The 109,408-nt window shown below is 63.2% G+C and carries 100 protein-coding genes and 12 pseudogenes; 78 read left to right on the top strand and 34 right to left on the bottom strand.

What is annotated here, in order from left to right:
- Positions 1-117 precede the first annotated feature (117 nt).
- Both istA (SA496_RS29075) and istB (SA496_RS29070) read left to right on the top strand, forming a co-directional pair.
- Entirely contained in the window at positions 118-1,641 is a 1,524-nt protein-coding gene (gene istA, locus SA496_RS29075) for an IS21 family transposase (protein ID WP_005800234.1), read from the top strand.
- Positions 1,631-2,440, top strand: a complete 810-nt coding sequence (gene istB / locus SA496_RS29070) for an IS21-like element helper ATPase IstB (protein ID WP_005800232.1) — start codon at positions 1,631-1,633, stop codon at positions 2,438-2,440. Before istA (SA496_RS29075) ends, istB (SA496_RS29070) begins: the two co-directional genes overlap by 11 nt.
- 187 nt (positions 2,441-2,627) lie before the next feature.
- Here the strand turns inward: istB (SA496_RS29070) and SA496_RS29410 are convergent.
- Positions 2,628-2,780 (bottom strand): annotated as a pseudogene (locus tag SA496_RS29410) (DUF932 domain-containing protein); the annotation flags it as partial.
- Between the two features lie 1,161 nt (positions 2,781-3,941).
- Here SA496_RS29410 and SA496_RS29065 point away from each other — a divergent pair.
- The 10 genes from SA496_RS29065 to SA496_RS29020 all read left to right on the top strand — a co-directional run bounded on the left by SA496_RS29065 (position 3,942) and on the right by SA496_RS29020 (position 13,977).
- The gene (locus tag SA496_RS29065) at positions 3,942-4,904 is read left to right on the top strand and encodes a chromate resistance protein ChrB domain-containing protein (protein WP_017406218.1); all 963 of its coding nucleotides are present in this window, start codon (positions 3,942-3,944) and stop codon (positions 4,902-4,904) included.
- A 39-nt stretch (positions 4,905-4,943) separates the two neighbouring features.
- Positions 4,944-6,140, top strand: a complete 1,197-nt coding sequence (locus SA496_RS29060) for a chromate transporter (protein ID WP_330115690.1) — start codon at positions 4,944-4,946, stop codon at positions 6,138-6,140.
- 61 nt (positions 6,141-6,201) lie between these two features.
- A complete protein-coding gene (locus tag SA496_RS29055; protein ID WP_330115695.1) occupies positions 6,202-7,110 on the top strand; it encodes a Fe-Mn family superoxide dismutase in 909 nt (302 codons plus the stop codon).
- Positions 7,111-7,114: 4 nt separating this feature from the next.
- Positions 7,115-7,573 carry a chromate resistance protein ChrB domain-containing protein gene (locus SA496_RS29050; RefSeq protein ID WP_046987171.1) on the top strand — a complete coding sequence of 153 codons (459 nt, stop codon included), beginning with the start codon at positions 7,115-7,117 and terminating at the stop codon, positions 7,571-7,573.
- Between the two features lie 24 nt (positions 7,574-7,597).
- The gene (locus SA496_RS29045) at positions 7,598-7,978 is read left to right on the top strand and encodes a hypothetical protein (RefSeq protein WP_046987172.1); all 381 of its coding nucleotides are present in this window, start codon (positions 7,598-7,600) and stop codon (positions 7,976-7,978) included.
- Between the two features lie 72 nt (positions 7,979-8,050).
- Positions 8,051-8,953: a DUF1259 domain-containing protein gene (locus SA496_RS29040; RefSeq protein WP_065347125.1), complete on the top strand. Its 903-nt coding sequence runs from the start codon at positions 8,051-8,053 to the stop codon at positions 8,951-8,953.
- On the top strand, positions 8,950-9,372 hold the full coding sequence (locus SA496_RS29035; RefSeq protein WP_330115689.1) for a hypothetical protein: 423 nt from the start codon (positions 8,950-8,952) through the stop codon (positions 9,370-9,372). The genes SA496_RS29040 and SA496_RS29035 overlap by 4 nt, the downstream gene beginning before the upstream one ends.
- Positions 9,373-9,406: 34 nt before the next feature.
- Entirely contained in the window at positions 9,407-11,233 is a 1,827-nt protein-coding gene (locus tag SA496_RS29030) for an ABC transporter ATP-binding protein (protein WP_330115688.1), read from the top strand.
- On the top strand, positions 11,230-13,032 hold the full coding sequence (locus tag SA496_RS29025; RefSeq protein WP_330115687.1) for an ABC transporter ATP-binding protein: 1,803 nt from the start codon (positions 11,230-11,232) through the stop codon (positions 13,030-13,032). The genes SA496_RS29030 and SA496_RS29025 overlap by 4 nt, the downstream gene beginning before the upstream one ends.
- A 15-nt stretch (positions 13,033-13,047) precedes the next feature.
- Positions 13,048-13,977, top strand: a complete 930-nt coding sequence (locus SA496_RS29020; protein WP_047219835.1) for a phosphotransferase family protein — start codon at positions 13,048-13,050, stop codon at positions 13,975-13,977.
- An 83-nt stretch (positions 13,978-14,060) separates the two neighbouring features.
- On the opposite strand, the pseudogene SA496_RS29015 reads toward SA496_RS29020, so the two are convergent.
- Positions 14,061-14,528: pseudogene (locus SA496_RS29015) on the bottom strand (TIGR02391 family protein); the annotation flags it as partial.
- 108 nt (positions 14,529-14,636) lie between these two features.
- Here SA496_RS29015 and istA (SA496_RS29010) point away from each other — a divergent pair.
- A complete protein-coding gene (gene istA, locus SA496_RS29010) occupies positions 14,637-16,160 on the top strand; it encodes an IS21 family transposase (protein WP_005800234.1) in 1,524 nt (507 codons plus the stop codon).
- Positions 16,150-16,959: an IS21-like element helper ATPase IstB gene (gene istB / locus SA496_RS29005; protein WP_005800232.1), complete on the top strand. Its 810-nt coding sequence runs from the start codon at positions 16,150-16,152 to the stop codon at positions 16,957-16,959. The genes istA (SA496_RS29010) and istB (SA496_RS29005) overlap by 11 nt, the downstream gene beginning before the upstream one ends.
- Positions 16,960-17,155: 196 nt before the next feature.
- Here the strand turns inward: istB (SA496_RS29005) and SA496_RS29000 are convergent.
- From SA496_RS29000 to SA496_RS28985, 4 genes and pseudogenes are all read right to left on the bottom strand, one after another.
- Positions 17,156-17,323, bottom strand: a pseudogene (locus SA496_RS29000) (recombinase family protein); the annotation flags it as partial.
- A 60-nt stretch (positions 17,324-17,383) separates the two neighbouring features.
- Positions 17,384-18,601, bottom strand: coding sequence for a TniQ family protein (locus SA496_RS28995; RefSeq protein WP_009288528.1), 1,218 nt, complete (start codon positions 18,599-18,601; stop codon positions 17,384-17,386).
- Positions 18,598-19,506 (bottom strand): TniB family NTP-binding protein, encoded by a 909-nt coding sequence (locus SA496_RS28990; RefSeq protein ID WP_011494285.1) that lies wholly within the window; start codon positions 19,504-19,506, stop codon positions 18,598-18,600. Before SA496_RS28990 ends, SA496_RS28995 begins: the two co-directional genes overlap by 4 nt.
- A gap of 2 nt (positions 19,507-19,508) precedes the next feature.
- Positions 19,509-21,191 (bottom strand): Mu transposase C-terminal domain-containing protein, encoded by a 1,683-nt coding sequence (locus tag SA496_RS28985; protein WP_011494284.1) that lies wholly within the window; start codon positions 21,189-21,191, stop codon positions 19,509-19,511.
- Between the two features lie 135 nt (positions 21,192-21,326).
- On the opposite strand from SA496_RS28985, the gene SA496_RS28980 reads away from it, so the two are divergent.
- Positions 21,327-22,136, top strand: coding sequence for a recombinase family protein (locus tag SA496_RS28980; RefSeq protein WP_330115686.1), 810 nt, complete (start codon positions 21,327-21,329; stop codon positions 22,134-22,136).
- Between the two features lies 1 nt (position 22,137).
- Here the strand turns inward: SA496_RS28980 and SA496_RS28975 are convergent, their stop codons facing one another.
- From SA496_RS28975 to SA496_RS28890, 18 genes are all read right to left on the bottom strand, one after another.
- A complete protein-coding gene (locus tag SA496_RS28975; RefSeq protein ID WP_011178411.1) occupies positions 22,138-22,812 on the bottom strand; it encodes a DNA methylase in 675 nt (224 codons plus the stop codon).
- Between the two features lie 154 nt (positions 22,813-22,966).
- On the bottom strand, positions 22,967-23,398 hold the full coding sequence (locus SA496_RS28970; protein ID WP_001665065.1) for an OmpA family protein: 432 nt from the start codon (positions 23,396-23,398) through the stop codon (positions 22,967-22,969).
- A 15-nt stretch (positions 23,399-23,413) separates the two neighbouring features.
- Positions 23,414-24,112, bottom strand: a complete 699-nt coding sequence (locus SA496_RS28965) for a TraX family protein (protein WP_330115685.1) — start codon at positions 24,110-24,112, stop codon at positions 23,414-23,416.
- Complete coding sequence (locus SA496_RS28960; RefSeq protein ID WP_010890140.1) at positions 24,112-24,378, bottom strand: hypothetical protein; 267 nt, start codon at positions 24,376-24,378, stop codon at positions 24,112-24,114. The genes SA496_RS28965 and SA496_RS28960 overlap by 1 nt, the downstream gene beginning before the upstream one ends.
- 28 nt (positions 24,379-24,406) lie before the next feature.
- Positions 24,407-25,042, bottom strand: coding sequence for a transglycosylase SLT domain-containing protein (locus tag SA496_RS28955; RefSeq protein ID WP_011114052.1), 636 nt, complete (start codon positions 25,040-25,042; stop codon positions 24,407-24,409).
- 13 nt (positions 25,043-25,055) lie between these two features.
- Complete coding sequence (locus tag SA496_RS28950) at positions 25,056-25,643, bottom strand: TrbM/KikA/MpfK family conjugal transfer protein (RefSeq protein WP_010890138.1); 588 nt, start codon at positions 25,641-25,643, stop codon at positions 25,056-25,058.
- A gap of 17 nt (positions 25,644-25,660) precedes the next feature.
- Positions 25,661-27,382: a P-type conjugative transfer protein TrbL gene (gene trbL / locus SA496_RS28945; protein WP_330115684.1), complete on the bottom strand. Its 1,722-nt coding sequence runs from the start codon at positions 27,380-27,382 to the stop codon at positions 25,661-25,663.
- A 10-nt stretch (positions 27,383-27,392) separates the two neighbouring features.
- Complete coding sequence (trbK, locus tag SA496_RS28940) at positions 27,393-27,620, bottom strand: entry exclusion lipoprotein TrbK (RefSeq protein ID WP_000644148.1); 228 nt, start codon at positions 27,618-27,620, stop codon at positions 27,393-27,395.
- 9 nt (positions 27,621-27,629) lie between these two features.
- Positions 27,630-28,394 (bottom strand): P-type conjugative transfer protein TrbJ, encoded by a 765-nt coding sequence (trbJ, locus tag SA496_RS28935; RefSeq protein WP_010890135.1) that lies wholly within the window; start codon positions 28,392-28,394, stop codon positions 27,630-27,632.
- A 20-nt stretch (positions 28,395-28,414) separates the two neighbouring features.
- Positions 28,415-29,836, bottom strand: a complete 1,422-nt coding sequence (locus SA496_RS28930) for a TrbI/VirB10 family protein (RefSeq protein WP_011114050.1) — start codon at positions 29,834-29,836, stop codon at positions 28,415-28,417.
- A gap of 4 nt (positions 29,837-29,840) precedes the next feature.
- Positions 29,841-30,329 carry a conjugal transfer protein TrbH gene (locus SA496_RS28925; RefSeq protein ID WP_006122479.1) on the bottom strand — a complete coding sequence of 163 codons (489 nt, stop codon included), beginning with the start codon at positions 30,327-30,329 and terminating at the stop codon, positions 29,841-29,843.
- Between the two features lie 2 nt (positions 30,330-30,331).
- Complete coding sequence (trbG, locus tag SA496_RS28920) at positions 30,332-31,231, bottom strand: P-type conjugative transfer protein TrbG (RefSeq protein ID WP_006122480.1); 900 nt, start codon at positions 31,229-31,231, stop codon at positions 30,332-30,334.
- A gap of 17 nt (positions 31,232-31,248) precedes the next feature.
- Positions 31,249-32,031, bottom strand: a complete 783-nt coding sequence (locus SA496_RS28915) for a conjugal transfer protein TrbF (protein WP_011114048.1) — start codon at positions 32,029-32,031, stop codon at positions 31,249-31,251.
- Entirely contained in the window at positions 32,028-34,586 is a 2,559-nt protein-coding gene (locus tag SA496_RS28910) for a VirB4 family type IV secretion/conjugal transfer ATPase (RefSeq protein ID WP_011114047.1), read from the bottom strand. Before SA496_RS28910 ends, SA496_RS28915 begins: the two co-directional genes overlap by 4 nt.
- Entirely contained in the window at positions 34,583-34,894 is a 312-nt protein-coding gene (locus SA496_RS28905) for a conjugal transfer protein TrbD (protein WP_001207961.1), read from the bottom strand. Before SA496_RS28905 ends, SA496_RS28910 begins: the two co-directional genes overlap by 4 nt.
- A gap of 3 nt (positions 34,895-34,897) precedes the next feature.
- On the bottom strand, positions 34,898-35,362 hold the full coding sequence (trbC, locus tag SA496_RS28900; protein WP_011114046.1) for a conjugal transfer system pilin TrbC: 465 nt from the start codon (positions 35,360-35,362) through the stop codon (positions 34,898-34,900).
- A gap of 16 nt (positions 35,363-35,378) precedes the next feature.
- Positions 35,379-36,341 (bottom strand): P-type conjugative transfer ATPase TrbB, encoded by a 963-nt coding sequence (gene trbB, locus SA496_RS28895; protein WP_000132020.1) that lies wholly within the window; start codon positions 36,339-36,341, stop codon positions 35,379-35,381.
- Between the two features lie 309 nt (positions 36,342-36,650).
- Complete coding sequence (locus SA496_RS28890; protein ID WP_011114045.1) at positions 36,651-37,013, bottom strand: transcriptional regulator; 363 nt, start codon at positions 37,011-37,013, stop codon at positions 36,651-36,653.
- A gap of 113 nt (positions 37,014-37,126) precedes the next feature.
- Here SA496_RS28890 and SA496_RS28885 point away from each other — a divergent pair, with 113 nt between their 5' ends.
- Positions 37,127-37,468 carry a single-stranded DNA-binding protein gene (locus SA496_RS28885; protein WP_000019167.1) on the top strand — a complete coding sequence of 114 codons (342 nt, stop codon included), beginning with the start codon at positions 37,127-37,129 and terminating at the stop codon, positions 37,466-37,468.
- Between the two features lie 46 nt (positions 37,469-37,514).
- On the top strand, positions 37,515-38,735 hold the full coding sequence (gene trfA, locus SA496_RS28880; protein ID WP_011114072.1) for a plasmid replication initiator TrfA: 1,221 nt from the start codon (positions 37,515-37,517) through the stop codon (positions 38,733-38,735).
- A gap of 112 nt (positions 38,736-38,847) precedes the next feature.
- On the opposite strand, the gene SA496_RS28875 is transcribed toward trfA, so the two are convergent.
- On the bottom strand, positions 38,848-39,282 hold the full coding sequence (locus tag SA496_RS28875) for a mercury resistance transcriptional regulator MerR (protein WP_003131969.1): 435 nt from the start codon (positions 39,280-39,282) through the stop codon (positions 38,848-38,850).
- Between the two features lie 71 nt (positions 39,283-39,353).
- Between SA496_RS28875 and merT the strand changes: the two genes are divergently transcribed.
- From merT to SA496_RS28830, 10 genes and pseudogenes are all read left to right on the top strand, one after another.
- Positions 39,354-39,704, top strand: coding sequence for a mercuric ion transporter MerT (gene merT / locus SA496_RS28870; protein WP_003131974.1), 351 nt, complete (start codon positions 39,354-39,356; stop codon positions 39,702-39,704).
- A gap of 12 nt (positions 39,705-39,716) precedes the next feature.
- Positions 39,717-39,992, top strand: coding sequence for a mercury resistance system periplasmic binding protein MerP (gene merP, locus SA496_RS28865; protein WP_003131987.1), 276 nt, complete (start codon positions 39,717-39,719; stop codon positions 39,990-39,992).
- A gap of 71 nt (positions 39,993-40,063) precedes the next feature.
- Positions 40,064-41,749, top strand: a complete 1,686-nt coding sequence (merA, locus tag SA496_RS28860; protein WP_003158917.1) for a mercury(II) reductase — start codon at positions 40,064-40,066, stop codon at positions 41,747-41,749.
- A 17-nt stretch (positions 41,750-41,766) separates the two neighbouring features.
- On the top strand, positions 41,767-42,132 hold the full coding sequence (gene merD, locus SA496_RS28855; RefSeq protein WP_000995360.1) for a mercury resistance co-regulator MerD: 366 nt from the start codon (positions 41,767-41,769) through the stop codon (positions 42,130-42,132).
- Positions 42,129-42,365, top strand: a complete 237-nt coding sequence (gene merE, locus SA496_RS28850) for a broad-spectrum mercury transporter MerE (RefSeq protein WP_003132004.1) — start codon at positions 42,129-42,131, stop codon at positions 42,363-42,365. Before merD ends, merE begins: the two co-directional genes overlap by 4 nt.
- Positions 42,362-43,351, top strand: coding sequence for a DUF3330 domain-containing protein (locus SA496_RS28845; protein WP_003132006.1), 990 nt, complete (start codon positions 42,362-42,364; stop codon positions 43,349-43,351). The genes merE and SA496_RS28845 overlap by 4 nt, the downstream gene beginning before the upstream one ends.
- Before the next feature lie 130 nt (positions 43,352-43,481).
- Positions 43,482-44,042: a recombinase family protein gene (locus SA496_RS28840; protein ID WP_003124096.1), complete on the top strand. Its 561-nt coding sequence runs from the start codon at positions 43,482-43,484 to the stop codon at positions 44,040-44,042.
- A 2-nt stretch (positions 44,043-44,044) separates the two neighbouring features.
- Positions 44,045-46,777, top strand: a pseudogene (locus SA496_RS28835) (Tn3 family transposase); the annotation flags it as partial.
- A 145-nt stretch (positions 46,778-46,922) separates the two neighbouring features.
- Positions 46,923-47,066 (top strand): annotated as a pseudogene (locus SA496_RS29405) (hypothetical protein); the annotation flags it as partial.
- 174 nt (positions 47,067-47,240) lie between these two features.
- On the top strand, positions 47,241-48,269 hold the full coding sequence (locus SA496_RS28830; RefSeq protein WP_019818564.1) for an IS30 family transposase: 1,029 nt from the start codon (positions 47,241-47,243) through the stop codon (positions 48,267-48,269).
- Positions 48,270-48,297: 28 nt separating this feature from the next.
- Here the strand turns inward: SA496_RS28830 and SA496_RS28825 are convergent.
- Positions 48,298-49,464 (bottom strand): annotated as a pseudogene (locus SA496_RS28825) (IS256 family transposase); the annotation flags it as partial.
- 373 nt (positions 49,465-49,837) lie between these two features.
- Here SA496_RS28825 and SA496_RS28820 point away from each other — a divergent pair.
- The 17 genes and pseudogenes from SA496_RS28820 to SA496_RS28740 all read left to right on the top strand — a co-directional run bounded on the left by SA496_RS28820 (position 49,838) and on the right by SA496_RS28740 (position 66,240).
- Positions 49,838-51,325 (top strand): glutamine synthetase family protein, encoded by a 1,488-nt coding sequence (locus SA496_RS28820; protein WP_330115683.1) that lies wholly within the window; start codon positions 49,838-49,840, stop codon positions 51,323-51,325.
- A gap of 15 nt (positions 51,326-51,340) precedes the next feature.
- Positions 51,341-52,069, top strand: coding sequence for a type 1 glutamine amidotransferase (locus SA496_RS28815; protein WP_330115682.1), 729 nt, complete (start codon positions 51,341-51,343; stop codon positions 52,067-52,069).
- The gene (locus SA496_RS28810) at positions 52,066-53,346 is read left to right on the top strand and encodes an aromatic ring-hydroxylating oxygenase subunit alpha (RefSeq protein ID WP_330115681.1); all 1,281 of its coding nucleotides are present in this window, start codon (positions 52,066-52,068) and stop codon (positions 53,344-53,346) included. Before SA496_RS28815 ends, SA496_RS28810 begins: the two co-directional genes overlap by 4 nt.
- Position 53,347: 1 nt before the next feature.
- Positions 53,348-53,944: an aromatic-ring-hydroxylating dioxygenase subunit beta gene (locus SA496_RS28805; protein WP_102886298.1), complete on the top strand. Its 597-nt coding sequence runs from the start codon at positions 53,348-53,350 to the stop codon at positions 53,942-53,944.
- A gap of 12 nt (positions 53,945-53,956) precedes the next feature.
- The gene (locus SA496_RS28800; protein WP_442965100.1) at positions 53,957-54,964 is read left to right on the top strand and encodes a ferredoxin--NADP reductase; all 1,008 of its coding nucleotides are present in this window, start codon (positions 53,957-53,959) and stop codon (positions 54,962-54,964) included.
- A 9-nt stretch (positions 54,965-54,973) separates the two neighbouring features.
- Positions 54,974-55,420 (top strand): annotated as a pseudogene (nagB, locus tag SA496_RS28795) (1,2-dihydroxy-1,2-dihydronaphthalene dehydrogenase NagB); the annotation flags it as partial.
- A gap of 48 nt (positions 55,421-55,468) precedes the next feature.
- Positions 55,469-56,920 (top strand): aldehyde dehydrogenase, encoded by a 1,452-nt coding sequence (locus tag SA496_RS28790; RefSeq protein WP_330115694.1) that lies wholly within the window; start codon positions 55,469-55,471, stop codon positions 56,918-56,920.
- A 25-nt stretch (positions 56,921-56,945) separates the two neighbouring features.
- Positions 56,946-57,854 (top strand): 1,2-dihydroxynaphthalene dioxygenase, encoded by a 909-nt coding sequence (gene nahC / locus SA496_RS28785; RefSeq protein WP_330115693.1) that lies wholly within the window; start codon positions 56,946-56,948, stop codon positions 57,852-57,854.
- A gap of 9 nt (positions 57,855-57,863) precedes the next feature.
- Positions 57,864-58,915, top strand: a pseudogene (locus SA496_RS28780) (IS3 family transposase); the annotation flags it as partial.
- 85 nt (positions 58,916-59,000) lie between these two features.
- Positions 59,001-60,038, top strand: a complete 1,038-nt coding sequence (locus tag SA496_RS28775; RefSeq protein ID WP_330115692.1) for a dihydrodipicolinate synthase family protein — start codon at positions 59,001-59,003, stop codon at positions 60,036-60,038.
- Between the two features lie 188 nt (positions 60,039-60,226).
- Positions 60,227-60,820, top strand: a complete 594-nt coding sequence (locus SA496_RS28770) for a 2-hydroxychromene-2-carboxylate isomerase (RefSeq protein ID WP_026437505.1) — start codon at positions 60,227-60,229, stop codon at positions 60,818-60,820.
- Between the two features lie 58 nt (positions 60,821-60,878).
- On the top strand, positions 60,879-61,484 hold the full coding sequence (gene gstA / locus SA496_RS28765; RefSeq protein WP_026437506.1) for a glutathione transferase GstA: 606 nt from the start codon (positions 60,879-60,881) through the stop codon (positions 61,482-61,484).
- Between the two features lie 230 nt (positions 61,485-61,714).
- Positions 61,715-62,755 (top strand): cupin domain-containing protein, encoded by a 1,041-nt coding sequence (locus SA496_RS28760; protein ID WP_228771123.1) that lies wholly within the window; start codon positions 61,715-61,717, stop codon positions 62,753-62,755.
- A gap of 33 nt (positions 62,756-62,788) precedes the next feature.
- Positions 62,789-63,490 carry a fumarylacetoacetate hydrolase family protein gene (locus tag SA496_RS28755; RefSeq protein ID WP_026437508.1) on the top strand — a complete coding sequence of 234 codons (702 nt, stop codon included), beginning with the start codon at positions 62,789-62,791 and terminating at the stop codon, positions 63,488-63,490.
- 11 nt (positions 63,491-63,501) lie between these two features.
- Positions 63,502-64,140 carry a maleylacetoacetate isomerase gene (maiA, locus tag SA496_RS28750; protein WP_026437509.1) on the top strand — a complete coding sequence of 213 codons (639 nt, stop codon included), beginning with the start codon at positions 63,502-63,504 and terminating at the stop codon, positions 64,138-64,140.
- A 95-nt stretch (positions 64,141-64,235) separates the two neighbouring features.
- A complete protein-coding gene (locus SA496_RS28745) occupies positions 64,236-65,228 on the top strand; it encodes a Bug family tripartite tricarboxylate transporter substrate binding protein (protein WP_034303884.1) in 993 nt (330 codons plus the stop codon).
- Between the two features lie 16 nt (positions 65,229-65,244).
- Positions 65,245-66,240, top strand: a complete 996-nt coding sequence (locus SA496_RS28740; RefSeq protein ID WP_026437511.1) for a tripartite tricarboxylate transporter substrate-binding protein — start codon at positions 65,245-65,247, stop codon at positions 66,238-66,240.
- Positions 66,241-66,615: 375 nt separating this feature from the next.
- Here SA496_RS28740 and SA496_RS28735 read toward each other — a convergent pair.
- A pseudogene (locus SA496_RS28735) lies at positions 66,616-67,221 on the bottom strand (transposase); the annotation flags it as partial.
- A gap of 129 nt (positions 67,222-67,350) precedes the next feature.
- Between SA496_RS28735 and SA496_RS28730 the strand changes: the two are divergent.
- Positions 67,351-70,266, top strand: a complete 2,916-nt coding sequence (locus SA496_RS28730) for a Tn3-like element IS1071 family transposase (RefSeq protein ID WP_003049965.1) — start codon at positions 67,351-67,353, stop codon at positions 70,264-70,266.
- 143 nt (positions 70,267-70,409) lie between these two features.
- Positions 70,410-70,532, top strand: a pseudogene (locus tag SA496_RS28725) (hypothetical protein); the annotation flags it as partial.
- Positions 70,533-71,876: 1,344 nt separating this feature from the next.
- On the opposite strand, the gene SA496_RS28720 reads toward SA496_RS28725, so the two are convergent.
- Together SA496_RS28720 and SA496_RS28715 are read right to left on the bottom strand one after the other, a co-directional pair.
- The gene (locus SA496_RS28720; protein ID WP_011114071.1) at positions 71,877-72,158 is read right to left on the bottom strand and encodes a type II toxin-antitoxin system YafQ family toxin; all 282 of its coding nucleotides are present in this window, start codon (positions 72,156-72,158) and stop codon (positions 71,877-71,879) included.
- Positions 72,145-72,408, bottom strand: coding sequence for a type II toxin-antitoxin system RelB/DinJ family antitoxin (locus SA496_RS28715; RefSeq protein ID WP_011114070.1), 264 nt, complete (start codon positions 72,406-72,408; stop codon positions 72,145-72,147). Before SA496_RS28715 ends, SA496_RS28720 begins: the two co-directional genes overlap by 14 nt.
- A 172-nt stretch (positions 72,409-72,580) precedes the next feature.
- Here SA496_RS28715 and SA496_RS28710 point away from each other — a divergent pair, with 172 nt between their 5' ends.
- The 13 genes from SA496_RS28710 (at position 72,581) to kfrC (ending at position 80,658) form a co-directional block, all read left to right on the top strand.
- Positions 72,581-73,009, top strand: a complete 429-nt coding sequence (locus SA496_RS28710) for an antirestriction protein (RefSeq protein ID WP_011114069.1) — start codon at positions 72,581-72,583, stop codon at positions 73,007-73,009.
- 44 nt (positions 73,010-73,053) lie between these two features.
- The gene (locus SA496_RS28705) at positions 73,054-73,272 is read left to right on the top strand and encodes a hypothetical protein (protein ID WP_012478187.1); all 219 of its coding nucleotides are present in this window, start codon (positions 73,054-73,056) and stop codon (positions 73,270-73,272) included.
- 11 nt (positions 73,273-73,283) lie between these two features.
- Complete coding sequence (locus SA496_RS28700; RefSeq protein ID WP_011114068.1) at positions 73,284-74,492, top strand: hypothetical protein; 1,209 nt, start codon at positions 73,284-73,286, stop codon at positions 74,490-74,492.
- A 16-nt stretch (positions 74,493-74,508) separates the two neighbouring features.
- Positions 74,509-74,766 (top strand): transcriptional repressor KorC, encoded by a 258-nt coding sequence (korC, locus tag SA496_RS28695; protein ID WP_011114067.1) that lies wholly within the window; start codon positions 74,509-74,511, stop codon positions 74,764-74,766.
- Between the two features lie 157 nt (positions 74,767-74,923).
- Positions 74,924-75,160: a stable inheritance protein KleA gene (gene kleA / locus SA496_RS28690; protein WP_011114066.1), complete on the top strand. Its 237-nt coding sequence runs from the start codon at positions 74,924-74,926 to the stop codon at positions 75,158-75,160.
- Between the two features lie 208 nt (positions 75,161-75,368).
- Positions 75,369-75,695, top strand: coding sequence for a KleE stable inheritance protein (gene kleE / locus SA496_RS28685; RefSeq protein WP_011114065.1), 327 nt, complete (start codon positions 75,369-75,371; stop codon positions 75,693-75,695).
- 1 nt (position 75,696) lies between these two features.
- On the top strand, positions 75,697-76,026 hold the full coding sequence (locus tag SA496_RS28680; RefSeq protein WP_011114064.1) for a DUF2761 domain-containing protein: 330 nt from the start codon (positions 75,697-75,699) through the stop codon (positions 76,024-76,026).
- A 106-nt stretch (positions 76,027-76,132) separates the two neighbouring features.
- A complete protein-coding gene (locus tag SA496_RS28675; RefSeq protein WP_011114062.1) occupies positions 76,133-76,441 on the top strand; it encodes a transcriptional regulator KorA in 309 nt (102 codons plus the stop codon).
- Positions 76,438-77,202, top strand: a complete 765-nt coding sequence (locus SA496_RS28670; RefSeq protein ID WP_011114061.1) for a ParA family protein — start codon at positions 76,438-76,440, stop codon at positions 77,200-77,202. The genes SA496_RS28675 and SA496_RS28670 overlap by 4 nt, the downstream gene beginning before the upstream one ends.
- Complete coding sequence (locus SA496_RS28665) at positions 77,199-78,248, top strand: transcriptional repressor gene korB (RefSeq protein ID WP_011114060.1); 1,050 nt, start codon at positions 77,199-77,201, stop codon at positions 78,246-78,248. Before SA496_RS28670 ends, SA496_RS28665 begins: the two co-directional genes overlap by 4 nt.
- Before the next feature lie 178 nt (positions 78,249-78,426).
- Positions 78,427-79,458, top strand: coding sequence for a DNA-binding protein (locus tag SA496_RS28660; protein ID WP_011114059.1), 1,032 nt, complete (start codon positions 78,427-78,429; stop codon positions 79,456-79,458).
- Positions 79,459-79,628: 170 nt separating this feature from the next.
- A complete protein-coding gene (gene kfrB, locus SA496_RS28655) occupies positions 79,629-79,976 on the top strand; it encodes an IncP plasmid survival protein KfrB (protein ID WP_000664557.1) in 348 nt (115 codons plus the stop codon).
- Positions 79,977-80,004: 28 nt separating this feature from the next.
- On the top strand, positions 80,005-80,658 hold the full coding sequence (kfrC, locus tag SA496_RS28650; protein WP_000826922.1) for an IncP plasmid survival protein KfrC: 654 nt from the start codon (positions 80,005-80,007) through the stop codon (positions 80,656-80,658).
- Positions 80,659-80,860: 202 nt separating this feature from the next.
- On the opposite strand, the gene SA496_RS28645 is transcribed toward kfrC, so the two are convergent.
- From SA496_RS28645 to SA496_RS28635, 3 genes are read right to left on the bottom strand one after another with little or no spacing between them, the layout of a single operon-like run.
- The gene (locus tag SA496_RS28645; RefSeq protein WP_000718516.1) at positions 80,861-81,301 is read right to left on the bottom strand and encodes a conjugal transfer protein TraM; all 441 of its coding nucleotides are present in this window, start codon (positions 81,299-81,301) and stop codon (positions 80,861-80,863) included.
- The gene (locus SA496_RS28640) at positions 81,301-82,026 is read right to left on the bottom strand and encodes a nucleotide-binding protein (RefSeq protein ID WP_011114058.1); all 726 of its coding nucleotides are present in this window, start codon (positions 82,024-82,026) and stop codon (positions 81,301-81,303) included. Before SA496_RS28640 ends, SA496_RS28645 begins: the two co-directional genes overlap by 1 nt.
- Positions 82,026-82,424, bottom strand: coding sequence for a TraK family protein (locus SA496_RS28635; RefSeq protein WP_001127128.1), 399 nt, complete (start codon positions 82,422-82,424; stop codon positions 82,026-82,028). Before SA496_RS28635 ends, SA496_RS28640 begins: the two co-directional genes overlap by 1 nt.
- 373 nt (positions 82,425-82,797) lie before the next feature.
- Between SA496_RS28635 and traJ the strand changes: the two genes are divergently transcribed.
- The 9 genes from traJ (at position 82,798) to istB (SA496_RS28590) (ending at position 97,329) form a co-directional block, all read left to right on the top strand.
- Complete coding sequence (gene traJ / locus SA496_RS28630; protein WP_000426567.1) at positions 82,798-83,172, top strand: conjugal transfer transcriptional regulator TraJ; 375 nt, start codon at positions 82,798-82,800, stop codon at positions 83,170-83,172.
- Positions 83,173-83,206: 34 nt separating this feature from the next.
- Positions 83,207-85,447 carry a TraI/MobA(P) family conjugative relaxase gene (traI, locus tag SA496_RS28625; RefSeq protein WP_011114057.1) on the top strand — a complete coding sequence of 747 codons (2,241 nt, stop codon included), beginning with the start codon at positions 83,207-83,209 and terminating at the stop codon, positions 85,445-85,447.
- On the top strand, positions 85,444-87,357 hold the full coding sequence (locus tag SA496_RS28620) for a type IV secretory system conjugative DNA transfer family protein (RefSeq protein WP_000694765.1): 1,914 nt from the start codon (positions 85,444-85,446) through the stop codon (positions 87,355-87,357). Before traI ends, SA496_RS28620 begins: the two co-directional genes overlap by 4 nt.
- Positions 87,354-87,890: a conjugative transfer signal peptidase TraF gene (gene traF, locus SA496_RS28615; RefSeq protein WP_006122512.1), complete on the top strand. Its 537-nt coding sequence runs from the start codon at positions 87,354-87,356 to the stop codon at positions 87,888-87,890. Before SA496_RS28620 ends, traF begins: the two co-directional genes overlap by 4 nt.
- Before the next feature lie 11 nt (positions 87,891-87,901).
- Entirely contained in the window at positions 87,902-89,965 is a 2,064-nt protein-coding gene (locus SA496_RS28610) for a DNA topoisomerase III (protein WP_058664033.1), read from the top strand.
- A 21-nt stretch (positions 89,966-89,986) separates the two neighbouring features.
- Positions 89,987-90,373, top strand: coding sequence for a conjugal transfer protein TraD (locus SA496_RS28605; RefSeq protein WP_102964836.1), 387 nt, complete (start codon positions 89,987-89,989; stop codon positions 90,371-90,373).
- A 3-nt stretch (positions 90,374-90,376) separates the two neighbouring features.
- Positions 90,377-94,723 (top strand): zincin-like metallopeptidase domain-containing protein, encoded by a 4,347-nt coding sequence (locus tag SA496_RS28600; protein WP_330115691.1) that lies wholly within the window; start codon positions 90,377-90,379, stop codon positions 94,721-94,723.
- Between the two features lie 283 nt (positions 94,724-95,006).
- Positions 95,007-96,530, top strand: coding sequence for an IS21 family transposase (gene istA / locus SA496_RS28595; protein ID WP_005800234.1), 1,524 nt, complete (start codon positions 95,007-95,009; stop codon positions 96,528-96,530).
- Positions 96,520-97,329 (top strand): IS21-like element helper ATPase IstB, encoded by an 810-nt coding sequence (istB, locus tag SA496_RS28590; RefSeq protein WP_005800232.1) that lies wholly within the window; start codon positions 96,520-96,522, stop codon positions 97,327-97,329. The genes istA (SA496_RS28595) and istB (SA496_RS28590) overlap by 11 nt, the downstream gene beginning before the upstream one ends.
- A gap of 187 nt (positions 97,330-97,516) precedes the next feature.
- Here the strand turns inward: istB (SA496_RS28590) and SA496_RS29400 are convergent.
- Positions 97,517-97,669, bottom strand: a pseudogene (locus SA496_RS29400) (DUF932 domain-containing protein); the annotation flags it as partial.
- A 1,161-nt stretch (positions 97,670-98,830) separates the two neighbouring features.
- Here SA496_RS29400 and SA496_RS28585 point away from each other — a divergent pair.
- From SA496_RS28585 to SA496_RS28540, 10 genes are all read left to right on the top strand, one after another.
- Positions 98,831-99,793 (top strand): chromate resistance protein ChrB domain-containing protein, encoded by a 963-nt coding sequence (locus SA496_RS28585; protein WP_017406218.1) that lies wholly within the window; start codon positions 98,831-98,833, stop codon positions 99,791-99,793.
- A 39-nt stretch (positions 99,794-99,832) separates the two neighbouring features.
- Positions 99,833-101,029 (top strand): chromate transporter, encoded by a 1,197-nt coding sequence (locus SA496_RS28580; RefSeq protein WP_330115690.1) that lies wholly within the window; start codon positions 99,833-99,835, stop codon positions 101,027-101,029.
- Between the two features lie 61 nt (positions 101,030-101,090).
- On the top strand, positions 101,091-101,999 hold the full coding sequence (locus SA496_RS28575) for a Fe-Mn family superoxide dismutase (protein ID WP_330115695.1): 909 nt from the start codon (positions 101,091-101,093) through the stop codon (positions 101,997-101,999).
- 4 nt (positions 102,000-102,003) lie between these two features.
- Entirely contained in the window at positions 102,004-102,462 is a 459-nt protein-coding gene (locus SA496_RS28570; RefSeq protein WP_046987171.1) for a chromate resistance protein ChrB domain-containing protein, read from the top strand.
- A 24-nt stretch (positions 102,463-102,486) separates the two neighbouring features.
- Positions 102,487-102,867 (top strand): hypothetical protein, encoded by a 381-nt coding sequence (locus SA496_RS28565; protein ID WP_046987172.1) that lies wholly within the window; start codon positions 102,487-102,489, stop codon positions 102,865-102,867.
- 72 nt (positions 102,868-102,939) lie between these two features.
- Entirely contained in the window at positions 102,940-103,842 is a 903-nt protein-coding gene (locus SA496_RS28560; protein ID WP_065347125.1) for a DUF1259 domain-containing protein, read from the top strand.
- Complete coding sequence (locus SA496_RS28555; protein WP_330115689.1) at positions 103,839-104,261, top strand: hypothetical protein; 423 nt, start codon at positions 103,839-103,841, stop codon at positions 104,259-104,261. The genes SA496_RS28560 and SA496_RS28555 overlap by 4 nt, the downstream gene beginning before the upstream one ends.
- Before the next feature lie 34 nt (positions 104,262-104,295).
- Complete coding sequence (locus SA496_RS28550) at positions 104,296-106,122, top strand: ABC transporter ATP-binding protein (protein ID WP_330115688.1); 1,827 nt, start codon at positions 104,296-104,298, stop codon at positions 106,120-106,122.
- Complete coding sequence (locus tag SA496_RS28545) at positions 106,119-107,921, top strand: ABC transporter ATP-binding protein (protein ID WP_330115687.1); 1,803 nt, start codon at positions 106,119-106,121, stop codon at positions 107,919-107,921. Before SA496_RS28550 ends, SA496_RS28545 begins: the two co-directional genes overlap by 4 nt.
- Positions 107,922-107,936: 15 nt before the next feature.
- Positions 107,937-108,866 carry a phosphotransferase family protein gene (locus SA496_RS28540; RefSeq protein ID WP_047219835.1) on the top strand — a complete coding sequence of 310 codons (930 nt, stop codon included), beginning with the start codon at positions 107,937-107,939 and terminating at the stop codon, positions 108,864-108,866.
- An 83-nt stretch (positions 108,867-108,949) separates the two neighbouring features.
- Here SA496_RS28540 and SA496_RS28535 read toward each other — a convergent pair.
- A pseudogene (locus SA496_RS28535) lies at positions 108,950-109,408 on the bottom strand (TIGR02391 family protein); the annotation flags it as partial.

Raw genomic sequence — 109,408 nt, 5'->3', positions numbered from 1 at the left:
TGTTGGCGCCGACCGAAAACTGAGCCACTTATGAGGGTTGTGCCGACCCAAAATTGAGCCAGGTGTTCAACCTACTCTGCTGTTTTTTTGTGCAGCAGAGGACGAGGAGTGATCACCATGGACATGATTGGCAGGATCCGGCGTTTGCATGCCCGGAAGAACAAATCGGAGCGCGAGATCTCGCGCATGACGGGGCTGTCGCGCAACACGGTTGCGAAGTGGCTGCACGGCGAGGTGGATGGCCCGCCGAAGTACCGGCGCGGGGAGCAGCCGAACAAGCTCACTGCGTTCCACGAGGCGCTCAGGCAGGCGTTGAAGGCCGACGCCCGGCGGCCCAAGCGCGAGCGTCGCACGGCCAAGGCGCTGTACGCCGAGATCAGGGGCGCTGGCTACGACGGTGGCTACACGCGGGTGACCGACTTCATCCGGGCGTGGCGCCAGGGCGAAGGTCAATCTGCGAGCGCCAACGCCTTCGTGCCGCTGGCCTTCGAGCTCGGCGAAGCCTTCCAGTTCGACTGGAGCGAGGAAGGGCTGGTGGTGGGCGGGATCTACTACCGCATGCAGGTCTCGCACATGAAGCTATGCGCTTCGCGGGCCTTCTGGCTGGTGGCCTATCCGAGCCAAGGCCATGAGATGTTGTTCGATGCCCATACCCGCAGCTTTGCAGCCCTGGGCGGCGTGGCCCGGCGCGGCATCTACGACAACATGAAGACCGCGGTGGACAAGGTCAAGAAGGGTAAGGGCCGGATCGTCAATGAGCGCTTCGCGACCATGTGTGCGCACTACCTGTACGACCCGGACTTCTGCAACGTCGCCAGCGGCTGGGAGAAGGGCGTCGTCGAGAAGAACGTGCAGGACAGCCGCCGGCGCATCTGGATCGACGCGGCCAAGCAGCGCTTCGGCAGCTTCAGCGAACTCAACGCCTGGCTGGGCCAGCGGTGCCGGGCGTTGTGGGACGAGGTGCGCCACCCCGAGCACGAGCAGTTCAGCGTGGCCGAGATGCTCGAACACGAGCGGGCGCATCTGATGCCCATGCCGGCGCCGTTCGATGGCTACGTCGAGAAGCCCGCGCGCGTGTCCAGCACCTGCCTGGTATCGGTGGCGCGCAACCGCTACTCGGTGCCGTGCGAGCTGTTCGGGCAAATGGTCAGCACCAGGCTGTACCCGGGCAGCGTCGTCGTGGTGGCCAACGACCACATCGTCGCGCGCCACGACCGCCTGAGCAACGCCGGCGAGACGCGGTATGACTGGCAGCACTACATCCCGCTGCTGCAGAGGAAGCCCGGCGCGCTGAGGAATGGCGCGCCGTTCGCCGACATGCCCGAGCCGCTGCAGAGGCTGCGCCGTGGGCTGCTGCGCAACCCGGGCGGCGACCGCGTGATGGCGCAGGTGCTGGCCATCGTGCTGAGCGCCGGGCTGGACGCGGTGCTGGTGGCGGTGGAACTGGCGCTGGAGACCGGGCCGCCCGGCAAGGTGAGCGTGGAGCACGTGGTCAACGTGCTGGGGCGCCTGAATGCGGTGCCGATGCCGCAGACGGCTGCGACGCAGCTGAAGGTGAGCACACCGCCGCTGGCCAACACGGCGCGCTACGACAGCCTGCGTGCCGACAACGCCACCGAGGAGGCCGGCCATGACGCGTGACGTGACGGTTGAACTCAAGGCGTTGCGTCTGCATGGCATGGCCGGCGCCTGGGCCGACCTGGTGGAGCAAGGAACGAACGCAGGGGTGGACTCCTCGCGCTGGTTGATCGAGCACTTGCTGCAGGCCGAGGGCACGGATCGCGCCATGCGCTCGGTCAGCCACCAGATGCACGCCGCGAAGTTCCCGGTGCATCGCGACATCGCCGGCTTCGACTTCGAGGTCTCGCCGGTAGATCGCAAGCTTGTGAGCACACTGGCCGCAACCAACTTCACAGACGACGCACACAACGTCGTGTTGGTGGGTGGGCCGGGCACGGGCAAGACGCATCTGGCCACGGCCATCGGCGTATCGGGCATCACCCGGCATGGCAAGCGCGTGCGGTTCTTCTCGACGGTCGACCTGGTCAATGCACTGGAGCAGGAGAAGGCGCAAGGCAAGGCCGGGCGCATTGCATTGAGCTTGCTGCGCATGGACCTCGTCATCCTGGACGAGTTGGGCTACCTGCCGTTCAGCCAGGCCGGCGGGGCGTTGCTGTTCCACCTGCTCAGTCGCCTGTATGAACACACCAGCGTGATGATCACGACCAACCTGGACTTCGCGGAGTGGTCCAGCGTGTTCGGCGACGCGAAGATGACCACCGCGTTGCTGGACCGGCTCACGCACCACTGCCACATCGTGGAGACGGGCAACGAGTCGATCCGCTTCAGCCGCAGTACGGCAGAGGCCAAGAAGCGCATCAAGGCGCGCGAGCAGGCCCGCAAGGGCAGCAAGTCCGAGCTGCCGCAGGACGACTTCTGAAGCGGCGCCGCGCGGGGAAATCCGCTACGGGCTACGCCCTGCGCGGCTTCCCCCGCGCGCTCAACTCAACATCGAGGAGGTCAAAGAGCCAGGACAGACCTACACTTATCCACCGCCGGCCCTCTGAAGGCCGGCCCCCACCCCTGGCTCAATATTCGGTCGGCACGGTGGCTCAGATTTGGATCGGCGCCGACATAGGGATGTAGCTGTACCGCTCGGAACGGCTCTCATGCGGGGCATCCGCAAAGATGGACGGGGCCACGCGCCGGATTTGGTCATCCGACAAGGGGTAATCGGAACGCAGCGCCGGGGAATGGGAAGCAAAACGGGATGCAAGCATGTCTTTCTCCTGACTTGGTTGTTGAAGAAAACCGCACACCGGATTCCTAGATTCGGAGCCCAGCCTTTCGGCTGTTCGGTGCGGTCGGCACGAGGAACCTGGTTGGCCCTGTTGCCACCGTCTTTCCTGAGTTCATCGCCCGCGACGGTCAGGAGCGCGCGGACGGGGGCCGTCAAGGAGGCAAGCGCAGGGTTGGTGCGGCCCGCAGCGCAGCGAGGACACGGCCCTGCGCGCCTTGACGGCGCACGGGAGCGGGCTACAGTCGCGGACAAGGTGATGAAGTCAGGGGAGACGGCTGGACAAGGCAACGGCCTTCCCCATGCGCCGACCGCACGGCAAGCGAAGCGCGCAGGCCCGAAGCTGGAAGCCGGGCCGGAGGCGTCAGCCGATCAGCGCGAGGGAATGATGGAAGCCCGACAGGGGCGAAACCCCGCAGGGGGTTCGATGCGCAGCACGACAGCGCGACCGGCCATGTTTCCTGGCCGGGGACGCCCGGACTTCAAGGCTCGATGCACAAGCTCATGCTCCAGGCATCGGGAAGCCGGCTCGGCGGCCTTTGAGGGGCGCCAAGCTCGCGCGGCGGGGATAGCCCGCAGGGCTTTCCCCTGGAGACAAGCAAAGCGCGCAACGCCCCGTTAGGGGCGCGAAGGCATCACGCCGAGTCGTCAGAGCGCAGGCTGGATTCCGACAGCAGCACGATGCGCTGCTCGTCAGTGATGAGTGCGTTGTTCATGGTGAACTCCTGAAAGGTTGCCGGGCGGAATTGCCCGACCCTTTCGGGGCACGGCGCAGCGCAAGCAGTCAAGGGTCAACGACGGCCGCAGGCCGCAAGCGTGCGAGCACGCGCCGCCCTTGCACGGCGAGAACGCCGTGGCACAATGGAGAAGCAGCAAGCCGCCACACCCCGCCACCCAGGCACACCCGGTATTAGCAAGCGCAGCGCGCAGGCCCGGATCTGCGATCAGGGCCGCAGTTGCGTGAAGGATCGACGCCGCATGGCCGTGATTCGGCACGAAGCACGGGGCAACGCCCGAGAGCCTGACGGCGCCGCGCGCCGACACGCCCCAGCGCGGGGTGCAAATCTTCTGAACCCAGTAGCAGTTATTTTGTAGAGATCGCTACATCATTGCAACGACCGTGACATGGATTTAAGCTGTTGCCATGACTCTCACCTCCGACTCTTGGCTGACCCTCATCGTCAGCCTCCCCTCCGCGAGCGCCACGGCACGCATGCGGATTTGGCGCGCGGTCAAGACGCTCGGCTGTGCCGCCTTGCGCGACGGCGCCTATCTACTGCCCGCCCAAGCCGAACAGGCTGCGCAACTGCAGGTATTGGCCGACGAGGCGCTGCAGGAAGGCGGGCAAGCCTGGCTGCTGCAGGTGCAAGCCCGGAACATGACCGAACAGGCCACCTTTCAGGCGTTGTTCGACCGGGCGGCCGATTACACCCCCTGGCTAGAGGAACTGGCGCAAGCACGCCAGACGCTCTCCGCCCTGAGCGCAGCCGAACTCCAGCGTACACAGCGCAAGCATGCGCGTGCCTATGAGGTCATCCGCAAAATCGACTTCTTTCCCGGTGAGACGTCGATCCGCGCCGACGCCCAGTGGCGCGATTTCGCCAACGCCCTCGAAGCCATGCAGTCACCCGGTGAGCCGCAGCCAACAGCGGGCAACATTGCTCGGCGTGATCGCATGCAGTACCAGGGACGAGTCTGGGCCACGCGCCGCCATCTCTGGGTGGACCGCGTGGCGAGCGCCTGGCTGATCCAGCGCTTTATCGACCCGCATGCGCGCTTTCTGTGGCTGGACGCCCCGGCCGACAGCCCAGCCGATGCACTGGGGTTCGACTTCGACGGTGCGACCTTCTCGCACGTGGGCGAGCGGGTGACGTTCGAGGTACTGCTGGCGAGCTTCGGCCTGGAGAACGATCGCGGCCTCTCGCGCCTGAGCGCGATGGTGCATGCGCTCGATGTGGGCGGGACGGCCACGCCGGAGGCCAGCGGCTTCGAGGCCGTTCTGGCCGGCGCACGCCGACGCTGGCCAGACGACGACGCACTACTGGCCGACATCGGCGGGGTACTGGATTCGCTCCACGCCCACTTCTCCAGCAGCCGCAAAACTTGACGGCTCACCTCAGATCACTTTTTTGTAGAAAGAATCGTCATGAATGAAACCATTCCAGCCGCAGCCATCAGCAGTGGGGCGCCTCGCAGCTATACGCTGTGGCAATTGGTTGCCTATTTCCTACGGCTCGGAGCACTGGGCTTCGGCGGACCCGTGGCCCTGGCTGGCAACATGGACCGCGACTTGGTGGAGCGGCGCCAATGGTTCACCGAGGCAGACTACAAGGAAGGGCTGGCCTTGGCGCAGCTCGCGCCAGGACCGTTAGCCGCGCAGTTGGCCATCTACCTGGGCTTTGTTCACTACAGCTTCCTAGGGGCCACCCTGGTGGGCCTCGCTTTTGTGCTGCCCTCGTTTCTGATGGTGATCGGACTGGGTTGGGCCTATACGCATTTCGGCGGTCTGGGTTGGATGCAGGCCGTGTTTTATGGCGTGAGTTCCGCTGTCATTGGGATCATTGCTATCAGCACCTGGAAGCTCTCTACCAAGAACATCGGCAAAGACAAACTGCAATGGGCCATCTTTGCAGTAGCGGCGGCGGTGACGATCATCACCCAATCCGAGGAACTGTGGCTGTTCCTGGGCGCAGGCGTTCTCGTGTGGTTGTTGCGCGCGCCGCCGAAATTTATTAAGCCGTCCAGCACGCTGCACAGCAGTGCTATTCCTTTGCTGGCCTTGCTTGGCTTGTCCAACGTCGACTGGACCAAGCTGTGGCAGATCACCAAGTATTTCTTCTACGCGGGCAGTTTTGTTTTTGGTAGCGGCCTAGCTATCGTCCCGTTTCTGTATAGCGGAGTAGTCAAAGAGTACGGATGGTTGACCGATCACCAGTTCCTAGACGCTGTCGCAGTCGCCATGATCACTCCCGGTCCTGTCGTCATCACTACCGGGTTCATCGGCTTTCTGGTCGCGGACTTCTGGGGCGCGGTTGCTGCGGCGCTGGCAACCTTCCTGCCGTGCTATCTCTTCACAGTCCTGCCAGCCCCGTACTTCAAGAAATACGGAAAGAAACCGGGAATCGTGGCATTCGTCGATGGCGTGACGGCAGCCGCCATCGGATCGTTGGCCGGAGCCGTGGTAGTTATCGGGGTGCGCTCGATCAAGGACGTTCCCACGGCGCTACTCGCCCTGGGGACTGCTGCCTTGCTTTGGAAATTCAAGAAGTTGCCGGAGCCGATCGTTGTCGCTGCCGCGGCACTGATTGGGCTGGTCGTCTACCCGCTGGTGACCCACAGCTGAATAGAAGCGAGAGGAGTCCACGCCTTAACCCATGACTTGCCACATTTCTAGGAACACTCCAATGGATTTACAACTACGCCCCCTTACCATCAACCTCGCTGCCCTCAACGGGCTGTCCGAGAAACTCATCCTCAGCCATCACGCGAATAACTACACCGGCGCAGTCAAGCGCCTGGATGCTATTCGCCAGCAACTGGCGCACCTGGATTGGCCGACCGCTCCGGTCTTCATGATCAATGGCCTGAAGCGCGAAGAGCTGATCGCCGCCAATTCCGCTTGGCTCCACGAGCTGTACTTCGACACGCTGGGAGGCGACGGTGCATTGCCGGACTCCGGCCTGGCAGTTGCCTTGGCCCGCGACTTTGGCAGCGTTGACCGCTGGCGCACGGAATTCTCCGCACTGGCCAAGGCCATGGGCGGCGGCTCGGGGTGGGCGCTGCTGTCATGGTCCACACGCGAGGCGCGGCTGATCAACCATTGGGCGGCAGACCATACGAACCTGCTGGCCGGCGCCACACCGCTGCTGGCACTGGACATGTACGAGCACGCCTACCACATGGATTTCGGTGCCAAGGCGGCCGCGTATGTTGACGCATTCATGCAAAACATCCGCTGGAATGCCGTGATGCAGCGCTACGCTGCCGCCATCGAGGCTGATGCACTGCCCTGGTCGGCCGCACCAGAGAAAGTCGGCGGTGACCTCCAACTGATCGACGTGCGACGCACGGCAGGCTACGCACAAGCGCCTGATCGCATCGCCGGGGCCATTCGGCGCGATCCCGTGCAGTTGGCAAATTGGAGCCGTGAAATCGATTCCTCTAAACCCGTCCTTGTGTATTGCGTGCACGGCCATGAAGTCAGCCAGTCGGTGGCGCTCGCGCTACGAGCGCATGGCCTCGATGCACGCTTCGTGGCCGGAGGCATCGAAGCCTGTCGCGCTGCTGGCGTGACATTTGAAGCAAAGGAGTAGCACCATGAAGTGGATTACACGCGAACGCCCCAAGATCGACCGCATCGCCTGTCCCTGGCTGGTTGCGCGCTTCATCGACCAGCAGGCGGAATTTCTCTATGTGCCGGCCAGCGAGGTGCTGAAAACCGCCAACGCTACCGGCGCCATCCCCTACGACATCCCGAATGTCGAACTAAGCCATGTGGGTGAGCTGTGCAGTTTCGATGCCTTCCTGTCGAAGTACCACCTGGACGACCCAGCGCTGCGCCAGTTAGCCGAGATCGTGCGCGGCGCCGACACCTCCCGGCTTGACCTGACGCCGCAATCAGCAGGGCTCTATGCGCTCTCGCTCGGGCTGTCGCACAACTTTAGCGACGACCACGAAATGCTCCAGCACGGCATGGTGATGTACGACGCCCTCTATGCGTGGTGCCGCGCATGCCAGGCCGAGACACACAACTGGCCGCCGGTCATGCCAGCCTGATCCGCCCAATTGAAAATGCACTAAATGTCCGCAATCCCCCGTCTTGCCTTCGCCACACTCATTCAGTCCCTGAGCCTGGTGGCGACATCGGCAGCGCCCGGCCCCAGCGAACTCACCGGCGCGCAGATCAAGACAGTCTTCGTCGGCAATGTCATATCCGAAGGCGCGCACTGGTCCGCTTACCTCCTTCCCGATGGACGCACGAAGTCCATTGAACTGGGGCGGCCGCACCAGGGGCATTGGAAGATCGTGGGCAAGGAATTGTGCGTAAGCATCAGCACGGGTGTAGAGCCCGAATGCTGGACGGTACTGCGCAAAGGCAAGGCCTATCTGCTGCGCGCCCACGGCCAAGACCTCTACGAGGTCACTCCGGAACCTCTGTCGTCGAAATATCCGTTCGATTGACCGGCACCTGCCTCGATTACCCGCTCCGGCCAGCCCCCGGAGCTGCATCCCGCCAACTACCAAGGAAACACCATGCTGCGTCTAACCCTCTCCACACTGGCCCTGGCCGCGGGCCTGCTTACTACAGGCGCCCCGGCCATGGCCCAGGCCATCGACACGGCTGCCATCGAAACGGCCACCGGCCTCAAGGGCAGCTACAACCAGGCGGAAAACGTCTTCAAGGTCAGCAAGCCACGCGACGACGTGAAGATCAATGTCGATCGCTGGACCATGCCACCGTTCATGGGGCTCACCTCCTGGGCCGCGTTCACGCCAATGGGCTCGTCCACCATGATGATGGGCGATACGGTGCTGTTCGAGGATGAAGTCAACCCGGCGATGAGCGCCGCGCTGGACAACGGCCTGGAAGTGACTGCGCTGCACAACCACTTCTTCTTCGACCAACCCAAGGTCTTCTTCATGCACATCGGCGGCATGGGGGATGCACGCAAGCTCGCCACAGGCGTGAAGGCGGTGTACGACCGCATCGCGCAGGTGCGCGCCGCCCAAGGCACGCCGGCCAGCAGCTTCGCGGGTGACATCGCATCGCCAAGCCATGTGACTGCTGCACCCATCGAGGAGATTCTGGGCAGCAAGGCGCAGGTCAAGGATGGCATGGTGAAAGTAACCCTTGGCCGCACAGCCAAGATGCATGGAACCACCGTCGGCAATGAAATGGGCATCAATACCTGGGCGGCCTTTGCCGGCGACGATGAGCATGCGGTGGTTGATGGCGACTTCGCCATGCATGAAAACGAACTGCAGACGGTCCTGAAGACCATGCGTGGCCAGAGCATCAACATCGTGGCAATCCACCAGCACATGACCCACGAGGAACCGCGCTACGTCTTTCTGCATTACTGGGGCAAGGGCAAAGCCGTGGATCTGGCCCTGGCGGTAAAGAAGGCATTGGACGCGCAGAAGGCTGCGAAATGACGAAGAAAACCTTCAGCTCGGTGCCGCAGCGCCTCCCAAGCAGCCCCACCCGGCACCTCGCGCGCCTCACCGCCGCCGGAGCCGTGTTCTGCGCACTTGCCGCGACTGCCAAGGAGGTGCCGCTGACTGGCCCGCAGATCCGTGCCGCCATCAGCGGCAAGTACGTGACTGATGAACACCATTGGGGGCACAAGTATTTCGCGGACGGGCGCGTCGAGCGATCGGAGAACGGCCGCCAGCGGTCTGCGCGCTGGTCCGTCAAAGGCAATCAGCTATGCCTGCTGCAGCCGGAAATCAGCAAGGACGAACCGATCTGCTACAGCGTCCTGCGCGACGGACAGGAGCTGCAATACAAGGACGATGCGCAGTTCGTTGTGTATCGGGGGCTGGTGCGGCCCATGCCCAAACGAGAGCCGTGAACGGTTAGGGATTGCATGCACGCAGGCGACTGACATGGCGCACTACCTCTGGAAACTGCGTCCCTACTACCGGCAGACCGCCGGGCAGCTTGTCCTCGGCTCCCTGGCAGGCGTCGTCATGAACACAGCCGTGGTCCTGCCCGCCGTGTGCCTCGGGCGCGCGATCGACGCCGCGACGCACTTCGCGCATGGCCAGGCGACGCGCGCGACGCTGCTGCAGGCCGTCGCGTTGTTCGCCGCGGCAACCCTCGCCACAGAACTGCCTCGACTGGGCAAGCGCTGGTGGTTGATGACGGCCAACGCGCGCATCCGCGCCAATCTGCGCGCGGATGCGCTGCGCGGGGTGCTCGCCTGGCCGATGGCAAAGCTGACTGCCACGCCTGTTGGCGACACCATGGCGCGCGTCATCGGTGACGTCGAGGTGCTGGGCATCGGCATCCGCGAGGTGATCGTCGAGACCTGGGACACGCTCCTGTTCTTGATGTCGTTCTTCGTCGCCATGCTGGTGCTGGACTGGTCGTTGACCCTGCAGGCGCTGATTCCCGTGCCCTTCGCGATGGTGCTGGCCTGGGCCGCCGGACGCTTTATTCACCAACGTACGACGGCGGCTCGACAAGCCAACGGCGCGTTGACCGCGGGACTGCAGGAGCAACTGTCCGGCATCCGCGTCGCGAGGCTACTGGGGATGAAGCAGGCCGCACAGACGCGGATCGAGCGGCTCGCAGATGCACAGGCGCACACCAATCTCGCGGTGGCGCGGCCCCGCGCCGGCCTGCCCGCGGTCTACACCACGCTGATGGCGGCCGGCATCGTGCTGGTGTTGTGGCAAGGCGGCGAAAAAGTCATCGCAGGCGCGTGGACGCTGGGGGCGTTCGTGACCTATCTGGACCTTTTTCTGCGCTTCACCGGGCGCGGATTTCGGGTGCCGCAGCTGGTGAACTCGGTGCAAGCAGGCGGCGCAGCCTACGCGCGGCTCGCCCCCTTGCTCGCTGCGGCCGTGCCTGCTCGCGTGGAGCATCGGTTCGCGTCGTTTCGCGCCGGCTACCTGGCCGGAACGACTCCGCGCTCGACTCTCACCGAGCCGGCGTCACGAGTTGAACGCGGGCTCGCCGTATCCCTGCACAACGTGAGCTTCTCTCACGGCAACGCCGACGCCGCCGTCACGGCGCTGAACCAGGTCTCGCTCGAGATTTCGGCAGGCGCGTTCGTAGCAGTGACCGGGCCGGTCGGCTCGGGCAAGAGTGCGCTGGCGAAGGCTCTGCTGGGCCTGTACCCGCTCGCCGGCGGTACCGTTTCCCTGGACGGCGACACGCCCGCACGACATCGCGGTGACATCGGTTACCTGCCGCAGGAGCCCTTCCTGTTCTCGGGTACGGTGCGCGAGAACATCACCATGGGACGTGAGCAGGCCGACCTCGCCACGATGAGCGCCCTGGAAATCGCCGCGCTTGCGAAGGACGTTTCGGGCTTCGAGCACGGCGTCGATGCCGAGATCGGCGAGCGCGGCATTCGCATTTCCGGCGGTCAGCGGCAGCGCGTCGCACTGGCACGCGCGGCGGCGGCGGGACCTCGGCTGCTGGTGCTGGACGATCCGTTCTCGGCGGTCGACGTCGCGACGGAGGCTCAGATCATTGCCAGCCTGCGCGCGGAGTTCGGCCGCGGGGCGCCGGCCGCGCGACAGGCCACCATCGTCCTGTGCTCGCACCGGCTGGCGGCCTTCCCGCAGGCGGATCTCGTCGTCGTGTTGGATGGAGGACGCATAGTCGAACGAGGCTCTCATGAACAGCTGATGCTGGCGGGCGGCCTGTATGCACGGATCTACGCGGCGCAGGTCGCGATGGCACAGCCGGAGGACGCATGACCGCAACACAGTCACAGCCGGCACCGACAACACGCCGAGGACTCACGACCGCCCAGGTGGGCTCGCTACTGGCGCCGCAGAGACGCCTGCTCGTGGCCATCGCAGCCTGCGTGCTTGCCGGTGCGGCGCTGGAGGTGCTGCCGCCGCTCCTCGTGCGGCAGGCCGTGGACGCCCACTTGGCCGTGGGCCGTGGCGACGGCCTGATGCTGCTGGGCGTGCTCTACCTGCTGGTCGTGGCCGGGCAGCAGGCGTTGGGCTTCGCGTCTGCGTACGGCACCGCGATCGCAGCCCAACGGGCGTTGCGCGACCTGCGCGCGCGCCTGTTTGGCCATCTGCAACGGCTGCCTGCGCGCTACTTCGACACGACCCCGTTGGGTGACACCGTCAGTCGCTGCACCGCAGACATCGACACCATCGACCGCCTGTTCTCGTCGGGCATCGCGAGCCTTGTCGCCGACCTCGTGCGACTGGTCACGATCACGGTGACGATGCTCGTGCTCAGTCCCTCGCTGACGCTGCTCTGCGGACTGGCCGTGCCGCCCCTGCTGTGGTTCACGCGCTGGTTCCAGCTGCGGGTATTGGCCGCTGAACGGGCCAGCCGGGAGGCCGTGGGAAGCGTCAACACGGCACTCGTGGAGACCCTCGGTGGCGCGGAGGTCATTCGTGCTTTCGGACGAACGGGGTTCTTCGAGCACCGCTTTCGTGGCGCTCTGCAGGCCACGCAACACGCCTATCTCGCGGCCACACGCTATTCAACGATCTACACGCCGCTGATGGCCATCCTGGCGTCGCTGATCGTCTGCGGCCTGCTGTGGGCAGGCGCCGAGGGCGCGCTGGCGGGCTGGGGTGTTTCTATCGGCACGCTCACGGCCTTCGTGCTGCTGTTTCGCCGCTTCTTCGCGCCGATAACGACGCTGGGCGAGGAATGGCAGACCGTGCAGAGCGCGCTGTCCGGGGCGGAGCGCGTGTTCCAGGTCTTGGCGCTGCCGGTCGAGGAAACACCGGTCGCCCATTCCGTGCAACAGGCAAGGAGCGAACCGGAGCCGTTGATCCAGTTGAAGGATGTGATCTTCGGCTACGTCGCCGATCGCCTCGTGCTGAACGGCTTCTCCTTGAGCGTTCGCGCAGGCGAGCACGTCGCGCTGGTCGGGCGCACCGGCGCTGGCAAGAGCAGCCTGATGCACCTCGCCGGTGGCCTGTATGCGCCCTGGTCCGGTGAAATTCACGTGGCGGGCGCGGATCCACGCGCCATGACGGACGAGGAACGCCGTCAGCGCCTGGGCGTCGTGCCGCAGACGCTGCAACTGTTCAGCGGCAGCGTGCTCGACAACCTCACGATGGGCGACGTCCTCGTGACCCGGACTGCTTGCGAAGCCGCGGCCAAGGCAACGGGCGCGCATGCGTTCATCCGGGCACTGCCGCAGGGCTACGACACGCCCCTGGACGCGGGTGAGGCCGGCGCCGCGTTGTCCGCGGGCCAACGGCAATTGCTCGCGCTCACGCGCGCGCTGGTGCGCCAGCCTCGCGTGCTGCTGCTCGACGAAGCGACAGCCGCGATCGACCACGCCAGCGACGCTGCGTTCCGCGCCGCTCTTCGCCGCGACGCGCACGACTCGAGCCGTGCCGTTCTGATCGTGGCGCATCGGCTGTCAACGGCGCTGGAGGCCGATCGCATCATCGTGATCGAGGACGGTCGCATCCTCGAACAAGGCGCGCCGGACGAGTTGATTCGGTGCCGGGGTCGCTTCGCCGCGCTGCTGGCCATGGAGACGGCAGGCTGGGATTGGCATCAACGTTGACGTTGGAGGACAGACATGGGCAAGGACTTCTACATACAACCCGACGCGGCCGACCCGGTGCTCGATCCCGACGCGGTGCTCGCGATCGTGCGCTTGCATGCGGCGGGCGCGAAGGCCGTCAGGGCCGTCGACGAGAGCGGCGGCGAAGCGCGCGCCTATGCCATCGACAACGGCCTGATCCTGAAGGTTCAGCGACCACAACAGCTGCGCGCGCGAACGAGCCTGGCGAAGGAGCGTTTCCTTTTGGAGCAGTTGGCAGGCCTGGAGGGCGTATGCGTTCCACGAGTCCTCGGTGGGGGCGTTGCCAAGCCCGGGATCGAGTACACCTTGATGACGCGCATGCCCGGCGAGCCGATACACTCGGCAAGGCTCGACGGTGACCTCCGCCGGCGTACGCTGGTTGACCTGGGGCGCATGTTGCGTCGCATTCACGCAATCCCTCAGCAACCCGTGTTCGAGGCGCGCCTGATCCCCGGCGACCACACGGCGGCCGACGTTCGCACACGGTTCGGCGGCCTCTTCGACGACGCTGTCGCAGCCGTGGCTCGGGCGGCCCAGCCCTGGCCATTTGCGGTCGACCCGTTGCAGTTGGCGCGCCTCGCGATGCGCGCCTTGCCGGACGCAGACGCCTGGGTGGCCTTGCACAGCAACCCCGGCCTCGAGCACGTCTTCGTCGATCCGCAGACCGGGCAGTTGACTGGCATCATCGACTTCGGCGATGCGTATTTCAGCCACCCGGCGCTCGATCTGCGCCGATGGCCTCGGCCCATCGATCGGGCCGCAGTTCACGCTGGGTACTGCAGCGAGGCGGAGATGAGCGAGAGCTTCAATCAGACATGGCGCGTGGCCTGCGTGCTCACCGACATGCTCGCCATTGCGCAGGATCTGGAATGCCGCGCTGCAGGGCTCGTCGAGTTGGAAGAGCTTGTCGAGCAGTTGCACTGACGGCTTACGTGATGGCTGTCTTGGCGCCGGCCGATCACCCGCGAAAGAGTAGTACCCCCATCCTCTGGAGACACGGGGAGCCGCTACAACGCCGCGGTATTCGCTTTCAGCGTGCGATCCAGCTTGCGGTGAATGAGTGATACCAGTGTCAGGATGTCCAGGGCATCTTGTTCGGACATCGGCCAGTTTGTCTTGGGGGCATGGGCGAGTGGGTTGCGCACGGCGCCGAAGAGGCCTACCAGCAGATGGGCGAAGCCTTTTTGCTCGCTCTTCTCAGATTCGGTGGCGAGAGAACCGAGAACCAGGATCGGGTTTTGCGTCGAAAACGTCCGGTTCACCAACTCGGCTCCATCCATGGTCAGGCCCGACATGGAACGGATGCGCTCGGCGACGCCTTTGGTCGACTCGAAGACGGCATGGAAGTAGTTTTCATCCAGCAGTTCGGCGCGACAGTAGTTGAGTACTTCAGCATGGACTTTGCGGCTTTCAAGTGCCGACTTCAGCCGGCAGGCGCGCGAGCGCGCGGCGTCCAATGTCGTGGCTGTTGGCGCCGACCGAAAACTGAGCCACTTATGAGGGTTGTGCCGACCCAAAATTGAGCCAGGTGTTCAACCTACTCTGCTGTTTTTTTGTGCAGCAGAGGACGAGGAGTGATCACCATGGACATGATTGGCAGGATCCGGCGTTTGCATGCCCGGAAGAACAAATCGGAGCGCGAGATCTCGCGCATGACGGGGCTGTCGCGCAACACGGTTGCGAAGTGGCTGCACGGCGAGGTGGATGGCCCGCCGAAGTACCGGCGCGGGGAGCAGCCGAACAAGCTCACTGCGTTCCACGAGGCGCTCAGGCAGGCGTTGAAGGCCGACGCCCGGCGGCCCAAGCGCGAGCGTCGCACGGCCAAGGCGCTGTACGCCGAGATCAGGGGCGCTGGCTACGACGGTGGCTACACGCGGGTGACCGACTTCATCCGGGCGTGGCGCCAGGGCGAAGGTCAATCTGCGAGCGCCAACGCCTTCGTGCCGCTGGCCTTCGAGCTCGGCGAAGCCTTCCAGTTCGACTGGAGCGAGGAAGGGCTGGTGGTGGGCGGGATCTACTACCGCATGCAGGTCTCGCACATGAAGCTATGCGCTTCGCGGGCCTTCTGGCTGGTGGCCTATCCGAGCCAAGGCCATGAGATGTTGTTCGATGCCCATACCCGCAGCTTTGCAGCCCTGGGCGGCGTGGCCCGGCGCGGCATCTACGACAACATGAAGACCGCGGTGGACAAGGTCAAGAAGGGTAAGGGCCGGATCGTCAATGAGCGCTTCGCGACCATGTGTGCGCACTACCTGTACGACCCGGACTTCTGCAACGTCGCCAGCGGCTGGGAGAAGGGCGTCGTCGAGAAGAACGTGCAGGACAGCCGCCGGCGCATCTGGATCGACGCGGCCAAGCAGCGCTTCGGCAGCTTCAGCGAACTCAACGCCTGGCTGGGCCAGCGGTGCCGGGCGTTGTGGGACGAGGTGCGCCACCCCGAGCACGAGCAGTTCAGCGTGGCCGAGATGCTCGAACACGAGCGGGCGCATCTGATGCCCATGCCGGCGCCGTTCGATGGCTACGTCGAGAAGCCCGCGCGCGTGTCCAGCACCTGCCTGGTATCGGTGGCGCGCAACCGCTACTCGGTGCCGTGCGAGCTGTTCGGGCAAATGGTCAGCACCAGGCTGTACCCGGGCAGCGTCGTCGTGGTGGCCAACGACCACATCGTCGCGCGCCACGACCGCCTGAGCAACGCCGGCGAGACGCGGTATGACTGGCAGCACTACATCCCGCTGCTGCAGAGGAAGCCCGGCGCGCTGAGGAATGGCGCGCCGTTCGCCGACATGCCCGAGCCGCTGCAGAGGCTGCGCCGTGGGCTGCTGCGCAACCCGGGCGGCGACCGCGTGATGGCGCAGGTGCTGGCCATCGTGCTGAGCGCCGGGCTGGACGCGGTGCTGGTGGCGGTGGAACTGGCGCTGGAGACCGGGCCGCCCGGCAAGGTGAGCGTGGAGCACGTGGTCAACGTGCTGGGGCGCCTGAATGCGGTGCCGATGCCGCAGACGGCTGCGACGCAGCTGAAGGTGAGCACACCGCCGCTGGCCAACACGGCGCGCTACGACAGCCTGCGTGCCGACAACGCCACCGAGGAGGCCGGCCATGACGCGTGACGTGACGGTTGAACTCAAGGCGTTGCGTCTGCATGGCATGGCCGGCGCCTGGGCCGACCTGGTGGAGCAAGGAACGAACGCAGGGGTGGACTCCTCGCGCTGGTTGATCGAGCACTTGCTGCAGGCCGAGGGCACGGATCGCGCCATGCGCTCGGTCAGCCACCAGATGCACGCCGCGAAGTTCCCGGTGCATCGCGACATCGCCGGCTTCGACTTCGAGGTCTCGCCGGTAGATCGCAAGCTTGTGAGCACACTGGCCGCAACCAACTTCACAGACGACGCACACAACGTCGTGTTGGTGGGTGGGCCGGGCACGGGCAAGACGCATCTGGCCACGGCCATCGGCGTATCGGGCATCACCCGGCATGGCAAGCGCGTGCGGTTCTTCTCGACGGTCGACCTGGTCAATGCACTGGAGCAGGAGAAGGCGCAAGGCAAGGCCGGGCGCATTGCATTGAGCTTGCTGCGCATGGACCTCGTCATCCTGGACGAGTTGGGCTACCTGCCGTTCAGCCAGGCCGGCGGGGCGTTGCTGTTCCACCTGCTCAGTCGCCTGTATGAACACACCAGCGTGATGATCACGACCAACCTGGACTTCGCGGAGTGGTCCAGCGTGTTCGGCGACGCGAAGATGACCACCGCGTTGCTGGACCGGCTCACGCACCACTGCCACATCGTGGAGACGGGCAACGAGTCGATCCGCTTCAGCCGCAGTACGGCAGAGGCCAAGAAGCGCATCAAGGCGCGCGAGCAGGCCCGCAAGGGCAGCAAGTCCGAGCTGCCGCAGGACGACTTCTGAAGCGGCGCCGCGCGGGGAAATCCGCTACGGGCTACGCCCTGCGCGGCTTCCCCCGCGCGCTCAACTCAACATCGAGGAGGTCAAAGAGCCAGGACAGACCTACACTTATCCACCGCCGGCCCTCTGAAGGCCGGCCCCCACCCCTGGCTCAATATTCGGTCGGCACGGTGGCTCAGATTTGGATCGGCGCCGACAGTAGTGCCTTCAGACAGCTCGCCAGACCGGGACGATCCTCGCGTTTTCCGGACGCTTGGTCTTCATAGAGATGCGCCGGATCAACACCGGCCGCGACCAGCGCATCGCGCTGCAAGTCCGTCGCCTGGGAGCCATCCGCCTTCGATACTCGCATGTAGCCAATCAGCATCTTGTACCTGTCACATATACGTTCGATTATGTGACAGTTTGCATCGGGAAGCTCTGCACGTCAAAATTTGTCACTTAACCCGTCATTCTGTCTAAGGCATGCAAAGGGTAGGCTAGGCTCATAATGTGACAGAAATTCCGGGGGGATGCCTTCCTTCGCGAAGGTGGCGCGCAACTGTTCCAAGGAAGCGGGGTCGCGCCGACCATAGGAAGCCAACGCGAACAGCGAGCGTGCCGTCTCGGGGTTGTGTCGTGCTTCAATGATGGCCTCATCAATGGCCTGGATTGCACGCTGCCAGTGATCGACGGGTTCGGGCTTCGGCGCTTTCGCCGGCAGGCCACTGGTGAACCCGGTTTGGGGCTCGGACCAGAATAGCTTTGCGTGCTCGCCTGGCGGGCTTATATCCCTCACCTCAATCAAGCTGATTGCCGTTGCCGCCGCCTCCAGCATCTGCAACCGTACTGCCGGGTTCAGGGTTTCATACGGTCGCCACAGACTTTGCCCAGCACGCAGCGGATGCCCGCAGCATTCCCAGATTTGGCGGAGATACCCCGCGTAGGTGCCGCACGTCGAAAGCGGGGTGTTCAGCTCATCGAGCAGCGTGCGTAGCAGCCTAAACCACAATCCGGCGTGGATGCGTCGGCGCGGCAACTCCACGTGGCCGGTCGTCAGTGCCTGCCAGGTACGCTGGTCCATCGCCGCAATCGCGTCGCTGGCAGTGCGCGGTTCGGCGTCGGCGTTCTCCCAGCCGAGAAACCGCCCTGGCACGCCCCAATAGGATTCCAGCCAGCAGCCATGCAGTGGGCAGCTCAGCATCAGGGGCAGCTTCCACGCGAGCAGTACGGCTTGGTTCTCCGGATCGTTCAGGCAGAGCGGACAGGCGCGGTGTATCGGTTGGGTGGGCAGCCAGGCACGCCAGCTCGTGATGGATCGCGTCTTACGGCGGAGTCTCGGCAGCAGTACCGAGAGCTGGAACGCATAGGTTTCCAATGCGGCTGGAATCTGATCATCAAGGCTGTCCAGTAGCCAAGGCACCCAGCCGGCGAAACTCATGCAGCGCAGCCGATCCAGCTCGATACCGCTCCGCTGGGAGAGCATCGCCAGCAGCGCCAGTGGTGGCGCGGTGTCCAGGTCATCAACCTGGCCGTGACCAAGATCGTGCTCCAGCAGCTCGGACACTTCCATGTGATAGCAAAGGGCCACGCGGTTGAGCCACGAAGACAGGGCTTCGGCTTCCCTGGGTGCCGGATGCAGTGGCCAGCGTGGCGCTGGCTTCACATCAGTTCCCGCTCGAATTGCCGCCGCCGCTCGCTGGGACCGGTGTAATCGGCCATGCTGAGCGTGCGGTGGTTGATCGCTTCCTCACTACTCTCCACGGCGGCCACGGCCGCCGCCATCAATAGGTGCGCCAGCTCGCCAATAGTGCCCTCGCTGCGCGTGAGCAGGTAGCGAGCCATGTCCAGCGTGGCAATCGACGAAGGTCGCCGCAGCGGGAGCGAAGCCGCGAAGCTGGCCAGCAGTGAACAGCAATCGTCGTTGGCCTCCCACACCGGCAGCATCATCGGCTCGAAGCGATTTTCCAACTGGTCATCCGAGCGGATGGCCAGGTAGGCGTCGCGTGTGCCCACACCGACCAGCGGGATGCGCAATTCGTTGCCGAGGAAGCGCAGCAGGTTGAGGAATTCCCGGCGGTTGACGCTGTTGCCGGCCAGGACGTTGTGCAGCTCGTCGATCACCAGCAAACGCACACCGAGCTTGCGCAGCAGTGTCAGCGCCAGTTGCTCTATTTCCGGCAGCCGTGGGCGCGGTCGCAATGGTGCTCCCATCGCCGCGAGCAGCGCGACGTAGAAGCGGATCACCGATGGCTCGGACGGCATCTGCACGACCAATACCGGGATGTGCTCCTGGTCGGCGTCGGAGCTGGCCGGGTGGGCGCGGCGGAACTTCTCGACGATCATCGACTTGCCGTTGTTGGTTGGACCGACCAACAGCAGGTTGGGCATGCGTTGTTTGTTTGGCCACGTATACAGGGCTTCCAGCCGGTTCAACGCCTCGACTGCTCGCGGATAGCCGATCCAGCGGTCGGCGCGAAGGCGATGGATGCGCTCGTCCGCCGGGAGACGGGCCAAGCCCTGGGCCGCCGGCAGCAGGTGGGACAGGTCGATGATGGGATATTCGTCCACGGCTACCACTCCTCAATCTGGTCGAACGGTTTGGCAGGTGGCTGGTTGTCCGCCTGCGGGTCTGCCATGTCCGTGTCCGCTGGTGGCGTGGTTTTGACAGGTTGTTCCGTTGACTTGAGATGCTGGCGTCGATCCGCGTCGCGCCGCGCCTTGCGCGTGGCTTTCTGCGCAGTGGTCACGATTTCGCGCATCTGCCCGATCATGCGGAACAGCGCCGACTCATCCACCTGTTCGCGCCCTTGCTGCCGCAATTTCGCCAGCGCCTGCCGTTGTTCCCAGAGGGTGACAGCCGGGTGCGACAAGGTACGGTATGGAATTTCCAGATAGTGCTGCCCCTCCGGCTCCAGCACCCAAATGCGGCTGATGTCGCGTGGGTCGCGCCGGATCAGGAACGCAGGCAGGCGGTCGCGCCGAGCTATCCACGGCTTGAGCGCATCGGCGTAGTAGTGGATGTGGTCGATGACGAAGCCAGTGCGGGTCAGGGTGCGGCGGAGGACGGGCAGGAAATCGACCAGAAAAGCCGTGGTGCGAGTGATGACGGTTGGAACGCCGGTACGCGCGACAGCTTCGGCCCAGCGTGCGGCCGGCGGTTGGAGCAGGCCGTTGTGCACGGAGCCGTGATAGGTGCCAACCGCCAATGCGAGCCAGCGTTCCAGCTCGCGCAGTGTCAGGGCGGCCATCTTCTCGGAGGCGTATTCCCCGCGCTGGTCAGGGTTGGAGAAGGTCGTCCCCGGCAATTCGTCGTGGATCATTTGCATCGCCGTGCCGATGATCCGTTCCACGATGCCGCCATAGTGCGGCTGCCCGAGAGGCCGATAGTCCAACCGGATGCCATGCTGCTCGCAGCCACGGCGTAGCGCCTCGCTCTTGAATTCGGCCGCGTTGTCCAGGTAGAGCAGCGCGGGCTTGCCGCTCATCGGCCAGTCCATTTCCACGTCCAACCTTTCCAACCAAGGGCGCTTGTCGCAACCGGCGTGTGCGAGGCACAGGCCGACCGAGACGGCAGATGGCGCTTCTAACGTGACCACCATGCCAACCACGCAGCGGGTGAACACGTCGATGGCGAGGGTCAGGTACGGACGGCCAATCGGTTGCCGGTCGCGCTCGTCCACCACGATCAGGTCGATGACTGTGTGGTCGATCTGTACCTGCTCCAGCGGTGCGGAGACTGGCGGAGGAACACCGCCAACACCTTGCAGGATGCGGGACGCATCCTGGCCTTCCCGAAGTCGAGTGGTCTTGAGTGGATCAAGGCTGGCGATCCGCAACGCGACCGTGTTGCGCGCCGGCATCCGCAGCTTTTGCAGCTTGCACACCCGCGCAACTTCACGGTGGAACGCCGCCAAGCTGCGCTTCTGCTTGGTCAGGAAGCGCTTTTGCAGTAGCTCGCGGATGATTCGTTCGACCGACTCCGGCAAGCGGCCTTTACCTTTGCCACCGCTCGACTGTCCAAGAGCCAAATCAGTGACCAGCCCCGAACCTTGCCGGGCACGGCGGATCAGGACGTAGACCTGCCGCCGGGACAGACCCAGCGCCTGGGCTGCTGCGTCGGCCGCTTCATGCCCGACCGTCTCCGACTGCGCCAACGGCCCAATGATCTCCGCGCGGCAGCGAGCACGCTCCCATGCCTGTTCTGACAGGGTGGCTACGCCGCGCTCGGCAATCGGTACGGTATCGGTCGCCATGCTCGCCTCGCTTTGGTGCACACGAGTATTGAGCATAGACGAGTTTCGTGCAGAGGAGTCCTGATATCGGGCTGTCAGGAGCCGTATGCACAGCAGGCTTCATGTCTCGTTGATTGGTGCAGTCGTCTTCTGAAAATGACAAAGAAGGCGACGCGCAGCGCGATCATCACGCCGCGCACCGCCCAGGAAACACAGATCGCGGCCATGCCGCGCCAGTCCCGCGCAGCGCGCCAGGCGCTCGCCAAGACGCCACCGCTGCGCGTCGGCGGCGATGGCCTGGTCGAAGGAGCCGACCGAATCATGCGGACGCCGGCCGAGCACCAAGCCGCCGGCGTCGCCTTCAAGGTCGCGCGCATCTACTTGCGCGTCAGCACCGACGAGCAGGACTTGACCAGGCAGGCCGCCATCGTGGAGAGCACCAGGGCCGCCGGCTTCTACCGCGAGAAGGCTTCGGGCGCTCGCGCCGATCGCGCCGAGCTGCTGCGCATGATCGGCGACCTGCAACCCGGTGAAGTCGTCGTTGCGGAGAAGATCGACCGCATCAGCCGCCTGCCGCTGCCCGAGGCCGAACGCCTCGTGGCCTCGATCCGCGCCCAGGGCGCGCGCCTGGCTGTCCCTGGCGTGGTCGATCTATCCGACCTGGCCGCCGAGGCGAAGGGCGTGGCAAAGGTGGTGCTGGAGTCGATCCAGGACATGCTTTTGAAGCTGGCGTTGCAGATGGCCCGCGACGACTACGAGGATCGCCGCGAGCGGCAGCGGCAGGGCGTCGAGCTGGCGAAGGACGCCGGCCGCTACACCGGCCGCAAGGCCAACACAAAGGTGCATGAACGCATCGTGGCGCTGCGCAGCGCAGGCCACAGCATTCCAGAGACGGCCAGGCTGGCCGGGTGCAGTGAAAGCCAGGTCAAGCGCGTATGGGCGCTGCACAACCAGGCGCAGGCGTGACCTACTCGGCCGCCTCCAGCTCGCGCAGGCATTCCATGATCGCCGCCCGCTCCAGCGGATCGAGCTTGGCGAGCTTCGCTTGCCAGCGGGCTTTCTTCCGCTTGATGCGCTCGCGCTCGCGGAAGTTGCTGCCGAGGTAGCGCAGATCGTGCAGCTCGGCCGGCTCGGGGTAGTTCATCCACAGCCGTTCGATAGCGATGCCGCCGCGCGTCATCGCGTTGAAGTCGATGGTTCTCCATGACGCCAAGGGAGAGCTGTCATAGATCGTTGAGCTGTAGCCCGACACCATCACCGCGCACGGCAAGCCGGCCAGCACGTCGAGCAGCCGCACGTGGTCGGCGTCGTCGTATTCGTGGCGGTATAGCTTGCCGCCGCGCCGGCTGTCCATCACGTAGGGCGGATCGGCGTAGACGAACTCGGAGCCGGTGAACTGGTGGGACTCCAGCCAGGCCACGGCGTCGCCGTGGTGCAGCTCCAGGCCGGGCACGTCGAGCTGCTGCCAGACCTCGATCACCTCGGGATCAACGTCGATGCCGACGCTGCGGGCAGCGGGCCGCTTGCGCTCCAGGATGTTGCCGCCGCCCAGGTGCGTTTCGATGTACGTGTCGTGAGGCGGGATGTTGTTGATGATCGTCTGGTAGACGCCGGCACCGCCCTTGCCGCCGGGGTATCTCATGGCCTTCTTCCTGGAGTAAATCGGGACTTGGCCAGCATCGTCAGAAATGGCGATGCTGTCAAGGGAAGCCGGCCGGGCCTGCATCGTCAGAGCCGACGATGCGAAGCTGCTGGAGCGACCTGCAGCACCGCCAGGAATGGCGATGCCGGATCGCTCAGTAGGTGGGGATGTAGACCACCTCAATGTCCACGCGCTGGTTCTCGCGCCGGCCCTCGGCCGTCGAGTTGTCTGCCACGAAATCGGCGGCCGATGCGAAGTTCACCATGATCTTGAGCGGCGAGACGCCGCGCGCCACCAGGTACGACCTGGCCGACAGCGCACGGCGCAGTGCAAGGGCCTCGTCGGCCGCGCTGGGCCGTAGCGTGCTGGTGCGCCCGCTGATGTAGATGATCGCCGCATTCCTAGCGTCGGCCAGCAGCTCCAGGGCCTCTGGCGTCGGCTGGAATGTCGCGCTGCTGTCGGGGAAGGACACCGATACGCCGGACTTGATCGGCGTGCCGAAGTTGCCGGCGTCGCCGGCGGCCAGTGCGCTTTGCGCGCTGACCAGGAACGCCAGAGAGAGGGCCAGAAGAACGGGTTTTCGCATGGGGCAGGACTCCAATCAGAAGAACAGGTAGCCGGCCTTGCTCATGGGGATGCGGATCAACCAGAGCGCGGCCAGGTGCAGCGGGTAATAGGCGTAGAAGGCCCAGCGCAGGCGCGGCAGGCGCACGTCCACACGCGAGGCCAGGAAGAGCACCGGCAGGGCCGCCAAGGCCCACAGGTTGCGATTGATGAACCACAGGGCCGCGCAGGCCAGCACCGCGACCGCCGCGGCTGCCCAGCTCGGCCGCCGCGTGTACGACCACACCGCTAGGCCGAAGGCCACGGCCGGCCACCAATATTCGACCGAGCTGCCGCCGACCAGGAACACCACGCCGGCGGCCGCCAGGTGCAGCTTGCCGCCACGTTCGACCAGGTAGGCCGTTACCGTGACGACCAGCAGCGTGAACATCACGTTGAGCGGCCACCAACCGGCGTACAGGCCGCCGAGGGCCACGAAGGGCACCGAGGCCAGCGCGCCGAACATCGCCAGGCGCGACATGGTGCGGCCGTACACGCCGCGTTCGAGCGTGCCCGGCCGGGCCAGGTTGTAGGCCAGGACGAACACGAAAAGGGGGAGCGCCACGCGGCCGGCCTCGAACAGCACCGGCAGCGTCGCGTTGAACAGGTACTTGTTGACGTGATCGCCGGTCATGAGAACCAGTGCGAGCCACTTCAACGCTTCGACGGTTCCATCAGGAATCCGCAGGGCCTTCATCAGCGCCGGCCCCCGCGAATCGCGTAGGCGCGCAGCACCAGGAAGATGATGTAGAGCGCTGGCAGTGAGAGCACGAAGGCGATGGGCTTGCCGATCCACGCCGGCAGCGCCCACAGCAGAAGGCCCAAGGCGAAGATCGGGCCGAGGCCCAGCAGAAGCAAATCGAGCTGGTTCTTGGCCTGCCCTTCCGCCCACTTGCAATAGGCTTGAAGCAACCGGCCGACGCCCAGCGTGTACCGCATCATGAAGGCGTGGAATTTGTCCATGTTTAGCCGCTAAATCGGAAGAGCCGGCCTACTCGGCCGACCCCTCGCGTGAAGTGTTGAAAGACACCGTGCGGGGCACGTAGCCGGCCACCGACACGCTGCGAGCTGCTGCGGCCGCTGGGGCGGCCTGCTGGGGTGCTGGTGCCGGCCTGGCCGCCGGCGTCGCCCGCTGGGCCACCGTCGCGGGCTGGCTGGGCGTCGAGGGCGTGGCCCCGGCCTTCGTCACGTCAAGCGTGACGAACCGAGCTTCGAGCCAATCGGCCCACTTCGACGCCTTGCGCATCAAGTCGGCCCGGTACACCGCGTTGTACTGCGGCGTGCGCGAGTGGTAGTTCGCCGCCTTCGTCCAGAGGTCGCCCTTGTCGTTGCGGATGTGCATCCGCAGCCGCCAGGCGGCCAGGTCGAACGAGTAGCAGCCGGCAGCCGCCACATCGTTCGCCGTGATGCCGTATCGGGCCAGGTCGCCCAGGTACGCGGTGTTGAACTGCATCGGGCCAACGTCATGCGTGCCATTCGAGTTGCGCACCCACTGGCCCGGCTTGCCGCCCTCTTTCTCGGCGACGGCCAACACGATGTTGACCGGCACCTCGTACTTGACGGCGGCCGAGATCGAGCAGACGACGCGCTCCTGGAGCTGCGGCGGCAGATCGGCGAAGAACGGCATGCCCTCCCCTCCCTCAGTTCAGCCAGGACTGACGGCGGCGCTCTTCGTCCTCGCGCCGGATGCGTTCGTTGTACTCGGCCAAGGCGCGGTCATAGTCGCGCGCTTCGACCCAATACCCGCCCCGCTCTGGCGTCCCGACATAGCGCGGCAGCGTGCCGCTGCTGGCGAAGTCGGTGTAGGCGTGGCCGGTGTAGGCCCCGCAGTAGTCAGGCAACTGGTTGCTGATGTACGTGCGCCCATCGTCGTAGCCGCCCGTCCACATCACCAACGTCGAGTTCAGCGACTGCGCGTCGCACCGGCCAGCGCCGCGCGAGATCGCCGACACGAGCGACTGCATTTCCGGCGTCTGGCTCGCCACCGGGCAAAGCTGGAGGAAGTTCAGGCGGGCGCGGATCGTGTCCGACAGCTTGCGCTTCGTGATGTTGAAGTACCGCGACAGCGACGGCGTGCATTCGCTCGGGCGCGTGCCCGACGACAGGCACAGGATCGCCTCGCAGGCCAGGCGCGTGTCGCCGGTCAGCACGTCTTGCGCGCTGGCCGTGCCGGCGGTCGATCCGAGGGCTGCCACGAGGGCGGCCAGGGCAAACAGTTTCTTCTTCATGGTTGGACTCTCCTTGGTTACGCAGTTGTGCCGTCGCGGCCTTGCTCGCGGTTGGCGAACGCAGCTACTTCGGACTCGGGATCGGCATCGGCAGGGCCGCCTGCCAGGCTGTTGTCGCCGAAGCTCGGCGCGGGCTGCTGGTCGGGCACGTCGATGTTCTCGGCCGTGCCGCTTCCTTGCGCCTTGATCGCGGCGGCGATCTTTCCGCCAGTGGTGTCGGCGATCCGCTCGGCTGCGGCTTCGCGCAGGCTCGCGGCTTTGGCCTTGGCAACATCGGCGGTTCCCTTCGCCAAGTTCGCGCCGGCGTCGGCGGCGATGCGGCCGGCCGTGCCGAGGGCCGATGCGGCCGATGCGAGCAAGCCGGGGCCGGTGCTGCCCGGTGCGGCCTGCTGCCCTTGCCCTGCCCCGCCGGCGGGCTTGGGTTCGTTCTTGGCGGCCTTGTCGGCACTGCTGCCGGTGCTGGCCGTCGAGCCGCTGCCCTGACCGCCGGCACCGCCCTTGTCACCGCCCTTGTCGCCACCCTTCGAGCCGCCCGAGCTGCTGCCGGTCGAGGTGCTGCCGCCACCCGACGACGAGCCGCCACCGGAGCCGCCGCTAAAGCCCGCAGCCTGCGCGAACGGCGTGCCGCCGGTGCCGGCGTCGCCACCGCCACCGCCCGAACCACCGCCCGAGCTGCCACCACCAGAGAAGGCCGACATAACGTCCGTGCCTGCCGACACGTTCTCATTGGCCTTCGAGAAGGCGGCCATGACGGCAGAGGCACCACCGGCGGCCGAGGCTGCGCCGGCGGCCAGAGCGGCGCCGCCGGTCGCGGCCGCTGCTGCTGCCATGCCTGCGGCACCCAACGCAGCACCTGCACCGAACTGGCCGATGCCGGCACCGCCCACGCTCGCGCCGGTGATGATCCCGGCGATGAGCGGCGGAATCTTGTTGACCAACGCCAAGAGGATGATGACGACGATCAGCATCACGCCCATTTCCTTGAGGCTGATGCCGGCGCTCATGCGCGAGTAGTAGTCATCGAGGAAGGTCTTGCCGATGCCCACCAGGAGCACCATTGCGAAGAGCTGCGCGGCCACGCCCAGGACGACCTTGTAGTAGTTGATCGCCATGTCGGAAGTCCAGCGCGAACCACCGAAGCCGAGGAAGAACACGCCGCCGTAGGCGAGCACCCAGCCCGACGCGAGCAGCAGAAGCATATTCACACCGACCAGGGCCAGGATGACCAGGATCGCCACGGCCATGAGGATGCCGGCCATGCTGTCCACCGGCGACCACACCGAGGACTGATCCATCACCTTGTCGAAGATCGCAAAGCCCACGTCCACGATGCCCGAGGGCGACAGAGCATTGCCCAGGCCCGTCGCGTTGCCGGCGAGCTGCCGCAACGACGCATAGATGGACGAGGCGAAGTTAGGGCCGTTGGTTAGCGCCCACCAGAAGAAGCCGGTAAAGATCGTGAAGCGGACGAACTCCGCGAAGAACTCGCCAATGTCGGCCTTGCGCAAGGCCATCATGCCGAACGTCCAGACCATCGAGATCACAACCAGCGTCCAGAAGAGCCAGGTTGCGGCCGTGGTGATGACACCGGCCCAGCCGCTCGCGGCGGCCTGGTAGCGATCCAGCACGCTATCGAACACGCCGGCGTTGTCGATGGCCGCGTGGGCATCGACCGCGAAGAACGCCAGCCAGACGAACAGCGGCAGGGCGAGGGTTTTTAGATTGGCTGGCATTCTCATCGTCAGCACCTCACCATTCGCGTTTCGGGCTGGGCTTGAAATCCCCACCACGACGCAAGCACAGCGACGAAAAAGCCTGCTGGACGCCCTTGTCCTCGATCTTGGCGATGTTCTCGGGCTTGCAGTTCTCGTCGTTCACTTCCGGCATGGGGGCCGTGGCCGGCTTGTTGTCGCAGCCGGCGACCAAGGCCGCCACGAGGGCGGCCGAGGCCAAGGACAGAGCCTTGATTGCTTTCATGAATCCCCCTTACCAGGTGCGCGCCGGGCTGGCCCGGTAGCTGCCCTGGCGCAGTTGTGCGGCCGCTGCCGCCTGCTGGGCTTCCTTGTCGGCGTCGGCCTGCATCTTGGTTGCCATCGCGTTCTGCTGCGCGATCAGCAGGCCACGAATCTGCAAGAGCTGGTTGGCCTGCTGGCTGGCGAGCTGGTTGGCGTAGCCGATGGCCTGCATTTGGCCCTGCGCGCCCTGCGCTGCCGATTGAAGACGCTGCAACGTCGCTGCATCGGCCGTGAGATTCGTTTGCTGCCTATCGAGGCCCTTGAACAAGGCATCGTTGGCCTTCTTCTGCGACTCGCTCGCGAGCTGGGCCACATTCCGAAGTGCTGCGCGTTCCGCGTCGGAGCACCCTGCCGCCGTAAAGCACGGCGAGTTCTTGTAGTAGTTCACGTCCTGGAACTTGCCGATGTAGCTGTCCAGGCTGCCGAGTTGGGTCTTGTAGTAATCCAGCGTGTTGACCGCGTTCATCAACCCGTTGATGGTCGATTGCGCCTGATCCCAGATATACGCGGCCGGGGCCATCGTGTTCTGGAGTTGGTTTTGATACTGCTGGAGCTGGGTGCTGTACTGCTCAATTTGCTTGAGCGTCTGGGCCACCGATTCGATGGCCGTCATGATGTTCTGCGACAGGTTGGTGCCGTCGATGACGGGGATGCCAGCCTGCACAGGTGTGACCGCCAGCGTGCTCGAAACAGCAATGACGAGGGCCAATTTAGCGGCTAAAAACTTCGGCTTCATGGTGCTTTTCTCCTATGGCGTTAGTAATCGAAGGAACGGTACGGCTTGGAAAACGTCATGTCCTTCGTGACCACGACGTTGAAGCGATACCCCGGCCGAATTTCCAGCGTCGGCGAAATGCTCAGGTTCTTGGCGATGAGTTGCGCCGTAACCTGGCCGAGCTGCTGGCCGAGGGCTTCGCTTAGGGCACTGCTGGCGCTCGGTGCGCCATAGGTGTTTGTGGCCTGGTTCTGGCGTTGGCTGTAGGTGATGCCTGCTGTCACGCCGGACATGAGGAAGGCCGAGCCGAACAGGCGCACATAGTGGTTGTTCACCTGGTCGTGGAAGCCCGCGTATCCCGCGCTGTCCGCGCCTGGCATCGCGCCAATGTCCATCGCCTTGCCATCGGGGAACACGATGCGTTGCCACGCAACCAGCACGCGCGCTTGGCCGTAGGCCACGTCGCTCGAATACGAGCCGACGAGGCGCGATCCCTGCGGGATCAACAGGTGCTTGCCGGTCGGTGTGTCGTACACGTCCTGCGCGACCTGGGCCATGATTTGGCCCGGCAGATCGGAGTTGATGCCCGAAATGAGCGTGGCCGGCACGACGAAGCCCGCGCGCAGCTCGAACGGTGTGCGCGGCGCTTCCGGCTGCGAATCCAGCTTCCAGCGGTCGCCCTGCCCACCTTGGCCGAACTGCGCCATGCTGTTGCGCCCGCCGCCGCTGGTCGAGGTTTGCAGGAGCTGCGGCGCACCGCCCGCGCCCATGCCGCCGGCGGCCGGAGCCGCGCCGCCACCACCGACGCCCATGCCGCGAATCTGCGCCAGGCGTGCTTGATAGGCGGCGGTCGGATCGTTGCTGCGCTGCGCGTCGATTTGCTGCTGCACCGCTGCGATGCGGTTCAGCATTTCATCGCGCGTCTGCGGCGTGCCGGTGTAGGTGCTCGGGCCACCCGGCGCGGAGCCGTTGCTACGCGGGGCATCCACGCGCACGGTGGTCTTGGCCTTCACGGCTTCGCCGAACATCTGCATCTTCGCCATGCGGATGCGCTGGGCCTCGTCGTCGTTCACCGGCTGGCCCGGGTTGCCGGGGTTGGCCGGCGGGGCCGGCGGCGCGTCCGGGTTGGACGGCCGCGCGATCTCCAGCGGAGCCGACGCCGGGCCGGTCGGCATGTCGGGCACCTTGAGCGGGCTTGCCGGCTCGATCAAGCCGCCGGTCTTGTCGCCTGCGATCTCCTTGGCGAACATCGACGTGTTGCCGGCCTTCTCCTTGGGGCCGTCCGCCGGCGCGTTCTGCTTGGCCGCGCGATCCGCCGCGACCAGGGCCATGACCAGCACGAACGACAGCAGGACGCCGCCGAGGATGTACATGGGCATGTTGTTGACGCGACGGACGCCCGCCTTCTTGGACACTTCGCCAGGCGAAGCGTCAGGTGCCATCTGATCGGCGTTTTCTGTCATGGCGTCACTCCTTGCGCACCCAGTACCCGGCCGGCGCGAACGTGCCGTTTTGCGCCAGGTAAGGGCGGGTGATGGATTGATTGCCGACCATCAAGGTCAGGCGGTACAGGTTCGAGTCGCCAGCCTGGTCGAGCACGTAGCGCAACGGCAGGCCGCCCGACGCGGCCGTGGTGGCCGGTGCGCTCGCCTGCGATGCCGCCGAGGCCGGGGCCTGCGTGGAAGCGCCGGCCGGGGCGTACTCCAGGAGGGCATAGCCCTTGTCGCGCAGCGACTTGACGAGCGCCTGGCCGAACGGATCGGGCGTCGGCTGTTGCAGCTCCAGGCGCGTGCGCGCCGGCGCGTACAGCGTGGCGAGCTGCTGCACCGCGTCGGTGGCGAGCTTCTGCTGATCGAGCGCGGCCGACTGGACGAAGTTGCCGTACTGGCTGGTGGTTGCGCAGCCGCCGAGGCCCAGGGCGAGGGCGAGCAGCGCGAGAGAGACGATCTTGCGCATGGTCACTTCCTCCGGCTGATGGTCACGCGGTCTTGGCTACTGCCAACACCGGCAATCAGGATCGCGCGGTCAAACACCGTGTCCACGATGTAGCGATTGCCCTGCACGCGGTAATTGACCAGCACCGTTTCGTCGTCGGTGAACAAGCCGCCCTCTTTGCGCACGACCAGGAGCGTCGGCGCTTCGGTCTGCTGCATCGTGCCGGGCATTTCGATGATGGTCTTGCGGCCATCGTTGTAGACGCGCACAGGCTTCCAGCTCGCCGACCCGGACAGCTCATAGTCGAACGAGAGATCGCCCAGGTACTCGCCCGTCGCCGGCAGGGTGTTGTCGGTGCGTTCCTGCTTCTCGCGGCGCTGGATCGCGTCCCACTTGGCTTGCGCTTCCTCGGGGTACGTGAACGAGACTTGCGGCATGTACTCGGTGCGATGCGAGCGCAGGCGGAAGTGGTAGCTGCGGCGGTTCGTGGTCACAACCAGGCTGGTTTCGAGGCCCACGTCCATCGGCTTGATGATGAGGTGCTGAACCTCGGTCGCGCCGCTGCCGGTGATGGCCGGTTCCACCGTCCACCTGGCCGTGTCGCCCAGGTTGATCGAGTTCACTTGTTCGCCGGGCTGCAAGGCCACGTCGCACACCTGGAGCACCGCGCAAACGATGCTCGGCTGCTGCGCGCCGTACACGAACTTGATGGCACCGCCCGAGCCGGCCACCGGCTTGATGCCGGTCGCCGACCCCGCTTCCCACCGTTTGGCGATGGCGAGCGCCGCGCGCTCTTGAGCGGTCAGCGTCGGGTTGGTCTTGTTGAAATACTTGTCGGCAATGTCGTCGCCAGGGGCGGCCAGAGCCAGGGAGGGCACCGCCACAGCAGCGCCCACGATCAAAGCGGAGAGGGTTTTCTTCATGGTGGATGACCTCGAATTCATTGGATGCGGGACCAGGAGTAATCACGCACGTAGATGCTCAACGGGTTGTTCCGCAGTTGCTCATCGGTGGTGTTGGGCGTGACCTCGGCGATGTAGGTAGTCACGAGCGCGCGCCAGGTGACGGGCTGACCTTTCAGCGTGCCTTGGCGGTCGCGCGTGGTTTCCACCCACTCGACTTGCCAGGTGTCGGGCGTTTGCGGGATGACGGTCTTGATCTCGACGCTGACCATTTCCTTCTCGGCGCGCTTGAACGGGCTGGAATCGGGCGTGCCGTTCAACCACTCGTTCATCTTTGGCGTCGCCGGATCGTTGGGGGCGAGCATCGAGTACGCCTTGAACACGCACTTGCGCTGCAAGGCCACGTCAGGCGACACCATGCGCGCGCAGCTCATCCAGTCCGCAACGGCGGCGTGGATGACACGCGGATCGGCCTTCCCTGCGGCCTGCACCGGGCCGGCGGCCACCGTCTGGCCCAGCTTGTCCACCTCGACCACGTAGGGGATGAACTTCGACTGGCTGCCGATGTGGATCACGCCACCCACGCCGGCCAGCGCGATCAACAGCGACAGGATGCCTATCACCTGCCAGGTTTGGCGCTGCGAGACGACGCTGCCCACGTGATCGTTCCAGGTGCGGCGCGCGGCCAGGTAGGGGTTCTCGGCCTCGCCCGCACGGCGGCCGCCGGCGAGCGGTTCCTTCGAGCGGCGCGGATCGCGCGGCTCGGCGGAGTTGGCGGGCTTCTTGAAGATCAAGCCCTTGAGGGTGTCGGCGATGCTCATGCGGCCTCCAGGTAGTCGTTGAGATTCAGCCCACGGCCGGCCAGCCACTCATGCACCCATTCGTGGCCGAACTTGGCTTCGAGGCTCTTGATGGTGGCGACCGATTCCTTGTCGGACGCACCGACGAAGGCCAGGGCCATCGGCCCCAGGGCAAGGTCATAGAGACGGCGGCCGTTCTCCGAGACGTAGTAGTACTGACGCTTCGGAATGGCAGTCGCCAGGATTTCGATCTGACGCGCGTTGAGGCCCATACGGCGATAGAGCGCCGATGTGTCCTCATCCCTGGCGTAGACGTTAGGCAGGAAAATCTTGGTCGCGGTCGATTCCACGATCACGTCCAAGATGCCCGAGTTGGCCGCGTCGGAGAGGCTTTGCGTCGCCATCAGCACAAGGCAGTTGGCCTTGCGCAGCACCTTGAGCCATTCCCTGATCTTGGCGCGGAACGCGGGGTGGCCCAGCATCAACCAGGCTTCGTCCAGGATGATGACGGAGGGCTGGCCTTTCAGTGCGCGCTCGATGCGGCGGAACAGGTAGAGCAGCACCGGCAGCGCGAACTTCTCGCCCAGGTTCATCAGCTCTTCGATCTCGAACACCGTGAAGTCGGACAGCGACAGGCCGTCCTCTTCGGCGTCGAGCAGGTGGCCCATCGAGCCGTCCACCGTGTACTGCTTGATGGCCTCGCGGATCGCCTCGTCCTGAATCGTCACCGAGAACTCGGAGAGCGTGCGCGCGCCGCTGGCGTGCATGCTCATGATCGCGTTGCCGATCTCGTTGCGCTGCGCCGGCGTGGTGTTGACGCCGTTCAACGCCAGGATGGTGTCGATCCACTCCATCGCCCAGGCCCTATCCCCCTTCGTTTCGAGGAACTGGAGCGGGCAGAACGCCAGGCGGTCATCGTCGGCGGCCACCGTGAAATGCAGGCCGCTCTTGCCCTTCGTGGCCGCGCGGATGCCGGCCGCGAGTGGGTACATCGACATGCCCTTGTCGAAGGCGTAGATCGACATGCCGGCGTAGCGACGGAGCTGCGCGGCGATGATGCCCAGGTGCGTCGATTTGCCTGCGCCGGTCGGGCCGAACATGAAGGTGTGGCCCAGGTCGCGCACGTGCAGGTTCAGGCGGAACGGCGTAGCGCCCACCGTCACGCAGTGCATGAGCGCCGGCGACAGCGGCGGGTACATCGGGCACGGAGCCGTGGCGCTGCCCGTCCAGATCGAGCTTGTCGGCAGCAGGTCGGCCAGGTTCATCGTGTTGATGAGCGGCCGGCGCACGTTCTCGACGCCGTGGCCGGGCAAGCTGCCCAGGTACGCATCGAGCGTGTTGATCGTCTCGATACGGGCCGCGAAGGCCAGGCGGTTGACGGCCTTCTCGACCAGGAGCGCGGAGGCCGCCAGGCGCTCCCGATCCTCGTCCATCAGCACGACTACGCTGGTGTAGTAGCCGGCCGCCACCAAGCCGCTGTTGACCTCGGCGATGGCCGCCTCGGCGTCGCCGACCATCGCGGCCGCGTCCTGGTTGATCGAGCCGGTATTCGTGTTGAACACCTGATCGAAGAAGCCGCGAATCTTCTGCTTCCACTTCTTGCGGAACTTGTCCAGGTGCTTCAAGGACTCGTGCTGATCCATGAAGATGAAGCGGCTCGACCAGCGGTATTCGCTGGGCAGCTCGGCCAGGGCCGAGAGCACCCCAGGCGTTGACTCCAAGGGGAAGCCTTCGATGGCGACCACCTGGATGAACTTGCGCCCGATCTTGGGCACGACGCCGCCCCACAGCTCTTGCCCGCCGATTACCGCATCGAGGTACATCGGATTGCTGGGCAGCATGACCGGGTGATGGAGGCCCGTCACGCAGAACTGCAACCAGCTCAGGAAGTCATCGTGCGTGACTTCCCTGCCCTCTTCCGACACGACTTTTTGGCCGCGCAGGCGCGTCATCTTGACCGCCGAGGACAGGCGCGATTCCAGGCTGGTGATCTCGCGCTTGAACTGCGCAATCAGGCCCGTAGTGCGCGCCGTATGGTCGGGAGCCACCGCATCGTCATCGAACATGAGTTCGACAAACTTGCGCTGGGCCAGCACTGGCGGGAACCACGTGACGGTCAGGACAAAGTAGCCCTCGAACATCGCGCCCAGGCCCTCGAACAAGCGCCGGCGTTCCTCGTCAATGGCGAAGGAAACGGAGTCGGGGAACGATGACACGCCCCGCTCCGAGTAGTTCGGCGCAGGCCGACGCACAGCATCGACATGCACCATCCAGCCGTTCCCCAGGCCCGCCAGGGCCTGGTTGATGCGGAACGACACCATTTCCCGCTGTTCCTCGGTGCTGCTGGCGTTGTCATCACCCTTGTACAGCCAGGCGGCCATAAAGGAGCCGTTCTTGCCCACGATCACGCCGTCATCGACCACGGCGGCGTAATTGAGCAGATCGGCCAGGCCGGCATCCTTGGCGCGATGCTTCTTGAGCTTCAGCTCGGCATCGACAGCCCGGATGCGGGCAAAGAGGATGAGCAACAGAACCGCACCGAGCACAGCAATGGCAATTGCGATTGCTTCGATCATTTGTATTGCTTCCCTTGACTCGGCGTGTTGTCACGGAAGGGCGTGCTGCGAGCCGGGTAGTACGGCTTGTACCGGCGGTGCCGCAGGTACACGTGTCGCAGCTTCGGATCGGCCTTCGCCATGAGGCGCAGCGCGAAGAGCGCGCCGAACCACAAGGCGATGCCGAACACCGTTGCCCTCACTTCTTGGGCGCTGAAAATCAGCGCGCCGGCCAGCAGGCCCGAGAACATCACCAGCTCACGATCCCCGCCCATGAACAGGTTTTCTCGGTTGCCGGCCCTACGGATGGGGATCGCGCGCAGAGCCATGACTTACCCCGCGATGTGGCCGCGCTCGGCCCAGCGCATGACGGCTTCGCCGGGGAAGCCGGCCACGTCCAGCGCGGCGACCTTGACCTGGTGCAGCGCGCCATCGGTCAGGGCGGCGATTTCCGCGCCACGGCCGAAGAACGTGCTCATCATGTTCTGCGCGCCGACCAGCAGGGCCATGACCAGGACGATGAAGATCAACGTGCGGAAGAAGCCGTTGAGTTCGCCGCCGAAGATCAGGATGCCGCCGGCGACCACGATGCCGATGATCGACAGCGCGAAGGCCACCGGGCCGGTGACGGAGTTGCGGAGGTTGGTCAGCCAGCTCTCATACGGCAGAGAGCCGCCGGTGCCCTCGGAGGCGAATGCGTGCTGGGGGGCCAGCAGGAAGAACGCCAGGAGGGCGAAGAGGCCCATGTAGAACAGGGCGTTGCGGTTGAGGCGGAATGCCGGGAAGGTTGCTTGCATTGGTCGTAACTCCTAGTCAGAGGGTTTTGGTGATGTACTGGCCGTTGGCGAACCCGGAAACCTCCAAGATTTCCTGGATGCGCCGCGAGCCTTCGACGCGGGCGATATGAACAACCACGTGAACCGCCTCGCCGATAAGCGGTTCAATGGGTTTCGGGGAATCGGGGTGCATGCTGATGAGCATGGCGAGCCGATCCAATCCAGCTTTGGCGTTGTTTGCGTGCAGGGTTGCAGCACCTCCTTCGTGCCCGGTGTTCCAGGCCATCAACAGATCAAGGGCTTCGGGGCCGCGCACCTCGCCGACCAGGATTCGGTCGGGGCGCATGCGGAGGGTGGTTTTCAGCAGCGCCGTCATGTTCACGTCGATGCTGGTGTGGTACTGGACGTAGTTCTCGGCGGCGCACTGGATTTCGCCGGTGTCCTCGATGATGAAAACCCGCTCGGTCGGGTCTTGAATCACCATCTCGTTGATGATCGCGTTCACCAGCGTGGTCTTGCCCGAGCCGGTGCCGCCGATCACAAGGATGTTCCGGTGCGCGCGCACCGCTGCAATCAATGCCTCGCGCTGCGGCGCGGTCATGATTCCGCGTTCGACGTACTGATCGAGCGTGAAGATGGCGACGGCCTTCTTCCGAATGGCGAAGGTGGGTGCGGGCACAACCGGCGGGAGCTGGCCGGCGAAGCGACTGCCATCAAGGGGCAGCTCGCCTTCCAGGATCGGCTTGGAGCGCGTGACTTCCTTGCCGTGGTAGCCCGCGATGGTTTCGATGATGGCTTGCGCCTGCGCGACGCGCAGCGTGCCGATGCACTTCATCGGCTCGCCCAGGCGTTCGAGCCAGAGCTTGCCGTCCGCGTTGAGCATGATTTCAACGGTCTTGGGATCGTTGAGGGCGGCCAGCAGCTCCGGCCCCATGTCGCGTTCGAGCTTCTTCTTCGCCCGTTCCTTGATGCTGTTGTGTTCTGGTTTCTGGTCGGTCATTCCGTATGCCCTGTATGCCGTTGCGTTTCGCGCATTCTACACAGGTTCATACGATATACCGAACTAATTTCGACCGCAACACCGAAGCGCACAAGGGTGACTTCGGCCGCGACGTTGCATCGCGGATTGCAGGGGCGAAAGAGGCGACAACGCGGCGCATGCTCCGTGCGCCCTCGCGCCGAACCCGTGGCGTTTGCGTTATGGGTTGTCCGGGGGTTGAGCCACCCCGGCGGGCTTTAGCGGCTAAAACTTGGCTGGCTCTTGTGGCTCAGTTCCGCGCCGCTTCCCTTCCCTTCTCACATCCTGGCGTCAACTCCCTCTAAGTTTCTTCCTTGTCGCTTCGCCCCACTTCTTGACGATGAACGCCTGGTGTTCTGGCAGCACGGCCGCCACGCGCTCGAAGCCTGGCGGCAGGCTTCGGGGTGCCTTGCCGCCGGCCAGGGTGTCAAGGGCTTCTTTGTCCAGGTCGGTCGATTCAAGCAGGAGCGGCAGGGGAGTTTCAAGGGCCTGCGCAATGTCCTCCATCACCTTTAGGGAGGGGTTGGCTTTGCCAGTAGTGAGATCGGACAGGAAGGAGATCGAAACCCCCGACCTGTCCGATAGCTCCTTTTTCGTCATGTGCCGCTCATCGAGCAGCCGGAGCACGTTCGTGAAGAAGATGTAGTTGTACAAGGCCCGTATGCCTTCTCGGTGCGGGCGGCAGAAAATTTTAGCCGCTAAAGTTCTTGACCACGGACGCAGGTTTAGCTAAACTGACGACTCCATTAGCGAAAGGAGCATGACGAATGAGCCACAACCTGTTCCAGTTTATCGGTAATCTTACCCGCGATACCGACGTTCGCCATAGCGAAAACAGCGCCCGCGCCGTTTTCGACCTGGCTGTCAATCGCGTGTGGCGCAACGCAGCCGGTGCGAAGCAGGAGCAGACGGACTTCTTCCGCATCAAGTCGTTCGGCGGCCTGGCCGAGAACGCGGGCAAGTACCTGGGCAAAGGCTCCAAGGTGTTCGTCCAGGGCCGCATCGAGCCGACGAAGTACGAGAAGGACGGCAAGACCGAATACGGCTTCGATTTCATCGCCGAGGAAATCGAATACCTGGACACCAAAGCGCCAGGCGGCGGCCAGTAAGGCCAGGCCCGGCCACGGCCGGGCAGTATGCTAGGAGGGAGATTAGATGCAGAACGAGTTCAACGAGCAGGAATACAGGCGCAAGCTCATCGAGGGCGGGCTTAGCGAAGCCGACGCCACCGACCTTGCCGCCCGTACCGCCGCCGCTCGCAGGGACTCGGGCAGCGCCGGCGGGGCCTTCCGCCCCGCCGGTTCCCTCTTCGAGCTGCCGGCCACGGCCGGCGACAACGAGGCGGCTTTGCCGCCGAAGCTACCGACGCCGGCAAGTGCCGCCGTCGAGCGATCCGAGCGCATGGCGCAGGAATCGGCCGAGCTTGCGCGCACGATGGGCCTGCCGCCCGAACCGCGCACCGCCGTGAACAAGATGGCCGAGCAGATCGGCGCGCTGGCCCAGGACAAACGGAGTAGTGCGATGGCGACCAAGAAGCGAACGGCCGGCGGTGAGCTGGCCGAGAAGGTCAGCGAGGCCAAGCAGACGGCCTTGCTCAAGCACACGAAGCAGCAGATCAAGGACATGCAGCTCTCGCTGTTCGACCTGGCTCCCTGGCCGGATCACATGCGGGCACTGCCCAACGACTTCGGGCGGTCGGCGATCTTCACCGTCCGCAACAAGAAGGTGCCGCGCGCCGCGCTGCAAGGCCAGTCGATCTACCACGTCAACAAAGACGTGGAGATCACCTACACCGGGATCGAGCTGCGCGCCGACGACGACGAGCTGGTATTCGCCCAGGTGCTGGAGTACGCGAAGCGCACCGCGCTCGGAGAGCCGGTTTCCTTCACGTTCTACGAGCTTTGCCAGGACTTGGACTGGTCAATCAACGGTCGGTACTACACAAGGGCCGAGGAATGCCTGACGCGGCTCCAGGCGTCGGCCATGCAGTTCTCATCCCAACGCATCGGCCGGCTCGAATCGGTGTCGCTGATCCGGCGCTTCCGCGTCCTGGATCGCGGCAAGCGCACGTCGCGCTGCCAGGTCGAGATCGACGCCGAAATCGTGGTGCTGTTCGCCGGCGACCACTACACGAAATTCGTGTGGGAGAAGTACCGCAAGCTGTCGCCCACCGCGCGGCGCATGTTCGACTACTTCGCCACCCACAAGGAGCCGTACCCGCTCAAGCTGGAGACGTTCCGGCTGATGTGCGGCTCGGATTCCACCCGGCCGAAGAAGTGGCGCGAGCAGGTAGGCGAAGCGTGCGACGAGCTGCGCGAAAACGGCCTGGTCGAAAGTGCGTGGGTGAACGACGACCTGGTGCATTGCAAGCGGTGATCGCCCCCCTGCCCTCCCCTGGAGCCGCCCGAGATCGAGGCGGCTTTTTTTCTCGAGCATCGCCACTTCCGGCGAGGCAGGGGTCGTCTCAGAAAACGGAAAATAAAGCACGCTAAGGCATAGCCGAACCTGCCAAGCTTGCTCCACCCTGTAGTGACGCGATCAGCGGGCAGGAAACGTTCCCCCTTCGCGCATGGCAGGCGCACACCAACTCAGACAGCACGGCCTCCATGCGCGCCAGGTCAGCCATTTTCTCGCGCACGTCCTTGAGCTTGTGCTCGGCCAGACTGCTGGCTTCCTCGCAATGGGTGCCATCCTCCAGCCGCAGCAGCTCGGCGATCTCATCCAGGCTGAAGCCCAGCCGCTGGGCTGATTTCACGAAGCGCACCCGCGTTACATCCGCCTCGCCATAGCGGCGGATGCTGCCATAGGGCTTGTCAGGCTCCAGCAACAAGCCCTTGCGCTGATAGAAACGGATGGTCTCCACATTGACCCCGGCCGCCTTGGCGAAAACGCCAATGGTCAGGTTCTCCAAATTGTTTTCCATATCGCTTGACTCCGTACATGAGTACGGAAGTAAGGTTACGCTATCCAATTTCAATTCGAAAGGACAAGCGCATGTCTGAACCAAAAACCGGGCGCGGCGCGCTCTTCACTGGAGGGCTTGCCGCCATCCTCGCCTCGGCTTGCTGCCTCGGGCCGTTGGTTCTGATCGCCTTGGGGTTCAGCGGCGCTTGGATCGGCAACTTGGCGGTGTTGGAACCCTATCGCCCCATCTTTATCGGCGTGGCGCTGGTGGCGTTGTTCTTCGCCTGGCGGCGCATCTACCGGCAGGCAGCGGCCTGCAAACCGGGTGAGGTCTGCGCGATTCCCCAAGTGCGAGCTACTTACAAGCTCATTTTCTGGATCGTGGCCGCGCTGGTTCTGGTCGCGCTCGGATTTCCCTACGTCATGCCATTTTTCTACTGATCGGAGTTCACCATGAAGAAACTGTTTGCCTCCCTCGCCCTCGCCGCCGTTGTTGCCCCCGTCTGGGCCGCCACCCAGACCGTCACGCTGTCCGTACCGGGCATGACCTGCTCCGCCTGCCCGATCACTGTCAAGAAGGCGATTTCCAAGGTCGAAGGCGTCAGCAAAGTTGACGTGACTTTCGAGACACGCCAAGCGGTCGTCACCTTCGACGATGCCAAGACCAGCGTGCAGAAGCTGACCAAGGCAACCGCAGACGCGGGCTATCCGTCCAGCGTCAAGCAGTGAGTCACTGAAAACGGCACCGCAGCACAACGGACGTCATTGTCTGGCGCCACAAACGATAAAGGATCTGTTGCATGACCCATCTAAAAATCACCGGCATGACTTGCGACTCGTGCGCGGCGCACGTCAAGGAAGCGCTGGAAAAAGTGCCAGGCGTGCAGTCGGCGCTGGTGTCCTATCCGAAGGGCACAGCGCAACTCGCCATCGTGCCGGGCACATCGCCGGACGCGCTGACTGCCGCCGTGGCCGGACTGGGCTACAAGGCAACGCTAGCCGATGCGCCACTGGCGGACAACCGCGTCGGACTGCTCGACAAGGTGCGGGGATGGATGGCCGCCGCCGAAAAGCACAGTGGCAACGAGCCCCCGGTGCAGGTAGCGGTCATTGGCAGCGGTGGAGCCGCGATGGCGGCGGCGCTGAAAGCCGTCGAGCAAGGCGCGCAGGTCACGCTGATCGAGCGCGGCACCATCGGCGGCACCTGCGTCAATGTCGGCTGTGTGCCGTCCAAGATCATGATCCGCGCCGCCCACATCGCCCATCTGCGCCGGGAAAGCCCGTTCGATGGCGGTATTGCGGCAACTGTGCCTACGATTGACCGCAGTAAGCTGCTGGCCCAGCAGCAGGCCCGCGTCGACGAACTGCGGCACGCCAAGTACGAAGGCATCCTGGGCGGTAATCCGGCCATCACCGTTGTGCACGGTGAGGCGCGCTTCAAGGACGACCAGAGCCTTACCGTCCGTTTGAACGAGGGTGGCGAGCGCGTCGTGATGTTCGACCGCTGCCTGGTCGCCACGGGTGCCAGCCCGGCGGTCCCGCCGATTCCGGGCTTGAAAGAGTCACCCTACTGGACTTCCACCGAGGCCCTGGCGAGCGACACCATTCCCGAACGCCTTGCCGTAATCGGCTCGTCGGTGGTGGCGCTGGAGCTGGCGCAAGCCTTTGCCCGGCTGGGCAGCAAGGTCACGGTCCTGGCGCGCAATACCTTGTTCTTCCGTGAAGACCCGGCCATCGGCGAGGCGGTGACAGCCGCTTTCCGTGCCGAGGGCATCGAGGTGCTGGAGCACACGCAAGCCAGCCAGGTCGCCCATATGGACGGTGAATTCGTGCTGACCACCACGCACGGTGAATTGCGCGCCGACAAACTGCTGGTTGCCACCGGTCGGACACCGAACACGCGCAGCCTCGCGCTGGACGCAGCGGGGGTCACTGTCAATGCGCAAGGTGCCATCGCCATCGACCAAGGCATGCGCACGAGCAACCCGAACATCTACGCGGCCGGCGACTGCACCGACCAGCCGCAGTTCGTCTATGTGGCGGCAGCGGCCGGCACCCGTGCCGCGATCAACATGACCGGCGGCGATGCGGCGCTCGACCTGACCGCAATGCCGGCCGTGGTGTTCACCGATCCGCAAGTGGCGACCGTGGGCTACAGCGAGGCGGAAGCCCACCACGACGGGATCGAGACCGACAGCCGCACCTTGACCTTGGACAACGTGCCGCGTGCGCTCGCCAACTTCGACACACGCGGCTTCATCAAGTTGGTTATCGAGGAAGGCAGCCATCGGCTGATCGGCGTACAGGCGGTCGCGCCGGAAGCGGGTGAACTGATCCAGACGGCGGCTCTGGCCATTCGCAACCGCATGACGGTGCAGGAACTGGCCGACCAGTTGTTCCCCTACCTGACGATGGTCGAGGGGTTGAAGCTCGCGGCGCAGACCTTCAACAAGGATGTGAAGCAGCTTTCCTGCTGCGCCGGGTGAGAAAAAGGAGGTGTTCAATGAACGCCTACACGGTGTCCCGGCTGGCTCTTGATGCCGGGGTGAGCGTGCATATCGTGCGCGACTACCTGCTGCGCGGATTGCTGCGCCCGGTGGCGTGCACACCAGGCGGCTACGGCTTGTTCGATGACGCCGCCTTGCAACGGCTGTGCTTCGTGCGGGCGGCCTTCGAGGCGGGCATCGGCCTCGACGCGCTGGCGCGGCTGTGCCGGGCGCTGGATGCGGCGGACGGCGACGAAGCGGCCGCGCAGCTTGCCCTGCTGCGTCAGTTCGTCGAGCGTCGGCGCGAAGCGTTGGCCGATCTGGAAGTGCAGTTGGCCACCCTGCCGACCGAGCCGGCACAGCACGCGGAGAGTCTGCCATGAACAACCCCGAGCGCTTGCCGTCCGAGACGCACAAACCGATCACCGGCTACCTGTGGGGCGGACTGGCTGTGCTGACTTGCCCCTGCCACCTGCCCATCCTCGCTGTCGTGCTGGCCGGCACAACCGCCGGTGCTTTCCTCGGCGAGCATTGGGTCATCGCGGCGCTCGGTTTGACCGGCCTGTTCCTTCTGTCCCTGTCGCGGGCGTTGCGGGCATTCAGGGAAAGAGAATGAGCGCTTTCCGGCCGGATGGATGGACGACGCCGGAACTGGCCCAAGCGGTCGAGCGCGGGCAGCTTGAACTGCACTACCAGCCCGTCGTCGATCTGCGCAGTGGTGGGATTGTCGGCGCGGAAGCCCTGTTGCGCTGGCGTCATCCGACGCTTGGACTATTGCCACCGGGCCAGTTCCTGCCCGTGGTCGAATCGTCCGGCCTGATGCCTGAAATCGGCGCTTGGGTGCTGGGCGAAGCCTGCCGCCAGATGCGTGACTGGCGAATGCTGGCATGGCGACCGTTCCGGCTGGCCGTCAATGTTTCGGCGAGCCAAGTGGGACCGGACTTCGACGGGTGGGTAAAGGGCGTGCTGGCTGATGCCGAGTTGCCCGCCGAGTATCTCGAAATCGAGCTGACCGAATCGGTCGCGTTTGGTGATCCGGCGATCTTCCCCGCCCTGGACGCCTTGCGGCAGATCGGTGTGCGCTTCGCCGCCGATGACTTCGGGACGGGGTATTCCTGTCTGCAACATCTGAAGTGCTGCCCAATCAGCACGCTCAAGATCGACCAATCGTTTGTCGCCGGGCTCGCCAACGACCGCCGCGACCAAACCATCGTGCACACCGTGATTCAGCTTGCGCACGGGCTGGGCATGGATGTGGTGGCTGAAGGCGTGGAAACATCGGCGAGTCTTGATCTATTGCGACAAGCGGACTGCGACACAGGACAAGGCTTCCTGTTCGCGAAGCCAATGCCGGCGGCGGCATTCGCCGTCTTCGTCAGTCAATGGAGGGGTGCCACCATGAATGCAAGTGACTCGACCACCACCAGTTGCTGCGTGTGCTGCAAGGAAATCCCGCTCGATGCCGCCTTCACCCCGGAAGGCGCGGAATACGTCGAGCACTTCTGCGGGTTGGAGTGTTATCAACGCTTCGAAGCGCGTGCCAAGACAGGGAACGAAACCGATGCCGATCCGAACGCCTGCGACTCGCTACCGTCAGATTGAGGCATACCCTAACTTGGCGTCAGACCATCCGGCGCTAAATCGTCAGAATAGAGTTGCCTTCCGAATTGATTGACATGCGCCGTCAAGGGTCATAGATTTCTTCCTGACACATTTCCCTCAGGAGGATACCTTGCACGGTCAGCGCATCGGTTACGTCCGCGTCAGCAGCTTCGACCAGAACCCAGAACGGCAGCTCGAACAGATCCAGGTGGATAAAGTGTTCACCGACAAGGCGTCGGGCAAGGACACACGGCGGCCCGAACTGGAACGGCTGCTCGCCTTCGTGCGCGAAGGCGACACGGTCGTGGTGCACAGCATGGATCGTCTGGCGCGCAACCTCGACGACCTGCGCCGCCTGGTGCAGGGCCTCACCCAGCGCGGCGTACGCATCGAGTTCCTTAAGGAGCATTTGACCTTCACCGGCGAGGACTCGCCGATGGCGAACCTGATGCTGTCGGTAATGGGCGCGTTCGCCGAGTTCGAACGCGCCTTGATCCGCGAGCGGCAGCGCGAGGGCATCGCGCTCGCCAAGCAGCGCGGGGCCTACCGTGGCAGGAAGAAATCCCTGTCGTCTGAGCGTATTGCCGAACTGCGCCAACGTGTCGAGGCTGGCGAGCAAAAGACCAAGCTGGCTCGTGAATTCGGAATCAGTCGCGAAACCCTGTATCAATACTTGAGAACGGATCAGTAAATATGCCACGTCGTTCAATCCTGTCCGCCGCCGAGCGCGAAAGCCTGCTGGCGTTGCCGGACACCAAGGATGAGTTGATCCGTCACTACACGTTCAGCGAAACCGACCTCTCCATCATCCGGCAGCGGCGCGGCCCGGCCAACCGGCTGGGCTTCGCCGTGCAGCTCTGTTACCTGCGCTTTCCTGGTGTCATCCTGGGCGTCGATGAGCCGCCGTTTCCGCCCTTGTTGAAACTGGTCGCCGACCAGCTCAAGGTCAGCGTCGAAAGCTGGGACGAATACGGGCAGCGGGAGCAGACCCGGCGCGAGCACCTGGTCGAACTGCAAACGGTGTTCGGCTTCCAGCCCTTTACCATGGGCCACTACCGGCAGGCCGTCCAGTTGCTGACCGAGATGGCCTTGCAGACCGACAAGGGCATCGTGCTGGCCAGCACCTTGATCGAGCACCTGCGGCAGCAGTCGGTCATTCTGCCTGCCCTCAACGCCGTCGAGCGGGCGAGCGCCGAAGCAATCACCCGCGCCAACCGGCGCATCTACGATGCCTTGGCCGAACCGCTGTCGGACGCGCATCGCCGCCGCCTCGACGATCTGCTCAAGCGTCGGGACAACGGCAAAACGACCTGGCTGGCCTGGCTGCGCCAATCGCCCGTCAAACCGAATTCGCGGCACATGCTGGAACACATCGAACGCCTCAAAGCGTGGCAGGCGCTCGACCTGCCTTCTGGCATCGAGCGGTCGGTGCACCAGAACCGCCTGCTCAAGATCGCCCGTGAGGGTGGCCAGATGACGCCCGCCGACCTGGCCAAGTTCGAGGCGCAGCGACGCTATGCCACCCTGGTGGCGCTTGCCATCGAGGGCATGGCCACCGTCACCGACGAAATCATCGACCTGCACGACCGCATCCTGGGCAAGCTGTTCAACGCCGCCAAGAACAAGCATCAGCAGCAATTCCAGGCGTCCGGCAAGGCGATCAACGCCAAGGTGCGGTTGTTCGGCCGCATCGGCCAGGCGCTGATCGAGGCCAAGCAGGCGGGCCGCGATCCGTTCGCCGCCATCGAGGCCGTCATGTCCTGGGATGCCTTCGCCGAGAGCGTCACCGAAGCGCAGAAGCTTGCGCAGCCCGAGGACTTCGATTTCCTGCACCGCATCGGCGAAAGCTACGCCACGCTGCGCCGCTACGCGCCGGAATTCCTTGCCGTGCTCAAGCTGCGGGCCGCTCCCGCCGCGAAGGACGTGCTCGACGCCATCGAGGTGCTGCGCGGCATGAACAGCGACAACGCCCGCAAGGTGCCCGCCGACGCGCCGACCGAGTTCATCAAGCCGCGCTGGCAGAAGCTGGTCATGACCGACACCGGCATCGACCGGCGCTACTACGAACTGTGCGCGCTGTCGGAGATGAAGAACGCGTTGCGTTCCGGCGACATCTGGGTGCAGGGGTCGCGCCAGTTCAAGGACTTCGAGGACTACCTGGTGCCGCCCGCGAAATTCGCCAGCCTCAAGCAGGCCAGCGAATTGCCGCTGGCCGTGGCCACCGACTGCAACCGGTACCTGAACGACCGGCTGACGCTGCTGGAAACACAGCTTGCCACCGTCAACCGTATGGCGACGGCCAACGAGCTGCCGGACGCCATCATCACCGAGTCAGGCTTGAAGATCACGCCGCTCGACGCGGCGGTACCCGACACCGCCCAAGCGCTGATCGACCAGACGGCAATGATCCTGCCGCACGTCAAGATCACCGAACTGCTGCTGGAGGTGGACGAATGGACGGGCTTCACTCGGCATTTCGCGCATCTGAAATCGGGCGACCCGGCCAAAGACAAGAACCTGTTGCTGACCACGATCCTCGCCGACGCGATCAACCTGGGCCTGACCAAGATGGCGGAGTCTTGCCCCGGCACGACCTACGCCAAGCTGGCTTGGCTGCAAGCCTGGCACATCCGCGACGAAACCTACGGGGCGGCGCTGGCCGATCTGGTCAACGCACAGTTCCGCCATCCCTTCGCCGAGCACTGGGGCGACGGCACCACCTCATCGTCGGACGGCCAGAACTTCCGCACCGGCAGCAAGGCCGAGAGCACCGGCCACATCAACCCGAAATACGGGAGCAGCCCAGGGCGGACGTTCTACACCCACATTTCTGACCAGTACGCGCCATTTCACACCAAGGTCGTGAACGTCGGCGTGCGCGATTCGACCTACGTGCTCGACGGCCTGCTGTACCACGAGTCCGACTTGCGGATCGAGGAGCATTACACCGACACGGCGGGCTTCACCGATCACGTCTTCGCCCTGATGCACCTCCTGGGCTTCCGCTTCGCGCCGCGCATCCGCGACCTGGGCGACACCAAGCTCTACATCCCGAAGGGCGACGCCGCCTATGACGCGCTGAAACCCATGATCGGCGGCACGCTCAACATCAAGCACGTCCGCGCCCATTGGGACGAAATCCTGCGGCTGGCCACCTCGATCAAGCAGGGCACGGTGACGGCCTCCCTGATGCTCCGAAAGCTCGGCAGCTACCCACGCCAGAACGGCCTGGCCGTGGCGCTCCGCGAGCTGGGCCGCATCGAGCGCACGCTGTTCATCCTGGACTGGCTGCAAAGCGTGGAACTGCGCCGCCGCGTGCATGCCGGCCTGAACAAGGGCGAGGCGCGCAATGCGCTGGCCAGGGCAGTGTTTTTCAACCGCCTGGGTGAAATCCGCGACCGCAGTTTCGAGCAGCAGCGCTACCGGGGGGTCTCCTCGTTTTCAGTGCAATAAGTGACGGTACGCAAAGCTAGCACTGGCGCGGGGGTGGTCTGGGTAGACCGTTGATTTCATTGACTTTCCTGTTCGCTTTGTAAACGGGTATGGTGGCCTCCCACTTTTGAGGTTCACGATGCAGGGTTGGCACACAACGTTTTTGGGGATGCGTGGGCTCCCCCGCGATATCAGCGACTTCGAGATGAAGGCATTTTTCACCTTCGATGGTGCCGAGCGCGACGCAATCAATGCACGCCGAGGTGATTCCCACAAGCTTGGGAGTTATTGTCAAATCTGGTGTATGACCATCAGGCAGCGTTCCTGTCCGATTGATTATCCACCTGTATTCCATCTTGAAACTGAACATTGTCCACGACCAGCTTCAGTTGATCGAATCCCGGCGGCCGCGAAAACTGAGTGCAACACCTGACCTTTCCGGTACGGTGCTGCCCCTATGTCCTATTCCGAACTCAGCGTCGAAGAGCGCGCCATCATTCAACTCAGTCAAGCTCAAGGCTTCAGCCTGCGCGGCATTGCTCGCCTGATTGACAGGTCGCCCTCGACCATCAGCCGAGAGCTGAAGCGCAATCGAGGCAGTAGTGGTGCTTACTCGGCCCGCTGCGCCCAGCAACAGATGAACATTCGGCGCCAGGTTTGTCGCCCCAAGCGCAAGCTTGTGCCGGGCAGCGAGCGCTTCGAACTGGTGGCCCACATGCTGCGTAAGCGTTTGTCTCCCGAGCAGATTGCCGGCAAGCTGCGCAGCATGACCATACCCAACCTCAGAGATGCCTACGTCTGTCGTGAGACGATCTATAACGCGATCTATGCCTTGCCGGTCGGCGAGTTGCGCAAGGAGCTGATCGTCTGCCTGCGCCAAGGCAAGACGACGCGCCGGCCGCGCTCTGGTGGCGTGGATCGGCGCGGCCAGATCCCTGAGATGGTCAGCATTCATGTTCGCCCGCCAGAGATCGAAGACCGGCTGATGCCGGGGCATTGGGAGGGCGACCTGATCAAGGGTAAGGCCAACGCCTCGTCGGTAGGCACGTTGGTGGAGCGCACCAGTGGCTACCTGATGCTGATGAAGATGAACGACGCAACGGCGACCTCGGCGATGGAGGGCTTCAGTGCAGCGCTCAACAGCATGCCGCTGGCGATGCGCAAGAGCATGACCTACGACCAGGGCCGGGAGATGGCGCGGCATGCTGAAATCACCCAGCAGACAGGGGTCGCTATTTACTTCTGCGACCCGCACAGCCCCTGGCAGCGCGGTAGCAACGAAAACATCAACGGCCTGATCCGCCAGTACCTGCCCAAGGGGACTGACTTGTCGGTACACAGTCAAGAGCAATTGAATGCCATCGCCTTGGAGCTGAATATGCGCCCCCGTAAACGCTTCGATTTCAAGTGCCCGATCGAAGTCATGGGCGAGGTGATGCAGGAAGCCATGGCTATGCGGCATCATGCTCCAGCTTCAAATCAATAACCGTGTTGCACTCAGCTTCTGCAACCGCCCCCTTTATTCGCTTCCAGCGTTTCTGAGCGGATTGGAGCAGTTTGAATACCATCGATAACGTGGTGTCGCGGGAGCCGCAAGACCGGCTCCGCTTGGTCCTCAGTCGTACGGTGGCGAAGGTGGATTCGATCGGGTTGGTGGTCCGCAAGTGAATCCAGTGAATCGCCGGAAAATCATAGAAGGCCAGCAGTTCGTCGCGATCCTTCTCCAGGTTCTCCATGGCCTTCGGGTACTTGTCCCGGAACCGGCTCAAGGTGCTGTTAAACGCCTTGTGAGCGCTGTCACGGGTCTCCGCCAGGTAGATCTCGTGTAGTGCTGACTTCACCTTTGGCTGCACCGACTTGGGCAGCTTGTCCAGCACATTGGCGGTCTTGTGAACCCAGCACCGTTGATGACGGGTATCAGGAAACACCTTGCTCAGGGCATTCCAGAAGCCAAGGGCGCCGTCGCCTACGGCAAGTTTGGGGGAAGGCTCCAGGCCTCGTTCCTTCAGCCCAGTCAGCAGCTCTCGCCAACTGGCTTCGGACTCCCGGTGGCCGTCCTCAACAGCTACCAGCTCCTTATGGCCATGCTCAGTGACGCCGATAATTACCAGCAGGCAAAGCCGGTCATCCAAGCGGACATTGCTGTACACGCCGTCTGCCCACCAATAGACGTAACGCGTCTGGCTCAGATCCCGCCGCTGCCAATCCTTGTGCTCATCAAGCCATTGCGCCTTGAGCCGGGACACCGTGTTGGCCGATAGGCCCTTGGCCTGTTCGCCGACCAGAGCGCTGAGGGCCTCCTGGAAGTCGCCCGACGAGATACCCCGTAGGTACAGCCATGGGATCAGCTCATCCATACTCCTCGCTCGTTTCAGATAAGGCGGTAGCAGGTGGCTATTGAAGCGTATGCCGGCACCACTGCGATCCCGGACCTTGGGCACCTGAACCTCCACATCGCCAACACCGGTCTGGATGGTGCGTTTGGGAAGATACCCATTGCGTACCACCGCCTGCCGGCCATCGGCCGTCTTGATGTCAGCGTACTGGCTCAAGAGACCTTCGAGCTCTGTCTCAACTGCCCGGGCAATCAGGTCACGCGCACCTTGCCGAATCAGCTCGTGCAGCGGGTCATTGCTAGTCATCTCTGGCTGTGAAAGAGCATGCAGGTTAGACTTGGACATGGCGTATCATTCCTCTGTTGGTTGTGATCGTCGCGGTGATCAACCAACAGGATACGCCACCCCTTCAGCCTGCTTCCATACACCAGAAATCACCATAACTCTTGACACACAGGGTGACAGGGTGACAGCGTGATAGGATGGTTTGAAGACGTTGTCGAATTGCCGGCTGTTTGAAGAAATCGGTGGTCTGAGTAGCTAAAGTGGGCAGACAGTCCATAAAAGCGGAAATATAGCCTTTTATCAATATCGGTGAAGCGTTTTTGCAAAACAGTTATGCATAATTGTAATGGTAAATAATTGTAAACCAAATTACTGTTTAATTATTGACATTGATCAATAAAAGTTCTCAATAACCATAGAAAGGTACTCCCGAATGAGCCGAAAATTTGATTTTATTACCAAAAATAATCTTTGGACAAATGAGCAGCGAGATGCAGCCGACAAAGTTCTCGCAGAAATTGATTCTTTAGGGCTTGAGATGATTCGGCTTTCTTGGGCCGATCAATACGGTCTCCTTAGAGGCAAATCACTCACGGTTGCATCGCTTAAATCAGCCTTTAAAGAAGGGTCAGAAGTTGCGATAGGACCTTTCTTTTTCGACCTAGTCAGCTCAATGGTTTTCAACCTATTTACTACTGCTGGTGACTTCGGAGATGAGTTGAGTGGTAACCCGACTGTGGTGATGGTTCCAGATCCTACGACGTTCAAGGTCTTACCTTGGGCAGATAAAACCGGCTGGATGCTGGCAGATCTGCATTGGAAATCTGGTGAACCATTCCCATTATGTCCCCGCGGTATCATGAAGAAGGCTGTCAAATCGTTAAGCGATGAAGGTTACTTATTTAAATGCGGTATTGAGCTTGAATGGTACTTGACGAAAATTGTTGATCGCTCACTTTCTCCAGAGAGTTTAGGTGCGCCAGGTGTACAGCCTGATGCCATTCAAGTTCAACCCGTGGCGCAAGGGTACTCCGTTCTACTTGAACATCACTTAGATCAGGTGGACGATATTATGTCCAAGGTTCGAAAAGGTCTTCTCGAGCTCAATCTGCCTTTGCGCTCAATAGAAGATGAGTGGGCACCAAGCCAAATGGAAACCACGTTTGATGTAATGGAAGGTTTAGAAGCAGCCGATGCAGCGCTACTTATAAAATCGGCCATCAAACAAATATGTTCACGACATGGTTATCACGCAACATTTATGTGCAAGCCGGCAATTAACGGGTTCTTTGCTTCAGGCTGGCATATGCATCAATCACTAGTGGATAAAGATACCCGAAAGAATCTTTTTATACCCTCAGAAGGGGAAGTGCTATCCCCGCTAGGTCGAGCTTATGCTGGTGGATTACTTGCAAATGGTAGTGCCGCCTCGAGTTTCACAACACCAACTGTGAATGGGTATCGAAGACGTCAGCCGTACTCGCTTGCACCAGACCGAAGAGCTTGGGCGAAAGATAACAAGGCAGCGATGGTCCGTGTAGTTTCTGCAACAGGCGATCCGGCTAGCCGGATCGAAAATCGTATTGGTGAGCCCGGCGCCAACCCTTATTTATATATGGCATCACAAATTGTCTCTGGGCTTGATGGCATTAAAAACAAAAAGGATCCCGGCGAGTTGCAAGAGTCTCCTTATGATGCACAAGTACCAATGCTGCCAACGACTTTGGCTGAGGCTCTGGATGCTCTTGAGCACGATTCGGAGTTGTTTAGAAGCTGCTTTGGCGACACCTTTATTAAATATTGGCTGCAATTAAGAAGATCCGAGTGGGCAAGATTTCTCGATGCTGAAGGTGCTGAGGCTGCTGAGCCTACAGGTGCTGTCACGCAGTGGGAACAAAAAGAATACTTCAACTTACTGTGATTTTCAGAGGTCAATATGTCTAAACGCTTTGCATTATTGTGGTGCTCTGAAGAAGAGCGCTTTGATTATCGAGAAGAAATGGTAAATGCCTTTAAAACTGAAAACTCCGACTGGGAAGTTATAAGTGCATTCACAGACTTAAATAAAATTATCGATAATTACGATGGCTTTGTTATCAGTGGTAGTGAGTACTCAGTTAATGCTGATAAAGAAAAGTTTTCTGGCTTATTTGAATTTATTCGAGCGGTCCATAAGAAAGAAAAACCAATTGTTGGCATATGCTTCGGTTGTCAGTCCCTTGCTGTCGCACTTGGCGGAGAGGTGGGTTTGAACCCTAGTCGTGAGTATAGGTTTGGAACTGATGAGCTCACGTTTCAAAATGGACTTAACAAACATGTTGGTACCAGTGAAGAGCGAGTGAGGCTTATTGAAGGCCATGGAGAATGCGTCATTAGACTCCCACTTGGATCTACATTACTCGCACGTTCTGATTCAACTGCTGTAGAAATTTTTGCGGTGGGGCCGTATGCAGTCGGAATTCAAGGACATCCAGAGATCAGTAAAAAAACCCTGGAGCAAGACTTTCTACGGGTTCATCTCGAAGATGGTAATTTGCAAGAAGATGAGGTACCCAGGTTTCATGCTGAGCTGAGTGGTTATCAGCCTCCTCAAGCGATACGTCAATTAGTGAAAGCGACTCTACACAAGCAAATTAATTTTCAGAACTTGGTGGGTGATGTATGAAAACCATAAATCAACTAATTCAGTCCGGGCGCGTACACCGTAAGGTCTATACAGAAGCATCTATTTTTCAAGCGGAAATGGACAAAATATTTCAAGCGAACTGGGTGTTTCTCTTACATGCAAGCCAAATTCCTAAACTTGATGATTATCAAACGGTTCGGATGGGTGGGCGACCACTGATCGTTGTAAGAAAAGGAGATGATGAGTTTCAGGCATTGCTTAATCGTTGTCCGCATCGTGGGGCAAAGGTTTGTCAAAATGATTCGGGTAACTCCAAGACATTTACTTGCCCTTACCATGGTTGGAAATTCAGGAACTCAGGCAAAGCTTTTGTTATTCCTGGTGCGAATGCCTATGGAGAGGGTTTCGATAAAGACAATTTCTCCATGACGGCAATTCCACGGGTGGAAAGCTATCGAGGTTTTGTCTTTGCTACCAGTAATGAGAACGCTGTTTCGTTAGAGGAGCATCTTGGTAGTGCGCGCCAGTATATTGATGAATGGTTAGCCCACCAGGGTGGTGAGATTAAAGTATCGAAGTCTGTTCAACGTTATGAAATAAAATGTAATTGGAAGCTGGTGTTTGATAATGCTGGTGATGGCTACCATGTCCCTTTTTCCCATCAGTCATTGCTACAAATGACTACGCTTCGATATGGCGGCGGGGATATGCAGTATATGGGTAATGCCGATGAGACAGGTGTGGGCCTTTATGCTTTGGGTAATGGTCACTCAGTGATGGATCAGCGCCCGGAAATGCATAAAGAGTCAGGGTGGGATCAGCAGCGACCACAGCCTGGCCGCGAAAGCTATGAAACACACGTTCGTAATAATAGTAGCCAGCCAGCAAGAGATTTAGAGCGAGCGGTTGGTGCTGGAATGAATATTAATATTTTTCCAAACTTACTGTTAATTGGCAACCAAATACAGGTTATTGATCCTATTTCTGTTAATGAAACAGTTCTGCATTGGCATGCAACCTTGCTTGCTGGTGATAATGAAGAGCTCAATGCAATTCGGATGCGCACTCAGGAGGATTTTCCAATTATGGGTGAGGTGGATGACGTGGCCAACTTTGAATCATGTCAAGAAGGACTCGAGACCATGCCGGAAATCGAATGGATCGATATTAGCAGGCATATGAATGAAGGAGAAAATGCTTGCTACCAAGATGTTATACAACATAAACCAACATCTGAGATCCATAGTCGCCATTATTTTGATACCTGGCTACAGCTAATGTCTGCAGTAAACAAAGAGAATCAGTCTGAGGTTTAAAATGAATAATAATAAAGATCTTAGTATAAAAATTGTTGATCCTAGCGCTGTTAACCTCGCTTATTATCAAGAGATTAAGCAGTACTCTGATTATTTTTGGAATCTTTCTAACCTTGGTGAGCCTGCGCTTGATCACAAGATAAATATGTTTCTGACTAAAGAAGCTCGGCTTTTGGATCAGCAGTGTTTTGATGAGTGGTTAACACTGTTTCTGGAGGATGGCTGTTACTGGATTCCTGGCAGTATGCCGGCGGCGTCACCTGCCAGCGAGGTCACATATGAGTTTCATGATATACGCAGACTGAAAGATCGAATTGTAAGGCTGCAAACGGGTTTTGCCTATTCGCAGATACCTGTTTCAAAAACTAATCGCATCCTTGGGGCGCCAGAAGTATGGGCAGTGCCGGGCTCAATTGATAGTTTTTTAGTGCGGGCGAGTTTTGTTATTAGTGAGAGTCGAGCAGATAACTCTAAAGTTATAAGTGGCTGGTATGGCTATGTAATCACTGCAGAAAATGGCACTCTAAAAATAAAAATGAAACAAGTAAATTTGAATGATTGCAAGTCGCCGCAGGGAAATAACTCATTCTTTCTATAGCGTGTTATCAAAATGAATATATTAGAGTTTGAAGTTGTTAATAAAATAAAAGAAACTGATGATTCTTTTTCATTTGTTTTGAAACCTATTAACAATACAAGACCAGGCTATAAGTCTGGTCAGTATTTACCAATAAAAATCCATCACAAGTCGGGGGTTTTATTTCGTTCTTATTCACTATCGTCTTCACCTGCAGCCAATGAGGATTTTAAAATTACGGTTAAGAGAGAACAGGGAGGAAAGGGCTCAAATTGGTTATGTGACAATATAAATGTTGGTGACTCGTTAGAAACGCTTTACCCAGCCGGAAACTTTTATCCGCAGCATTGGAATACTAATACCGTGTTATTTGCAGGTGGCAGTGGTATAACACCAATTATATCTATAATAAAGACTATGCTAATTAAATATAATAATAAAATAAAGCTATTTTATGCGAGCTCTTTAAGGCGTTCGGTTATATTTGAGAAAGAACTGAAAGCGCTTGCTTTGCAGTATCCTGAGCGACTAAAGGTGGAGTTCTGGTTTTCGGATGAACAGGGAACGCCAACACCGTCCGAATTTGAAAGATATATTGATAGTGATCCACATACCCAATATTTAATGTGTGGGCCTACTCCATTTATGGATAGTGCGGAGAAGCTCCTTATTGATTCGGGCATAGCATCGGATCTTATCACTAAGGAGTCTTTTACCGGTAGCGCTTCATCAGAATGCGATACAGTTGAAAGCTCAGCTGAAAAAGATGTCACTGTAAACTTTATGCTAAATGGCATTAAGAACAGCGTTATGTGCTCCGAAGATGATTTTATTTTAAACGAGATAATAAAAGCTGGAATTAATGTTCCTAGTTCGTGCTGTGCTGGTAATTGTGGGTCTTGCATGTGTCTGCTGGTGAGTGGAGATGTAATTCTAGAAAGCAATACTGTTTTGGACGCTTCTGATGAGGAAGACGGCTGGATCTTGGCGTGTCGATCTAAACCGAGATCGAAAAATATAGAAATATCCTTCGACCAATAATACTGAATTGACATCAACGTCAAAAGCTATTTCAGCGGCATCAGCGCGGCCTTGCCGGAACTCAAAAAAACGAACGGATCGGTCGTAGTGACGGCTTCCGTTTCTTCCTATGCGGCCGGCGGCGGCTCTTGCTACATTGCCAGCAAGCATGCAGTGCTGGGCATGGTCAAGGCGTTGGCCTACGAATTGGCCCCGCACATCCGGGTCAATGGCGTTGCGCCAGGTGGTACGGTCACTTCTTTGGCGGGGCCGGCAAGCGCCGGTTTCGACAAAACCAAAATGAAAGACATGCCCGGCATCGATGACATGATCAAGGGCCTGACCCCCTTGGGGTTCGCAGCAAGGCCCGAGGACGTGGTGGCACCGTATCTTTTGCTGGCCTCCCGGGAACAAGGGAAGTTCATCACTGGCACCGTAATCGGCATTGATGGCGGCATGGCGCTCGGCCGAAAGTGAATTTTCAATCAAATTAGATTTTTCAACCCCATTCCCAGGAGACAACCCATGAAGACGAAATTGTTTATCAACAACACCTGGAGCGCTTCGAGTGACAAAAAGTCATTTGATCGCAAGCACCCTGTCAGTGGCGAGGTCGTGACCCAATGCGCGAACGCCACGGTGGACGATGCGGTCAATGCGGCTCGAGCCGCTCAAGAGGCGTTCAAATCTTGGAAGGCCGTTGGGCCTTCGGAGCGGCGGCGCCTTCTTTTGAAGGTGGCAGACGTCATGGAGAGCAAAACGCCCGAGTTCATCGAAGTGATGGCCAAGGAAGTGGGAGCCTCCGCGCTGTGGGCGGGGTTCAACGTGCACCTGTCGGCCAATGTATTCCGGGAAGCCGCCTCACTAGCCACCCAAATTCAAGGCGAAACCATTCCGACGGACAAGCCTGACACCCTGTCGATGACGCTGCGTCAGCCGGTTGGCCCCATCTTGAGCATCGCTCCCTGGAACGGCACCGCCGTGCTCGCGGCGCGGGCCATCGCTTATCCGCTGGTCTGCGGCAATACCGTTGTGTTCAAAGGCTCCGAGTTCAGCCCCGGCACGCACGCTTTGATCACCAAGTGCCTGCAGGAGGCCGGCCTGCCTGCTGGCGTGCTCAATTATCTGAACTCCTCCCCGGACCGGTCGCCCGATATTGCAGATGCGCTGATTTCGTCTAAAGAGATTCGTCGCATCAACTTCACGGGCTCCACTCGCGTGGGGCGCATCATCGCCCAGAAATCGGCCCAGCATCTCAAGCGTTGCTTGCTGGAGTTGGGCGGCAAGTCCCCGCTGATCGTTCTGGACGACGCTGACATCGACGCGGCGGTCAAGGCAGCGGTGTTCGGCAGCTTCCTGTTCCAAGGCCAGATCTGCATGTCCACCGAACGCCTGGTGGTCGACGAGAAGATCGCGGACGAATTTGTCGCGAAGTTCGTCGAGAAAACCAAGAAGTTGAGTGCAGGCGATCCGTGCGTGACCGGGGACTGCGTCATTGGTCCGATGGTGTCGTCCAACTCGGGGGACCGGATCAATGGCCTGTTGAAAGATGCCATCGACAAGGGTGCCAAGGTCGTGTGCGGTGGTATGGCCGAGGGTGCGGTCATGCCCGCCACGATCCTGGACCACGTGACAGCCGACATGCAGATCTACGATGAGGAAACCTTTGGTCCCATCACTGTGGTTGTTCGTTGCAAGGGCGAAGCCGATGCCATCCGTATTGCCAACGACAGTGCATATGGCCTGTCATCGGGCGTGTTTGGCCGGGACGTGAACCGGGCCCTGCGCGTGGGCATGGCGATCGAATACGGCTCGGTCCATATCAACGGGTCCACCGTACAGACCGAGGCGCAGGCGCCTTATGGCGGCACAAAGGCCACCGGTTATGGCCGCTTCGATGGACGCGCGGTGATCGACGAGTTCACGGAGCTCAAATGGCTAACCATTGAACCGTTCGAACAGCAGTATCCCTTCTAAGCCGAAGCAACAAAGGAGTTAAACCATGAACAAGCAAGCAGCAGTCATTGAACTAGGATACATGGGCATTTCGGTCAAGGATCCCGCAGCGTGGAAATCCTTTGCCGCGAACATGCTGGGGCTTCAAGTCCTCGATGAAGGTGACAAGGACCGCTTCTATCTGCGAATGGACAATTGGCACCACAGAATCGTGGTCCATCACAATGGTCAAGATGACCTTGAATACCTGGGCTGGCGTGTCGCCGGTCAACCGGAATTCGAGGCATTGGGTCAAAAGCTCGTGGACGCAGGCTACAAAGTCCACGTGTGCGACAAAGCCGAAGCACAAGAACGGATGGTACTGGGCCTGATGAAGACAGAAGATCCGGGGGGCAACCCGACCGAGATTTTCTGGGGACCTCGGATTGACCTGAACAATCCCTTCCACCCCGGTCGTCCCTTGCACGGAAAATTTCTAACCGGCGATCAGGGCCTAGGCCACTGCATCGTGCGTCAGAATGATGTTGAAGCGGCGCGTAAGTTCTATAGCTTGCTGGGATTTCGTGGAGATGTCGAGTACCGCCTTCCTTTGCCCAACGGCATGACCGCTGAGTTGACGTTCATGCATTGCAACGCTCGCGATCACTCCATCGCGTTCGGCGCAATGCCTGCGGCCAAGCGCATCAATCATCTGATGATTGAATACACCCATCTGGAAGATCTGGGTTATACGCACCAGCTTTTCATGAAGAACAAGATTGACATCGCATTGCAACTGGGTATTCATGCCAACGACAAGGCGCTGACGTTCTATGGTGCAACACCTTCCGGCTGGCTGATCGAACCTGGGTGGCGAGGCGCCCCCGCCATTGCTGAATCGGAATATTACGTCGGCGACATTTTCGGTCACGCCATCGAGGCCACCGGTTATGGATTGGACGTCAAACTGAGCTAGGGAAATCCTGCAAAACCCCCCAAGCGTCATGGCGTCAGCGAGCAGAGCATCTATGGCTGGCGCAAGCGGTATGGCGAGTTCAGCGTTGATGAGGTGCGGCGCCTGAAGGATCTGGAGGCAGAGAACACGCGGCTGCGCAAGATGCTGGTTGACCGCGACCTTGAGCTGGAGGTCATGAAGGAGATCAACAAGCGAAAGTGGTAAGCGTACGAGCTCGGCAGGAACAGGTCCGCCAAGCCTGCTCCATGGGGTTGTCCGAACGCCGGGCTTGTACGCTGCTTGAGGTATCTCGATCGGGGTTTCGCTACGAGCGCACGAAGGCGACAGCCGACGAGCCGGTCTCGCAAAAGATGAAGGAGTTGGCCTTGCAGTATCCACGCTACGGTTACCGACGTATTCGCATCTTCATGGCGCGCGAGGGTTACGCGATGAGTGCGGCCAGAGCCTGGCGGCTGTGGCATGAAGCGGGCTTGCAGATTGCGCGTCGTCGACCGCGCAAACGCGTGGCAGGCAGCCTGCCGCGTCCCTTGCCATCGAATCAGGCCAACCAGGTCTGGTCCTATGACTTCGTGTTCGACGCCTGTGCCAATGGGCAGCAACTAAAGTGTCTGACCATCGTCGATGAGTACACGCGGGAATGCCTGGCCATTGACGTGGCCGGATCCATCCGTACGAATCGGGTGATTGAGGTGCTGAGTCGACTGGTGAGCGAACGCGGCGCACCGCGATATCTGCGCTCCGATCATGGGCCGGAATTTGTATCGAGTGCGCTCCTGAAGTGGAGCCTGGAGCAAGGTATCGAAACCGCGCTGATCGACCCAGGCAAGCCCTGGCAGAACGGTACGACCGAAAGCTTCAATGGCAAGTTGCGCGACGAATGCCTGAGCCTTGAATGGTTCCGTAACCGGATCGAGGCCAGGATTGTGATCGAGGACTGGCGGCGGCATTACAACGAGGTGCGCCCGCACTCCAGTCTGGGGTATCTGACGCCGCTGCAGATGGCGCAGAGCTTGAAGAACTGTTTATCAACCAACGCCATTTCCCAGACGGCGTTGGTATGAAAAAACCGGGCAGGTCAGGAGATTCTGATCGGTCCACATTGATTCCAAAATTCTGTTTGCATCACCATTTTCAAAGGAAATTTGAATGACAAGAAAGACCAGCAAAGCGACGCGCCTGACTGCAGAGGATATTCAAGGCGCATGGGTCATTATGCCGACCCCCTCCACTCCGGATGCTTCGGACTGGCGCAGCACGCACACGGTTGATCTCGACGAGACGGCCCGGATCGTCGAGGAGTTGATAGCGGCCGGGGTCAATGGCATTCTAAGCCACGGCACTTTTGGTGAATGCGCGACGCTGACGTGGGAAGAGAAGCGGGATTTTGTTTCAACGGTCGTCGAAACCGCCCGTGGTCGAGTGCCCTACTTCTGCGGCACAACAGCCTTGAATACCCGTGAAGTTATACGCCAGACCCGCGAAGTGATGGACATTGGTGCCCAAGGAACCATGCTCGGCGTGCCGATGTGGGTGAAGATGGATCTGCCCACCGCCGTGCAGTTTTATCGCGATGTGGCGGAAGCGGTGCCAGATGCTGCCATCGCTGTTTATGCCAACCCGGAGGCTTTCAAATTTGATTTTCCTCGCCCGTTTTGGGCCGAAATGTCCAAAATCCCGCAAGTTGTTACAGCCAAGTACTTGGGCATCGGAATGCTGGACTTGGATCTGAAATTGGCTCCAAATATTCGCTTCCTTCCGCATGAGGATGACTATTACGCTGCGGCCCGAATCAATCCTGAGCGCATGACCGCCTTCTGGTCCAGCGGCTCCATGTGCGGTCCAGCGACTGCCCTCATGCTTCGTGATGCGGTGACACAGGCCAAGACGACCGGTGACTGGACCAAGGCCAAGGCCATTTCAGATGACATGCGCGCTGCCGACGCCACACTGTTTCCACGCGGCGATTTCTCGGAATTCTCGAAATACAACATTGGTCTCGAAAAAGCACGAATGGACGAGGCGGGTTGGCTCAAAGCGGGGCCGTGCCGGCCACCCTATACGCTGGTACCAGATGAATACCTTGCAGGTGCTCGAAAATCAGGCAACGCCTGGGCCGCACTGCATACCAAGTACGCCGAGGAATTGAAGAAAACCAAAACGGCAACCAACTCGAAAAAGAAGTAAGTCCAGGCCCTGAGTCAGACATCTCCGATCAGCACAACCTGCTGATCTGGAGGTTTTCTGGATTAGTGCAGTCGGCGAGTTAAAAATATGCCAGTACAGAGTGGAAGCGCCACAAGCGCAGGGTGCACCGATCGCCCTGAAGCAATCTCACACTATTGCCATCTTCTCTTTGTTGGGAGTGCATGATCGTGATGGTCGATTTTTATTTCGATTTTTTGAGCCCATTTTCGTATCTGGCCAACCACCGTTTGTCGGTGCTCGCCGGGCGTTATGGATTCTCCATCCAGTATCACGCCATTGATTTGGCGCGAGCAAAAACGGCCATTGGCAACATCGGGCCATCCAATCGGGACCTCAAGGTCAAGCTTGACTACTTAAAGGTGGATTTGCAGCGATGGGCCGATCTCTATAGGATTCCGTTGGTTTTCCCCCCTAACTTCAACAGCCGCCGGGTGAATGCCGGACTGTATTACCCGGCAGCCAGGGAGCGAGCCGCTGAATATGTTCGCCTTGTTTTCGATTCGGCTTGGGGGAAAGGGTGGGCACTGGATGCTGATAGCTTGCTGGCTGAGGTATGCGACAAGCTAAACTGGGATCTCGGTGAATTTGAAGATTTTTTGAACAGCGAAAATGCCGCCAAGGCATACGACGAAGAGACGCAGGCGGCCATTGACCGAAAGGTTTTCGGGGTTCCCACCGTGTTTTGGGATGATCAAATGTGGTGGGGAAATGACCGCCTTTTCATGCTTGAGAGCAGGTTGCAAAAGGAAACGCAACCATAAATTCTCAGTGCATCGATTTTTCTGATTTTTCAACCACGCCTTGATTTTAAGGAGTCTCATGAAGCTTTATTACAGCCCCGGCGCATGTTCATTGTCGCCTCACATCATCCTTCGTGAAGGTGGATTTGACTTTCAGCTAGAAAAGGTTGATCTCGGCACCAAGGTGACTGAGACTGGTGTTGATTACAAGACCGTCAATCCCGTGGGCAGTGTCCCCGCTTTGCAAATGGATGATGGGCAGGTGCTCACCGAAGGGCCGGCCATCGTTCAATACCTCGCTGACCGTGTGCCAGAAAAATGCCTGGCACCGGCAGCTGGCTCGCTGGAGCGTTACCGACTGATGGAATGGCTGAATTTCATCTCCACCGAATTGCATAAAAGCTTCGGAGCGCTGTTCAGCCCGGTGTTTCCACAGGATGCCAAGCCAGTCATCAAGGCCCAATTGGAAAGCCGTCTTGCCCATACCGAGCAGATGCTCGGTGACAAGGTTTGGGCCATGGGGAACGACTTTTCCGTGGTGGACGCCTACTTGTTTACTGTGCTTGGCTGGGGGGCTTACGTGAATGTGGACCTTTCGCCTTGGCCCGGCCTGCAAGGCTACCTCAACCGCGTGGCTGAACGTCCAGCAGTCCGGGCCACATTGTCGGCTGAAGGTTTGATCTGATTTTTTTAGAGAAATAAATAAAGCATGGCCAGCCTCCATGAGCGGCCAGCCATGCCGCGGGGCAGCCGTGGGCAGCGGCCTCGATCAAATTTCGATGCACACAGATTACGAGCCCCTTTTTCCGACTGCGGTCGGATTCAGAAATTGCCGATACTTGCTTTGGTCTGATCGAAGCGTGAGGGATATCGGCTTCCCCTATCCACATGCTTGATGAAGAGGAGCGTATCACCATGAGTCACGAACTTGGCCGACTGGAAGACCTGCCGCAGGACTACCGAGACGAACTCAAACAACTTAACCTGGTGCCGCTATGGCCCAGCCTACGCGCGGTGCTGCCGCCCAATGTCCCGACCCGCCAGACGCAGCCGACTTACTGGTCCTACCAGACGCTCAAGCCGCTGCTGCTCAAGGCCGGTGAGCTGACCCCCATTGAGAAGGCCGAGCGCCGCGTGCTGGTGCTGGCCAACCCCGGCCACGGCCTGGAGAAGATGCAAGCCAGCGCCGCCATATACCTGGGCATGCAGTTGCTGCTGCCCGGCGAGTGGGCGCCCAGCCACCGCCACACCCCCAACGCGGTGCGCATGATCGTGGAGGGCGAGGGCGCCTACACCACCGTGGATGGCGAGAAGTGCCCCATGAGCCGGGGTGACCTCATCCTCACGCCCACCGGCCTGTGGCACGAGCACGGCCACGACGGCAACGAGCCCGTGGTGTGGCTCGATGTGCTGGACCTGCCGCTGGTGTACTACATGGAGGCCAGCTACCACATCGACGGCGAGCGCCAGCAGGTCGACCCCGGCCGGGGCGACTGCGCCTGGACCCGTGCGGGCGTGGTGCCAACCCCCGTGTTCCAGCGCAGCGACAAGCGCTATCCTCTCTTGCGCTACCCTTGGGCCGACACCCGTGCCGCCCTGCTGTCGCTGGCGGCCGACCAGCCTGAGCAGGAATGCGTGCAGGTCACCTACGTCAACCCCGAAACGGGTGACGACGCCGAGAACATCCTGGGCTTCTACGCCCTGATGCTCAAGCCCGGCCAGACCCTGCGCCTGCCCGTGCGTTCGCCCGCCGTGGTGTTCCACCAGATCGAAGGCCGCAGCGAGGCGCGCATCGCCGAGTCCACCTTCGCCCTGAGGGAAGCCGATACCTGCTGCGCCCCCGGCTACACCGAGGTGACGCTGAAAAACCTCTCAGCCGACCAGCCGTCCTTCATCTTCATGGCCGACGAATCGCCCCTGCACCGCAAGCTGGGCGTCTTTGAAAACCGCGGCTGAGCCGCCGCGAAGCACCACACAACAGGAAAGCAAGTGAGCAACTACCTCTGGAACCCGCCTCCCGTCCAGTCTCTGCCCGTTCGTGGCAAGACCGAGCGCTTCCCCATCAACCGCATCTTCTGCGTCGGCCGCAACTACCACGCCCACGCGGTGGAAATGGGCCGTCCGGTCGACAAAAGCGTCGAACAAGCGTTCTACTTCACCAAATCGCCACAAACCCTGGTGGAAAGTGGTGCGACCGTGGCCTACCCGCCGCGCACCAGCAACTACCACTACGAGATGGAGCTGGTGCTGGCGATCGGCAAGCCCGGCTTCCGCGTCAGCGAAGACCAGGCGCACGAGTTGATTTACGGCTACGCCGCCGGCCTGGACATGACCCGGCGCGACCTGCAACTGGTGGCACGCGACAAGGGCCGCCCCTGGGACACCGGCAAGGACATCGAGGAAGGCTCGGTCTGCTCCGAGATCGTGCCGATGCAAGGCGTGGTGGTGGAGCAGGGCGCGATCGCCCTGGAAGTCAACGGCCAGACCAAACAGTCGTCCAACGTGGACAAGCTGATCTGGAACGTCCGCGAGATCATTGCCGACCTCTCCACCTACTACCACTTGCAACCCGGCGACCTGATTTACACCGGCACGCCCGAAGGCGTGGGCGCCGTGGTGGCGGGTGACAAGATCATCGGCCGTGTGGAAGGCATTGCCGAGATCAGCCTGACCGTCGGCCCGGCCGAGTGAGCCTGCACGCGATGAAGCTGTACAACTTCTGGCGCAGCGGCACGTCACACCGGCTGCGCATCGCGCTCAACCTCAAGGGCGTGCCCTACGAGTACCTGGCCGTGCACCTGGGCAAGGAAGAGCACCTAAAGGACGCCTTCAAGGCGCTGAACCCACAGCAGTTGGTGCCCGCGCTGGACACGGGCGCGCAAGTGCTGATCCAGTCGCCGGCCATCATCGAATGGCTGGAGGAACAGTACCCCACGCCCGCGCTGCTGCCGGCCGACGCCGACGGCCGCCAACGGGTGCGCGCGCTGGCCGCCATCGTGGGCTGCGACATCCACCCCATCAACAACCGCCGCATTCTGGAGTACCTGCGCAAGACGTTCGGCGCCGACGAGGCCGCCATCAACGCCTGGTGTGGCACCTGGATCAGCGCCGGTTTCGATGCCTACGAAGCACTGCTGGCGGTCGACCCGAAGCGCGGCCGCTACAGCTTTGGCGACACACCCACGCTGGCCGACTGCTACCTGGTGCCGCAGGTGGAAAGCGCCCGCCGCTTCCAGGTGGACCTGACGCCCTACCCCCTGATCCGCGCAGTGGACGCGGCCTGCGGCGAGTTGGACGCATTTCGGCGCGCCGCGCCAGCTGCTCAACCTGATTCGGCTTGACGAAAAATACGCCGCCTTCGCCCTAATAAACAGTTCGTAGCCCTGCCCAGTGACAAGTATCAATGAGCAATAGTGAAAATGTAAGGGGAAAGATTATGAAACATATTCTGACCCGACGAGCAGCCCTGAGCACTTTGGGCTCCCTTGGAATCGGGGGCCTTCCGGGCATGAGCTTGGCGCAATCCGGCCCTGGCGTGGCCACGATCGTGATTGGACTCGCCGCAGGCGGAGCGACCGATATGGCTGCCCGCCGGTTGTCTGAGGGAATGCGCGGTGCCTATGCTTCCAGTGTGCTCGTCGACAACCGCACGGGGGCGGGTGGTCGAATTGCGATCCAGCATGTTAAGGCCGCGGCACCAAACGGCGCGACACTTCTGCTGACGCCTGCATCCATGATGACGCTATACCCTCACACGTACAAAGATCTGGGATATGACCCGGTCAAGGACTTTGTGCCGGTCGGTATGGTTTCGACAAGCGAGGTTGGGTTTGCGATCGGGCCCGCTGTCCCGGAATCGGTTGGTAGCCTCAACGACTACTTGGCCTGGATCAAGAGTAACCCTGATTCTGCCACGTTTGGCCATGGTGCCACCGGCTCTGGACCGCATTTCTTGGGCGAGCTGCTCGGGCGGCTTTTGGGCGTGAAAATGGTGCAGACAGGCTTCCGCGGTTCCCAGCCTGCGATTGTGGACCTGTTGGGGGGGCACATCCCGGCGGTGGCCGCGCCCTTGGGTGAGTTCCTCCCTCACATGAAGACCGGCAAGATCCGGGTGCTGGGCGTGACTGGCGCCAACCGCTCTCGTTTCCTGACCAACGTCCCGACCTTCAAGGAGCTCCACATCGCCTTGAGTGAGATGACCGAGTGGTTCGGGGTATTCATGCCCGCAGGCACGCCCGCGCAAGCGGTCCAGCAAGCCAGCGCTGCCATGAAGTCGGCTGTTGCAAACCCGGAACTGGTCAAGGCCTACGCCATGATGGGCATGGAGGCTGGTTGGAGTTCGCCTGAAGGCTTGTCCGATCGATTGAAAAACGACATCAAACGCTGGCAAGCAGTCGCTGAGAAAATTGGTTTTACCGCGCAGTCTTGAGCAGAGGGGGGGCACCATGATCAAACGCCGTGAGTGGATGAAAGCCGCGGGATTTGCCACCTTATCGCTCGGCACTGTAAGAAGCGTCAAAGCCCAACCGGTACCAAAATTACTCAAGATCATCAACGGCTTCCCACCCGGAGGAGTCGTCGATGCGGTTGCACGCCGGGTGGCAGAAGGATTGGCGGTGACGGAACCCGGGGTTAACGTGATCGTTGACAACCGTGTCGGAGCGGGTGGGCGGATAGCTGTGTCCGCCGTCAAGGCAGCCGTCGACGATGGCAGCACCTTGTTGTTCACACCAGACGCCGTGCTGTCCTTGTACCCTTTCGTCTACAGCAAGTTGGACTACGATCCGTTCGCGGATCTGGCTCCCGTAGCCACCGTAGCCACTACGACTGACGCCCTTGCGCTGGGTCCCTTGGTACCGCCTTCCGTGCGTGGGCTCCGGGATTTCCTGGCCTGGGCCAAGGAGCACCCTGAACACGCAAGTTTCGGATCTCCCGGTACCGGTACACCATTGCATCTCTTGGGGGCGCTGGTAGCCAAGGAGGCTGGCGTCTATCTCAGGCACGTGGCTTATCGTGGCGCCGCGCCTGGAGTTACCGATCTGATCGGTGGGCAGATTGCATGCATGGCTGCGCCTACGGGGACGTTCTTGTCTTTCCAAAAGGCGGGGAAATTGCGCATCATCGCAACCTCTGGGCCGCAGCGAACACCCTTCACGCCCGACACTCCCACATTTGCAGAGCAAAAGTTCGGTGCAGACTACCCCGCTGGCGATCAGTGGCTCGGCTTTTTTGCTCCATCAGGCGTTTCGCCCCAAACCGTTTCACGCCTTCATCAAATGGTTGCCGAAGCCGTCAATCGCAAGGCGGTTGCGGAGGCTCTTGCCTCCCTGGGCTTGGTAGCACACAGCTTAACGCCGCAGGCCATGGCGTCCAGCCTGCGAAAACAACATGAAAAGTGGTGGGAAGTTGTCAGACGCGTGGGCTTCACCGCCGAGTCTTGAGATGCCATTAACCTCTCGTTTCATCCGCCCACTTTCGCGGCACGCAGTGCTTCGATCTGCTCCTCCAGCGGGCCCCAAACGGGCGAACTCGACATTGCCGCAGTGCTTGCACGCATCGAGCACCGCCGCACGCTTGTCCGTCAGGACCTGGGCTTCCCAGCGCTCGTTGAAATTGCCGACCTTCTGGGCACCTGGCGCAGTTGAATCGGGCTAACTGTCATGACCCTGGCGGGTCACCCTGGATGATGGAAGACACTGTGGGCGTGCAGGCCAGCACGGGTAGAGGTCGGTCAATTCTTTGATGGCACTCGACCGCGATCGCTAACTTGCCCCGTTGCCGACCACTCCTACCCAGTCGGCCCTGAACAACTCGTTTTAGCCGCGAGCCAGCGCGGAGCGGCGCGAAGTCAAGGCGGTGAGCGGCGATGTTGACGTGGGTGCCGGCAAGGCCAGCGTGGCGGTCATGGCGATCAGTCCGAGCAAGGCGCAATAAAGCACCCGCAGGTGCCGCAGGATCATCCGCAAGTTGTGCCCGGCGCCGCACAGCAGAGCGTGCAGCGCGTCGCCACCCGCGCCCTTGAGCCAGTTCTTGCCCAGTAGGCCGTCGGCCTTCATGTGTCCGATCATGGGCTCGACCACCTGACGCCGCTTGAGCAGCTTCTTCAGCCGCTTGGGCAACTTGCGCGTATGACTGATCAGCAGTCGCGCCCAACACGCGGGCTCGACACCGCGGTAGCCACGGTCGGCCAGCGCGATCTTGGGTGTGTGGCCGGTGAGGATCTCGACCAGCTCGAGCTGGCTGTCCACCGTGTGGCCGTCATACGGGTTGCCGGGCATGGAGCGCATGCCCACCACCAGGCCCTCTTTGGCCGTCACTGCGATGGACACTTTCACGCCGAACTCGTAGGGCGTTCTGGCTTTGCCCTTGGCGATGCACTCTGCCTCGGGCGCGTGCAGCGCATACAGGGGTCTCCTCGTTTTCAGTGCAATAAGTGACGGTACGCAAAGCTAGCACTGGCGCGGGGGTGGTCTGGGTAGACCGTTGATTTCATTGACTTTCCTGTTCGCTTTGTAAACGGGTATGGTGGCCTCCCACTTTTGAGGTTCACGATGCAGGGTTGGCACACAACGTTTTTGGGGATGCGTGGGCTCCCCCGCGATATCAGCGACTTCGAGATGAAGGCATTTTTCACCTTCGATGGTGCCGAGCGCGACGCAATCAATGCACGCCGAGGTGATTCCCACAAGCTTGGTCTGGCGCTCCATATTGGTTTCCTGCGCATGAGTGGGCGTTTGCTCGGTGCCTTTCGGGTAATTCCAGTAGCCTTGTGGCGCCACCTTGGCAACGAGCTTGGCATTGCAGCACCAGAAGTCGCCTCGCTGAGAGCCATGTATGAACGCGGGCGCACGCTATTCGATCACCAACAAGTAGCCTGCACGGTCCTTGGATTCCAGTGGATGAGCGAGCACCAGCGCCGCTCACTGGTACGTGAACTGCGCGACGAAGTGGCGCGCTGCGCCGACCGCGATCAGCTACTCGTGCGGGCGCGTCAATGGCTGTACAAGAACAAGCTGGTGATCGTGCACGAGCGGGCAATTCGGACACTGATTGCGGCGGCACTTGCCCAGCTTGAAGTTGAAACAGGCACCGCCATCGCCGCCAGCGTTGATCCAGCAACACTTGATCGCTGGCGAGCCTCAGTTTCAGAGCTGCGCCCAGATGGACAAACCCAGCAGAGTTGGCTATGGGCTGCACCGGCGAAACACTCAACCCGCCAAATCAGCGAGGTACTGGAGCGCATCGACCTGCTTTACACGCTGGACGTTCATAAGCACCTGGCAGACATCCCCGATCTCATCTTGCGCCGCTACGCGCGCCGACTTGTCTCCAGGCCGCCCTCAGCCGGAGCCAAGATCAAAGAGCCAGCGCGCACCGTGGAGGTCGCATGCTTTCTTCGGTATTGCCTGTTCACCACCACAGACCAGTTGATCCTTATGGTGCAGCGCCGGATCGCCGATCTGTGGCGTCAGGCTGCCGCCGATGTCCCCGCTACCGTCAATTGGGCCGCAATGTACAAAACGCTGCTCGGCGAACTTGTTGCCTTGAGCGCGCAAGGTGCGGTGCCAGATGCTGAGTTGCGTGCCCGTCTTGAAGCCTTGATCACCGAAACCCAGAAACGCAAACCACCGAGCAGGGCCTCCCTGGTCCGCGAGGGATTGATTGATGGAATTCGCCCCGTGCGGTCGTTGCTCGTCGCCATTGCAAAGCTGCCCTGGCAGGCCACCGGCGAGCATCCTGCCATCGAGTACCTTGCCAAGCTGCAAGCTTTATATCTCAAAGGATCCAGAAAGCTGCCAGTTGAAGTGGTGGCACCAAGTCTGGGAATGATCTGGCAGGTTTCGATCTCCAGCCCAGACCGGGAACGGGCGTTTCAGGCGTTGGAGGTGGCCACCCTGTTTGCCCTGCGCCGCGCGGTGCGCAATGGCTCGGTCTGGATTGAGCACAGCCTGAGCTTTCGGGGTCGTGCGCGCTTGTTCTTCACGGACGAGCGTTGGCAGGCAGAGTCCAAGAAACACTATGCCCGTCTATCGTTACCCAGCAAGGCTGCCACTTTCTTGAAGCCTTTGCTGGCCAGAGTAACTGCCGGTGTCGATGCGGTGGCCGCTGCAGCCCGCAGTGGCGTACTGCGCGTGGATGATGAACTCCATTTGTCGCCATTGCCCGCAGAGGACGAAGACCCAGAAGTGACCAAGCTGCGCGCGGCTTTGGATCACCGCATCGGTGAGGTTCAATTGCCGGAAGTGATTCTGGCCGTTGACGCCCAGGTGCGCTTTAGCTGGATCATGCTCGGACGTGAGCCGCGCTCTACCGACGAGCTGCTGATGGTCTATGCCGGCATCATGGCCCACGGCACCAGTCTGACTGCGGTCGAATGCGCGCGCATGATTCCGCAATTGTCTGCCACCAGCATTCGCCAGGCCATGCGCTGGGCGCGGGACGAACGGCGTCTGAGCCAGGCCTGCCAGGCTGTGCTGGAATTCATGCAGCGACACCCGATTGCCGCCACCTGGGGGCGGTCCGATTTGGCATCTTCTGACATGATGAGCATGGAGACCACCAAACGGGTGTGGCAAGCCCGGCTTGATCCTCGGCGCAACACACCTTCCATTGGAATCTACTCCCATGTAAAAGACCGGTGGGGCATCTTCCATGCGCAGCCCTTTGTGCTCAATGAGCGCCAGGCGGGCGTGGCCATTGAAGGTGTCATCCGCCAAGAAAAGCTGGAGACCAGCCAGCTTGCTGTGGATACCCATGGCTACACCGACTTTGCCATGTCACATGCCCGTTTGCTTGGTTTTGATCTTTGCCCGCGGTTGAAGGAACTCAAACAGCGCCACCTCTTTGTGCCACGCGGCACCAAAGTGCCCGCAGAAATCGCTGCGGTGTGCGAAGCCAATGTCGACGTCGCTTTGATCGAAAAGCATTGGGATAGTCTGGTGCACCTGGCAGCCTCGGTCATGAGCGGACATGCCAGTGCGGTGGCAGCTCTTGCGCGGTTCGGTTCTGCCGCCCAGGGCGATCCAATCTATGAGGCTGGCGTGCAATTGGGGCGGTTGCTGCGTACGGCGTTTTTGGCTGACTACTTTGTCAAGGACGCTTTCAGGAACGAGTTGCGCCGGGTGCTCAATCGGGGCGAGGCTGTTAACGCCCTCAAGCGCGCCATTTATACCGGCCGGATCAGCCCGGCGCAGGCCAAACGTGTCGATGAAATGCAGGCTGTGGCCGATGCGTTGAGCCTGATGGCCAACATCGTGATGGCGTGGAATACCTCACAGATGCAGGCGGTCCTGGATCGCTGGTCGAACCGCCGCCAGGTCATTCCACCGGAACTGATCGGGAAGATTGCGCCCACCAGGCTGGAGAGCATCAACTTGCGGGGTGTGTTTCGCTTCCCGGTTGACCGCTATGCTGACCAAATCCTGCCTTCGCGGCCAAATGCATCGATAACTGGCACCAATGGATGAAACCGACCACGGTTTGACGCCACGAATCGCAGATTTGAAAGTGAACAGGAAAGTCAATGAAATCAACGATCTACCAACACCACCTCCGCGCCAGTGCTAGCTTTTCGTACCGTCACTTATTGCACTGAAAACGAGGAGACCCCTTGCAGTACCTGTCGCCGCTCGGTTGGGAGCACATCAACCTCACCGGCGATTACCTCTGGCGCAGCAGCGCCAAGATCGGCGCGGGCAAGTTCAGGCCGCTACGACCGCTGCAACCGGCTTAGCGTGCTTTATTTTCCGTTTTCTGAGGCGACCCCAGGCAGTACCGCGCACCAGCTCGCGCACGTCGAGCTGCAGCATCGTCACTTCCGGCGAGGCTGGCCACGTCCTGGCCACGGTCGACCATCGCCACCTTTGACGATGAACCGAGGGCCCCATCGCCAGTTCCGACGATGACGGCCGACGCCGGCGCTGGATCTCGCATCGCCGCTTCTGACGATGAGATCCACCCTTTGACACTTGAGGGGCCGAGCTGCGGGGGATTCTCCCGGCCGGCGGCCGCGAGAACCGGCTATGTCGTGCTGCGCATCGAGCCAGGCGGCAGAGCCGCCCGTCTCGCCCCTGGCGGGCTTCCAGCGCCTTCCCGACGCTCACCGGGCCGGTGGCCCTCGCCGCTGGGCTTTGCGGCCCTGACGGGCCTTCCTGGCCCGTTTCCGGGGCCTTCCCTGCCCTGCCCCACCGGCGCGGCCGTTGTGGACAGTTTCGGGACAAGTCGGCCGAGGCCGGCCGGCGCAGCCCTGACGTTGACACTTGAGGGGCAGCGGGGCCGGCGCGATGTTGACACTTGGGGGGCAGCGGCCGATTTCGGCCTGGTCGAGCCGTCCAGGCGGCCGCCGAGGCGGCCTAAGTGCCTGATCGGCATGGAGTTATCCACCGAAGTTGTGGATAACCCTGTTAGGAACCCTGCCCCGGTATTGACACTTGAGGGGCGGCCCTACTGACACTTGAGGGGCGCGGTTCTTGACACTTGAGGGGCAGCGTATTGACACATGGGGGGCTTATCCATTGACACTTGAGGGGCGGCCTCTTCGCGCTTTTCCTTGGCGTGACAACGGTTTACGCGCGTTTTTCGGTCATGCTAACCAGGTTTTTAACCGTCTTTATAACCTTTTTATATAACCAGGTAGTTTTAACCAGAGGCTGGCGAAAAAAACGGCAACACGGCCCAAGCTACCGCGCAGCATGACCGGCCGCCGAAGGGGGGAAACCCCCCTTCTCGATCCCACCCGGCCGCAAGCGGCCTCCCATCCCCCCAGGGGCTACGCCCCTCGGCCGCCTTGCGGCCTCACCCCACAATGGAGCGCCTTCGGCGCTACGGCTTAGGAGAGCCAGGCGCAAGCGCCTGGCGGAAGGCAGTAAGTTCGAGAGCTTGCGAGGGGGCAAAGCCCCCTCACACTCCCCAACCAGGTCGCCGCGGTTCGACCGGCCGCGCGATCCTCAAGCATCGCAGCAGCTCCACCGCCGCAGGTTTTACGCCAAGGAAGGGGGTCGGCCAGCTCGGCCGGTGGCGCGGAAAGCGCCCCTCAAGTGTCAATGAAACGTGAGACGCGGGGCCAGGCCCGCGCCGATCACAAGCCGAGTTCGGAGTGAGAGCCGAGGCGCACCAGGCGCAGCGTGTCGGCGTCGGGCTTCTGGTAGATCAGCACCAGGTCGGGCTTGACGTGGCAATCCCGGTGATCCTTCCAGTCCCCGGTCAGCGCGTGGTCGCGGTGCCGAGGTTCCAGCGGCTGGTCGTCGGCGAGCGCGACCAGGACGGGCACCAGGTCGGCGTCGAGCGTGGCCCGGTGCTGCCCTTTCGCCTCGCGCTTGTAGTCGCGCTTGAACTGGCCGGTGCGCTCAATCTGCCGCATGCAGATCGGCCATCAGATCGTTGACGGTGGCGAAGCGCGGCAGCTTGCCCTTGCGGGCTTCCTTCATCGCCTCGATGGTGGTGGCGTTCGGAATCAGCGGCTCGAAGGGCAGCGCCTTGTCCTGGGCCACCTTCGTGAGCAGCAGCCGCACCGCGTCGGACACGGTAAGGCCCATCGCGGCCAGGACGGCCGCCGCTTCTTCCTTGATCGCGCCGTCGATGCGCGTTTGTACGAGCTGGTTTGCAGCCATGATTGGTTCTCCGGTTGGGTTCGTGAATTACATTGTAATGCACGCCAAGGGAAAGGGCAAGGTTTAGCGGCTAAAACGTTTAGCTAAAGTGCTTGACGATTAGGACATTTTGCCCTAATATAGCACTTGAAGGCCGGGCATTTCGCCCAGGTCAACTACCGGAGAAAGTCCGATGAACACCCAAGAGCAACCCGTTACCGCTTCCCTGGTCGCCGAGGCCCAGCGCCTCGACTTCCTGCCCGCCTACTTCGGCCCGCGTCTGATGATGCGCGGCGAGGCCCTGGTGTATGCCTGGCTTCGCCGGCTCTGCGAACGCTACAGCGGCGCGTATTGGCACTACTACACCTTGTCGGACGGCGGTTTTTACATGGCCCCCGACCTGGCCGACCGCCTGGAGATCGAGGTGGACGGCAACGGCTTCCGAGGCGAGTTGTCGGCCGACGCCGCCGGCATTGTCGCAACCCTGTTCGCGCTGGGTCAGCTCGCGGCCGAGGCCGCCGACACGGACGCCGGCGATGCCCTGATCGACCGCTATCACTTCCTGCGCGGCTTCGCAGCCAGCCACGCCGAGGCGGCCGCGATCTACCGGGCTATTGACTGATGAGGGGCGGCCCCGGCTTCGGCCGGGGCTTCCAGGAGGCGACCATGACCAGGAACAACGCTCCCCAGGCACCGACGAACAGCTACGCGACGGACGGCAAGTGCCACAACGCCGAGCCGGGCACCTACGGCCACGAATGCGGCAAGCCGGCCGCATGGATCGGCACGAACCACAAGGGGTTCAGCTCGGGATTCTGCGACGACTGCAAGCGCCACGGCTACGAAGCCCGCGACGTGATCGCGTGGCGGCGTGCTGACACTTGAGGGGCCGGCCGATGGCGAAGAAACGCAAGACGCCGGCCCAGCCGGGCCAGGACTGGAACGCGCCGGCGGCCGAGCTGCTGGCCGAGCTGCCCACCGACCGCGACGAGCTGCTGGCCGCCGCCGTGGCGGCCGTGGTGGAGATCGACGCGGCGATCATGCGCGGTGACGGTGCGGCCGCCGAGGCGGCCAGCGACCGATACGAGGCCGTCATCTGGAAGATGAACGGCGGAACGCACGTGGGCAGCATGGCCGACCACGACGCGCCCGGCCAGGTCATCGAGCGCCATTGCGCGGCGGTGCCTGGCGACGTGCCCTTGTGGGGCCAGCGCGGCCAGTTCCTGGTCGCGGATGGCGACATGCGCGCCCTGGTGGAGTACGAGGCCGGCTACGGCGGGCCGCTGGGTGCCCACTTCCAGTTCCACGTCATCGACCTGGACAGGCCGTTTATCTCCGAAACGGGCTACCGCTCGCACTTCGACACGGCGCAGGGCTGCATGACGGTGGACGAGGTTGCGCGCGGCATCCTGGCTGCGCAGCGAGCCGAGAAGAAGCGCCCGGTGATGGTCGAGGCCAGCTACCGCGACCGCCTGGCCGATGCTCCCCTGCCCGCTTGGCTGGCCGGCTTGGAGCCGCCGGCGCGGCGCGCACCGGCGACCGTCCTGGTGCCGCCGGGGTTCGTCCTGGTCGATGTGGTGCTGCCCTCGCATCGGGCCTTCATCGCCAGGCGCTGGGCGGCCGAGGCCGCGACCAGGATCAAGGCGGCCAGGGCCGCCGGGTTGGACGCCAAGGGAAAAATCACCGGCGCAGGCCCGGAGCGAGATCCCGCATCGCCAGAAACGACGATGACCTGCAGCATCGTCAAAGCCGACGATGCCGAGCCGGGCGAGGGCGGGCCTGTATCGCCGGAAACAACGATGCCGCGAGCGAGCGCGGCAACCTGCAGCATCGCCAGGAATGGCGATGGAGGCCCGGCCGACCTGGTGGAGTTCAAGCCCGGCCAGCGGTGCGAGATCGTGAGCGTCCATCACCCGGTTTTCGACCGCTACATCGGCAAGCGCATCATCATCGTGAAGGTGCATCCCGACACCCGCCAGGTGTGGGCGCACGACGACAGGCCGGTAACGTACAAGACCAATCGCGCAGGCCGGCGCGTGGTCGATTCAGACCCGAGCTGCATCCAGTCGATCTACGGCTTCGACCAGTTGCGGCTTATCACTTGACCAGGAGAACGAACGAATGACGAACGACGCCAATATCCGGCTGGAGTGCTTGAAGCCGGCCGAACGCTGGGCGCAACCGACCGGCGAGGAAGTCCGAGAGGTGCTGCGCCTGGCCGGGTTCAGCGGCAGCAAGGCCGCGAAGGCGCTGGGGCTGGGCGCGAAGGGCGACCGCACGATCCGCCGCTGGATCGGCGAGGACACCCCGATTCCCTATGCGGCATGGGCGATCCTGTGCGACCAGGCCGGGCTGGGCGTGATCTGGAAAGAGGATTGACGCCAAGGGAAAGGTTTTAGCGGCTAAAGTTTAGCCTTCGGATTCCGGTAAAGCGAAAAAAGTTTAGCTAAAGTGCTTGATAGGCTAGGGCATTTTGCCCTAATATAGCACTTGAAGGCCGGGCACATTGCCCAGGTCAACTACCGGAGAAAGTCCGATGAGCGACAACAAGATTATGCCCTGGATTGACGAGCTGGAGGGCGCGGCAGCGACCGACTTCCCGGCCCGCCGTGACGAGATCGCGGCCATGATGGCCGAGGCGGCCGAGCTGGTGTGCAAAGCCGAGGAACTGCGCGGCAAGGCGTACTTCGCCGGATGCTCCCTGGAGGGGCAGGCCAAGGGCCATTGGTCGATGGAAGCCGTCGAGCAGGCCAAGCGCCGGGCCGGCTGGTAAGAGCACATGGCCCGGTCGGCAACGGCCGGGCCTATCGAGGACGCCAAGAAGGAGTATTGCGTGAGCCGAGGCAAGATCAAGGGCGGCCCCAGGTGGAGGAACGCCCCGGAGTGATCCGGGGCGCTTGGCCTGGTGCTGGCACACCGTAACCATGCTTCCGAGTGGGAGCACCCAGCATTCAACACGTAAGCGCGTGGAGGGTCAAGCTATGTCCAACATCATCAAGTTCCCCAAGGAGATCGAGCAGCCCGCCGCGCCCGCGCCGGTGGAGCCTGCCGCCGCGTCTGCTGCCCCCAACAAGGCCCCCGGTGCTGGCCTGCTGGCCGGCCTGGTCAAGTTCGTATGGGTGGCGACCGTGCTGGTCTGGCCGATCCTCAAGTGGGTGCTGTCGATTGCCACCTTCTTCCAGTTCGTGCGGATGCTCTACCACTGGAACACGCCTGGCGTGTATGCCGGTTGGTCGTTCCTGGCGTACTTCGCGGTGCTGACCGCGATCACCTACTTCGTTTCGATCTACAAGCCGAAGGGGCTTTGACATGAAAAAACAGACCCTACCCTACCCGCCGGGATTCGTGGAGCCGAACACCGGCCGGGTGGCCGTCCTGGTGCGCGAGTACGCGGCCAGCGACTTGAACGGCGATGCGCCGGCCTATTGGTACAGCGCGCAATCCGAGGAATGGGGCCTTGACCCCTGGCGACTGGTGGAAGGCGTCGATCCGCACACCGCCGGCGGTCAGTTCGACGTGTGCTTTGCCAACGGTTCGAGCCGCACGGTCGGCCCGCTGATGACGTTCTTCATGAGTGCCGCTGACGCGGCCAGGTTGAACGCCAAGAAAGAAGATCACGCGCCCATTTTTAGCCGCTAAAACGCTTGACGCGGGCGGCGAGTTTAGCTAAACTTCTGCACATGGTCGGCGGCTGGCACCGCCTTTTGTTCAACAACCGGGTGTGGAGTTTATATGGGTGTTCTCCATGAAGAAACGGCTAACCGAAGCCCAATTCCAGGCGGCGATCAAGGGCCTGGAGATCGGGCAACAGACCATCGACATAGCGCGCGGCGTGCTGGTCGATGGAAGGCCCCAGGCCGAGTTTGTGGCCTCGCTGGGGCTGACCAAGGGGGCGGTATCGCAAGCGGTCAGCCGCGTGTGGGCAGTGGCGGGGGAAGTGCTCCCGCAGGGCTTCGAGCGGGTGACGGCGGTACTGCCGGAGCATCAAGCGTTCATCGTCAAGCGTTGGGAAGCCGACGCCAAGGGAAAGAGGAAACAGGAACCCAACTCATGAAAACACTGGTCACGGCAATTCAGAAAGGCGGTCAAGGCAAGACGTTCGCAACCTGCCACCTGGCGTTCGACTTCCAGGAGCGCGGCCTTCGGGTTGCAGTGATCGACCTGGACACCCAGGGCAATGCGAGCTGGACGCTGGCCGGCCACGACTCGGGCTATCCCGCCAGTCGCATGTTCACCGCCGGCGGCGACGAGCTGCGCGCCTGGTTCGCTGACCGGGAGGATGACGGCCTGGCGCTGATCGCGGCAGACGCCAACCTGGCGAACCTGGACAAGATGGAGCTTTCCCAGGCGGCCGCCGCGCTGCGGGCCAGTGTGGCCGCGCTGGGCGAGTTCTTCGACGTGTGCCTGATCGACACGGCCCCCTCCCTTGGCGTCGCCATGACGGCGGCCGTGCTGACGGCCGACTACATGCTGTCGCCCATCGAAATGGAGGCGTACAGCTTGCAGGGCATGAAGAAGATGGTCGCGGTCATCAGCAACCTGCGCAAGCAGAACCCCAAGCTGCGCTTCCTCGGCATGGTGCCGAACAAGGTGGACGCGCGGAAGCCGCGCCACGTCAACAACCTGGCGACGTTGCAGCAGGCATACCCGCAGCTCATCTTGCCGTTCAGCATCGGCGCGCGTGACAGCATCGCCGAGGCGCTGGGCGAGCAGATGCCGGTGTGGAAGATCAAGAAGACCGCCGCGCGGAAGGCCACCCAGGAGGTGCGTGCGCTGGCGGATTACGTGTTCACGAAGATGGAGATCGCGCAATGAGCGCCAAGACCAACGCCAAGAAGAAGGAGCAGGACAAGCCGCAATCGTCCGGGCTGGGCCTGGACGGGCTGGGCGACCTGGCCGGCCTGCTGAACGAGCAGCCGGCGGCCAACGCCGGCGGCGCAGGCCCGCAGGAGCTGCCGCTTGACCTGATCGACGAAGACCCGCACCAGCCGCGCACGGCCGACAACCCCGGCTTCTCGCCGGAGAGCATCGCGGAGATCGGCGAGACGATCAAAGCGCGCGGCGTGAAGTCGCCCATCAGCGTGCGCGAGAACCCGGACGCACCGGGGCGCTACCTCATCAACCACGGCGCGCGGCGCTATCGCGGCTCGAAGTGGGCGCACAAGACCACGATCCCGGCCTTCATCGACAACGACTACAACGAGGCCGACCAGGTTATCGAGAACCTGCAACGCAACGAGCTGACGGCGCGTGAGATCGCCGACTTCATCGGCCGCGAGCTGGCGAAGGGCAAGAAGAAGGGCGAGATCGCCAAGGAGATCGGCAAGTCGCCGGCCTTCGTCACGCAGCACGTCACGCTGCTGGACTTGCCCGAACCCATTGCCGAGGCGTTCAATAGCGGCCGGGGCAAGGACGTGACTGTCATCAACGAGCTGGTGACGGCCTACAAGAAGAACCCCGACGAGGTGGCCGCCTGGCTGGCCGACGACAGCCAGGAGCTGACGCGCGGCTCGGTGAAGCTGCTGCGCGAGTTCCTGGAGGACAAGCGCAGTCACGAGGACGGCGACCGTGATCCCAACACCGTCGATGCGCTGACCGGCAAGACCGACGCCGAGGCCGGCGACGGCGAGCAGGGGCCGCAGGATGATGACGCCAAGGGGAAGAAGGAGCCGAAGGAGGCCGACCCCGACAAGCTCAAGAAGGCCATCATCCAGGTCAAGCACGACGACCGGCCGGCACGGCTGATCCTCAACCGCCGGCCCCCGGCCGAGGGCTGGGCCTGGCTCAAATACGAGGATGACGGCCAGGAGTTCGAGGCCGACCTTGGCACCGTGCAGCTTGTCGCGCTGCTGGAGGGCTGACACGCCCAGCGCCGGGCATCGCCGACCACCGACCCCCACCCATCGCCCCGCCATCGAGCGGGGCTTTTTTTGCCCGCGTTTTAGCCGCTAAAAAAAGTTCAGCTAAACCGCTTGCGTAGTGTTGTATGTTGTAGTATGCTTCACGCTACAACATACAACCGGCCAAAGGAGGCCCGACATGGCGATCTCGAAGGAGCAGATATTTGCGGTGGCCGACGAACTGGACGCGGCCGGCCAGAACCCCACGCTGGCGAACGTGCGCAAGCAGCTCGGCAGCGGCAGCTTCACCACCATCAGCGAGGCGATGAACGAGTGGCGCGCACGCAAGGCCAGCCAGGCCGCCCCGATCCGCGAGCCGGCACCGCAGGCGATCACTGACAAGCTGGCCGAGCTGGGCGGCGACTTGTGGGCCGTGGCGCTGGAAATGGCGAACAACCGCCTGGCCGCCGAGCGCGAGGCGCTGGAGGCCGTGCGCCAGGAGACGGAAGCAGCGCGCCAGGAAGCCGCAGAGCTGGCCGACCAGCTCACCGGCGAGCTGGACGAGGCCAAGGCCCGCATCGCGGCCCTGGAGGCCGTCGAGGCGGCCGCCAAGGGCGAGGCCGACGAGCTGCGCGGCAAGCTCGCGGCGACCAGCGAGCGCGCGGCCACGGCCGAGGCCAGGGCCGGCGAGCTGCGCACGGAGCTGGATCACGCCCATCAGGAAGCCCGCCAGGCGCGCGCAGAGCGCGACAAGGCCCAGGAGAGGGCCACGGCCAGCGCCGACCAGGTGGAGGCCCTGCGGGCCGACCTCGCGGCCGCGAACAGCCGTACCGCCGAGATCGAGCGCCGCGCCGGCGAGCTGCGTGCCGACCTGGAGCGGGCGAACCAGGCGACCGACCAGGCGCGCGCCGCTCAGGCCGAGCAGCGGAAGGCCACCGAGGCGGCCGCCGCCGAGCGCGACCAGGTGCGCGCGGAGCTGGTGAAGGTGCAGGCCAAGGCCGAGGCGGCCGAGCAGGCCCACCAGGAGCAGCGCAAGGCGATGGCGGCCGAGGCACACCGCCAGGCCGAGCGGCTGACCGCCGCCCAGGGCGAGCGCGACCAGGCGAAGCGCGACGCTGCCCAGGCCCGCGAGGAAGCGGCCGGGCTTCGCGGCCGGCTGGAGGCCCTGGAAACCGTCATGGCGCAAGGCCGGGCGGCCGATCCGACCAGCGGCGGACGCAAAAAGACCTGATAAATCGGTTGGTTTTCCTTAAAATTACCCTGGAACCCTGACAAAACGCACAACCCGGCCGCTGGGAAGAGCCGGCCTCGCTTTGCCGAGGTCGGCTTTTTTGTTGGAGCGCGGCTTGCATGGGGCCACCATCACCCTTTTGAGAACTACGGCAACCATAGGAGTGCCCGATGAAAGAACGCCTCTTGGTCATGAACGGTCAACGCATCGTTCAGGCCGAAAAGGACGGCGCTTGGACGAATCAGAAAGTAGACAAGGCGGGCGCGTTGAAGCCCGGCATCTACAACCTGTACACGGCCCAAGCGGCCGACAAGAAGCAGACCCACGCCGGCGTGATCGTTCATGCCGACGCCACCAACGTGTACCAGCAGATCGGCAAGAACTTTGTCATGCACGCTCGGTCAGATTTCGATAAAGTACCTGAAATTGGGAGCGCAAAGAGCATCAGCTACAACGCCCAGGGCAAGGCGGCAGTCGCCGCAGAGGCCCCGAAACTGACGCGGGGGCGCTCCATGTAGCTTTAGCGGCTAAAAAGGAGGCACGCCCTTGAAACGACTCACCATCCCCGGCAGCGGCACCGAGAGCCGCGCCACCAAGCCGGCCCGCGTCAGCGCGCCGGCCACCCTCGGCGGTGCCGCCTTCGGCGCTTCGCGCGAGGACACCGGAGCCGACTTGCTGGAGGCCGCCCAGGCGGCCGAGATCGAGCAGCAGGCCACCCTAGAGGCGGCCCCGGTCGAGCAGTCCTACCCCGAAACCCTGGCGCTCTACGTGCAGGCCAAGCACGACCAGGTGGAGCACATCGAGGACAGGCTAGAAAACCTGATCGACCGGCAGCAGGCCCGTTTGCAGCAGACCCAGGCGTCCGCGCCTGGCCGGCTTTCCTTGCCCGGCTCTAAGCGAGCCTGGCAGAACCAGCAGGCGCAGCAGCAGGCCCGCTTGCAGACGCTTCACGCGCGCCTGGAGGCCGTCCGCGAGATCAAGGAAGGCATGGGCCTGCACTCGCCGAAGATCGAAGAGCTGGCGACGCGCAAGATGCGCGCCGAGAACCCCGAGCTGGCTTCCGATTGGGATGCCATGCGCGAGGCCGCCCGCCGGCATGAGCTGCTGATGCGCAAGCAGGAGCAGGAGCGCAAGCAATCCCAGGCCCAGGAGCGGCCAGGGAGATCGCAGTCCTTGGGCCTGTCAGCCAGGCCCGCATAAAAACGAAGCCCGGCGGTCGCCGGGCTTTTTTCTCGAGCATCGCCATTTCTGGCGAGGGAGGCCCGCCGAGGGCCTGGTGGAATCATCCTGCAGCATCGTCACAAGCGACGATGCCGGGAGCTGGCCAGCATCGCCGAACCTGGCGATGCCGCCGGCGCGGTCGACCATCGCCAGTTCTGACGATGAGATCCCGCATCGCCATCTACAGCGAGGCCCACAGGGCCAGGCCGGCGGCCACGACCGCCATGCCGGCCGCGACCATGTTCATCATGGCGACGCGCCGCGCCTCGCGGATCGGCGCGACGAGCTGCGCCGTCACCGCCTCAACCTCACGCCGCACGGCCTCGGCGGCCGCCTTCGCGCCCTCCTGCATTCCCCGCGTCATGGCGTCCTTGCTGGCCGCCAACGCCGCGTTGAGCGTCCTTTCCGCCTTTCCCTTGGCGTCATCACCCCATCGGTGGGCGATGGACTCCAGTTCCGACTTGAAGGCGTCCAAGATTTCCTGCTGGGCCGATGCGCTGTCCTGCATCAGCTTCATGTTGATGGTCTGGAGGATCAAGATCGGATCGTCGCGGCCCACGGCGATGCCGTGCTTGGCCGCGATCTCCCGTATCAGCTCCTCGATCTTGTCGTCGGCCGCCATCAGAGCACCGCCGCGTTTTCGAGCTGGGCGAAGAGCTGGGTTTTCACGATCTTGAGCCGCTGCCGCGTCATGATCGTGAGCGCCGAATCGGCCAGGGCCTCATCGAAGGTGCGCCGATCCTGGAGCATTTCGGCGAAGTCGCGGCCGTAGGTTTCCTCTTTCAGCGCCGGAATCTGGATGATGGCGGACACACGGCCCTTGTTGGTCGTGTACGCCTTCAACTGCTCGAACCCCTTGCCCTCGTGCTCGATTGGCCCCCAATACGGGTTCAGCCAGACCACGAACAGGCATTCGGCCGGGAACTGGCTGGCGAGCTGGGCGAAGCCGCTCACCGTGTCCACCAGGGCCTGGCCGCCGGTGACGACCGTATGCACCACGAGTTCGTGGCCCATGTCCTGGAGCAGCGCCGGCACCTGGTTGCTGATGAGGTAGTGCGACAGCGGCACGAACGAGCTGGCCCCGTTGTCGATGATGACGTCGCCCTCGGCCGACGCGATCATCTCGACCAGGGCGTCGAAATTCCGGGTGTTGATCTCGTCGCCGTCCATGATGTTGAGCCGGCGCACGTTGAGGGCTTTGTAGCCCTCGAACGTCGCGTTCACCGGATCGGTGTCGATGCAAAGCGGCTTCTGTCCCTTGCCGGCTTTGTACTGCGCGATGGTGGCCGCGATCATCGACTTGCCGACGCCGCCCTTGCCTTGCAGAACCATGTGAATTTTCGCCATTACAGTAAATCCTCTTTCTTTGGAGTCGCATCAAACGTGAAGCCGCCGATCTTGGGCGGCTCACTCTTGGATTCCGAGGCCGGCGGGGCGGCCTTCGGCTCGGGCTTCGCGCCCTTGGGCTGGCTGTCCGGGGGAGTGGCGGGAGGCGGCGGGGAAGCTACCGGCGCGGCCTTGATGTACCGCTTCACGTGCTGGGTGAATGTTTCGTACCGACAGCGCAGCCGGCCGGTTTCCTTCATGTGCTCCCAGATCGTTTTCATCGCATAGCCCGCATCGAGCGCCGCTTGAACGTCGCTCTTGACGGCCAGGAACGCGACCACGTGCTTGTCCTGGCGCGGCTTCTTGGCTTCCCGTCCCTTCACCCATTCAGCCAGCTCTTCGGGGTAGGTCTTTGGCATCGTGTTCGTCCATCTAATCCTCTCATCGCAAATGTAACGCTACTAAGCGGCGCTACGGAAACGCAAAAAGTCCGCTATCGGCGTGCATTGGCACGCTTCGATAGCGGCATTATGGGCCATTGTGGCGGTTTTCGCTATATCCGTTGCTGCTTTTGCGGCCTGATAGCGCGATAGTTGCGGATAAATCGTAATGGCTGGTGTAGACTTTCCTTGGTGTTATTAACGCCGTAAGGCGGGCAGGATGTGTGAAGTTAGCTAACCGGCGAGCCGGTTATCTATCTTCACTGTCCCTTATTCGCGCCGGGGGCGCTCAACGGGTCATCCTGCTCTGCGAGGCAGCCGGCTACCGCCGGCATGAGAGACGAGGCGAGGCATGGAGAACGACGAAAAGGAACACGGCCGCCGGCGGCGGCAGCACCTGCGGGTGCCGGTGTTCCCCGAAGAGAAAGACGAGATCGAGGCGAACGCCAAGAGGGCGGGCGTCAGCGTGGCGCGCTATCTGCGCGACGTGGGCCAGGGCTACCAGATCAAGGGCGTCATGGACTACCAGCACGTGCGCGAGCTGGTGCGCGTCAACGGCGACCTTGGCCGCCTTGGCGGCCTGCTCAAGCTCTGGCTGACCGATGACGTGCGAACGCTCCAGTTCGGCGAGGCGACCATCCTGGCCCTGCTGGGCCGGATCGAGGCCACCCAGGACGAAATGAGCCGGATCATGAAGGCCGTGGTTCAGCCGAGGGCCGAGCCTTGACTTCTTTAGCGGCTAAAAAGCCGGAGGGGCGGCCATGATCGCCAAGCACGTGCCGATGCGCTCGCTTGGCAAGAGCGACTTCGCGGGCCTGGCGAACTACATCACCGACGCCCAAAGCAAAGACCACCGGCTGGGCCACGTGCAGGCGACGAACTGCGAAGCCGGTTCCATCCAGGACGCCATCACGGAGGTGCTGGCGACCCAGCACACGAACACCCGCGCGAAGGGCGACAAGACCTACCACCTGATCGTCAGCTTCCGGGCCGGCGAGCAGCCCAGCGCCGACACCTTGCGCGCGATTGAGGAACGCATCTGCGTCGGGCTGGGTTATGGCGAGCATCAGCGAATCAGTGCCGTCCACAACGACACCGACAACCTGCACATCCACATCGCCATCAACAAGATTCACCCGACGCGGCACACGATGCACGAGCCGTACTACCCGCACCGGGCGCTGGCGGAACTCTGCACGGCCCTGGAGCGCGACTACGGCCTGGAGCGCGACAACCACGAGCCGCGCAAGCGCGGCGCGGAGGGCCGGGCCGCCGACATGGAGCGGCATGCCGGCGTTGAAAGCCTGGTCGGCTGGATCAAGCGCGAGTGCCTGGACGAGATCAAGGGCGCGCAGTCCTGGCAGGAACTGCACCAGGTCATGCGGGACAACGGAATGGAGCTGCGCGTCCGCGCCAATGGCCTCGTGTTCGAGGCCGGCGACGGAACGATGGTGAAGGCGAGCACAGTAGCCCGCGACCTTTCCAAGCCGAGCCTGGAGGCGCGGCTTGGCCCGTTCGAGGCTTCGCCCGAACGGCAGGCGCAAACCACCGCGAAGCGGCAGTACCGCAAAGACCCCATCCGCCTTCGCGTCAACACCGTGGAGCTGTACGCGAAGTACAAGGCCGAGCAGCAGAGCTTGACCACGGCGCGCGCCCAGGCCCTGGAGCGCGCCCGGCATCGCAAGGATCGGCTGATCGAGGCGGCCAAGAGGTCGAACCGCCTGCGCCGCGCCACGATTAAGGTGGTCGGCGAGGGCCGCGCGAACAAGAAGCTGCTGTACGCCCAGGCGAGCAAGGCCCTGCGCAGCGAACTCCAGGCGATCAACAAGCAGTTCCAGCAGGAGCGCACGGCCCTCTACGCCGAGCACAGCCGGCGCACGTGGGCCGACTGGCTCAAGAAGGAGGCGCAGCACGGCGGCGCCGACGCCCTGGCCGCCCTGCGCGCCCGCGAGGCGGCCCAGGGCCTCAAGGGCAACACCATCCGGGGCGAGGGCCAGGCGAAGCCCGGCCACGCGCCGGCGGTGGACAACATCACGAAGAAGGGGACGATCATCTTCCGCGCCGGCATGAGCGCCGTGCGCGATGACGGTGACCGCCTGCAAGTCTCCCGCGAGGCCACGCGCGAAGGGCTGCAAGAAGCCCTGCGCCTGGCGATGCAACGCTACGGCAACCGCATCACCGTCAACGGCACGGTGGAGTTCAAGGCGCAGATGATCCGCGCCGCCGTCGATTCCCAGCTACCCATCACCTTCACCGATCCGGCTCTTGAGAGCCGGCGGCAGGCGCTTTTGAACAAGGAGAACACCCATGAGCGAACCGAAAGACCAGAGCATCGAGGACGAACTGGACGCGGCGCTGGCGGCCCTGGACAGCGGCCCGCTGCCGACCAGCACGCTACCGGAGCCGCAGCCGTCGCCCGAGCAGGCGACGGCCGGCCAGCCGCCGGCCGAGGCGACCGCGCCGACGCCGGCCTTCACGCCGCCACCGTCCACCGGAAGCCCGACGTTGGACGCCTTGGAAGAAAACCGCCGCCCCAAAGCCAGCACCGTTTGCGAGCACTGTCCGAACTCGGTGTGGTTCGCATCGCCGGCGGAAGTGAAGTGCTATTGCCGCGTGATGTTCCTCGTCACGTGGAGCAGCAAGGAACCCAACCAGATCACGCACTGCGACGGGGAATTTCTCGGCCAGGAACAGGAGTAGGCCAGACGCCGCCGGGCGTCGCCGCCGCCGACAAGTACATCGCCGAACGCGAGGCAAAGCGCCTAAAAGGTTTCGATATACCGAAGCATTCCCGATATACTGCCGGTGATGGTGCGCTCACGTTCCAGGGCACCAGGACTATCGAGGGCCAGGCGCTGGCCCTCTTGAAACGAGGTGATGAGGTCATGGTTATGCCCATCGACCAGGCCACGGCCCGGCGCTTGACGCGCATCGCGGTCGGCGATGCCGTCTCGATCACCGCGAAAGGCTCCATCAAAACGTCGAAAGGAAGGAGTAGATGAAGATCAAGATGAACAACGCGGTAGGGCCGCAAGTCCGAACCGCCAAACCGAAGCCGAGCAAGCTGCTGCCGGTGCTGGGCGCGGCCTCGATGGTCGGCGGCCTCCAGGCCGCGACGCAGTTCTTCGCCCACACGTTCGCCTATCACGCGACCCTCGGCCCCAACGTGGGCCACGTGTACGCGCCCTGGTCGATCCTGCACTGGACGTACAAGTGGTACAGCCAGTACCCGGACGAGATCATGAAGGCCGGCAGCATGGGGATGCTGGTTTCGACCGTGGGCCTGCTGGGCGTGGCCGTGGCGAAGGTCGTCACGTCCAACAGCTCGAAGGCGAACGAGTACCTGCACGGCTCGGCCCGCTGGGCCGAGAAGAAGGACATTCAGGCGGCCGGCCTGCTGCCACGCGAGCGCAACGTCCTGGAGATCGTCACCGGCAAGGCCGCACCCACGGCTACCGGCGTGTACGTGGGCGGCTGGCAGGACAAGGACGGCAATTTCTTCTACCTGCGGCACAGCGGCCCCGAGCACGTGCTGACCTACGCGCCCACGCGCTCGGGCAAGGGCGTCGGCCTGGTGGTGCCCACGCTGCTGTCGTGGGGCGCGAGCAGCGTCATCACCGACTTGAAGGGCGAGTTGTGGGCCTTGACCGCCGGCTGGCGGCAGAAGCACGCCAAGAACAAGGTGCTGCGCTTCGAGCCGGCCAGCACCTCGGGCGGCGTCTGCTGGAATCCGCTGGACGAAATCCGCCTCGGCACCGAATACGAGGTGGGTGACGTGCAGAACCTTGCCACGCTGATCGTTGACCCGGACGGCAAGGGCCTGGACTCGCACTGGCAGAAGACCGCCTTCGCGCTCCTGGTCGGCGTGATCCTGCACGCGCTGTACAAGGCCAAGGACGATGGCGGCACCGCCACGCTGCCGTCCGTCGATGCGATGCTGGCCGACCCGAACCGGGACATTGGCGAGCTTTGGATGGAAATGGCGACCTACGGGCACGTAGACGGCCAGAACCATCACGCCATCGGCTCGGCGGCCCGCGACATGATGGATCGGCCCGAGGAAGAAGCCGGATCGGTGCTGTCCACGGCCAAGTCGTACCTGGCCCTGTACCGCGACCCCGTGGTGGCCCGCAACGTCAGCCGGTCGGACTTCCGCATCAAGCAGTTGATGCACGAGGACGACCCGGTAAGCCTCTACATTGTCACCCAGCCCAACGATAAGGCCCGCCTGCGGCCGCTGGTGCGCGTCATGGTGAACATGATCGTGCGCCTGCTGGCCGACAAGATGGACTTCGAGGGCGGCCGGCCGGTGGCGCACTACAAGCACCGGCTCTTGATGATGCTGGACGAGTTCCCGAGCCTCGGGAAGCTGGAGATCATGCAAGAGTCGCTGGCCTTCGTGGCCGGCTACGGCATCAAGTGCTACCTCATCTGCCAGGACATTAACCAGCTCAAGAGCCGCGAGACGGGCTACGGCCACGACGAAAGCATCACGTCGAACTGCCACGTGCAGAACGCCTACCCGCCCAACCGCGTCGAGACGGCCGAACACCTGTCCCGCCTCACCGGGCAGACCACCGTGGTGAAGGAGCAGATCACGACCAGCGGCCGCCGCACGGCGGCGATGCTGGGCCAGGTGTCGCGCACTTACCAGGAAGTGCAGCGGCCCTTGCTGACGCCCGACGAATGCCTGCGCATGCCGGGGCCAAAGAAGAACGCCCAGGGCGAGATCGAAGAAGCCGGCGACATGGTGATCTACGTCGCGGGCTACCCGGCGATCTACGGCAAGCAACCCCTGTACTTCAAAGACCCAGTGTTCTCGGCACGCGCCGCGATCCCTGCGCCCAAGGTCAGCGACCGCCTGCGCGCCGTCGCACAGGCCGAGACGGAAGGGGAGGGCATCACGATATGAGCCGCATCCTGAAACGCATCGCGGCAGGCGTCGTCATCGCGGGCGTGGCCGCCCTGCTGCTGGCCGCCGGCGGCTATGCCGCCGGTGCCCGCGTGAACACCACCAAGAGCATTCCGGTCGGCCTGTACTGGACGAGCAGCGCGCCGGTGGAGAAGGGGGCCTACGTCCTCTTCTGCCCGCCGCAGCTCGGCGTGTTCGATGACGCCAAGGAGAGGGGCTACATCGGGGCCGGCTTCTGCCAGGGCGGCTACGGCTACATGATGAAGCGCGTTTTAGCCGCTAAAGACGATGCCGTCGCCGTCGCCGATGACGGCGTGCGCGTCAACGGCGAGCTGCTGCCCCTCAGCGCGCCGATCAAGGCCGACAAGGCCGGTCGGCCGCTGCCGCGCTATCAGTCCAACAGCTACACGCTCGGCAATTCCGAGGTGCTGCTTATGTCGGACGTGAGCGCCACATCCTTCGACGGCCGCTACTTCGGCCCGATCAATCGTTCGCAAATCAAGACCGTGATCCGTCCGGTCATCACCTGGTAGGGAGACACACCATGCGCCTTTTCATCGCAGAAAAGCCGTCCGTCGCCAAGGCCATCGCCGGCGAGCTGGGCGCGACCGGCAAGGGCGACGGCTTCATTGAATGCGGCACCGACAAAGTGACCTGGTGCTTCGGGCACATGCTCGAACAGGCCGACCCCGACGAGTACACGCCCGAGGACGTGCCGCGCGGCCAGTCGGGCAAGAAGGTCTGGCGCGTCGATGAACTGCCCATCATTCCCGAGAGCTGGATTCTCAAGCCCAAGGACGACGCGAAGAAGCAGCTCGCCGTGATCGGCAAGCTGCTCAAGGAGGCCAAGGAAGTCGTCAACGCCGGCGACCCCGACCGCGAAGGCCAGTTGCTGGTTGACGAGGTGCTGGAGCACTTCCGCAACAGCAAGCCGGTGCGCCGCTTTTGGGTGAGCGCGCAGGACTCGGTTTCCGTCAAGCGCGGCCTGGCCGCGTTGAAGGAGAACACCACCTATGCCGGCTGGGCCGACGCCGCACGCGGCCGGCAGCGCGCCGACTGGCTGATCGGCATGAACCTCAGCCGCGCGTACACGCTGCGCGCGCAGCGCGGCGGCTCGCGCGCCCTGCTGACCGTGGGCCGCGTGCAGACGCCGACGCTGGCCCTCGTGGTCGCCCGCGACCGCGAGATCGAGGCGTTCAAGGCCGTGCCGTACCACACCATCCGAGCCGTGGTGCAGCACGCCGGCGGCAGCTTCGCCGCCGCCTGGAAGGCGAAGGAGGATCAAGCTGGCCTGGACAGTGAGGGCCGCCTTGTCGATACCGCCGTCGCCGATGCCCTGGTGGCCGCCGTCAAGGGCCAGCCGGGCACCATCGCCGCGTACAAGCAGGAAGCCAAGAAGCAGAACCAGCCGCTGGCCTTCGCGCTGTCCGACATTACGGCCGTGGCCTCGGCCAAGTTCGGCTACAGCGCCGAGGACGTGCTGAACACCTGCCAGGCGCTCTACGAGACGCACAAGCTGACCTCGTACCCTCGCACCGACTGCGCCTACCTGCCGGAGTCGCAGCACGCCGACGCCCCGCGCGTGCTGGAAGCGATCAAGCACGTCAACCCCGAGCTGGCCGGCCTGGTCGATGGTGCCGACCCGCGCATCAAGTCCAAGACGTGGGACGACTCGAAGATCACCGCGCACCACGGCATCGTGCCGACCATGCAGAAGGGCAGCAAGGCCGCCCTCAGCGAGCGCGAGCGCAACATCTACGACCTGATCGTGCGCGCGTACCTGGCGCAGTTCTACCCGCTGCACGAGTACATGCAGACCACCGTGGGCGTCGAGATCGCGGGCGAGAACTTCGCCGCGAGCGGCAAGGTAGTCACGCGCAACGGCTGGCGTGACGTGTACAGCCAGGCCGACGAGGAAACCGAGAAGGACGAGGACGACGACAGCGGCACGCAGGCCCTGCCGTCGATGGCCCAGGGCGACGCCGTGACCTGCACGGACGCCACCCGCAAGGACGCCAAGACGAAGCCGCCGGCGCGCTTCACCGAGGGCACGCTGATCCGGGCGATGGAGAACATCCACAAGTTCGTCAGCGACGCCGAACACAAGAAGATGCTGCGCGAGGGCGACGGCATCGGCACGTCCGCCACCCGCGCGTCGATCATTTCCGAGTTGAAGCGGCGCGAGTTCCTGGCCGTCAAGGGCAAGCAGATCATCAGCACGACCCTCGGCCGCAGCGTCATCGACGCGCTGCCCGAGGTTGTGAAAAGCCCGGTGCTGACCGCCCTCTACGAGCGGATGCTGAAAGGCGTCGAGCAGGGCACGGCCGCCCTGGACGCCTTCATCACGAAGCAAGAGACGTTCATCCGCGACCAGGTGGCGAAGGCCAACAGCGGAGCCGTGACCATCGCCGGCGGCAAGGAAGCCGCGCCGGTGTCGTCCCTTCACAAGTGCATGGCCTGCGGCAGCGGCTTGTCGCGCCGGCCGAGCAAGAAGAAGGGGCAATTCTGGTGGGGTTGCAGCAACTTCCCCACGTGCAAGCAGACCTACCCCGACCTCAAGGGCCGGCCCGACTACAGCAAGGGCCGCAGCGGCCCGGCGTCCGAATGACCACAGCGAAGGAGATCAACCATGACCGAGCAAACCACCAACACCGCCGCCCAGGACGAGCCGCTGGCCGTCCTGCCGCCGGTTGACGACGACGCCGCCGGCCGCGAGGCCGTGCGCGAGAAGATGGCCGACGCGCTGACGCCCGGCTTCCAGGTCGAGTTCGACCCCGACGAAGCCGAGCGCGTGGGCGCGTTCGTGGAGGATGCGTTGTCCGAGCAGGACGCCGCCGCGAGCGGCGACGACCTGGTGGAAGTCGATGGCGCGCTGGAGCCGGCATTCCTGGACGACGAAGGCCCGAGCGCCGACATCCCGCCGTTCATCACCACCACGAACGCCCGCGAGCTGTACGACCTGCGGCCCGGCGAGACGGTGGCCCAGGCCGCCGCGCGCAAGGCGTCGGAGGGCTGACCCATGCCGATCACGAAAGCCGAGGCGCAAGGGGTGACGCGGGCTTTCGTCCGCGACTACCCCGGCGCGCTGGAGCTGGCCTACAAGTTCCGCGAGGACGCGGCCGAGCTGTACGGGCCGCGAGCGGCCGAGGTGCCGGCCGACATGAAGGGCGGCTACGTGCCCAAGGAGACGCTGCACGCCGGCCGCGCCTACCGTGGCCGCGTGGACGTGCCCTTGCAGAACGTCGAGAGCGCCGGCGACCTCCTGATGACGCTGCGGCATGAGGTGCTGGGCCACTACGGGGCCAACACCTTCGCGCCGGGCGAGAAGCGCGCCTTGCTGGACGGCCTCGCGGCCGCCCGCAACGAACCCACCCTCAAGCCGCTATGGGATGACGTGAACCGGCGCTATGCCGGCCAGTCCCTGGACGTGCGCGCCGAGGAAGTGTTTGCCCTGCACTGCGAGGGCATCGAGCCGAGCCAGCACCAGGTCGCCGACCAGGTGCAGCAGCGCGGCCAACAGTCATTCACGGAAACCTGCATCGCCCGCGTGCGGCCCATGCAGGCCGACGACCTGCACAACATCGTGTGCATGGTCGCCCAGGGCCTGCGCGACCGTTCCCGGTCACAGCAGAACTTCCCTCAGTTCAACGAGCTATTCCGAAGGGACGAGAACATGGAGCCGAAGAAGCCGTTTCACGAAGTCGTGGCCGAAAAGCTGATCGAGCAGCTCAAGGCCGGCACCGCACCGTGGCAAAAGCCGTGGGAGCCGGGCGAACCCAACGCCTACCTGCCGATGAACCCGACCACCGGCAAGCGGTACAAGGGCATCAACGCGATCCACCTGATGGCCCAGGGCCGTAGCGATGCGCGCTGGATGACCTACAAGCAGGCCGCCGCTGTCGGCGCGCAGGTTCGCAAGGGCGAGAAAGGTACGCCCGTCCAATACTGGAAGTTCAGCGAAGAGCAGGACAAGCTGGACGACAACGGCCGGCCCGTCCTCGATGCGAAGGGCCAGCCGGTCAAGGAAACCGTCATGCTGGAGCGGCCGCGCGTGTTCTTTGCGACCGTGTTCAACGGCGAGCAGATCGACGGCCTGCCGCCGCTCCAGCCGAAGAAGGAACAGAGCTGGAACGCCGTCGAGCGCGCCGAGCACATCCTGAAAGCCTCGGGCGCGACGATCACGCACGCCGCCGGTGATCGGGCGTTCTACCGCCCTTCGACCGACAGCATCACCCTGCCCGAGCGCGGCCAGTTCCCCAGCTCCGACCGCTACTACGCGACCGCGCTGCACGAGCTGGGCCACTGGACGGGCCACCCGTCGCGGCTTGACCGCGACCTGGCGCACCCGTTCGGGAGCGAGGGTTACGCCAAGGAAGAGCTGCGTGCCGAGATCGCCTCCATGATCGTCGGCGACGAGCTGGGCATCGGCCACGATCCGGGCCAGCACGCCGCCTATGTAGGTTCCTGGATCAAGGCGCTGCAAGACGAGCCGCTGGAGGTGTTCCGCGCGGCCGCCGACGCCGAGAAGATTCACGACTACGTGCTGGCCTTCGAGCAGAAGCAGGTTCAGGAGCAAGACCAGCAGCAGGGCCAGGCCCAGGACGAAGCCGTGGCCCAGGCGCTGGCCGTGGACATTGCCGAAGTCCTGGACAACCCGGACGTGACTTTCAGCCACTACCAGGCATTCCAGGGCGACACCCTGGAAGACGCCTTGCGCAGCCGTGGCCTCGAAACTGTGGGCAGCATCACCGGAATCGACCCCGAGCAGTTCTACGCCGTCGCGCATGACCGGCTGTCGCCAGTGTTCGGCATCGACCCGAGCCACACCGACACCGACAACGCCTACCTGGAGCGCAAAGGCCTGGCGCAAGAGTTCGCCAACATGGCCGAACAGCTCCACCTCGCGCAGCAGCTCCAGCAGCACGGCGAACAGATCGTGTCGCGCATGGACGCCGAAGCCCGATGGAGCGACGGCCAGCGCATCTTTGCGTTCCACGACCAGGACGGCGAACCCCACCAGGTTCGCACCCTGGACGAGCTGAACAACTACGCGCCCGACCAGTTGATGGCCCTGCCGGCGCTGACCCAGCAGCAAGCGGCCGTCGCAGACCAGGAGGCGAACATGACCCCACCGACCAACGACCAGGCGGCCGCCTTGCTGGCCGCCCACCCTGCCGACGCGGTGCAGGGCATCGAGCAGGCCGCCGCCGCGCGCCGGCAGCTCGCCGCCGGCGAGATCGACGGCCAGGCGTTCGCCGACGCGACCCGTCAACACCTTGGCGTTGAGCTGCCGCCCGACTGGAGCGGCGAGCTGCGCATCGTCGGCGTGGCCGAGCAGGACGGCCAGACCGTGGATGCCGCCCAGGCCGGCATCGAGCCGCAGGCGTTCCAGGTGTACGCGCGCAAGGCCGATGCGCAGTTCGGCGAGGACGCCTTTGCCTTCGTCGCCGGCACCCGCACCGAGGGCCAGGCCGAGACGCTGGCCGAGCGCCTGCACCTGGTCGATGCGCTGGGCACCGACAACCAGCACGAGCGCGCCGCCAAGCTGGCCCGCGTGCAGGAAGAGCGTGTACGGCGCGACCCCAACGCGACCGAAGAGGACATTTCAGCCGCTAAAGAGGCGCGCAAGACCGCCGAGGCGTCGGCCATGCTCAACGACACCGACGCGCAGCGCCGCGCGGCCGAGCTGGAGCGCCAGGAGCGCGAGCGGCAGCAGGCGCAGCCGCAGGCCGAGAAGCCCGAACGGCAGTACATCAACGTGCCGTACAAGGAGAAGGACGAGGCCAAGAGCCTCGGGGCGCGCTGGGATCGGCAGCAACAGTCCTGGTACGTGCCGCCGGGCACCGATGCAGCTCCCTTCGCCAAATGGGCGCAGGGAGCCGCTACAGCGGCCGTAGAGCCGCGTTCGGCCCAGCCAGCACCCGAAGCCCAGGGCGAGGCGCAGAAGCCCGCCCAGCAGGCCCAGCAGGCCCGCCAGTACCTGGCCGTGCCCTACGAGCAGCGCAACGCCGCTAAGGCCGCCGGCGCGCTTTGGGACAAGGCCGCGAAGTCCTGGTATGTCGGCCCGCGTGCCGACGCGGCGAAGCTCGAACGCTGGAAGCCCGAGAACGTGCAGGCCCAGCAAGGGCCAGCGATGACGCCAAGGGAAGAGTTCGCCGAGGCCATGCGCAGCGCCGGCCTGTTCACCGGCAGTAACGCCCAGGGTGACCATCCGATCATGGACGGCAAGCGGCACCGCGTGCCGGTCGAGGGCGGCAAGAAGGGCGCGCTCGATGGCTTCTACGTGGGCCACCTGGACGGGCACCCGGCCGGGCGAATCATCAACAACAAGACCGGCACGGACATTACCTGGAAGAGCAAGGGCTACGCCTTGAGCGACCAGGAGAAGGCCAAGCTCCAGGCCGAGGCGGCCGAGAAGCTGGCACAGCGCGCCGTCGAACAGGACAAGGCCCAGGAGGCCACCGCGCAGCGCGTCGGCCGGCAGATGGCCGACCTCCTGCCCATCGAGCAGCCGACGCCCTACCTGCAAGCCAAGGGCATCCAGGCGCACGCCGGCGTGATGACCGACCGCGAAGGCCAGAAGACCTACATCCCGGCCTTCGACGCAGAGGGCAAGCAATGGACGATGCAGTACATCCAGGAGGACGGCACCAAGCGGTTCGCCAAGGACTCGAAGAAGGAAGGATGCTTCCACCCGGTCGGCGGCATGGACGCCCTGGCGGCCGCGCCGGCGCTGGTGATCTCCGAGGGCTACGCCACGGCCGCCCAGGTGGCCGTGGCCGTGGGCCACGCCACGGTCGCCGCCTTCGACAGCGGCAACCTTGAGGCCGTGGCGAAGGCGCTGCACGCCAAGTTCCCGGACAAGCCGGTCATCATCGCCGGCGACGACGACCGGCACCTGGTCATGACCCACGGCAACAACCCCGGCCGGGAGAAGGCCGAGGCGGCCGCCCAGGCCGTGGGCGGCAAGGCCATCTTCCCGATCTTCGCGCCGGCCGAGAACACCTACCCGCGTGACTTGCCCGCCATCACGCCCGACACCTTCAAGACCCACCTGCGCGCCGAGCAGCGCCTTGCCGACGCCACCGCCGGCAAGGTCGAGCTGGCCGGCGACGAGGCGGCCAAGCTCAAGGCGTCGATGTTGAGCGGCGCGCAGATCGCGGCGCTGTCCACGATGAAGCAGCACACCGACTTCAACGACCTGGCGCACAAGAGCGAGCTGGGCATCGAGGGCGTGAAGCGGCAGATCGGCGCGGCCATCAGCCAGGTGCAGCGTGAAGAGCAGCAGCACCAGGAACAGAAGCACGTCGAGAAAAAGCAACAGCAGATCGAGCAGCGCCCACGGCGGGCCGCTCGCATCGGATAAGTCGAAAAATCCGGCTAAAGTGGCCGAGCTGCACATCAGGCTGCGCGGTTTTCCTCCCTGATCGCCGGCGCGGTTTCTTCCTCCCTGAACCGCATGCAGACTTGCCGCCTCGGACACCCCGAGGCGGTTTTTTTTCGCCCGCTCGAGCATCGCCAGGTCTGACGATTGTTGGCGCCGACCGAAAACTGAGCCACTTATGAGGGTTGTGCCGACCCAAAATTGAGCCAGGTGTTCAACCTACTCTGCTGTTTTTTTGTGCAGCAGAGGACGAGGAGTGATCACCATGGACATGATTGGCAGGATCCGGCGTTTGCATGCCCGGAAGAACAAATCGGAGCGCGAGATCTCGCGCATGACGGGGCTGTCGCGCAACACGGTTGCGAAGTGGCTGCACGGCGAGGTGGATGGCCCGCCGAAGTACCGGCGCGGGGAGCAGCCGAACAAGCTCACTGCGTTCCACGAGGCGCTCAGGCAGGCGTTGAAGGCCGACGCCCGGCGGCCCAAGCGCGAGCGTCGCACGGCCAAGGCGCTGTACGCCGAGATCAGGGGCGCTGGCTACGACGGTGGCTACACGCGGGTGACCGACTTCATCCGGGCGTGGCGCCAGGGCGAAGGTCAATCTGCGAGCGCCAACGCCTTCGTGCCGCTGGCCTTCGAGCTCGGCGAAGCCTTCCAGTTCGACTGGAGCGAGGAAGGGCTGGTGGTGGGCGGGATCTACTACCGCATGCAGGTCTCGCACATGAAGCTATGCGCTTCGCGGGCCTTCTGGCTGGTGGCCTATCCGAGCCAAGGCCATGAGATGTTGTTCGATGCCCATACCCGCAGCTTTGCAGCCCTGGGCGGCGTGGCCCGGCGCGGCATCTACGACAACATGAAGACCGCGGTGGACAAGGTCAAGAAGGGTAAGGGCCGGATCGTCAATGAGCGCTTCGCGACCATGTGTGCGCACTACCTGTACGACCCGGACTTCTGCAACGTCGCCAGCGGCTGGGAGAAGGGCGTCGTCGAGAAGAACGTGCAGGACAGCCGCCGGCGCATCTGGATCGACGCGGCCAAGCAGCGCTTCGGCAGCTTCAGCGAACTCAACGCCTGGCTGGGCCAGCGGTGCCGGGCGTTGTGGGACGAGGTGCGCCACCCCGAGCACGAGCAGTTCAGCGTGGCCGAGATGCTCGAACACGAGCGGGCGCATCTGATGCCCATGCCGGCGCCGTTCGATGGCTACGTCGAGAAGCCCGCGCGCGTGTCCAGCACCTGCCTGGTATCGGTGGCGCGCAACCGCTACTCGGTGCCGTGCGAGCTGTTCGGGCAAATGGTCAGCACCAGGCTGTACCCGGGCAGCGTCGTCGTGGTGGCCAACGACCACATCGTCGCGCGCCACGACCGCCTGAGCAACGCCGGCGAGACGCGGTATGACTGGCAGCACTACATCCCGCTGCTGCAGAGGAAGCCCGGCGCGCTGAGGAATGGCGCGCCGTTCGCCGACATGCCCGAGCCGCTGCAGAGGCTGCGCCGTGGGCTGCTGCGCAACCCGGGCGGCGACCGCGTGATGGCGCAGGTGCTGGCCATCGTGCTGAGCGCCGGGCTGGACGCGGTGCTGGTGGCGGTGGAACTGGCGCTGGAGACCGGGCCGCCCGGCAAGGTGAGCGTGGAGCACGTGGTCAACGTGCTGGGGCGCCTGAATGCGGTGCCGATGCCGCAGACGGCTGCGACGCAGCTGAAGGTGAGCACACCGCCGCTGGCCAACACGGCGCGCTACGACAGCCTGCGTGCCGACAACGCCACCGAGGAGGCCGGCCATGACGCGTGACGTGACGGTTGAACTCAAGGCGTTGCGTCTGCATGGCATGGCCGGCGCCTGGGCCGACCTGGTGGAGCAAGGAACGAACGCAGGGGTGGACTCCTCGCGCTGGTTGATCGAGCACTTGCTGCAGGCCGAGGGCACGGATCGCGCCATGCGCTCGGTCAGCCACCAGATGCACGCCGCGAAGTTCCCGGTGCATCGCGACATCGCCGGCTTCGACTTCGAGGTCTCGCCGGTAGATCGCAAGCTTGTGAGCACACTGGCCGCAACCAACTTCACAGACGACGCACACAACGTCGTGTTGGTGGGTGGGCCGGGCACGGGCAAGACGCATCTGGCCACGGCCATCGGCGTATCGGGCATCACCCGGCATGGCAAGCGCGTGCGGTTCTTCTCGACGGTCGACCTGGTCAATGCACTGGAGCAGGAGAAGGCGCAAGGCAAGGCCGGGCGCATTGCATTGAGCTTGCTGCGCATGGACCTCGTCATCCTGGACGAGTTGGGCTACCTGCCGTTCAGCCAGGCCGGCGGGGCGTTGCTGTTCCACCTGCTCAGTCGCCTGTATGAACACACCAGCGTGATGATCACGACCAACCTGGACTTCGCGGAGTGGTCCAGCGTGTTCGGCGACGCGAAGATGACCACCGCGTTGCTGGACCGGCTCACGCACCACTGCCACATCGTGGAGACGGGCAACGAGTCGATCCGCTTCAGCCGCAGTACGGCAGAGGCCAAGAAGCGCATCAAGGCGCGCGAGCAGGCCCGCAAGGGCAGCAAGTCCGAGCTGCCGCAGGACGACTTCTGAAGCGGCGCCGCGCGGGGAAATCCGCTACGGGCTACGCCCTGCGCGGCTTCCCCCGCGCGCTCAACTCAACATCGAGGAGGTCAAAGAGCCAGGACAGACCTACACTTATCCACCGCCGGCCCTCTGAAGGCCGGCCCCCACCCCTGGCTCAATATTCGGTCGGCACGGTGGCTCAGATTTGGATCGGCGCCGACATAGGGATGTAGCTGTACCGCTCGGAACGGCTCTCATGCGGGGCATCCGCAAAGATGGACGGGGCCACGCGCCGGATTTGGTCATCCGACAAGGGGTAATCGGAACGCAGCGCCGGGGAATGGGAAGCAAAACGGGATGCAAGCATGTCTTTCTCCTGACTTGGTTGTTGAAGAAAACCGCACACCGGATTCCTAGATTCGGAGCCCAGCCTTTCGGCTGTTCGGTGCGGTCGGCACGAGGAACCTGGTTGGCCCTGTTGCCACCGTCTTTCCTGAGTTCATCGCCCGCGACGGTCAGGAGCGCGCGGACGGGGGCCGTCAAGGAGGCAAGCGCAGGGTTGGTGCGGCCCGCAGCGCAGCGAGGACACGGCCCTGCGCGCCTTGACGGCGCACGGGAGCGGGCTACAGTCGCGGACAAGGTGATGAAGTCAGGGGAGACGGCTGGACAAGGCAACGGCCTTCCCCATGCGCCGACCGCACGGCAAGCGAAGCGCGCAGGCCCGAAGCTGGAAGCCGGGCCGGAGGCGTCAGCCGATCAGCGCGAGGGAATGATGGAAGCCCGACAGGGGCGAAACCCCGCAGGGGGTTCGATGCGCAGCACGACAGCGCGACCGGCCATGTTTCCTGGCCGGGGACGCCCGGACTTCAAGGCTCGATGCACAAGCTCATGCTCCAGGCATCGGGAAGCCGGCTCGGCGGCCTTTGAGGGGCGCCAAGCTCGCGCGGCGGGGATAGCCCGCAGGGCTTTCCCCTGGAGACAAGCAAAGCGCGCAACGCCCCGTTAGGGGCGCGAAGGCATCACGCCGAGTCGTCAGAGCGCAGGCTGGATTCCGACAGCAGCACGATGCGCTGCTCGTCAGTGATGAGTGCGTTGTTCATGGTGAACTCCTGAAAGGTTGCCGGGCGGAATTGCCCGACCCTTTCGGGGCACGGCGCAGCGCAAGCAGTCAAGGGTCAACGACGGCCGCAGGCCGCAAGCGTGCGAGCACGCGCCGCCCTTGCACGGCGAGAACGCCGTGGCACAATGGAGAAGCAGCAAGCCGCCACACCCCGCCACCCAGGCACACCCGGTATTAGCAAGCGCAGCGCGCAGGCCCGGATCTGCGATCAGGGCCGCAGTTGCGTGAAGGATCGACGCCGCATGGCCGTGATTCGGCACGAAGCACGGGGCAACGCCCGAGAGCCTGACGGCGCCGCGCGCCGACACGCCCCAGCGCGGGGTGCAAATCTTCTGAACCCAGTAGCAGTTATTTTGTAGAGATCGCTACATCATTGCAACGACCGTGACATGGATTTAAGCTGTTGCCATGACTCTCACCTCCGACTCTTGGCTGACCCTCATCGTCAGCCTCCCCTCCGCGAGCGCCACGGCACGCATGCGGATTTGGCGCGCGGTCAAGACGCTCGGCTGTGCCGCCTTGCGCGACGGCGCCTATCTACTGCCCGCCCAAGCCGAACAGGCTGCGCAACTGCAGGTATTGGCCGACGAGGCGCTGCAGGAAGGCGGGCAAGCCTGGCTGCTGCAGGTGCAAGCCCGGAACATGACCGAACAGGCCACCTTTCAGGCGTTGTTCGACCGGGCGGCCGATTACACCCCCTGGCTAGAGGAACTGGCGCAAGCACGCCAGACGCTCTCCGCCCTGAGCGCAGCCGAACTCCAGCGTACACAGCGCAAGCATGCGCGTGCCTATGAGGTCATCCGCAAAATCGACTTCTTTCCCGGTGAGACGTCGATCCGCGCCGACGCCCAGTGGCGCGATTTCGCCAACGCCCTCGAAGCCATGCAGTCACCCGGTGAGCCGCAGCCAACAGCGGGCAACATTGCTCGGCGTGATCGCATGCAGTACCAGGGACGAGTCTGGGCCACGCGCCGCCATCTCTGGGTGGACCGCGTGGCGAGCGCCTGGCTGATCCAGCGCTTTATCGACCCGCATGCGCGCTTTCTGTGGCTGGACGCCCCGGCCGACAGCCCAGCCGATGCACTGGGGTTCGACTTCGACGGTGCGACCTTCTCGCACGTGGGCGAGCGGGTGACGTTCGAGGTACTGCTGGCGAGCTTCGGCCTGGAGAACGATCGCGGCCTCTCGCGCCTGAGCGCGATGGTGCATGCGCTCGATGTGGGCGGGACGGCCACGCCGGAGGCCAGCGGCTTCGAGGCCGTTCTGGCCGGCGCACGCCGACGCTGGCCAGACGACGACGCACTACTGGCCGACATCGGCGGGGTACTGGATTCGCTCCACGCCCACTTCTCCAGCAGCCGCAAAACTTGACGGCTCACCTCAGATCACTTTTTTGTAGAAAGAATCGTCATGAATGAAACCATTCCAGCCGCAGCCATCAGCAGTGGGGCGCCTCGCAGCTATACGCTGTGGCAATTGGTTGCCTATTTCCTACGGCTCGGAGCACTGGGCTTCGGCGGACCCGTGGCCCTGGCTGGCAACATGGACCGCGACTTGGTGGAGCGGCGCCAATGGTTCACCGAGGCAGACTACAAGGAAGGGCTGGCCTTGGCGCAGCTCGCGCCAGGACCGTTAGCCGCGCAGTTGGCCATCTACCTGGGCTTTGTTCACTACAGCTTCCTAGGGGCCACCCTGGTGGGCCTCGCTTTTGTGCTGCCCTCGTTTCTGATGGTGATCGGACTGGGTTGGGCCTATACGCATTTCGGCGGTCTGGGTTGGATGCAGGCCGTGTTTTATGGCGTGAGTTCCGCTGTCATTGGGATCATTGCTATCAGCACCTGGAAGCTCTCTACCAAGAACATCGGCAAAGACAAACTGCAATGGGCCATCTTTGCAGTAGCGGCGGCGGTGACGATCATCACCCAATCCGAGGAACTGTGGCTGTTCCTGGGCGCAGGCGTTCTCGTGTGGTTGTTGCGCGCGCCGCCGAAATTTATTAAGCCGTCCAGCACGCTGCACAGCAGTGCTATTCCTTTGCTGGCCTTGCTTGGCTTGTCCAACGTCGACTGGACCAAGCTGTGGCAGATCACCAAGTATTTCTTCTACGCGGGCAGTTTTGTTTTTGGTAGCGGCCTAGCTATCGTCCCGTTTCTGTATAGCGGAGTAGTCAAAGAGTACGGATGGTTGACCGATCACCAGTTCCTAGACGCTGTCGCAGTCGCCATGATCACTCCCGGTCCTGTCGTCATCACTACCGGGTTCATCGGCTTTCTGGTCGCGGACTTCTGGGGCGCGGTTGCTGCGGCGCTGGCAACCTTCCTGCCGTGCTATCTCTTCACAGTCCTGCCAGCCCCGTACTTCAAGAAATACGGAAAGAAACCGGGAATCGTGGCATTCGTCGATGGCGTGACGGCAGCCGCCATCGGATCGTTGGCCGGAGCCGTGGTAGTTATCGGGGTGCGCTCGATCAAGGACGTTCCCACGGCGCTACTCGCCCTGGGGACTGCTGCCTTGCTTTGGAAATTCAAGAAGTTGCCGGAGCCGATCGTTGTCGCTGCCGCGGCACTGATTGGGCTGGTCGTCTACCCGCTGGTGACCCACAGCTGAATAGAAGCGAGAGGAGTCCACGCCTTAACCCATGACTTGCCACATTTCTAGGAACACTCCAATGGATTTACAACTACGCCCCCTTACCATCAACCTCGCTGCCCTCAACGGGCTGTCCGAGAAACTCATCCTCAGCCATCACGCGAATAACTACACCGGCGCAGTCAAGCGCCTGGATGCTATTCGCCAGCAACTGGCGCACCTGGATTGGCCGACCGCTCCGGTCTTCATGATCAATGGCCTGAAGCGCGAAGAGCTGATCGCCGCCAATTCCGCTTGGCTCCACGAGCTGTACTTCGACACGCTGGGAGGCGACGGTGCATTGCCGGACTCCGGCCTGGCAGTTGCCTTGGCCCGCGACTTTGGCAGCGTTGACCGCTGGCGCACGGAATTCTCCGCACTGGCCAAGGCCATGGGCGGCGGCTCGGGGTGGGCGCTGCTGTCATGGTCCACACGCGAGGCGCGGCTGATCAACCATTGGGCGGCAGACCATACGAACCTGCTGGCCGGCGCCACACCGCTGCTGGCACTGGACATGTACGAGCACGCCTACCACATGGATTTCGGTGCCAAGGCGGCCGCGTATGTTGACGCATTCATGCAAAACATCCGCTGGAATGCCGTGATGCAGCGCTACGCTGCCGCCATCGAGGCTGATGCACTGCCCTGGTCGGCCGCACCAGAGAAAGTCGGCGGTGACCTCCAACTGATCGACGTGCGACGCACGGCAGGCTACGCACAAGCGCCTGATCGCATCGCCGGGGCCATTCGGCGCGATCCCGTGCAGTTGGCAAATTGGAGCCGTGAAATCGATTCCTCTAAACCCGTCCTTGTGTATTGCGTGCACGGCCATGAAGTCAGCCAGTCGGTGGCGCTCGCGCTACGAGCGCATGGCCTCGATGCACGCTTCGTGGCCGGAGGCATCGAAGCCTGTCGCGCTGCTGGCGTGACATTTGAAGCAAAGGAGTAGCACCATGAAGTGGATTACACGCGAACGCCCCAAGATCGACCGCATCGCCTGTCCCTGGCTGGTTGCGCGCTTCATCGACCAGCAGGCGGAATTTCTCTATGTGCCGGCCAGCGAGGTGCTGAAAACCGCCAACGCTACCGGCGCCATCCCCTACGACATCCCGAATGTCGAACTAAGCCATGTGGGTGAGCTGTGCAGTTTCGATGCCTTCCTGTCGAAGTACCACCTGGACGACCCAGCGCTGCGCCAGTTAGCCGAGATCGTGCGCGGCGCCGACACCTCCCGGCTTGACCTGACGCCGCAATCAGCAGGGCTCTATGCGCTCTCGCTCGGGCTGTCGCACAACTTTAGCGACGACCACGAAATGCTCCAGCACGGCATGGTGATGTACGACGCCCTCTATGCGTGGTGCCGCGCATGCCAGGCCGAGACACACAACTGGCCGCCGGTCATGCCAGCCTGATCCGCCCAATTGAAAATGCACTAAATGTCCGCAATCCCCCGTCTTGCCTTCGCCACACTCATTCAGTCCCTGAGCCTGGTGGCGACATCGGCAGCGCCCGGCCCCAGCGAACTCACCGGCGCGCAGATCAAGACAGTCTTCGTCGGCAATGTCATATCCGAAGGCGCGCACTGGTCCGCTTACCTCCTTCCCGATGGACGCACGAAGTCCATTGAACTGGGGCGGCCGCACCAGGGGCATTGGAAGATCGTGGGCAAGGAATTGTGCGTAAGCATCAGCACGGGTGTAGAGCCCGAATGCTGGACGGTACTGCGCAAAGGCAAGGCCTATCTGCTGCGCGCCCACGGCCAAGACCTCTACGAGGTCACTCCGGAACCTCTGTCGTCGAAATATCCGTTCGATTGACCGGCACCTGCCTCGATTACCCGCTCCGGCCAGCCCCCGGAGCTGCATCCCGCCAACTACCAAGGAAACACCATGCTGCGTCTAACCCTCTCCACACTGGCCCTGGCCGCGGGCCTGCTTACTACAGGCGCCCCGGCCATGGCCCAGGCCATCGACACGGCTGCCATCGAAACGGCCACCGGCCTCAAGGGCAGCTACAACCAGGCGGAAAACGTCTTCAAGGTCAGCAAGCCACGCGACGACGTGAAGATCAATGTCGATCGCTGGACCATGCCACCGTTCATGGGGCTCACCTCCTGGGCCGCGTTCACGCCAATGGGCTCGTCCACCATGATGATGGGCGATACGGTGCTGTTCGAGGATGAAGTCAACCCGGCGATGAGCGCCGCGCTGGACAACGGCCTGGAAGTGACTGCGCTGCACAACCACTTCTTCTTCGACCAACCCAAGGTCTTCTTCATGCACATCGGCGGCATGGGGGATGCACGCAAGCTCGCCACAGGCGTGAAGGCGGTGTACGACCGCATCGCGCAGGTGCGCGCCGCCCAAGGCACGCCGGCCAGCAGCTTCGCGGGTGACATCGCATCGCCAAGCCATGTGACTGCTGCACCCATCGAGGAGATTCTGGGCAGCAAGGCGCAGGTCAAGGATGGCATGGTGAAAGTAACCCTTGGCCGCACAGCCAAGATGCATGGAACCACCGTCGGCAATGAAATGGGCATCAATACCTGGGCGGCCTTTGCCGGCGACGATGAGCATGCGGTGGTTGATGGCGACTTCGCCATGCATGAAAACGAACTGCAGACGGTCCTGAAGACCATGCGTGGCCAGAGCATCAACATCGTGGCAATCCACCAGCACATGACCCACGAGGAACCGCGCTACGTCTTTCTGCATTACTGGGGCAAGGGCAAAGCCGTGGATCTGGCCCTGGCGGTAAAGAAGGCATTGGACGCGCAGAAGGCTGCGAAATGACGAAGAAAACCTTCAGCTCGGTGCCGCAGCGCCTCCCAAGCAGCCCCACCCGGCACCTCGCGCGCCTCACCGCCGCCGGAGCCGTGTTCTGCGCACTTGCCGCGACTGCCAAGGAGGTGCCGCTGACTGGCCCGCAGATCCGTGCCGCCATCAGCGGCAAGTACGTGACTGATGAACACCATTGGGGGCACAAGTATTTCGCGGACGGGCGCGTCGAGCGATCGGAGAACGGCCGCCAGCGGTCTGCGCGCTGGTCCGTCAAAGGCAATCAGCTATGCCTGCTGCAGCCGGAAATCAGCAAGGACGAACCGATCTGCTACAGCGTCCTGCGCGACGGACAGGAGCTGCAATACAAGGACGATGCGCAGTTCGTTGTGTATCGGGGGCTGGTGCGGCCCATGCCCAAACGAGAGCCGTGAACGGTTAGGGATTGCATGCACGCAGGCGACTGACATGGCGCACTACCTCTGGAAACTGCGTCCCTACTACCGGCAGACCGCCGGGCAGCTTGTCCTCGGCTCCCTGGCAGGCGTCGTCATGAACACAGCCGTGGTCCTGCCCGCCGTGTGCCTCGGGCGCGCGATCGACGCCGCGACGCACTTCGCGCATGGCCAGGCGACGCGCGCGACGCTGCTGCAGGCCGTCGCGTTGTTCGCCGCGGCAACCCTCGCCACAGAACTGCCTCGACTGGGCAAGCGCTGGTGGTTGATGACGGCCAACGCGCGCATCCGCGCCAATCTGCGCGCGGATGCGCTGCGCGGGGTGCTCGCCTGGCCGATGGCAAAGCTGACTGCCACGCCTGTTGGCGACACCATGGCGCGCGTCATCGGTGACGTCGAGGTGCTGGGCATCGGCATCCGCGAGGTGATCGTCGAGACCTGGGACACGCTCCTGTTCTTGATGTCGTTCTTCGTCGCCATGCTGGTGCTGGACTGGTCGTTGACCCTGCAGGCGCTGATTCCCGTGCCCTTCGCGATGGTGCTGGCCTGGGCCGCCGGACGCTTTATTCACCAACGTACGACGGCGGCTCGACAAGCCAACGGCGCGTTGACCGCGGGACTGCAGGAGCAACTGTCCGGCATCCGCGTCGCGAGGCTACTGGGGATGAAGCAGGCCGCACAGACGCGGATCGAGCGGCTCGCAGATGCACAGGCGCACACCAATCTCGCGGTGGCGCGGCCCCGCGCCGGCCTGCCCGCGGTCTACACCACGCTGATGGCGGCCGGCATCGTGCTGGTGTTGTGGCAAGGCGGCGAAAAAGTCATCGCAGGCGCGTGGACGCTGGGGGCGTTCGTGACCTATCTGGACCTTTTTCTGCGCTTCACCGGGCGCGGATTTCGGGTGCCGCAGCTGGTGAACTCGGTGCAAGCAGGCGGCGCAGCCTACGCGCGGCTCGCCCCCTTGCTCGCTGCGGCCGTGCCTGCTCGCGTGGAGCATCGGTTCGCGTCGTTTCGCGCCGGCTACCTGGCCGGAACGACTCCGCGCTCGACTCTCACCGAGCCGGCGTCACGAGTTGAACGCGGGCTCGCCGTATCCCTGCACAACGTGAGCTTCTCTCACGGCAACGCCGACGCCGCCGTCACGGCGCTGAACCAGGTCTCGCTCGAGATTTCGGCAGGCGCGTTCGTAGCAGTGACCGGGCCGGTCGGCTCGGGCAAGAGTGCGCTGGCGAAGGCTCTGCTGGGCCTGTACCCGCTCGCCGGCGGTACCGTTTCCCTGGACGGCGACACGCCCGCACGACATCGCGGTGACATCGGTTACCTGCCGCAGGAGCCCTTCCTGTTCTCGGGTACGGTGCGCGAGAACATCACCATGGGACGTGAGCAGGCCGACCTCGCCACGATGAGCGCCCTGGAAATCGCCGCGCTTGCGAAGGACGTTTCGGGCTTCGAGCACGGCGTCGATGCCGAGATCGGCGAGCGCGGCATTCGCATTTCCGGCGGTCAGCGGCAGCGCGTCGCACTGGCACGCGCGGCGGCGGCGGGACCTCGGCTGCTGGTGCTGGACGATCCGTTCTCGGCGGTCGACGTCGCGACGGAGGCTCAGATCATTGCCAGCCTGCGCGCGGAGTTCGGCCGCGGGGCGCCGGCCGCGCGACAGGCCACCATCGTCCTGTGCTCGCACCGGCTGGCGGCCTTCCCGCAGGCGGATCTCGTCGTCGTGTTGGATGGAGGACGCATAGTCGAACGAGGCTCTCATGAACAGCTGATGCTGGCGGGCGGCCTGTATGCACGGATCTACGCGGCGCAGGTCGCGATGGCACAGCCGGAGGACGCATGACCGCAACACAGTCACAGCCGGCACCGACAACACGCCGAGGACTCACGACCGCCCAGGTGGGCTCGCTACTGGCGCCGCAGAGACGCCTGCTCGTGGCCATCGCAGCCTGCGTGCTTGCCGGTGCGGCGCTGGAGGTGCTGCCGCCGCTCCTCGTGCGGCAGGCCGTGGACGCCCACTTGGCCGTGGGCCGTGGCGACGGCCTGATGCTGCTGGGCGTGCTCTACCTGCTGGTCGTGGCCGGGCAGCAGGCGTTGGGCTTCGCGTCTGCGTACGGCACCGCGATCGCAGCCCAACGGGCGTTGCGCGACCTGCGCGCGCGCCTGTTTGGCCATCTGCAACGGCTGCCTGCGCGCTACTTCGACACGACCCCGTTGGGTGACACCGTCAGTCGCTGCACCGCAGACATCGACACCATCGACCGCCTGTTCTCGTCGGGCATCGCGAGCCTTGTCGCCGACCTCGTGCGACTGGTCACGATCACGGTGACGATGCTCGTGCTCAGTCCCTCGCTGACGCTGCTCTGCGGACTGGCCGTGCCGCCCCTGCTGTGGTTCACGCGCTGGTTCCAGCTGCGGGTATTGGCCGCTGAACGGGCCAGCCGGGAGGCCGTGGGAAGCGTCAACACGGCACTCGTGGAGACCCTCGGTGGCGCGGAGGTCATTCGTGCTTTCGGACGAACGGGGTTCTTCGAGCACCGCTTTCGTGGCGCTCTGCAGGCCACGCAACACGCCTATCTCGCGGCCACACGCTATTCAACGATCTACACGCCGCTGATGGCCATCCTGGCGTCGCTGATCGTCTGCGGCCTGCTGTGGGCAGGCGCCGAGGGCGCGCTGGCGGGCTGGGGTGTTTCTATCGGCACGCTCACGGCCTTCGTGCTGCTGTTTCGCCGCTTCTTCGCGCCGATAACGACGCTGGGCGAGGAATGGCAGACCGTGCAGAGCGCGCTGTCCGGGGCGGAGCGCGTGTTCCAGGTCTTGGCGCTGCCGGTCGAGGAAACACCGGTCGCCCATTCCGTGCAACAGGCAAGGAGCGAACCGGAGCCGTTGATCCAGTTGAAGGATGTGATCTTCGGCTACGTCGCCGATCGCCTCGTGCTGAACGGCTTCTCCTTGAGCGTTCGCGCAGGCGAGCACGTCGCGCTGGTCGGGCGCACCGGCGCTGGCAAGAGCAGCCTGATGCACCTCGCCGGTGGCCTGTATGCGCCCTGGTCCGGTGAAATTCACGTGGCGGGCGCGGATCCACGCGCCATGACGGACGAGGAACGCCGTCAGCGCCTGGGCGTCGTGCCGCAGACGCTGCAACTGTTCAGCGGCAGCGTGCTCGACAACCTCACGATGGGCGACGTCCTCGTGACCCGGACTGCTTGCGAAGCCGCGGCCAAGGCAACGGGCGCGCATGCGTTCATCCGGGCACTGCCGCAGGGCTACGACACGCCCCTGGACGCGGGTGAGGCCGGCGCCGCGTTGTCCGCGGGCCAACGGCAATTGCTCGCGCTCACGCGCGCGCTGGTGCGCCAGCCTCGCGTGCTGCTGCTCGACGAAGCGACAGCCGCGATCGACCACGCCAGCGACGCTGCGTTCCGCGCCGCTCTTCGCCGCGACGCGCACGACTCGAGCCGTGCCGTTCTGATCGTGGCGCATCGGCTGTCAACGGCGCTGGAGGCCGATCGCATCATCGTGATCGAGGACGGTCGCATCCTCGAACAAGGCGCGCCGGACGAGTTGATTCGGTGCCGGGGTCGCTTCGCCGCGCTGCTGGCCATGGAGACGGCAGGCTGGGATTGGCATCAACGTTGACGTTGGAGGACAGACATGGGCAAGGACTTCTACATACAACCCGACGCGGCCGACCCGGTGCTCGATCCCGACGCGGTGCTCGCGATCGTGCGCTTGCATGCGGCGGGCGCGAAGGCCGTCAGGGCCGTCGACGAGAGCGGCGGCGAAGCGCGCGCCTATGCCATCGACAACGGCCTGATCCTGAAGGTTCAGCGACCACAACAGCTGCGCGCGCGAACGAGCCTGGCGAAGGAGCGTTTCCTTTTGGAGCAGTTGGCAGGCCTGGAGGGCGTATGCGTTCCACGAGTCCTCGGTGGGGGCGTTGCCAAGCCCGGGATCGAGTACACCTTGATGACGCGCATGCCCGGCGAGCCGATACACTCGGCAAGGCTCGACGGTGACCTCCGCCGGCGTACGCTGGTTGACCTGGGGCGCATGTTGCGTCGCATTCACGCAATCCCTCAGCAACCCGTGTTCGAGGCGCGCCTGATCCCCGGCGACCACACGGCGGCCGACGTTCGCACACGGTTCGGCGGCCTCTTCGACGACGCTGTCGCAGCCGTGGCTCGGGCGGCCCAGCCCTGGCCATTTGCGGTCGACCCGTTGCAGTTGGCGCGCCTCGCGATGCGCGCCTTGCCGGACGCAGACGCCTGGGTGGCCTTGCACAGCAACCCCGGCCTCGAGCACGTCTTCGTCGATCCGCAGACCGGGCAGTTGACTGGCATCATCGACTTCGGCGATGCGTATTTCAGCCACCCGGCGCTCGATCTGCGCCGATGGCCTCGGCCCATCGATCGGGCCGCAGTTCACGCTGGGTACTGCAGCGAGGCGGAGATGAGCGAGAGCTTCAATCAGACATGGCGCGTGGCCTGCGTGCTCACCGACATGCTCGCCATTGCGCAGGATCTGGAATGCCGCGCTGCAGGGCTCGTCGAGTTGGAAGAGCTTGTCGAGCAGTTGCACTGACGGCTTACGTGATGGCTGTCTTGGCGCCGGCCGATCACCCGCGAAAGAGTAGTACCCCCATCCTCTGGAGACACGGGGAGCCGCTACAACGCCGCGGTATTCGCTTTCAGCGTGCGATCCAGCTTGCGGTGAATGAGTGATACCAGTGTCAGGATGTCCAGGGCATCTTGTTCGGACATCGGCCAGTTTGTCTTGGGGGCATGGGCGAGTGGGTTGCGCACGGCGCCGAAGAGGCCTACCAGCAGATGGGCGAAGCCTTTTTGCTCGCTCTTCTCAGATTCGGTGGCGAGAGAACCGAGAACCAGGATCGGGTTTTGCGTCGAAAACGTCCGGTTCACCAACTCGGCTCCATCCATGGTCAGGCCCGACATGGAACGGATGCGCTCGGCGACGCCTTTGGTCGACTCGAAGACGGCATGGAAGTAGTTTTCATCCAGCAGTTCGGCGCGACAGTAGTTGAGTACTTCAGCATGGACTTTGCGGCTTTCAAGTGCCGACTTCAGCCGGCAGGCGCGCGAGCGCGCGGCGTCCAATGTCGTGGC

It is taken from the genome of Pseudomonas sp. JS3066 (assembly GCF_036328175.1).
GTDB lineage: Bacteria > Pseudomonadota > Gammaproteobacteria > Pseudomonadales > Pseudomonadaceae > Metapseudomonas.
This window is presented reverse-complemented; position numbering and strand designations above follow the sequence as displayed.

What these genes read in the sequence shown, in the direction of transcription:
- SA496_RS28700 (WP_011114068.1), top strand. Translation starts at nt 73,284, where the DNA reads ATGGCGAAGAAACGCAAGACGCCGGCCCAGCCGGGCCAGGACTGGAAC.
- SA496_RS28665 (WP_011114060.1), top strand. Translation starts at nt 77,199, where the DNA reads ATGAGCGCCAAGACCAACGCCAAGAAGAAGGAGCAGGACAAGCCGCAA.
- SA496_RS28620 (WP_000694765.1), top strand. Translation starts at nt 85,444, where the DNA reads ATGAAGATCAAGATGAACAACGCGGTAGGGCCGCAAGTCCGAACCGCC.
- SA496_RS28585 (WP_017406218.1), top strand. Translation starts at nt 98,831, where the DNA reads ATGACTCTCACCTCCGACTCTTGGCTGACCCTCATCGTCAGCCTCCCC.
- trfA (WP_011114072.1), top strand. Translation starts at nt 37,515, where the DNA reads ATGCAGAACGAGTTCAACGAGCAGGAATACAGGCGCAAGCTCATCGAG.
- SA496_RS28705 (WP_012478187.1), top strand. Translation starts at nt 73,054, where the DNA reads ATGACCAGGAACAACGCTCCCCAGGCACCGACGAACAGCTACGCGACG.
- SA496_RS29030 (WP_330115688.1), top strand. Translation starts at nt 9,407, where the DNA reads ATGGCGCACTACCTCTGGAAACTGCGTCCCTACTACCGGCAGACCGCC.
- SA496_RS29025 (WP_330115687.1), top strand. Translation starts at nt 11,230, where the DNA reads ATGACCGCAACACAGTCACAGCCGGCACCGACAACACGCCGAGGACTC.
- SA496_RS28820 (WP_330115683.1), top strand. Translation starts at nt 49,838, where the DNA reads ATGAGCCGAAAATTTGATTTTATTACCAAAAATAATCTTTGGACAAAT.
- SA496_RS28740 (WP_026437511.1), top strand. Translation starts at nt 65,245, where the DNA reads ATGATCAAACGCCGTGAGTGGATGAAAGCCGCGGGATTTGCCACCTTA.
- SA496_RS28760 (WP_228771123.1), top strand. Translation starts at nt 61,715, where the DNA reads ATGAGTCACGAACTTGGCCGACTGGAAGACCTGCCGCAGGACTACCGA.
- SA496_RS28925 (WP_006122479.1), bottom strand. Translation starts at nt 30,329, where the DNA reads ATGCGCAAGATCGTCTCTCTCGCGCTGCTCGCCCTCGCCCTGGGCCTC.
- SA496_RS28960 (WP_010890140.1), bottom strand. Translation starts at nt 24,378, where the DNA reads ATGGACAAATTCCACGCCTTCATGATGCGGTACACGCTGGGCGTCGGC.
- trbB (WP_000132020.1), bottom strand. Translation starts at nt 36,341, where the DNA reads ATGACCGACCAGAAACCAGAACACAACAGCATCAAGGAACGGGCGAAG.
- istA (WP_005800234.1), top strand. Translation starts at nt 118, where the DNA reads ATGGACATGATTGGCAGGATCCGGCGTTTGCATGCCCGGAAGAACAAA.
- SA496_RS28635 (WP_001127128.1), bottom strand. Translation starts at nt 82,424, where the DNA reads ATGCCAAAGACCTACCCCGAAGAGCTGGCTGAATGGGTGAAGGGACGG.
- SA496_RS28640 (WP_011114058.1), bottom strand. Translation starts at nt 82,026, where the DNA reads ATGGCGAAAATTCACATGGTTCTGCAAGGCAAGGGCGGCGTCGGCAAG.
- traJ (WP_000426567.1), top strand. Translation starts at nt 82,798, where the DNA reads ATGGAGAACGACGAAAAGGAACACGGCCGCCGGCGGCGGCAGCACCTG.
- SA496_RS28580 (WP_330115690.1), top strand. Translation starts at nt 99,833, where the DNA reads ATGAATGAAACCATTCCAGCCGCAGCCATCAGCAGTGGGGCGCCTCGC.
- istA (WP_005800234.1), top strand. Translation starts at nt 14,637, where the DNA reads ATGGACATGATTGGCAGGATCCGGCGTTTGCATGCCCGGAAGAACAAA.
- SA496_RS28965 (WP_330115685.1), bottom strand. Translation starts at nt 24,112, where the DNA reads ATGAAGGCCCTGCGGATTCCTGATGGAACCGTCGAAGCGTTGAAGTGG.
- SA496_RS29050 (WP_046987171.1), top strand. Translation starts at nt 7,115, where the DNA reads ATGAAGTGGATTACACGCGAACGCCCCAAGATCGACCGCATCGCCTGT.
- SA496_RS29020 (WP_047219835.1), top strand. Translation starts at nt 13,048, where the DNA reads ATGGGCAAGGACTTCTACATACAACCCGACGCGGCCGACCCGGTGCTC.
- SA496_RS28980 (WP_330115686.1), top strand. Translation starts at nt 21,327, where the DNA reads ATGACAAAGAAGGCGACGCGCAGCGCGATCATCACGCCGCGCACCGCC.
- SA496_RS29035 (WP_330115689.1), top strand. Translation starts at nt 8,950, where the DNA reads ATGACGAAGAAAACCTTCAGCTCGGTGCCGCAGCGCCTCCCAAGCAGC.
- merP (WP_003131987.1), top strand. Translation starts at nt 39,717, where the DNA reads ATGAAGAAACTGTTTGCCTCCCTCGCCCTCGCCGCCGTTGTTGCCCCC.
- SA496_RS28950 (WP_010890138.1), bottom strand. Translation starts at nt 25,643, where the DNA reads ATGAAGAAGAAACTGTTTGCCCTGGCCGCCCTCGTGGCAGCCCTCGGA.
- kleE (WP_011114065.1), top strand. Translation starts at nt 75,369, where the DNA reads ATGTCCAACATCATCAAGTTCCCCAAGGAGATCGAGCAGCCCGCCGCG.
- SA496_RS28775 (WP_330115692.1), top strand. Translation starts at nt 59,001, where the DNA reads ATGACAAGAAAGACCAGCAAAGCGACGCGCCTGACTGCAGAGGATATT.
- SA496_RS28670 (WP_011114061.1), top strand. Translation starts at nt 76,438, where the DNA reads ATGAAAACACTGGTCACGGCAATTCAGAAAGGCGGTCAAGGCAAGACG.
- SA496_RS29065 (WP_017406218.1), top strand. Translation starts at nt 3,942, where the DNA reads ATGACTCTCACCTCCGACTCTTGGCTGACCCTCATCGTCAGCCTCCCC.
- SA496_RS28645 (WP_000718516.1), bottom strand. Translation starts at nt 81,301, where the DNA reads ATGGCGGCCGACGACAAGATCGAGGAGCTGATACGGGAGATCGCGGCC.
- maiA (WP_026437509.1), top strand. Translation starts at nt 63,502, where the DNA reads ATGAAGCTGTACAACTTCTGGCGCAGCGGCACGTCACACCGGCTGCGC.
- istB (WP_005800232.1), top strand. Translation starts at nt 96,520, where the DNA reads ATGACGCGTGACGTGACGGTTGAACTCAAGGCGTTGCGTCTGCATGGC.
- trbJ (WP_010890135.1), bottom strand. Translation starts at nt 28,394, where the DNA reads ATGAAGCCGAAGTTTTTAGCCGCTAAATTGGCCCTCGTCATTGCTGTT.
- traF (WP_006122512.1), top strand. Translation starts at nt 87,354, where the DNA reads ATGAGCCGCATCCTGAAACGCATCGCGGCAGGCGTCGTCATCGCGGGC.
- SA496_RS28570 (WP_046987171.1), top strand. Translation starts at nt 102,004, where the DNA reads ATGAAGTGGATTACACGCGAACGCCCCAAGATCGACCGCATCGCCTGT.
- SA496_RS28730 (WP_003049965.1), top strand. Translation starts at nt 67,351, where the DNA reads ATGCAGGGTTGGCACACAACGTTTTTGGGGATGCGTGGGCTCCCCCGC.
- SA496_RS28845 (WP_003132006.1), top strand. Translation starts at nt 42,362, where the DNA reads ATGAGCGCTTTCCGGCCGGATGGATGGACGACGCCGGAACTGGCCCAA.
- SA496_RS28720 (WP_011114071.1), bottom strand. Translation starts at nt 72,158, where the DNA reads ATGCGGCAGATTGAGCGCACCGGCCAGTTCAAGCGCGACTACAAGCGC.
- merD (WP_000995360.1), top strand. Translation starts at nt 41,767, where the DNA reads ATGAACGCCTACACGGTGTCCCGGCTGGCTCTTGATGCCGGGGTGAGC.
- gstA (WP_026437506.1), top strand. Translation starts at nt 60,879, where the DNA reads ATGAAGCTTTATTACAGCCCCGGCGCATGTTCATTGTCGCCTCACATC.
- SA496_RS28680 (WP_011114064.1), top strand. Translation starts at nt 75,697, where the DNA reads ATGAAAAAACAGACCCTACCCTACCCGCCGGGATTCGTGGAGCCGAAC.
- SA496_RS28985 (WP_011494284.1), bottom strand. Translation starts at nt 21,191, where the DNA reads ATGGCGACCGATACCGTACCGATTGCCGAGCGCGGCGTAGCCACCCTG.
- SA496_RS28560 (WP_065347125.1), top strand. Translation starts at nt 102,940, where the DNA reads ATGCTGCGTCTAACCCTCTCCACACTGGCCCTGGCCGCGGGCCTGCTT.
- SA496_RS28550 (WP_330115688.1), top strand. Translation starts at nt 104,296, where the DNA reads ATGGCGCACTACCTCTGGAAACTGCGTCCCTACTACCGGCAGACCGCC.
- SA496_RS28805 (WP_102886298.1), top strand. Translation starts at nt 53,348, where the DNA reads ATGAATAATAATAAAGATCTTAGTATAAAAATTGTTGATCCTAGCGCT.
- SA496_RS28745 (WP_034303884.1), top strand. Translation starts at nt 64,236, where the DNA reads ATGAAACATATTCTGACCCGACGAGCAGCCCTGAGCACTTTGGGCTCC.
- SA496_RS29040 (WP_065347125.1), top strand. Translation starts at nt 8,051, where the DNA reads ATGCTGCGTCTAACCCTCTCCACACTGGCCCTGGCCGCGGGCCTGCTT.
- SA496_RS29060 (WP_330115690.1), top strand. Translation starts at nt 4,944, where the DNA reads ATGAATGAAACCATTCCAGCCGCAGCCATCAGCAGTGGGGCGCCTCGC.
- SA496_RS28885 (WP_000019167.1), top strand. Translation starts at nt 37,127, where the DNA reads ATGAGCCACAACCTGTTCCAGTTTATCGGTAATCTTACCCGCGATACC.
- trbG (WP_006122480.1), bottom strand. Translation starts at nt 31,231, where the DNA reads ATGAAGAAAACCCTCTCCGCTTTGATCGTGGGCGCTGCTGTGGCGGTG.
- SA496_RS28610 (WP_058664033.1), top strand. Translation starts at nt 87,902, where the DNA reads ATGCGCCTTTTCATCGCAGAAAAGCCGTCCGTCGCCAAGGCCATCGCC.
- SA496_RS29045 (WP_046987172.1), top strand. Translation starts at nt 7,598, where the DNA reads ATGTCCGCAATCCCCCGTCTTGCCTTCGCCACACTCATTCAGTCCCTG.
- SA496_RS28575 (WP_330115695.1), top strand. Translation starts at nt 101,091, where the DNA reads ATGGATTTACAACTACGCCCCCTTACCATCAACCTCGCTGCCCTCAAC.
- SA496_RS28715 (WP_011114070.1), bottom strand. Translation starts at nt 72,408, where the DNA reads ATGGCTGCAAACCAGCTCGTACAAACGCGCATCGACGGCGCGATCAAG.
- SA496_RS28970 (WP_001665065.1), bottom strand. Translation starts at nt 23,398, where the DNA reads ATGCGAAAACCCGTTCTTCTGGCCCTCTCTCTGGCGTTCCTGGTCAGC.
- merT (WP_003131974.1), top strand. Translation starts at nt 39,354, where the DNA reads ATGTCTGAACCAAAAACCGGGCGCGGCGCGCTCTTCACTGGAGGGCTT.
- kleA (WP_011114066.1), top strand. Translation starts at nt 74,924, where the DNA reads ATGAGCGACAACAAGATTATGCCCTGGATTGACGAGCTGGAGGGCGCG.
- SA496_RS28605 (WP_102964836.1), top strand. Translation starts at nt 89,987, where the DNA reads ATGACCGAGCAAACCACCAACACCGCCGCCCAGGACGAGCCGCTGGCC.
- istA (WP_005800234.1), top strand. Translation starts at nt 95,007, where the DNA reads ATGGACATGATTGGCAGGATCCGGCGTTTGCATGCCCGGAAGAACAAA.
- SA496_RS28545 (WP_330115687.1), top strand. Translation starts at nt 106,119, where the DNA reads ATGACCGCAACACAGTCACAGCCGGCACCGACAACACGCCGAGGACTC.
- SA496_RS28905 (WP_001207961.1), bottom strand. Translation starts at nt 34,894, where the DNA reads ATGGCTCTGCGCGCGATCCCCATCCGTAGGGCCGGCAACCGAGAAAAC.
- SA496_RS28930 (WP_011114050.1), bottom strand. Translation starts at nt 29,836, where the DNA reads ATGACAGAAAACGCCGATCAGATGGCACCTGACGCTTCGCCTGGCGAA.
- SA496_RS28915 (WP_011114048.1), bottom strand. Translation starts at nt 32,031, where the DNA reads ATGAGCATCGCCGACACCCTCAAGGGCTTGATCTTCAAGAAGCCCGCC.
- trbC (WP_011114046.1), bottom strand. Translation starts at nt 35,362, where the DNA reads ATGCAAGCAACCTTCCCGGCATTCCGCCTCAACCGCAACGCCCTGTTC.
- SA496_RS28790 (WP_330115694.1), top strand. Translation starts at nt 55,469, where the DNA reads ATGAAGACGAAATTGTTTATCAACAACACCTGGAGCGCTTCGAGTGAC.
- SA496_RS28975 (WP_011178411.1), bottom strand. Translation starts at nt 22,812, where the DNA reads ATGAGATACCCCGGCGGCAAGGGCGGTGCCGGCGTCTACCAGACGATC.
- SA496_RS28565 (WP_046987172.1), top strand. Translation starts at nt 102,487, where the DNA reads ATGTCCGCAATCCCCCGTCTTGCCTTCGCCACACTCATTCAGTCCCTG.
- SA496_RS29055 (WP_330115695.1), top strand. Translation starts at nt 6,202, where the DNA reads ATGGATTTACAACTACGCCCCCTTACCATCAACCTCGCTGCCCTCAAC.
- merE (WP_003132004.1), top strand. Translation starts at nt 42,129, where the DNA reads ATGAACAACCCCGAGCGCTTGCCGTCCGAGACGCACAAACCGATCACC.
- trbK (WP_000644148.1), bottom strand. Translation starts at nt 27,620, where the DNA reads ATGAAAGCAATCAAGGCTCTGTCCTTGGCCTCGGCCGCCCTCGTGGCG.
- SA496_RS28660 (WP_011114059.1), top strand. Translation starts at nt 78,427, where the DNA reads ATGGCGATCTCGAAGGAGCAGATATTTGCGGTGGCCGACGAACTGGAC.
- istB (WP_005800232.1), top strand. Translation starts at nt 1,631, where the DNA reads ATGACGCGTGACGTGACGGTTGAACTCAAGGCGTTGCGTCTGCATGGC.
- nahC (WP_330115693.1), top strand. Translation starts at nt 56,946, where the DNA reads ATGAACAAGCAAGCAGCAGTCATTGAACTAGGATACATGGGCATTTCG.
- SA496_RS28600 (WP_330115691.1), top strand. Translation starts at nt 90,377, where the DNA reads ATGCCGATCACGAAAGCCGAGGCGCAAGGGGTGACGCGGGCTTTCGTC.
- kfrB (WP_000664557.1), top strand. Translation starts at nt 79,629, where the DNA reads ATGAAAGAACGCCTCTTGGTCATGAACGGTCAACGCATCGTTCAGGCC.
- merA (WP_003158917.1), top strand. Translation starts at nt 40,064, where the DNA reads ATGACCCATCTAAAAATCACCGGCATGACTTGCGACTCGTGCGCGGCG.
- SA496_RS28800 (WP_442965100.1), top strand. Translation starts at nt 53,957, where the DNA reads ATGAATATATTAGAGTTTGAAGTTGTTAATAAAATAAAAGAAACTGAT.
- traI (WP_011114057.1), top strand. Translation starts at nt 83,207, where the DNA reads ATGATCGCCAAGCACGTGCCGATGCGCTCGCTTGGCAAGAGCGACTTC.
- SA496_RS28555 (WP_330115689.1), top strand. Translation starts at nt 103,839, where the DNA reads ATGACGAAGAAAACCTTCAGCTCGGTGCCGCAGCGCCTCCCAAGCAGC.
- SA496_RS28815 (WP_330115682.1), top strand. Translation starts at nt 51,341, where the DNA reads ATGTCTAAACGCTTTGCATTATTGTGGTGCTCTGAAGAAGAGCGCTTT.
- istB (WP_005800232.1), top strand. Translation starts at nt 16,150, where the DNA reads ATGACGCGTGACGTGACGGTTGAACTCAAGGCGTTGCGTCTGCATGGC.
- SA496_RS28955 (WP_011114052.1), bottom strand. Translation starts at nt 25,042, where the DNA reads ATGCCGTTCTTCGCCGATCTGCCGCCGCAGCTCCAGGAGCGCGTCGTC.
- SA496_RS28830 (WP_019818564.1), top strand. Translation starts at nt 47,241, where the DNA reads ATGTCCTATTCCGAACTCAGCGTCGAAGAGCGCGCCATCATTCAACTC.
- SA496_RS28810 (WP_330115681.1), top strand. Translation starts at nt 52,066, where the DNA reads ATGAAAACCATAAATCAACTAATTCAGTCCGGGCGCGTACACCGTAAG.
- korC (WP_011114067.1), top strand. Translation starts at nt 74,509, where the DNA reads ATGACGAACGACGCCAATATCCGGCTGGAGTGCTTGAAGCCGGCCGAA.
- SA496_RS28675 (WP_011114062.1), top strand. Translation starts at nt 76,133, where the DNA reads ATGAAGAAACGGCTAACCGAAGCCCAATTCCAGGCGGCGATCAAGGGC.
- SA496_RS28875 (WP_003131969.1), bottom strand. Translation starts at nt 39,282, where the DNA reads ATGGAAAACAATTTGGAGAACCTGACCATTGGCGTTTTCGCCAAGGCG.
- SA496_RS28710 (WP_011114069.1), top strand. Translation starts at nt 72,581, where the DNA reads ATGAACACCCAAGAGCAACCCGTTACCGCTTCCCTGGTCGCCGAGGCC.
- SA496_RS28910 (WP_011114047.1), bottom strand. Translation starts at nt 34,586, where the DNA reads ATGATCGAAGCAATCGCAATTGCCATTGCTGTGCTCGGTGCGGTTCTG.
- trbL (WP_330115684.1), bottom strand. Translation starts at nt 27,382, where the DNA reads ATGAGAATGCCAGCCAATCTAAAAACCCTCGCCCTGCCGCTGTTCGTC.
- SA496_RS28540 (WP_047219835.1), top strand. Translation starts at nt 107,937, where the DNA reads ATGGGCAAGGACTTCTACATACAACCCGACGCGGCCGACCCGGTGCTC.